Genomic DNA, 115343 nt, shown 5'->3' on the forward strand with positions numbered 1-115343 from the left:
GTGGACCACACCCGAGCCCTATGACCTGGACGGCTAGAGTGGCCCGCAATGACGCCTGATTCCACTCCCGAACGGCGCTACGCGCGCGCCATGGCCAGCCTCCGAGGGCTGGCGCTGGGTGACGCCCTCGGCTCCCAGTACTTCGTCCCCGTGAACTACCCGCTGCTCAAGCGGCGCGAGCTGCCCACCGGCGCCGAGGCGTGGCAGTGGACCGACGACACCGAAATGGCCTGCTCGGTGGTGGCCGTGCTGGCCGAGCACGGGCGCATCGACCAAGACGCGCTCGCGAGTTCCTTCGCCCACCACCACGATTTCGACCGTGGCTACGGGCCCGCGGTCAACCGGATGCTGCGTCTGGTGCGGGAGGGGCAGGACTGGCGCACGCTGGCCGCCGAACTGTTCAACGGGCAGGGCTCGTGGGGCAACGGCGCCGCGATGCGCATCGCGCCGCTCGGCGCCTGGTACGCCGACGACCCGGAGCAGGCCACCCACCAGGCGGAGATCTCCGCCTACACCACCCACCAGCACCGCGAGGCCGTGTGCGGGGCGATGGCCGTCGCAGCGGCAGCGGCCCTGGCCGCGAGCGCCGACGGTCCGCCGAAAGCCTCCGACCTGCTGGACGGGGTGATCGCACTCGTGCCGCGCAGCGCGGTGGGCGCGGGGCTGCGGCGCGCGCGGGACATGCTTGACTACGGCGACGCCACCACGGTCGCGGCGGTCCTGGGCTGCGGGCGGCGCACGAGCGCGCACGACACCGTGCCGTTCGCCCTGTGGTCGGCGGCGCGGGCGCTGGACGACTACGAGCGGGCGTTCTGGACCACCGCGCAGGTGGGCGGGGACGTCGACACGACCTGCGCGATCGTCGGCGGGGTGCTGGGCGCGCGCGGTGACGCCGTGCTGCCGGCCGCGTGGCTGGCGCGTACCGAGGCGCTGCCGGCCTGGCTGCCGGAGGTCGCTGCGGGCTGATGCCCGTGGGAGGGATCCGACGGCGGCACCGGGGAGTTCGCACGGTGTGGCACCTCGGGTGCGTTCGGAGCGTTCGATCAGTCCAGTGCCTTGGCCGCGTCCCGCGTCGCCGGTTCGTCCGACGTGCGGTGAACATCCCCCTCCGATTGTCACGGTCCTGCCACAGCACTCTTTTGATCCTGTTCAAAACTGCATCGTGCCGGCCTACTCTGTCCGCAGCGCCGCCCCAATGTGAACTCCGGGGCGGCCGATAGGGGAGGGAACCCGATGTCAGAGAACACCGGCGGGGCGAACGAAGCCCGGACCGACGACGCGGTCAACGCAGAAGCCACGGACGGGGATTCGCCCGCCAAGCCCCATCCGGCCGGTGGTAGACACACCGGCGTGGCCGGCCCACCGTCGGGGGCGCAGGCCGGCGCACCGCCGTGGGCGCAGGCCGGCGCAGTGCCCGGGAACCCCTGGCAGGTGCAGCAACGCTCGGCCAAGCCCTCTTGGGCCACTCTGGTGCGCCCCGCCGAGGCCGCCCCCATCCGGACCGCTACCCTCGTCGCCGTCCTCGCCTCCGGTCTCGCCACCGCGCTGCTGCTCGGCGACGGCATGGGCCCCGGCCTGCTGCTCGCGGTGGTGCCCGCCGTCGTCGCGGCATACGTCGCCGCCCGCGCGGCCCGCCGCAGCGCCCGTCCCTGGACCGTCGCCTGGGTGATCGGCTGCCTCGCCCTGCTCGCCGTACCGGCCCTGCGCGACTCCGCCTGGCCGGCCACGCTGGCGATCCTGTCCGCGGTCCTGCTGGGCGCGCTCGCCCTCCACGGCAGCCGCACCTGGCCGGGCGTCCTGCTCAGCCCGCTCGGGTTCCTTGACGCCGCCGTGTCCGGGATCGGCTGGCTGCTGACCGGGCTGCGCTCGCGTGGCGGGGTCAGCAAGGACCGCTGGCTGCCCGTGGCCAAGGCGACCGTTGTGGCCGGCGTCCTCCTGCTGCTCTTCGGCGCGCTGTTCGCCTCCGCGGATGCGGCCTTCGCCGATCTGCTGGGCGACTTGCTGCCCGACGTGTCGGTCGAGGACGGGCCGGTCCGGTTCGTGCTCTTCCTCCTCGGCGCCGTCCTCGCGCTCGCCGCGGCCCGCACTGCCGCGGCCCCGCTGCGCTGGGACCGGATCAAGGTGGCCCCGGGCAAGCCGCGCTCCCGCGTCGAATGGGCCCTTCCGCTCATCGTGCTCAACCTGCTCTTCGCCGGCTTCAACGCCGTCCAGTTGGCGGTCCTGTTCGGCGGCTACGACAAGGTCCTGCGGAGCACCGGGCTCACCTACGCCGAGTACGCCCGCCAGGGCTTCTGGCAGCTGCTCTGGGCCACCCTGCTCACCCTCGCCGTGATCGCGCTCGCCCTGCGCTGGGCCCCGCGTTCCGGAGCGGGCGACCGTCGCTTCGTCCGTGCCGTCCTCGGGGCGCTGTGCGCGCTGACGCTAGTCGTCGTCGCAGCCGCGCTGCGCCGGATGGACCTGTACGTGGAGGCGTACGGGCTGACCCGGCTGCGTGTTTCGGTGGCCGCGATGGAGCTGTGGCTCGGGCTCGTCATCGTACTGATCATGGCGGCCGGGCTGTTCGGTGGGCGCTGGCTGGCGCGCGCGTTCGCGGGCAGTGTGGCCGCGGCCGTCCTGGCCTTCGGCCTGCTCTCCCCGGACGGGATGGTCGCCGAGCGGAACGTGGCACGCTTCGAGGCGGACGCGAAGATCGACCTCTCCTACTTCCAGTCCCTGTCGGCGGACGCCGTCCCCGCCCTGGACCGGCTGCCCGAGCCGCAGCGGTCCTGCGCCCTGCGCGGGATCAACGACGAGATGGCCAAAGCCGGGGACGTCCCCTGGTACGCGATGAGCCTGGGCGAGTACCAGGCCCGGCAGATCCTGCGCGAGCGTCCCGTGACCGCCTCGTACGAGGTCTGCTCGCGCCTGGGTTCGTTCGGTAGCCGCGTCGAGTACTAGTCGACCCCACGGGGGTTCCGGGGGACGCGTACGGGGCCGGCTGCGGGGATCGTTCCCCGCACCCGCACCCGCACCCGCACCCGCACCCGCACCCGCACCCGGCCCCGTGCGGAAGGCCTCGTTCAGGCGGCCGGGCCGGCCTTCGCGGCGGCGCCGGCCAGGGCCTCCGGGTCGCTCTTGCGCACCCGGATCACCAGCAGGGCGGTGGCCAGGGCGAGGCCCGCCATGGCGACGGCGGCGTAGAAGGCGGTGGAGATGCCGTGGGCCAGGACCAGGTCGCCCCAGGGGTCGGGCAGGAAGCCGGTCTCCTTGAAGGCGGCGATCTGTTCGGGATCCGCCTGCGCCATGAAGGAGGGGACCTGCTGCGTGGCCTCGTCACGACTGGCCGTGCCGAAGACGGTGACCAGGATGGACAGGCCGAGCGAGCCGCCGACCTGCTGGCTTGCGTTGAGCAGCCCCGAGGCCGCACCCGCCTCCTTCGGCGCCACGCCGGAGACGGCGGTGAGGGTGAGGGTCACGAAGTTGAGGCCCATGCCGAAGCCGAACAGCAGCATCGGCCCGAGCACTCCGGAGACGTAGGAGCTGTCGGTCCGGATGAAGGTCAGCCAGGCCAGCCCGGTCCCGGTGAGCGCGGACCCGATGACCATGAAGGGCTTGGGGCCGAAACGCGGCAGGAAGCGCTGCGAGAGGCCGGCGGCGGTGATGATGGCGACCGTCACGGGCAGGAAGCCGAGCCCGGACTGGATCGGGGAGAACCCCAGCACGTTCTGCACGAACTGGACGATGAAGAAGAACATGCCGAACATCGCAGCGGCGAGACCGAGCATGATCACGTAGGTGCCCGTGCGGTTGCGGTCGGCGAACATGCGCAGCGGGATGATCGGCTCGCGGGCCCGCGACTCGATGACGACGAAGAGCGCGAGCAGGACGAGGGCCGCGGCGAACGAGCCGAGGGTGATCGCGTCGCGCCAACCCTTCTCCGCGGCGCTGATGAACCCGTACACGAGGGAGGCCATGCCGCCGGTGGAGGTGAGGGCTCCGGCGATGTCGAAGCGGCCGGGGTGACGCTCGGACTCGGTGATGTAGAGCGGGGTGAGGACCGCGATCAGCACGCCGATCGGCACGTTGACGAAGAGGACCCAGCGCCAGTCGAGCCACTCGGTCAGCATGCCGCCGGCCAGCAGGCCGATCGCGCCGCCTCCCGCGGAGACGGCGGCGAACACCCCGAACGCCCGGTTCCGCTCGGGGCCTTCGGCGAAGGTCGTGGTGATCAGGGCGAGCGAGGTCGGCGAGGCGATCGCGCCGCCCACCCCCTGCAGGGCGCGGGCCGCGAGCAGCTGCCAGGGCTCCTGGGCGAAGCCGCCGAGGAGGGAGGCCAGGGTGAAGATCAGGATTCCGGCCAGGAACACGCGGCGCCGGCCCAGGATGTCGCCCGCCCGGCCACCGAGCAGCAGTAGGCCGCCGAAGGTGAGGGTGTAGGCGCTGAGCACCCACGAGAGGTCGGTGGTGGTGAAGTCGAGGGCGCTCTGGATGTGCGGGAGCGCGATGTTCACGATCGTAGCGTCGAGGACGACCATGAGCTGGCACGCGGCGATGACGGCGAGCGCCACTCCGGGGCGCCCCGCCCGGCGCGCCGCGCCCGGTATCCGGGGTGTGGCGAGTTGAGAGCTTGTCACTGAGGATCCCCCCAAAGTGAAATAGTGAACGCATTCGTTCACTGCGGGACCACGGTAGGAGCCGCGCCTTAGTGAACGCAAGCGTTCACTAAGGCTGAAAATGCGTGCGTCGAACGCGCAAGCCGGTCGGAGGTGGGGAAGATGGTGGGTTCGCGCTGGTCAGCGGCGTCGCCTGGGCGCAGGCGGGGGCCGGAGCTCGAACGGGCGATTCTCGACGCCGCGTTGGAGCAGCTGAGCACGGTCGGCTGGAACGCGCTCACCATGGAAGGTGTCGCGTCCGGCGCGCACACCGGCAAGGCCGCGCTCTACCGTCGCTGGCCGTCGAAGGTGGACCTGGTGGCTGATGCGCTGCGGAGCGGTCTGCCGCGTATCGGTGACATTCCCGACTCTGGTTCGATCCGCGAGGACCTCTATCTGCTGTGTGTGAGCACGCGGGACGTCATGCACTCGCGCGCCGGGCAGGCCCTGCGGTCGGTGCTTCACGAATGCGATCACATGCATGTCGATCGGTTTCGCGGAGTCATCTGGTCCGGTCTGCACGAGCCGGCCCAGCGTCTGATCAGGGAGCTTGTGGAGCGTGGAATCGGGCGGGGTGACGTACGGCCGGACGCTACTGGTCCGTTTGTTGTGGATGTCATTCCGGCCATGCTGATGTATCGCGCCAAGGTGTGCGGAAGCGAATGGGGAGATGCGGACATCGCGGCGCTGATCGACGAGGTCATGGTGCCGCTGCTCAGGGTGTGAGACGTGGCGGGGGCGGTCCGGGGCGCGCGGAGCGGGGTTCGCGTCCGATCTCGGGCGGGTCGGACCGGGGCGGGGGTGTGCAGTGGGCCCGGGGCGGCGTAACCTTGCTGGCGCCATGCCGTACGAAGCACCCACCCACACCGTCGAACGCTCCCTCCGTGCAACCACCGGCGCCAAGGTCATCGCCGGGGTCGACGAAGTCGGACGAGGGGCCTGGGCCGGACCCGTCACCGTGTGTGCGGCGATCACCGGCCTGCGCCGGCCGCCCGCCGGGCTCACCGACTCCAAATTGCTCACCCCCAAGCGGCGCGACGCCCTGCTCGATGTCCTGGAGGACTGGGTCACCGCGTACGCACTCGGGCACTCCTCGCCCGAGGAGATCGATGAACTGGGGATGACGGCCGCCCTCCGACTGGCGGCGGAGCGCGCGTTGGAGGCGCTGCCGGTGCGGCCCGACGCGGTGATACTCGACGGCAAGCACGACTATCTCGGTTCGCCCTGGCGGGTCCGTACGGTGATCAAGGGCGACCAGTCCTGCATCGCCGTCGCCGCGGCCTCGGTCATCGCCAAGGTCCGCCGCGACCGCATGATGGCCGAGCTCGGGGAACGGGGCGGTGGAATCGAGGACTTCGCCTTCGCCGCCAACGCCGGGTACCCCTCGCCCGTGCACCGGGCGGCGCTGGAAGAGCTGGGACCCACCCCCTACCACCGGCTCTCGTGGTCGTACCTCGACGCGCTGCCGCGGTGGCGCCATCTCAAGAAGGTGCGCCGGAGCGAGGAGTCGATGGAGCTGGAAAACGGAGGCCAACTCGGCTTCGATTTCTGATCGCACGCGTGTGCCACCAACCGGTACGTTTCGTACCGGTGTTTGATAGATGTCAACTCATGCCTCTCACCCCCGCCATCGAGGAGCCTCAGATTCACGAGAGTGCCCAGGGTCCCCGCGTCACGCCGGCCGCGAGCCGCACCGCGCAGACCCCCCGCCCCGTACCTGGTCCGCGTCCCGCCGCCGTACCGCGGCCCGGTCGCCCCGGTCCCGCCCGGCCCGCACCGCCCGCACAGCGTGCGCCGCAGGCCACCCCCGGACCCGTTCCCGCGGCTCCTGCCGCTGCCCCCACCGCGCCGTCCGTCTCCGCGGCGGTGCCGCAGATCCAGCTGATCCCGGCCTCCGCCGAGGGCGCGCTGGACGCGGCCGAAGAGGCCGTCGACCTGCTGCTCGACACCGGGCGCGCGCCCGGTGACATCCTGGTGCTCACCAGTGGCGACCCGCACCCGTGGGCCGCGCACGAGCTGTCCTTCGGCGAGGCCGCGTACTGGGCCCTGCACGACGCCGGGGACGACGTCTTCTACGCGGATGCGGCGCAGGCCCAGCGTGCCGCCGGCCGTCCCGTCGTGGTCTTCGCGGCCAATGGCGGAGCGGTCGACACCGTCGCGGGCGCCCTGCCGGTCGCGCTCACCCGGGCGGGTGCGCTGCTGATCGTGTGCGGTGACCCGCAGCAGATCAACTCCGTTCTGGGTGCGGGCGTCTGACGCCCTGCACCCAGAACGGGCGAGGGGCGGGGCGGGCCACGGGCCGGCCCCGCTGAAGCCTGCGCCGGGGTCCGAGTCGGAGCCCGAGGCCTGATCCGCCGTACGCCCGTTCCTGGGTGTACGGCCGTGAGGCATGCCCGCATGCAAGGCGGCGACCGTGCGGTGGTACGCGGGTGGCAGCCGCCCGGGCGCGGCCGGACACACGGGCGCGTGCCTTGGCCGTGGGGGTCCTCCAGGGTCAGCGCGCGGCGGTCCGCCGCAGGGCTTCGACCGCGCCGCCCCCGGTGTGTATGGCCAGCGGAGAGAATTCGGCCACGGTGTCGCCCAGGCGCTGCGGCCGCGAGTCGGAGCTCGGGCGCCGCCCGCCACGGCCCTCGCCCACCACCTGCCAGCCCCCGCGGGTCAGCGTGATGTACGCGCCGCAGCGCAGGCCGTGCAGGGTGCAGGCGTCCCGCAGCCCCCACATCCACGCCCCGTCCTCCTCGGTCCACTGCTCATCGCCCTCGCGGCAGTAGAGCAGCACCGCCGTCCGCACCGGGGTCCGTCTGCGCAGGTCGTGCGGCAGGACCCGGCGCAGCCGGGACAGCAGGGCGTTGCGGTACTCCCAGCCGTCGGCCGAGGTCGACCTCTGCACGAAGGAGGCGCTCGCCACGAGCTGCTCCTCCGGGCCGAGGACGGCGATGACCGCAGTCGAGGGCACGGGGCTGTGCCGGGAGTGCAGCCCGCTCACGATCTCGCGCGGATTGCTGAGCAGCGGAATGCCCGCCGCTGTCCATTCCGCGGGTTCCAGCAGTCTGCCGTGCCGGCTTGTGCCACCGGTGGCTGTTGCCAGGGACGTGGTCGGGGGCGGCGCGAATCCGAAGGTCACGGTCCTCCCTTCGGGTACACGCCCGCGAACGGGCACGGTGGAGTCAGGGCGCGCCGCAGCGCGGCCCAGGAGGGTGCCGAGGAGCCGAGCGGGAGCACCCCAATTCTCGCGTGGCTTCTGAGCATGCGGCAACGAGCAATTGACGCCGCCGACCGGAATTCGCCGGTATGCCGTTCATATCCTTGCCCCGCCACGCCGAAGATGACGCATTCGACTAGCCCTGAAGCGCCAGCACCAGCGGGAACACCTCCTTCGCGCCTGCCCGCCGCAACAGCCGGGCAGCCACCGCGATGGTCCACCCGCTCTCCGTGCGGTCGTCGACGAGCAGCACCGGGCCCGCGGACTGCGCCAGCGCATCGGCCAGCGCCGGAGGCACGGTGAGGGCTTGGTGGAGCCCCCGCACCCGCTGCGCGCTGTTCGAGGACACCGACCCGAACTCCGGAGCCTGTTCCGTGTGGGCGAGCGCGCCGAGCAGCGGCATCCGCCCGATCTCCGCGATCCGCGCGGCCAGCGAACCGATCAGCTGGGGGTGGCTGCGCGAAGGCAGCGCGACCACGCCCACCGGCCGGGCCGGTGCGTCCGGCGCTCCCGAGGCCCAGCCGCCGGGGCCCCGGGCCCAGTCGGCGAGCACTGCGACCACGGCCTGCGCCACATCGTCCGGAACCGGCTGGTCGGGAGCCTGCGGGGCCAGCATCGGGCGCAGGCGGTTGCCCCATCCGATGTCGGACAGCCGGCCCAGCGCCCGGCCCGTCGAGGCCTGCTCCCCGACGGGGATGCGCCCCTTGAGGTCGACGCCGACCGCCGCGAGCCCGGTCGGCCACATCTTGCGCGGCTCCAGTTCCACGCCCGGGCGGCCGAGTTCACCGCGCGCGGTGTCCAGCGCGGTGGTGGACACCTCCGCGGTGAACCGGGCTCCGGCGCAGTTGTCACAGCGGCCGCAGGGCGCTGCCTCCTCGTCGTCGAGCTGGCGGCGCAGGAACTCCATCCGACATCCGGTGGCCGCGGCGTAGTCGCGCATGGCCTGCTGTTCCGTGGCTCGCTGGCGGGCGACCCACGCGTAGCGCTCGGCGTCGTAGGCCCAGGGCTCGCCCGTCGAGGTCCAGCCGCCCTTGACGCGGTGCACGGCGCCGTCGACGTCGAGCACCTTGAGCATGGTCTCCAGTCGGGTGCGGCGCAGATCGACCAGCGGCTCCATGGCGGGCAGCGACAGCGGCCGGCCGGCCTGGGCCAGGACGTCGAGCGTGCGGCGCACCTGCTCCTCGGGCGGGAAGGCCACCGAGGCGAAGTACTGCCAGATCGCCTCGTCCTCCCGGCCGGGGAGCAGCAGGACCTCCGCGTGCTCCACGCCACGGCCGGCGCGGCCCACCTGCTGGTAGTAGGCGATGGGGGAGGAGGGCGAGCCGAGGTGCACCACGAAGCCCAGGTCGGGCTTGTCGAAGCCCATCCCGAGGGCGGAGGTGGCCACGAGTGCCTTGACCCGGTTCGCCTGGAGGTCGTCCTCGGCCTGCTGACGATCGGCGTTCTCCGTTTTGCCGGTGTACGAGGCCACGGTGTGCCCCCGGTGGCGCAGGTAGGCGGTGACCTCCTCGGCGGCCGCCACGGTCAGCGTGTAGATGATCCCGGAGCCGGGCAGGTCCCCGAGGTGGTCGGCGAGCCAGGCCAGCCGGTGCGCCGCGTCGGGCAGGGTCAGTACGGCCAGGCTCAGGCTCTCGCGGTCCAGAGGGCCGCGCAGCACCAGAGCGTCCGTACCGGCCCCGGTGCCGAGCTGTTCTGCGACGTCGGCGGTCACGCGGGCATTGGCCGTGGCGGTCGTGGCGAGCACCGGGACACCCGGCGGCAGGTCGGCCAGCATGGTGCGCAGCCGGCGGTAATCGGGGCGGAAGTCGTGGCCCCAGTCGGAGATGCAGTGCGCCTCGTCGACCACGAGCAGCCCGGTGGCGGCGGAGAGCTTGGGGAGGACCTGGTCGCGGAAATCGGGGTTGTTGAGCCGCTCGGGACTCACCAGCAGGACGTCGACCTCACCCGCCGCCACTTCGGCTTGGATGCCCTCCCACTCCTCGGGGTTGGCGGAGTTGATGGTGCGGGCGCGGATCCCGGCCCGGGCCGCGGCCTCGACCTGATTGCGCATCAACGCGAGGAGCGGGGAGACGATCACGGTGGGGCCGGCGCCGTTCGCCCGCAGCAGTGAGGTGGCGACGAAGTAGACCGCGGACTTCCCCCAGCCGGTGCGCTGTACCACCAGCGCCCGCCGCTTGTGCGCCACGAGGGCCTCGATCGCCCGCCACTGGTCCTCGCGCAGCCTGGCGGCGCCCGTGGGGTCGCCCACGAGACGGGCTAGTACGGAGTCGGCCGAGGACCTCAGGTCTGCGTTCATACCCCCATGCAACCCGATGCCTCCGACATCGCGCCAATGCTGCTCCGGGCCTGTGGACGGCGGCGGTGGGAGTTATCCACAGGGCTTTCGGGATCGGATCGGGCGCGGGACCTTCGTGGCATGACGAACAACCACGAATCGCGCACCCCGTCCGACCGGCCCTCCACCAGCCCGGCCGGAGCCACCACCGGACCCCAGATCACCCTGCGCGGCCCGGCCGAACTGGCCGACGCGCTGCCCTACATGCTCGGCTTCCACCCGACCGACTCCCTCGTCATGGTCGCCGTGCACGGCGAGGGCGGGCGCTTCGGCGGCCGGCTCCGCGTCGGTATTCCCAGCTCGTCCGCAGAATGGGAGGACACCGCCCGGCAGGTCGCCGAATGCCTGATCACGGGAAGCGAACGGCGCGGCGGCAAGCCCGACGGCATCGTCGTGTACCTGTGCCAGGAGCCGGGCGAGGAGGAAGACGGTCGGCGGGTGATGACCAGGCTGCGGCCGCTCGCCCAGCGGATCCGGTTGGCCTGCGGCGCACTGGACGTGCCCGTGCTGGAGGCCCTGTGCCTGTCCGCAGGACGGTTCTGGTCCTACGTATGCCCCGACGAGCGGTGCTGTCCGGCCGGGGGCAGCCGGCTGGCCGCGGTCGGTACCTCGGTGCTGGCGGCGACGGCCACCTTCGCCGGACTCCAGGTCCGGGGCTCCCTCAAGGAGATCGAGAGCAGGATGGCACCGCTGCGCGGGGCCGTGGCCGAGGAGGCGGAACGGGCCCTCGACCGGGCCGCGGCGGCCCTGATGCCCAGGATCCTCGACGGGGCCACCCGCGAGGAGGTCGGCGCCGAGACCATCGCCCTGGCACGGACCCTGATGCGGCGCCTGACGCTGGCACCGCCCGTAGAGGGCGGGGCCCATGCGGACGACTGGGACGATGCGCTGCTTGGCCACGACGAGGCCGCCTCACTGATCCTCGGCCTCCAGGACCGCGAGATCCGGGACATCGCGGCCGAATGGATGGAGGACGAGGACGCGGCCCCGGCCCTGCGGCTGTGGCGGGCCCTGGCCCGGCGCTGCATCGGGGCCTACGGGGAGCACGCCGCGGCCCCGCTCACCCTCGCCGGCTGGGTCTCGTGGTCGACGGGGGACGAGCCGACCGCCCGGATCGCCTTCGGCCTGGCCCTGCGGGCGGATGCGGAGTACCGCTTCGCCCAGCTGCTCCACCATGCGTGCAACGAAGGGATCGACCCCGAGGGGCTGCGGCAGTGCCTGCGGGAGGAGCGGCGCCGCCGGGAGCCCCGGCGGCGCTCCTCGGCCGGTACCCGTCCTCCCGGCCGACGGGGCCGCACGACCCCCCGCCGGGGGTCCCGCCGCACTGCGGGGAGCGGACAGTGAGCGCGCACCGGTTCACGTCGTCCGGCGGTCCGGTGCAATCGCTTCGGTACGCGCTGGGCCCGCCCCGGCGGCGGGGGCTTCGCTTCGGGTACGCCCGGACGGGGCCCGGGCCCGTGACCCGGGCGGGGGTGGGGGCGTTCAGTTGGGGGGTGGTGCGGCCCCGGCCGCGCCGCCGCCCAGCTGAACCGACCGGAGCGCAGACAAGGCGACACATGTCCCTCCCCGCACCTCCCCGTCCACCCGGCGCGCCCGCCGCCCGTAGGTCCGAACTGCCGCCCGTGCACGGCGCCGTCATCTGCGTCGCCGCGCCCTGTCTGGTCATCTCTCCGGAGCACGGACAGCTGACCGGGCACGGGATCGACGGGATCTACCGGTCCGGGCGCCGCCTGCTCTCCCGCTGCGTACTGCGTCTCGGCGGCCGGGATCCGGTCGCCGTGCAGGGGCGAAGCCTCGCCGCCGACCGGGCCGTCTTCACCGCTACCGTGCGCACCGGCGCAGAGCCCGGCCCCGACCCCGACATCGGTGTCGAAAGGGTCCGGCACGCGGACGGCACCGAGCGGATCACCCTGCGCAGCTTCGCGGCCAGGCCGGTACGCCTGCCCGTGGAGGTGCTGCTCGGCACCGACCTCGCCGAGCTGGCCGCCGTGGCCGCCGGGCGGGCCGGGCCCGAGCTGCCCGCCGGGGTGCACGCCGCCGGGCTGCGCTGGAGCACCGGCGAGGCGCAGGCCGTGACCGCAGCCGACCCGCCGCCGGACGATGCGCTGGCTTCGGCGGGGCTGTTGCGCTGGCAGTTCGAACTGGCTCCCGGCGAATCCCGCACCATCGAACTGCGGACCACCCCGCACCGGGTGGGGCGGGCCCCCGCCGGGCAGGTGGCCAACCCGCTGGCTGCCGCCCGGGCCGAAGGGGACGATCCGAGGGCCGAGGCATGGTTTCGGACCAGCGTCCAGGACCTGGGCGCGCTGCTCCTGCGCGACTCAGAGGAGCCGGGCGACGCCTTCGCCGCGGCGGGAGCGCCCTGGCGGCTGGGTCTGGCCCCGGCGGAATCGCTCTGGGCCGCCCGGATGGCGCTGCCGCTCGGAACCGGTCTCGCCGCGGCCACCCTGCGCATTCTTGCCCGGACCCAGACCGAAGGGGGCGGACCCGACCTCGGGAAGATCCCGGGCCCGCTACGCGGAGCGGGAGCGCAGCTTCCACCGGGGTGCACCGGCACCGAGGCGACCCTGGCCTTCCCCGCGGTGCTGGCCGAGGCCCGGCTGTGGGGCATGCCCGAAGAGGAAGTGGCCCGGCTGCTTCCGGCCGCCGAGCGGTGCCTGCACTGGCTGCGCAGCGCGCTGGGGGAGGACGGTTTCCTGGCCGATCCCGACCCGGGTCCGCGTCGCTGCGAGACCCAGGCCCACGCCCATCGGGCCGCCGTGCTCGGCGCCGATCTGCTCGCCGCCTATGGACGGCCCGGAGCCGAGGAGTGGCAGGAGCGGGCGGTCGCGCTGCAGGAGCGGTTCCGGGCCGGGTTCTGGATCGACGGTCCGGACGGCGGCCGGCCCGCTTCGGCCCTCCACCCCGACGGGAGGCCGCTCCCACGGCTGACGGGAGCCGCCGCCCACCTGCTCGACACCGGACTGCTCAGCGGCGGCCGGCTTGCCCCGGGACTCCTGGACCGCACCCGCGCCGAGCAGCTGGCCCGGCTACTCGGAGCCCCCGCCATGGATTCCGGATGGGGGCTGCGGAGCATGGCCGTCAAGGAGCCGGGACACAACCCGTTCGGCCACCGCTCGGGCGCCGTGCGGGCGTACGAGAGCGCGGTGGCCGTGGCGGGCCTGGCCCAGGCCGGCTTCGAGAAGGAGGCCACCGGCCTGCTCGGCGGCCTGCTGGACGCGGCCGAGGCCTTCGGGTACCGGCTGCCGGAGATGTTCGCGGCCGAGCAGCGGACCGCGGGCAGCGCCCCGGTGCCGCACCCGGCGGCCTGCCGCCCAGCCGCAGTGGCCGCGGCGGCCGGGATCCACGCGCTGACCGCCCTCGCCGGGATCCGCCCCGACGCCCCCGCCGGCACGGTCGCCCTCGCGCCGCTCCCCGGAGCCCCCCTGGGCGGGCTCAGACTCTCGGGCCTACGGGTGGCGGGGGAGCCCTTCGCCGTCCGGATCAGCCGGCTCGGCCTCGGCATGGTGGAGGAGGCGGCCGATGTGCTCCAGTTGGGCGGTTGAGCACGCTCACCCCGTTCAGGCCGGATCCTCCGATCGATCGGAAGCCCCCCGCCGTCGGGGTACTGCCTTCAAGGTCACCAAAGCGCTGTTTATCGTCAGGCAGACGACTATGATCGCGGCATGTCGCCCTACGACCCGTCGGCCTATCCGCCCTTCGCCGTCACCGTCGACCTGGTCGTGCTCACCGTGCGGCGCCACGCGCTCTGCGCGCTGGTCGTCCGGAGAGGTGAGCAGCCGTTCCAGGGGAGCTGGGCGCTGCCCGGAGGCTTCGTCCGCGGGGACGAGGACCTGGCGGGGGCCGCCGCCAGGGAGCTCTCCGAAGAGACCGGCCTGTGCGCGCACGACCCCGCCCTGCCCGGCGCGGGCAACGGGGCGCACCTCGAACAGCTGGCCACCTACGGCGATCCGAAACGGGATCCGCGGATGCGTGTCGTCAGTGTGGCGCACCTGGTGCTGGCTCCGGACCTGCCTGCGCCCCGAGCCGGGGGCGACGCCAACAGCGCGCGCTGGGCCCCGGTCGACGAGGTGCTGGCCGACACCGACGAGGCCTCCACGGGGCTCGCCTTCGACCACGCCCGGATCCTCGCCGACGGTGTCGAGCGGGCCCGCTCGAAGATTGAGTACTCCTCGTTGGCCACTGCCTTCTGCCCGCCGGAGTTCACCGTCGGCGAGCTGCGCCGGGTCTACGAGGCGGTCTGGGGCGTGTCCCTCGACCCGCGCAACTTCCACCGCAAGGTCACCGGCACTCCCGGATTCCTGGTCCCGGCCGGAGGTACGACGACCCGTCAGGGCGGGCGTCCGGCGCAGTTGTTCCGGGCGGGCGGGGCCACCCTCCTCAACCCGCCGATGCTGCGTCCGGAAGTCTGACACCGCGGCGCACGAGGTATCGCCGGCAGAGGTGGGAACGTCGTGCGCGATCCCGGTACCGGATCTGATCCCAAGATCCGGGCCGGTACCGGGTCCGGACCCGCCGTCCGTGCGGGGCCCGGCGGCAGTATCGGCATTCCATCGGACCGGTTGCGCTGAATATCGGACATATCGCGTTATCTTGCTTGCGGTACCCACCCTGCCGCTGAGCGGTCTCACCCCCCGCGAGAGAAGCGATGCTCCAGGCCATCGGACTCACCAGCAAGCCCCGCCCCGACGCCCCGCCCCTCGTGGACGACCTCACCTTCGAGGCCCGCCCGGGGCACGTGACCGCCCTGCTCGGCGAGCCGGGATCGGGCAAGACCACCGCACTGCGGCTCATGCTCGAACTCGAACCGGGCCGCGGCGTCACCTACTTCCGCGGCCGTGCGCTGCACCGGATCCCGCACCCCGGCCGCGAGGTCGGAGTGCTCCTCGGAGACGTTCCCGGCAACCCGGCCCGGACCGTCCGCAATCAGCTGCGGATGCTCTGTGCCGCGGCCGGGGTGCCGGCTTCCCGGGCCGACACCATGTTGGAGGTCGTCGGCATCGCGGGACTGCGGGACCAACGGCTCGGCTCGCTGTCGCTCGGCATGGAGCGCCGGGTCGCACTGGCCTCGGCGCTGCTCGCCGATCCGTGCACCCTGCTGCTCGACGAGCCGGGTGCCGGACTCTCCCCCCGCGAACGCGGCTGGCTGCACGGTCTGCTGCGTGGCCACGCCTCCCTCGGTGGCGCGGTGCTCTTCACCACCGACGACGCCAAGGAGGCTGCCCGTAGCGCCGACCGCGTCGTCAGCATCGAGGCGGGCCGGCTCGTCGCCGACCAGGACGCGGCCGATTTCGCCCGGACCAGGTTGCGACCGAGGGTCGCCGTGCGCACCCCGCACGCGGCCCGGCTGGCCGACGTACTGGGCCGGGAGGCCAGGGCCGCCCGACGCACGGTGGAGATCGTCGCCGAGAGCGGCAGCCGCCTGTCGGTGTACGGCAGCAACTGCGCCGAGGTCGGCGAGGCGGCGTTCCGGCACGGCGTGCTGGTCCACCAGCTCGCCGACGAGACGGGTGACGCCGGTGCGCCGACGGCGCCCGTTCCGGCCGCGCGCACCGAGGCCGGAACGTCACCGGAGCCCGACGCGGACCGCACCCGGGCCGTCGCCGAGGCATCCGCCGAACACCCCCGGCAGATCCGTTCCGGGCGTCCGGCCTCGGCCGTGCGCCGGGTGGGCGGCCCGCTGCGGCCCCTGCGCTACGAGTTGCTCCGGGTCTTCGGGACCGCCACCCCCGTCCTCACCGCCGCCCTCGTCGTCGCCGTCTCCGTCCTCACCGCCCTCGTATTGGCCCGCACCGGGCAGACCCCGCAGAACCGGCTGCTCGCCGCCTGGCCCGAGCTACTGCCGCTACCGCCCGCCGCCCTGGGCGCGGGGCTGCTCGGCGCCCTGGCCTTCGGCGAGGAGTACCGCTACCCCGCACTCGCCGCCGACCGGGGCACCGTGCCCCGCCGGATGGGACTGCTCACCGCCAAGCTGGGCACCAGCGCTGCCCTCGCGCTGCTGCTGGGCGCCCTGGCGGTGGCCGCCGACGCCGCCGCCCTCGCCCTGGTCTTCGACAGCGGTCCGCTGCGCACCCCGGTGGAGTGGCTCTCCCCGGCCGTGAGTTGGGCCGGACTGCTCGTCGGCTGCTCCTGGGCCGGGGTACTGGCCTCAGGTGTCTTCCGGTCCGCGACCGCGGGAGTGGCCGCGGTGCTCGCCGTGCCGGTCATGGTGGTTCCGCTGGTGCGCAAGGCGCTGGAGGGCTCGTCCGCGTACCCGTCGACCGGGCTCGGGTCCCGCCTGCGCGGCCTGACCTGGGGGCAGTGGCCGCCGGAGGTCGACCGCCTGCTGGCGGGGGCCCTCCGAGTGATGGCCCAACCCGTCGGGACCGCACTGGTGTTGTCGCTGATGGTCCTGTTGTGCGCCTATGGGTTCACCGGACTGCGCAGCCGGGTCCGTTGGTGATCGTTCCGGTTCGGGAGGAGTCGAGGACGGGACCGTTGCGGTCCGTGTCACGTCAAGCGGACCGCAACTCCCCGCAAAACGTCCGGTTCTTTACGATAAGTCGTCAATTGCGTAGGTGGCACCGATCACCCTTTCGTGTGCTTTTCACCAAAGACCTCAAGGGTCATGGAGGCACGGCCGACAAAGGATTCGTGAGTACCCTTGCGCACACCATGATGACCGCCGCCCGCCACGCCGACTCCGGCCTCGCCGGCCCGGGCGAACTCGACCGCTACCCCTACGCGGAGACCCCCGGGTCCGACCGCGCCGGAGTGCCCCACTGGGACGGTGCCGACGTCGAGTTGAGCCGCGTGGGCCGCCGAGCGGCAGGCAGCCGTGGACGCGGACTGCACGGCCAACTCGTCCAGCAGCTCGGCCAGATGATCGTTTCCGGCGACCTCGGTGCGGACCGCCCGCTGGTCCCCGAAGAGATTGGCCAGCGCTTCGAGGTCTCCCGCACGGTCGTCCGCGAATCGTTGCGGGTCCTGGAGGCCAAGGGCCTCGTCAGCGCCCGCCCCAACGTCGGCACCCGGGTCCGCCCCGTCGCCGACTGGAACCTGCTCGACCCCGACATCATCGAATGGCGCGCCTTCGGTCCCCAGCGTGACGACCAGCGCCGCGAGCTCGGTGAGCTCCGCTGGACCATCGAGCCGCTCGCCGCCCGCCTCGCCGCGGGCCACGGCCGTCCGGACATCCAGCAGCGCCTCTCGGACATGGTCGAGATCATGGGGCACGCCCTCGGCCAGGGCGACGCGATCACCTTCGCGCGCGCCGACAACGAATTCCACGCGCTCCTCATCCAGGTCGCCGGGAACCGCATGCTGGAGCACCTCTCCGGCATCGTCACCGCCGCCCTCCAGGTCTCCGGCAGCCCGATCACCGCCTGCGACCGTCCGAGCGAGACCTGCGTCGCGCACCACGCGCGGATGGTCGAGGCCCTCGCCGCGGGTGACGCGACGGGCGCCGAGAACGCCATGCGCCAGCTCCTGACGGTTCATCCGGAGGTCGAGCGCGTGGTCCCCGCCCCGCGCGAGCACTGACGGGCGGACGCGCGGGGGCGAGGGGGTGCAGAACGTGTCGCCGGGCCCGGTCGGGTCCGGCGACACCGGTGTGAGGCCCCATTCGTGGCGGTTCGGTAAGCGTCGAGCACCGGGTACGACCACAGGAGCGGCACTCGTGCGTACGGGGTGTGACTCGGGCCACGAATAATTGGGCGTAACGCTCTGCGAGGTCACGCGATGACGTAAGAGGTGATGGCCGACGGAGGGAAGACAGCAGCCCTTGGGGGTGCTGTGCAGCTCCCCGGCCCCTGCCCGCGCCGCCGGCCCATCCCCGGTCGGTGGTCGTCGGCTCCGGTCCAGCACCACCAGGCCCGGGGTCGGAAGCCGTTCCCATCGTTCCGAGAGGTTGTTCGTGTCGGCCAGCACATCCCGTACGCTCCCGCCGGAGATCGCCGATTCCGAGTCTGTGATGGCGCTCATCGAGCGGGGCAAGGCCGAGGGGCAGATCGCCGGCGATGACGTGCGTCGGGCCTTCGAGGCTGACCAGATTCCTGCGACCCAGTGGAAGAATGTTCTGCGCAGCCTCAACCAGATCCTCGAGGAAGAGGGTGTGACGCTGATGGTCAGTGCCGCGGAGTCGCCCAAGCGCACCACCCGCAAGAGCGTCGCGGCCAAGAGCCCCGCCAAGCGGACGGCCACCGAGACCGTCAAGAAGACGGTGGCCAGGACGACGGCAGCGCAGCCCGCGGCCACTGCGGTTCCGGCAGCCGGGGCGGCGGACCCGGAGATCGTGGACGCGCTCGCGGGAGAGCCCGGGACGGAGCCCGCCGCCAAGAAGACGGCGGCGAAGAAGACGGCGGCCAAGAAGGCCGCGCCCGCCAAGAAGACCGCTGCCAAGAAGACGGCGGCGAAGAAGACCGCCTCCAAGAAGGACGCGGACGAGGCGGGCGAGGACGAGACCGCGGACGAGGGTCCCGACGCCGTCAAGGCCGAGGCCGAGGAAGAGGAGGAGGGCGGGGAGAACAAGGGCTTCGTCATCTCCGACGACGAGGACGACGCCCCCGCCCAGCAGGTGGTGGTCGCCGGTGCCACCGCCGACCCGGTCAAGGACTACCTCAAGCAGATCGGCAAGGTCCCCCTCCTCAACGCCGAGCAGGAGGTGGAGCTCGCCAAGCGCATCGAGGCGGGTCTGTTCGCCGAGGACAAGCTGGCGAACTCCGACAAGCTGGCGCCCAAGCTCAAGCGCGAGCTGGAGATCATTGCCGAGGACGGCCGTCGTGCGAAGAACCACCTGCTGGAGGCCAATCTCCGCCTCGTGGTCTCCCTCGCCAAGCGCTACACGGGCCGCGGCATGCTCTTCCTGGACCTGATCCAGGAGGGCAACCTGGGTCTGATCCGCGCGGTCGAGAAGTTCGACTACACCAAGGGCTACAAGTTCTCGACCTATGCCACGTGGTGGATCCGGCAGGCGATCACGCGCGCCATGGCCGACCAGGCGCGCACCATCCGCATCCCGGTGCACATGGTCGAGGTCATCAACAAGCTGGCGCGCGTGCAGCGCCAGATGCTCCAGGACCTGGGCCGCGAGCCCACCCCGGAGGAGCTGGCCAAGGAACTCGACATGACTCCCGAGAAGGTCATCGAGGTCCAGAAGTACGGCCGCGAGCCGATCTCCCTGCACACGCCGCTCGGCGAGGACGGCGACAGCGAGTTCGGTGACCTCATCGAGGACTCCGAGGCGGTCGTCCCGGCCGATGCGGTGAGCTTCACGCTGCTGCAGGAGCAGCTGCACTCGGTGCTCGACACCCTGAGCGAGCGCGAGGCCGGCGTCGTCTCGATGCGCTTCGGCCTCACGGACGGCCAGCCCAAGACCCTCGACGAGATCGGCAAGGTCTACGGGGTCACGCGTGAGCGGATCCGCCAGATCGAGTCGAAGACGATGTCGAAGCTCCGGCACCCGTCCCGCTCCCAGGTGCTGCGCGACTACCTGGACTGAGCGGGCGGCTTTCGACGGCGCCGGGCGCCGTCGAAAGCCGCGGGGGACGACAGCGCGACGTGGCCGCGCGGGTGCGCTCGGCCACCGGGCGACCCACTCTGGGTGGAGTCATGCACACTCGGAGTCAGGAGGCCTCATGCGTCGTCCCTTTGCCCGTGCTCTGGCGGGAGCGCTGACCCTGGCGGCGGGAGCGGCCGCGGCGCCGTTCGCCCAGGTGCCACAGGCGGCCGCGGACAGCGTGGTGATCGGCGGGAAGCCGGTGAAGGTCGCCGACAGCCCCTGGGTCGTCGCCCTCGCCAGCCGTGACCGGTTCGGGGGTACGCGGGGCGGGCAGTTCTGCGGAGGCGTGGTCGTGTCCCCGACCCGGGTGCTGACGGCTGCGCACTGCCTGGGCAGCCAGGTGCTCGGAGGCCCGGTCGAATCCGTGGCCGACTTTCGGGTGATCGCGGGGCGTACGGAGCTCCGGGCGGCCGACGGCCGGGAGATCGCGGTGCGCGGGGCGAGGGTGAACCCGGCCTATGACCCGGCGAGCAATGCCGGGGACCTCGCCGTTCTGGAGCTGGCCGAGTCGGTACCGGCCCACTACGTGCTGCCCATGGCGGGTACGGGGCACTCCGCCTACGCGGCGGGGACCGGGGCGGCGGTGTACGGCTGGGGCGACACGAGCGGCTTTGGTGACTATGCGTACGGGCTGCGTGCCGCGGGGGTGACGGTGTTGGCGGACGCGGTCTGCGAGCGCGCCTACCCCGGGGACGCGGACGGGCAGTACCGCGCGGAGTCCATGGTGTGCGCGGGGGACGACGGCGGCGGCAGGGACGCCTGCCAGGGGGACAGCGGCGGGCCGCTGGTGGCTCAGGGCCGGCTCATCGGGCTGGTCTCGTGGGGCCGGGGCTGCGGGCGTGCCGACAGCCCCGGTGTCTACACGCGCGTCGCCCCGTTGGTCGACTTCGTACTGGCCCCGGAGACGGGCGCGCAGCCCGGGAAGGTCCAAGGCATCGGGTGGGGCGCCCGCGGGGCCTACGGACCCCGCACAGGGGCCGTACAGGGGCACCGTACGCCCTAGCCGCGGGGTCGCGGACGTGAGGACGGGCGGCACTCCTGGGTCTCAGGAGTGCCGCCCGTCGACCGGCCTAGCCGGTCCTGGCTCGTCGGATGCGAGGTGCAGGCCTGTGTCAGCGGTCCTCGGGTTCGGCATGGGCAGCCGGAGCGGACGTGAGCCGCTCGGTCTCATCCTGTATTTCCGCGGCGATCTTCTTGAGTTCCGGCTCGAACTTGCGCCCGTGGTGGGCGCAGAAGAGCAGTTCACCGCCGCTCAGCAGGACGACGCGCAGATATGCCTGGGCGCCGCAACGGTCGCATCGGTCAGCGGCCGTCAGCGGGGTCGCGGGTGTCAGAACAGTAGTCACGTCGCCTCTTCTCTAGCTCGACGAGCTGTCGTACCAGGGTCAACATCCAACCAGGCCGAAAACGTTCCCGCTCGCGGCTTTTCCTCGAAACTTCCTTCCGAAGCTGGCCGGCTGTTGCCGGTTGGCGGCGAAGGAGCCGTATTGCGTTGCTTTACGGTTTCGCGTTGTCAGTCGTGCGCTTGTTGCAGTTCCATCCTCCCCCGGCGTGAGTGCCAGGTTGTTCATGAGGACGTGCCCGAACCCTAAATGGTTCATGCGCGGAAGGGAACGTGATGTTTCCTTCACCCGCGCGGGGGATCGAACATCCGTACGGATCTGGACTAGGCTGCGGAATGGGCGAGGGTGGCGTTGCATCGGCTCTACCTGGCCTCGGTACCCTTCGAGCGGCACCCGAGCCACCCCTGCGCCCGACCGGGCCAGAAAAGAAATTCAGCGAGGAGCGAACTGCGTGACCGCCGACACGTCCGTGCCTTCCAGCGCGCTGCTGTCCGGAGCAGACCGGGACGGTTCCAACTACACCGCGCGGCACCTGCTCGTCCTCGAAGGGCTGGAGGCCGTCCGCAAGCGCCCCGGCATGTATATCGGCTCCACCGACAGCCGGGGCCTCATGCACTGCCTGTGGGAGATCATCGACAATTCCGTCGACGAGGCCCTGGGCGGCTACTGCGACCACATCGAGGTGATCCTCCACGAGGACACCTCCGTCGAGGTCCGGGACAACGGCCGCGGCATCCCCGTGGACGTCGAGCCCAAGACCGGCCTGTCCGGCATCGAGGTCGTCATGACCAAGCTGCACGCCGGCGGCAAGTTCGGCGGTGGCTCGTACGCGGCCTCCGGCGGTCTGCACGGCGTCGGTGCCTCCGTGGTCAACGCCCTCTCCGCCCGCCTCGACGTCGAGGTCGACCGCAACAGCTCGACCCACGCCATCAGCTTCCGGCGCGGCGTCCCGGGAATGTTCACCGAGCAGGGCCCCGACAGCCCCTTCGACCCCGCCAACGGCCTCCGCAAGGTCAAGCGGGTCGCCAAGGGCAAGACCGGCACCCGGGTCCGTTACTGGGCCGACCGCCAGATCTTCCTCAAGGACGCCCGGCTCAATCTGGAGACGCTCTACCAGCGCGCCCGCCAGACCGCCTTCCTCGTCCCCGGCCTGACCCTGGTCGTCCGCGACGAGCGCGGCATCGACGGGGCCGGCAAGACCGAGGAGACCTTCCGCTTCGACGGCGGCATCAGCGAGTTCTGCGAGTACCTCGCCCAGGACAAGGCCGTCTGCGACGTACTGCGGCTGACCGGATCGGGCACCTTCAAGGAGACCGTCCCGGTCCTCGACGACCGCGGCCACATGACCCCGACCGAGGTCACCCGCGAGCTCGGCGTGGACATCGCCCTGCGCTGGGGCACGGGGTACGAGACCGGCGTCAAGTCCTTCGTGAACATCATCGCCACCCCCAAGGGCGGCACCCACGTCAGCGGCTTCGAACGCTCCGTGACCAAGACCGTCAACGAGGTGCTGCGCTCGGCCAAGCTGCTGCGCGTCGCCGAGGACGACGTGGTCAAGGACGACGCGATGGAGGGCATGACGGCCGTCGTCACCGTCCGGCTCGCCGAGCCGCAGTTCGAGGGCCAGACCAAGGAGGTGCTCGGCACCTCGGCGGCCACCCGGATCGTCGCCGCCGTGGTCGCCAAGGAGCTCAAGGCCTTCCTGACGTCCACCAAGCGCGACGACAAGCAGCAGGCCCGCGCCGTGATGGAGAAGATCGTCGCGGCGGCCCGGACCAGGATCGCGGCTCGTCAGCACAAGGAGGCGCAGCGTCGCAAGACGGCACTGGAGACCTCCTCGCTCCCCGCCAAGCTGGCCGACTGCCGCAGCGACGACGTGGACCGCAGCGAGCTCTTCATCGTCGAGGGCGACTCCGCCCTCGGTACCGCGAAGCTCGCCCGGAACTCGGAGTTCCAGGCGCTCCTGCCCATCCGCGGCAAGATCCTCAACGTTCAGAAGTCCTCGGTCTCGGACATGCTCAAGAACGCCGAGTGCGGGGCGATCATCCAGGTCATAGGAGCCGGCTCGGGCCGGACCTTCGATATCGACGCCGCCCGGTACGGCAAGATCGTGCTGCTCGTGGACGCCGATGTCGACGGCGCGCACATCCGTTGCCTGCTGCTCACGCTCTTCCAGCGGTACATGCGGCCGATGGTCGAGGCCGGCCGGGTCTTCGCGGCCGTGCCGCCGCTGCACCGGATCGAGCTGGTCCAGCCGAAGAAGGGCCAGGACAAGTACGTCTACACGTACTCGGACAACGAGCTGCGCCAGACGCTGCTGGAGTACCAGCGCAAGAACATCCGGTACAAGGACTCGATCCAGCGGTACAAGGGCCTCGGCGAGATGGACGCGGACCAGCTGGCGGAGACCACCATGGACCCCCGCCACCGCACCCTGCGCCGGATCAACATCGGCGACCTGGACTCGGCCGAGCAGGTCTTCGACCTGCTCATGGGCAACGAGGTGGCCCCGCGCAAGGAGTTCATCACGAGCTCCGCGGCCACCCTGGACCGCTCGCGCATCGACGCCTGACCCGGGTGCCGCCGGCCCCCGGCAGAGACTGACACCGAACGCACCACGGCACACCGGCGCTCTTCGTTCCATCACCTGTTGGAGTGAAGAGCGCCGGTACACCCGTCCGGAAAGACCCATTCCGTACATCCTTGTGGGCACGCGGCCAATGCGGCAGCGGACAAGGAGAGTTCGGTGGACAAGCACGAAGGTCGTGATACCGGAACGATCCGGCTGGACGACCCCTGGTACGACGACGCGCTGGCCGTCGGGTGGGGCGAGGGTGAGGAAACGTCCCAGCCGGCCCCGGTTCCCGTGGGTGGACGCCCCGCGCCCGGAGCATCCGACATCTACCTCGAAGTGCAGCGCAGCGCCGCCTTCCAGGAGGTGCGCACCCGCTACCGCAGGTTCGTCGTCCCCGCCACCGCCGGATTCTTCCTCTGGTACGTCGCCTACGTGGTCGCCGCCACTGCCGCGCCCGGCCTGATGGCCCGGCCCGTGGTGGGCGCGGTCAACGTGGCCATGCTGGCGGGGCTCGGCCAGTTCCTCAGCACCTTCCTGCTGACCTGGGCCTATGCCCGGCACGCGCGACTGCGCAGGGACCGGGCCGCGCTCGATCTGCGCTGGACCGTCTTCGAGCAGGAGCACGGCGCCGAGCGGACCCGGGCGAGGAGGGCCGGCCGGTGACCACCGAGCACCAGACCCTCGCGCTGATCCTGTTCAGCCTCTTCATCGCGGTGACGCTCGGCATCACCACCTGGGTCAGCCGGAACCGGCACGGTTCGGCCGAGGAGTTCTACGCGGGCGGGCGATTGTTCTCCCCGATGGAGAACGGATTCGCCATCGCGGGCGACTACATGTCCGCGGCCTCGTTCCTCGGCATTTCCGGCCTGATCGCCCTCTTCGGCTACGACGGGCTGCTGTATTCGGTGGGCTTCCTCGTGGCCTGGCTCGTGGTGCTGTTCCTCGTCGCCGAACTCGTTCGCAACTGCGGGCGCTTCACCCTTGCCGACGTGGTCGCCGCCCGGATGAGCGAACGTCCGGTCCGGATCGCGGCCGGCATCTCCTCGGTCGTCGTCTCCGTCCTCTACCTCATCGCGCAGATGGTCGGCGCGGGCAGTCTGGTCGGCCTGCTGCTGGGGAACTCGAGCGCCGTAGCCCGCACCCTCACCGTGGTGGGCGTGGGCGCCCTGATGGTGGTCTACGTGTCCTTCGGCGGGATGCGGGCCACCACCTGGATCCAGATCGTCAAGGCCGTGCTGCTGATGGGCGGCGCGATCACCCTGACCGTGCTCGTGCTGCTGCGCTTCCACGGGAACTTCGACCAGTTGCTCACCAGCGCAGCCGACCGCAGCGGGCACGGACGGGCCTTCCTGGGCCCCGGCCTCAAGTACGGCGGGGACTGGACCGCCCGCATCGACTTCATGAGCCTCGGCCTCGCGCTGGTCCTCGGGACCGCCGGGCTGCCGCACATCCTGTCGCGGTTCTACACCGTGCCCACCGCGCGGTCGGCCCGCCGCTCGGTGGTGTGGGCGATCGCGCTGATCGGCGGGTTCTACCTGATGACCATCGTGCTCGGCTTCGGGGCGGCCGCGCTGGTGGGACCGGACGAGGTACGGGCCTCCAACGCCTCGGGGAACACGGCCGTTCCGCTGCTGGCGGCCTTCCTCGGCGGGGGCGCCGACTCCACCGGGGGCGCGGTGCTGTTCGCCTTCGTCGCCGCCATCGCCTTCGCCACTATCCTGGCCGTGGTCGCCGGCATCACCCTGGCCTCCTCGGCCTCCGTGGCACACGACCTGTACGCCTCCCTCAAGCGCCGGCACGCCCGGCAGCGCAGCGAGGTCGCGGTGGCCCGGGGCGCGGCCGTCGGCATCGGGGCGGTCGCGATCGCCCTCGGGCTGCTCGCCCAAGACCTCAACGTGGCGTTCCTGGTGGGGCTGGCCTTCGCGGTGGCGGCTTCGGCGAATCTGCCGGTGCTGCTGTACTCGCTCTTCTGGCGCGGCTTCACCACGCGCGGAGCCGTTTGGTCGGTGTACGGCGGTCTGATTCCGGCGGTGCTCCTGGTACTGGTCTCGCCGGTGGTGTCGGGCAGCGCCGACTCCCTCTTCCCCGGAGTGGACTTCCAGTACTTCCCGCTCCAGAACCCGGGGATCGTCTCGATCCCGCTGGGCTTCCTGGCGGGCTGGCTGGGCACCGTCACCTCGGGAGAGGAAGCGGACGAGGCGAAGCACGCGGAGACGGAGGTCCGCTCCCTGACCGGAGCCGGAGCGGTCTGAGGGGCCGAGGGGGCCGAGGGGCGGAGCGGCCGGTCGGCCGGTCGGCTGGGCGGTCGGTCGGAAGGCCGGTCGCCGTCAGGCCGGCCCCTCCGACGGGAGCCAGGCGTAGCGGTGTTCCGGACGGCCGGTCTCGCCGTAGCGCAGGGCGAGGCTGACCCGCGCGGTGCGTTCGAGGAGCTTGAGGTAGCGCTGGGCGGTCTGCCGGCTGATGCCCGCGCGGTCGGCGATCTGCTGGGTGGACAGGGGACCTTCGGCGGACCGCAGCACCTGGCGGACGAGCTCCGCGGTGGTGGCGGAATGGCCCTTGGGGAGCTCGTTCGGGGATCCCGCGGCGGCGAGGGCACCGAAGATCCGGTCCACCTCGGCCTGTTCGGCCTCACCGCCCGTCTCCAGGGTGCGGCGCAGCGCCCCGTACGCCTCCAGCCGGCTTCGCAGTCCGGCGAAGGTGAAGGGCTTGACCAGGTATTGCAGGGCGCCGAGGCGCATGGCGGCCTGCACGGTGGCGAGGTCGCGGGCAGCGGTGACCATGATCACATCGGTGCGGTGGCCGAGCTGGCGCAGCCGCCGAACGAGGTCCAGGCCGTTCTCGTCGGGGAGGTAGTGGTCCAGCAGGACCAGGTCCACCGGATGCGAGGCGAGGAACTCCAGGGCCTCGGCGGCTGAATGAGCCTGAGCCGTCACCAGGAATCCGGGAACCTTTGCCACGTACGCCGCGTTGATCCGGGCAACACGCATGTCGTCGTCGACGACCAATACGTGGATCGGGGTCTCGTTCACCGCAGGGCCTCCGGGAGTACGACGGAGAATTCCGCCCCTCCGTCCGCTGCTTCACCGACCCGCGCGCTGCCGCCCTGCCGCTCCGCGAGGCGGCGTACGAGGGCGAGGCCCAGCCCACGCTCGCGGTGGGCCTTGGGCTGCTTGGTCGACCAGCCCTCCGTGAAGATCTCCTCACGGCGCGCGGCGGGCACCCCGGGGCCGCTGTCGCACACCCGCAGCACGGCGGTACGCCCCTCCGCGCGCAACTCCACCTCGACCAGGGGCGCCGCTGAACCCGTTGCGGCATCCAGGGCGTTGTCCACGAGGTTGCCGAGGATCGTGACGAGGCCGCCCGGGTCCACCAGGCGGTCGGGGAGGAGGGTGGAGCCGGCCAGGCGCAGGGGGACGCCGCGCTCGGCGGCGACGGCCGCCTTGCCCACCAGGAGGGCGGCCAGCAGCGGGTCGTGGACCTTCTCGGCGACCTGTTCGGCCGTCGTGCGGTGCACGCCGGCGACCTCGGTCACGAACTCCACCGCCTCCTCGTGCAGGCCCAGCTCCAGGAGGCCGAGGAGGGTGTGGAGGCGGTTGGCGTGCTCGTGGTCCTGGGCGCGCAGGGCATCGATCAGGCCCCGGGTGGAGTCGAGCTCGCGGCCGAGGCGCTCCAGTTCGGTGCGGTCGCGCAGGGTGGCGACGGCGCCGCCGTCCTCGGTCGGCATGCGGTTGGCCACCAGCACCCGGGGGCCCTGGACGGTGAGCAGGTCCCGGCCGGTGACACGGCCCGACAGGACGTCCGCGGTGCGGCCCGCACCCAGTACGTCCTCCAGCGGGCGCCCCGCGCAGCCGACGGCGGCGTCCGGGGCGAGGCCCAGCAGGCGGGCGGCCTCGTCGTTGACCAGCCGGACCCTGCCGTCGGGGGCCAGGGCGATCACACCCTCGCGGATGGAGTGCAGCATGGCCTCGCGCTCGGCGAGCAGGCCGGCGATGTCGGAGAAGGCCAGATCGCGGGTCTGCCGCTGGATCCTGCGGGAGAGCAGGTAGGCGGCGAGGGCGCCCGCTGCCAGGGCCCCGCCGGCGTAGGCGAGCAGTCCGGGGATCGCGCCGAGCAACCGGTCGCGGACGCTGTCGTAGGCGATGCCGACCGAGACGGCGCCGATGATCTCGCCGTCGGCCGCGAGGAGCGGGACCTTGCCCCGGGCGGAGCGGCCCAGGGTGCCGTCGTCGATCTCCATGACCTCGCGCCCCGCCAGGGCATCGCTCGGGTCAGTGGAGACGGGGAGCCCGATCCGGTCGGCGCTCGGGTGCGAGCGGCGGATGCCGTCCAGGTCGAGCACGACCACGTACTCGGCTCCGGTGGCCCGGCGGATCCGCTCGGCCGAGGACTGTACGGGGCTGTCGGCCGAGGCCCCGGAGTCCAGGACCCCGGCGGCCAGGGCCGGGTCGGCCGCGGCGCTCTGCGCGATGGCCAGGGCGCGCCGCATGGCCTGGTCGTCGAGCTGGGCGCTCAGCGGCGCCAGGAACAGTCCGGTCGCCAGAACGGCGACCCCGGCGGCGATGGCCAGCTGGGTCAGCAAGATCTGGGAGACCGCCCGTCTGGGCAGCCCGACGCGCCGAGCGCTCATGAGGGGGAACCGCATGGGCAGCAACGGTAGGTCGGCACGGGCACGAGCGGAATGCTTGCGCCCGGCTTGTCGGGTACCCCACTCCCGTCATGCCCGGACCGTGTCCCACGCCTCACTGCGGGTGAAGTAGGTGTCGTAGAGCTCTTGGACGTCCAGCAGGGACTCCGGAGGCACTTTCCCGTAGGCGATCCGTTCCAGGTGGCGGAAGTACTCGAACCGCTCGATGCCCGGCGTGATCACGATGAGGATGTCGGCGTTCTCACCGGGCGCGGCGGCGAACGCGTGATCGAGGCCGGGCGGCACGATGACGAGGTCACCGCGTTCCGCGGTCACCACCTGGTCGCCCGACAGGAGCTGCGCGGTGCCGTCGAGCAGGTAGAAGAGCTCGGCGGACCGGGAGTGGTGGTGGGGCGCAGCCCCGTTGGCGCCGTCCAGCAGGCTCACCCGCTGGGTCGACAGGGCGCCGCCCGTGGAACTGCTGTCGGCGAGGAGCTGGATGGTCGTCGGGGCAGCGCCGATCGTCTCGGCCTTGGCCGAGCGCACGATCACCGTTTCGTCGAAGGAAGGCACGATCAGGGACATGTCGTCTTCTCCTGGGAGAGGGGAGCTGGTGAGGGAGGGGGAGGAGGGAGGGCGGGTGGTCAGGTCCGGGCCGGCTTGGCGGCGGCCGGGACGGCAGGGGCCGGACGCTCGCGCAGTAGGAGGCCCGCGGTCAGGGCGACGGCGAGGGCGGTGGCGCCGTGGACCCCGTAGGCCTGAGCCGCGGGTCCACCGCCCGCGAGGACGATCACCATGTCGCCGGCGGGGACGAAGACGATCGCGGCCATGGCCCAGCCGAGCGCCCGGCGCTGCCCCGTGAGGAGGAGCGCGAGGATGACCAGGCCGGTCGCGACGTCGCGCACGCCCTTGACGGAGAGGAAGGCGGCGCCGTCGTGCTGCGGCCAGGTCGGTAGCCCGAAGTCGGCGGCGGTCGCCTGCGGTGCGAGCAGGTAGCTGAGCCCGACGTACAGGATGAACGCGCCGCCGATGGCGGCCAGGGCGGTGGTGAAGTGCTTGAGGGACATGGTTCGTCTCCGTCTCTTGGAAGTGGCGGGAGGGGCGGCGCAGGGGAGGGGGGTCAGCGCGGAGCGGCGGTGCGGCGGACGGCGCGCATCCGACGGACGTAGGCGGGACGCCCGACGGTGTGCCACAGCAGGCGCCCGGCGAGGGGCAGCGCGGCGAGCATCGCTGCACGCTCGGCCCGGTCGGCGTCCTCCAGGACCATCCCGAGGAAGAACAGCAGCTCGGGCTTGGGAGTGCTGGTCAGGAAGTGCTCGCCCAGCCGGTCCCACTCGTAGCCGGACAGGTGGCGGGCGGCGAGCGGCAGGAGCGATTCCTCCTCGTCCGCCAGGTGCTCCAGCAGCACGGTCCGGTGCTCGGAGAGGACCGACACGAGCGCGTCGCGTTCCGCCTCCCCCGCCCGGCCCTCCCAGGCCGGCAGGGCCTCCTCGGCGGTCGCGAGGCTCGCGGCCACCCGCTCGTGCTGGGCCTCCATGCGCAGGACGAGATCCGCTTCGAGGTCGACCCGGGCCATCAGCAGCGGCCACAGGTAGGCGTCCTCGCCGTGGTGGTGGCCCGTCAGACCGAGCCGGTAGTCGCGGAAGTGGTCCCCGAGGACCCGCGCCCGCGCAGTGTCGCCGGGAGCCACCGCGGCGATCAGCTCGACCAGCAGGCTCGCCTCGCGACGCAGGCCGCGGTGGATGACCACCATCTCGTGGGTGTTCGGCCGTGCCGTGCTCCGGTGCGTTCGCGGTGCTCGTGTCGTCCGTGGCTGCGTCGTCTTCATGGGAAGAGACTCGGCGGCGGTACATGGAGGGTTCTTGGAAGGCACTTGGAGGGTTGCGTGACGTCATGAGGCCCGGGGCGGGCCGGAGCTGAGCGATACGGCGTACGTTGGTCGAGTCATGGTCCACATACGCGTACTCGGCTCCTTCACGGCCGAGCGGGACGGCGAGGCGATCCCGCTCGGCGGCCACCGCCAGCGCTCCGTCCTGGCCCTGCTCGTAGCGGCCCGCGGCCGGGTCGTGTCCGTCGACCGGATGATCGAGGAGCTCTGGCAGGGGGCGCCGCCCGCCCGGGCCGTTGCCTCGCTCCAGGCCTACGTCTCCAACCTGCGCCGCCTCCTCGAACCGGGCCGGGCCCCGCGCACCCCCGCCCGGCTGCTGGTGAGCGCGCCGCCCGGGTACGCGCTGCGGCTTCCCGAGGACGCCGTCGACGCCCGGCGCTTCGAACGGCTGCTCGGCCGTGCACGCGCGGCCCTGCACGCCGAGCCGGAGACCGCCGGAGCCCTGCTCCGCGAGGCGCTGGCGCTGTGGCAGGGGCCGGCGTACGCCGAGACGGCCGACGAACCGTGGACCCACGCCGAGATCCTGCGGCTCGGCGAGTTGCGGCTGGCCGCGCGCGAACTCTCCATCGCCGCCGGGTTGCGGGGCGGCGGCGATCTCGCAGGGGCGGTCGCCGAGGCCGTGTTGCTGACCCGGGACGAGCCGCTGCGGGAGGAGGCTTGGCGGCTGCACGCGCTCGCACTGTGGGCGGCGGGCCGGCAGGCCGACGCGCTCTCGGCGCTGCGCCGGGCCAGGACGGTACTCGCCGATGAGGTGGGAGTGGATCCCGGTGCCGCCCTGATCGAGCTGGAGAGGGCGGTCCTGGCCCAGGACGGCCGGGTGCTGCGCGAGGCCACGCGGCCACCGGAGCCCGTGGTGCCCGCGGTGCCTGTGGTGCCCGTGCCGTCTGAGCCAACGGCGTTGTCTGAGCCATCTGTGGCGTCGGGCCCGGCCGCCACCGGGGGCGAGCCGTTCGCCGGGCGCGAAGAGGAACTGGAGCGGCTGACGGCGGCGGCGCACCGGGCCCGCGCGGCCGGCCCCGGCGCCGCGCTGGTCACCGGCGAGGCCGGGATGGGCAAGTCTGCGCTGCTGCACGCCTTCGGCGACAGGCTCCGCACCGAGGGCTGGCTCGTCGCCTTCGGGCGCACCACCGACGCCGAGGGCGCACCACCCGCCTGGGCCTGGGGCGAAGCACTGCGCACCGTCGCGGCGGCCGTCCCGCCCGAGCCCGCGGTGGCCGCCGCGCTCTCGCCCCTCCTGGCCGAGGGCGCTCCCGGCACTGGCCGCGCGCCCGTCGGCGAGGACGTCGCCGCCGGGCGGTTCCGGCTGCACCGCGCCGTCGGCCAGTGGCTGGTGGAGGCCGCGCGCGGGCGGCCCGTCGCCGTCGTCCTGGACGACCTGCACTGGGCCGACACCGAGACGCTGGCGCTGCTGTCCGGTGCCGCCGACCTCCCCCCGGGTACCGCGCTGCTCGTCGTGGGCGCGTACCGGCCGGAGGACACGGAGGGCCGGCTCGACGACACCCTGGCCGTACTGGCACGGCGTTCACCGGCCCGGATCGCGCTGCGCGGCCTCACCGAGGAGGCCGTGGCCGAGGTGGTCCGGGGCGTGGGCGGCCCGCAGGTCGACGCGGAGGTCATGACCGCGCTGGCCGAACGCACGGGAGGGAACCCCTTCTACGTCCAGGAGAGCGCCAGGCTGCTGGCCGGCGAGGGCTCGCTCGTGGCGCTGTCCGAGGTGCCCGAGGGCGTACGGGACGTGCTGCGCCGGCGGCTCGGACGCCTCCCCGAGGCGGTGGTGGCCGTACTGCGCCTGGCCGCGGTGGCCGGACGGGAGTCCGACGTCGAGGTCCTGGTCGGGGCGGCGGACACCGGCGAGGACGGCGTGCTGGCCGCGTTGGAGGCCGGTCTGCTCGCCGGACTGCTGGCCGAACCCGAGCCGGGGCGGGTCCGGTTCGCCCACGCGCTGGTACGCGACACCCTCCTGGCGGACCTCAGTCGGCTGCGCTCCTCGCGGATGCACGGCAGGATCGCGACCTGCCTGGAGCGGCTCGCCCCGGACGACGTCTCCGCGCTGGCCCACCACTTCGTGCGCGCGGCCTCCTCGGCGACGGCGGCGAAGGCGGTCGAGTACGGCCTGCGGGCCGCCTGGCTCGCAGAGAGCCGGTTCGCCCATGACGTGGCCGCCGTGCTGCTCGCCGAGGCGGTGGAGTGCTTCGAGCGGGTCCCCGTGGGGTCCGGAGGCGACCGGGACGCCGAGCGCGCCGAGCTGCTCGGCCAGCTGGTACGGGCCCAGGTACGGGCCGGGGCGATCATGGCGGCCCGCACGACCCGGCGTACCGCGATCGACCGTGCGGTCGGCGCCGGCCGGGACGACCTGCTGGTCGCGGCGTTCACGGCGTGGACCGAACCGACCCCGTGGCAGACCCGGCCCTACGGCGTGGTCGACGGACCGGTGGTGGAGCTGCTGGAGCGCCTACTGGCGCGGCCCGGTCACGGCCCCGCCGTACGCTGCCGGCTACTGGGCGCGTACGCCGCCGAGCTGTCCGACGCCAAGGTGGCGGGCGTACGGGCGGCGGCGCGCGAGGCGCTCGCCCTCGCGGAGGGCACCGGGGACCCCGTGCTGCGTGCGGGGGCGCTCGCGGCGCTGGTCAAGGAACTCGACGCCGACCTGGAATGGCCCGAACGCGCCGCGCTGGGAGGCGAACTCGAACGGCTCGGCGCCGCGCACGAGCTGCCGGGCCACCAGTGGTACGGGATGTTCGTCCGCTCCGCGGCGCTGGCCGCCGAGGGCGATGTGGCCGGTGCACGTCGGCTCGTGGAGCGCTGGATACGTCTCGCACGGACCTACCGGATGCCCGGACCGGTCGCCGTCGGCGAGGCGGTCGAGGCGACCTGGGCCCATGTCGAGGGGCGGTTCGAGGAGGCGGAGCACCTCTACCGGCAGGCGGCCGCGCGGATGGCCCGGCAGGGATCCCCGCACGCGGAGGGGATCCTGGCGGTCGCGATGGCGACGCTGTGGGTGAGCCAGGGGCGGCCCGCGCAGTCGCTGCCGCGGCTGCGGCAGGTGTACGCGGCCTTCGGTCCGCAGGCCGGGGACCTGCTCGCGGTCGCGCTGGCCGCCGCGGGCGAGGAGCGGGAGGCCCGCGAGGTACTCGACCGGGCGGGACCGCTCCGGACGGACTACTTCTTCAAGGTCTTCGCGACCTTCCGGGCGATGACCATGGTCATGCTCGGGGAGCGGGCGGGCGCCGAGGAGTTGTACGCGGCCCTGCTGCCGTACCGTGACGCTCCGCCGCCCTCCTCCGGGTTCACCGTGGCGGTCCGCCCGGTCGCCCGCACCCTGGGCGAACTGGCCGTGCTGTTGGGCCGCGAGGACGAGGCCGCGGGCCACTTCGCGCGCGCGGCGGCCATCGCCGAGCGGTGGCACAGCCCGTGGGGAGCCGCCTGACGTCCGGGGCCGCCTGACGTCCGGGGCGGCCTGACGTCCGGGGCCGTCTGCCGTCCAGGGCCGCCTGACGTCCGGCGCCCGAGCCCGCGTGGAGGGGAGCACGGGCGGGCCGGATCCGTTACGGCATCGGCTGGGGCGGGCGGGGCCCGTGATACTGCCCGCTCGGCCGCATCCGCAGCGGCCGCTCCTGGTACTCCTCCAGGGCGTGCGCGATCCACCCCGCCGTGCGGGCGACCGCGAAGACCGTCTCCCCGGCCTCCGCCGGCATCCCGCACGACACCGTCAGCACGGCCAGTGCCAGGTCCACGTTGGCGTGCAGCCCGCCCTGCCGAGCCATCACCGTGGCCACCTCGCGTGCCGCACCCAGCGCCGGACCGGCCTGCTCCAGTCCTTCCAGCGAGGCGAAGAGCACCCGCGCGCGAGGATCTTCGCCCTGGTACAGCCGGTGGCCGAGCCCGGGGACCCGGCGCCCCGCCCGCAGGTACTCCGCCACCACCGGCGCGGCCCCGCCCTGCTCCAGCACCTCCACCAGCATCCGGTGCGCGAGCCGTCCGGCCGCGCCGTGCAGCGGGCCCTCCAGGACGCCGAGCCCGGCGGACACCGCCGCGTACGGATGGGCCCGCGCGGAGGCGGCCACCCGTACGGCCAGGGTCGAGGCGGCCAGGTCGTGGTCGACCAGCAGGGCCAGCGCGAGGTCAAGCACGGCCAGTGCGTCCGGGTCCGGCTCCCGCGCAGTCAGCCGCGACCACAACTGCCGGGCGATCCGGCCGTCCCCGGCCCACCGGGCCGGGCGGCCCACTGCCGGCAGCGCGCCGACCAGCGTGGGGATCAGGGCGCGCGCGGAGCCGAGTACCGCCTCCTCGGACAGGTCGAAGCGCAGCGGATCCGCGACCGCGGCGGCGGCTACGGCCACCCGCAACCGGTCGATGGGGCCGCCGTGTTCCGGCAGCGCGGCCACCGCCCGTCGGGCCGCTTCCAAGGCCTGCGGGGGCGCGGTGAACCTGGCCCCGGGCGTGAGGGCGCCCGTCCAGAGCCACTCGGCGACCTCCTCGTAGCGGTACCGGGAGGCCAGCTCCACGGCGTCCACGCCGCGGAAGTAGTACCGGTCGGGCTCGATGAGGGTGAGCGCCGTACGGACGGAGGGTTCCCCGGTGGGGGCCGCCGCCTCGCGCCGGCTCCGCCGGGCCAGCGCCGCCACCTCGGCGGCGTCGAAGCTGCTGCCCCGCCCGGTGGGATCGCGGCGGCTGGTGAGTTGGCCCCGACTGACGTACGCGTACACCGTCGCCGGTTTCACCCCGAGTGCGCGGGCGGCCTCCTGCGTGCTGAGTCTGCGCGCGCTGTCCGTCTGGTCGCTCATGACGAACACCCTACAGACGGATAGTAATGTTGATTCAATCAATATTGACAGCGATTGAATCCATCATGGATGGTCAATCCATGGACATCACTTTGGAAGTACCCCGCGGCCTCGCGGGAGTCGTGGTCACCGAAACCGCGCTGGGCGACGTCCGGGGCCGGGAGGGCTTCTACCACTACCGCCAGTACTCGGCCGTCGAACTCGCCGCCACGCGCAGCTTCGAAGACGTGTGGCAGCTGATGTTCCGCGGCACGCTCCCGGTGGACGCCGTCGAGCGCGCCGCCTTCGCGGCCGAGATCGCGCCCCTGCGCCGACTGCCCGAGGAGGTGCGGGACGCCCTGCCGGCCCTGGCCCGGGCCACCCGGCTCTCCGGCCCCCTGGCCGGGCTGCGCACCGCGCTCTCGCTGCTCGGCGCCTGCGCCGGCTACCGACCGGTCTACGACCTCGACCCCGGTCGCCGGGCCGCCGACGCACTGGCCGCCTGCGCCGCCGTGCCGACCCTGTTGACCGCCCTGCACCGCCTGGGGCAGGGCCTGGAGCCGGTGGAGCCGCGCGAGGACCTCCCGTACGCCGCCAACTACCTCTACATGCTGACCGGCCGGGAACCCGACCCGGTCCGGGCCCGCGCGGTCGAGCAGTACCTGATATCCACCGTCGACCACGGCTTCAACGCATCGACGTTCACGGCCCGGGTGATCGCCTCCACCGGCGCCGATGTCGCCGCCTGCCTGACCGGAGCCATCGGCGCGCTCTCCGGCCCCCTGCACGGCGGCGCCCCCAGCCGGGCCCTGGACACCCTCGACGCCATCGGGACCGTGGAGCGGATCGGGCCGTGGATCCGCGAACGGGTCCTGGCGGGTGACCGGATCATGGGCTTCGGTCACCCCGTCTACCGCACCGAGGACCCCCGTTCCCGCATGCTGCGCGAGATCGCCCTCCAGTTCGGCGGTCCCCTCGTGGACTTCGCCGTGGAGGTCGAGCGCCAGGTCGAGGAGATCCTCGCCGAACTGAAGCCCGGCCGGGAGCTGCACACCAACGTGGAGTTCTACGCGGGCGTGGTCATGGAGCTCTGTGGGCTCCCGCGCGAGATGTTCACGCCGACCTTCTGCGCGGCCCGCGTGGTCGGCTGGAGCGCGAACGTCCTCGAACAGGCCGCCGATTCGAAGATCATCCGACCGGCCGCCCGGTACACCGGTCCCACCCCGCCCCACCCGGTGCCGCCCCTGCACTGACGGGGCCTGGCTACGATCGACCGGGTGAACAGCAGGCAGCCCATCCCCGTCGTCGTCCTCGCCGGTTTCCTCGGATCCGGCAAGACCACCGTGCTGAACCACCTCCTCGCCGGTCGCGGGGGTACCCGCATCGGGGTCGTCGTCAACGACTTCGGATCGATCGAGGTCGACGCGATGTCGGTGGCCGGACAGGTCGGGGACTCCATGGTCTCCCTCGGCGGCGGCTGCCTGTGCTGCGCCGTCGACGGCAGCGAACTCGACGCGTACCTGGAGAAGCTCTCCGCCCCCGTCCACCGGATCGACGTGATCGTCATCGAGGCGAGCGGACTGGCCGAGCCCCAGGAGATGATCCGGATGCTCATGGCCAGCGAGAATCCCGCCATCCGCTACGGCGGGATGGTGGAGGTCGTGGACGCCGCCGAATTCGACGCCATCCGTACCAGGCACCCGGAGACCGACCGCCACCTCGCCGTCGCGGACCTGGTGGTGCTCAACAAGATCGACCGGGTGGACGCGGTCGAGCGGGCCCGGATCGAGCAGCAGCTCGCCGTGGTTTGCGCCGCGGGCACCCCGGTCATGGCCACCGATCACGGGCGGATCGATCCGGAACTGCTCTTCGACCGCAGGCCCTGGACCGAGACCCGGGGACAGCTCTCCTTCGAGGACCTGCTCGCGGAGGCCGACGACCACGAGCACGACCACGAGCACGGCCCCGAGCACGGCCACGGCCGCTGTGACCATGCGCACGCCGCGTACGAGAGCACGGAGTTCACCTCCGAGCAGGCGCTGTCCCCCCGCCGGTTCATCGACTTCCTTGACCGGCGTCCGGCCGGGCTCTACCGGATCAAGGGCTTCGTCTACTTCGGCGTACCCGGGCACGAGGAGCGCTACGAGGTCCACGCGGTCGGCCGCTTCCTCCGCTTCGCGCCGAGGCCCTGGGGGCGGGGCGAAGCGCGCGTGAGCCAGCTCGTCCTGATCGGCTCCGGCACCGACGGGCCGGGTCTGTTGCGCGAACTGGAAGCCTGCCGCGAAGCGGCCCCGCACGAGGCGCGTCCCGAGAGCATGTGGGGCGTACTGCGGTACGTCGCCCGGCCCGCGGAGCCCGGGAGCGGGGTTCCCGGGACCGGCTCGGACGAGACCTGAGGGCGTCACCACCCTGGTGCTCCGATTGGGAACGTGCACCGGGTTGGCGGCGGCGGGGCTCCGCCCGGCCGCCGACGCGTTCGTCCGACAAATTCGTTACCCGGCAGCCGGAGCGCCGTGATACACAACCGAGGTGCACAACACTTTAGAGTTTCCCGAGGTCCTGCGGCTGATCGAAGACCGCTCGGCCGCGTTCCGCGCCTCGATCGCGTCCGCCCCCGACCTTGACGTCCAGGTCCCGACCTGCCCGGACTGGACGCTGCGCGAACTGGCGCAGCACCTCGGCGACGGCCGCCGCCGTCAGGCCGCCATCGTCGCGGCGGGCCCGGGCGCCGAGCCCCCGGCGAGGACGGACCCGAAGGGCGCCCCGACCGCGCCCCGCGACCGCGAAGCCCTGGACGCCTGGCTCGCCGAGTCGACCGAGCTCATGCTCGACGCGATGCGCGAGGCCGGCCCGGACCGCGGCTGCTGGACCTGGTGGGGCCGCTCGCAGGCCCCGGAGAACAGCGGGGCGTTGGCGAGGCACCAGATCCAGGAGTTCGCCGTCCACACCTACGACGTCCAGCTCACCCAGGGGGCAGCACAGCCGCTGCCGACGGATGTCGCGGTCGAGGGCGTCGACGAGTTCCTGACGACCGTCGCGGCGACGACCGTCCCCTGGCCGTTCAAGCCGGCGACCATCGACCTGCACACGACCGAGGGCCCCTCCTGGCGCCTGACCCTCAACGCCGACGGCGTCCGCTGCGACGACCTCGCCGCCGACGCGGAGCCGGGTGACATGGCGATGCGAGGCGCAGCGAGCGAACTGGTCCTCTACTTCTACGCGCGCATCCCGCTCGACGGCCTGGAGACCACCGGCGACACCGAGCCGATGGAGCAGCTCGCGGACTGGGACCCGAACGCGTAGAACGTGCACCGGTGACGCACCCGTCGGTTGTGGGTGCGCTCCCGCGGGCCTGCTGTCCCAAGGGCGAACGGCGCACCTGCGGGCGGCTCGCGCTCGATCGGGGACATCGCGCGGCGGGTGCAGATCGCTGAGACCGACCTCGCAGATCGAGCAGCGGGTCGTTGGCGGGCCCGGTGGTTGCGCCGATGTTCCCGGTCGAGCCGCCAACCCGGCAAGCGTTCCCGGTCAGAGCACTGGGCCGGCTAGGCGACCTCGACCCCGAACTCGCCCAACAGGGCCTCCAGGCCTCCCCGGTAGCCCTTGCCGCCGATCACGAAGTCCCAGTCGCCGTTGGAGCGGTGCCGGAACGAACCGAGGACCAGGGCCGTTTCGCCGGCGCGCCCGTCGGAGACGTCGAGCCGGCCCAGTTCTTCGCCGCCCGCGGACAGCAGCCGGATGTGGGCGTCGGTGAAGCCGGCGAGGTCGGCGCGGGGATCGACCTCCGGATCGATCGCGGCCACGAGGACCAGCCGGTCTGCTTGCGGGGGCAGGGCGTCGAAGGAGACCTCCAGCGCTGCCTTGTCGGGCGCAGCGTGCGCGCGGGCCCGTACCGAACCGTCCGGGGTCCGCGGGTTGTTGAAGAAGACGAAGTGTTCCTCGCTCAGCACCCGGTTGCCCGTGCAGACGAGCGCGCACACGTCGAGGGCCACCGAACCCGACCAGGACATGCCGAGCACGTTGTGCTCGGCCGGGGGAGCCGGTTCTGCCGCCCGCCGGGCCGGTGGCGTGGCGCCGCTGCCGAGCCGGCCGCGCAGGCCGTACTGGTGGAGCAGCTCGACCAGGTCCGCCCCGGGAACCAACTCCAGCGGCTTGCCGTTAGCAAAGGTGTACGACCCGGGGCCGAAGGACGCGGTGGTGACCAGCACCCCCTTGTTCGCCCCCTTGTCCTGGACCGTGCCGTACAGATCACGCACGGCCGTCGGCGGCACCGTGTTGCGGTAGCGCTTGACCTGCACGACGATCCGACCGCCCCGGATCGGCGCCGGGTCCACCGCCTCCACGTCGACCCCGCCGTCTCCCGACCGTTGCGTGGTCACCGCCTCCATGCCCATCGCCCGGAACAGCTCGGCGACCAGGTTCTCGAAGGCGATCGGGTCCATCGCGAAGAGATCCGGCTCGTCATCGTCCCCGTCGCCCGCGTGCCCGCCGTGGCTGACGACACCCCCGCCGACCTCGTCGGGCCGGCGCCCGGGGCGCACCGCCGTCAGCTGGTCGGGCCGCGTCGACAGCAGCCCGCCCAGCCCCGCGACCAGACAGTCCACCGCACTGACCTGTTCCAGCCGCAGTCCGGAGAAGGCGCTGCGCGCCGCCGGCACGGTGGCGAGCACGAACCGCGCCTCCTGGCCCGTCACCGGATCGTGGCAGTCCACGAAGCCGTTGACCACGACCGAGTCCAGTGCGCCGAATTCGTCCGCCGCGTACAGCTCGCGCACCACCAACAGCACGCACTGGGCCAGCAGGTCCCGGTACAGCGCCCGTCGTTCCGTGACCGGGCGGGGCTTCACCTTGTCCTGGTCCGTGCTCGGCAGGTACTGCACCGCCCGGGCCTCCGGTACCACCGCGTACCCGGGCAGCTCCCAGTCCAACACCAGCTGGCGCGCGGCCGGATCGTACGCGGCCGCCACCTGCCTCGGCAGCCCCTCGGGCCAGGCGGTCGAGGCGTACAGGGCCGCCGAGAAGTACTCCACCGCCGCCTCGGCATCACCCGCGCGCAGCGCCTCCGCCAGCTCCGTGAGCCCGCCGTTGTGCGCCCGTACGCCGGCGATCTGCTCCGCCGCCCACCGGTCGTACTGCTGCCGGTACGCGGCCAGTTGCTGCTGGCGCTGCGCCTCCGCGGCGTTCGCGGTCTGCCAGGCCTGGGTGTAGCGGGCGTGCGCCTCCCGCTCCGCCTGCGCCCGGTGGTTCGAGCCGAGCGTCCAGCCGCTGCTCCGCTGCTGGAAGTCCTCGATGCGGGGCATCGGCACCGGGTGCGCCAGGGCCCCGGGGTCGAAGGGCTGCAGCCGGTCGGGCCGGGCCAGGGCGGAAATCCGGAACGCCGGTGTCCGGCAGCCCGCGACCAACAGGCCCTTGAGGGCTTCGACCTCGGCGTCGAGCTGTGCGGTACGCCGTAGGGCCTCGGCCTCGCGGTACTGCCTGTGGCTCCGGTTCGCGTCCCGTTCGTGGGCCCGCTGCCGGCGCTCCGCCTCCCGTTGCTGGACCAGCTGCGTCTGTTGCTGCCGGCGCTGGGCCTCCGCCCAGTTCCCGATCAGTCCGCTGCCCGCTCGACGGCTCATCAGCTGCGTTCTCCCCCCACCACGTCCTGGGGGAAAACACTAGTCGGCATTCGGGTGGTACGTCCCCCCGGTCGCACCACCCGAACGCCCTCCCGCGACCTACAGCGCGGCTCCCGCCAACGCCGCGACCGTCGACGGCAGCGCCGCCCCGGAGCCGTCCCGGCGCGGGTCCACGATCGGCAGCTCGGCCGGAGTGCCGTTCGCCGCCGCGGCGCGGACGGGGGAACCGCCCGCCCAGGCCAGGACCAGTACGTCCTCGCCCTTCAGGAACCGCTGGCAGCGCACGCCGCCCGTGGCCCGGCCCTTGCGCGGGTACTGGTCGAAGGGGGTCAGCTTCCCGGACAGCACCGAGCCGTCCAGGGTCCCCTGCGAGCCCGCCACCGTGAAGACCACCGCGTCCCGCGCCGGATCCACGGCGGAGAAGTGGATCACCTTGGCGCCGTCGGCGAGCTTGATGCCCGCCATACCGCCCGCCGGACGGCCCTGCGGGCGGACCTGGCCCGCCGGGTAGCGCAGCAGCTGGGCGTCGTCGGTGATGAAGACCAGATCCTCCTCACCCGTGCGCAGCTCGACCGCGCCGACGATCCGGTCGCCGTCCTTGAGGGTGATGACCTCCAGCTCGTCCTTGTTCGCCGGGTAGTCCGGCACGACGCGCTTGACCACGCCCTGTTCGGTGCCCAGCGCGAGGCCCTGCGAGGACTCGTCCAGCGAGGTCAGGCAGATCACCTTCTCGTCCGCCTCCAGCCCGGAGAGGAACTCCGAGACCGGGGCGCCGCCCGCCAGGTTCGGCGCGGCGTGCGTGTCCGGCAGCTGCGGCAGGTCGATCACCGACAGCCGCAGCAGACGCCCGTACGAGGTGACCGCGCCGACATCGGCCCGGGCGGTCGCGGCGACCTGCGAGACGATCAGGTCGTGCTTGGCGCGGGCGCCGCCCTCCTCCTCCGGCAGCGCCTCGCCGTTCGCCGTGCGGGCCAGCAGGCCCGTGGAGGACAGCAGCACCCGGCACGGGTCGTCCGCGACCTCGAGCGGAACGGCCGCCACCGCGGTGCCCGCGGACTCCAGCAGCACCGTACGGCGCTCGGTGCCGAACTTCTTCGCGACCGCGGCCAGTTCCGCGGAGACCAGCTTGCGCAGCTCGCTGTCCGACTCCAGGATCCCGGTCAGCTCGTCGATCTCGCCCGTCAGCCGGTCGCGCTCGGACTCCAGCTCGATCCGGTCGAACCGGGTGAGTCGGCGCAGCGGCGTGTCCAGGATGTACTGGGTCTGGATCTCGCTCAGCGAGAACCGCTCCATCAGCCGGGACTTGGCCTGCGCGGAGTTGTCGCTGTCCCGGATGAGCCGGATGACCTCGTCGATGTCGAGGAGCGCCACCAGCAGGCCCTCGACCAGGTGCAGCCGGTCCCGGCGCTTGGTGCGGCGGAACTCGCTGCGCCGCCGGACGACCTCGAAGCGGTGGTCGAGGTAGACCTCCAGCAGCTCCTTGAGGCCCAGCGTCAGGGGCTGCCCGTCCACCAGCGCCACGTTGTTGATGCCGAAGGACTCCTCCATCGGCGTCAGCTTGTAAAGCTGCTCCAGCACGGCCTCCGGGTGGAAGCCGTTCTTGATCTCGATGACCAGGCGCAGGCCGTGCGAGCGGTCGGTGAGGTCCTTGACGTCGGCGATGCCCTGGAGCTTCTTCGAGCCGACCAGGTCCTTGATCTTCGCGATGACCTTCTCGGGGCCGACCGTGAAGGGCAGTTCGGTGACGACCAGGCCCTTGCGGCGCGCCGTCACGTCCTCCACAGCCACCGTCGCACGGATCTTGAAGGTGCCGCGGCCCTTCTCGTAGGCGTCCTTGATGCCCGAGAGCCCGACGATCCGGCCGCCGGTGGGCAGATCGGGACCCGGTACGAAGCGCATCAGCGCCTCGAGGTCCGCCTGCGGGTACCGGATCAGGTGGCGGGCGGCCGCGATGACCTCGCCGAGGTTGTGCGGGGGCATGTTGGTGGCCATGCCGACCGCGATCCCGGACGCGCCGTTGACCAGCAGGTTCGGGTACGCGGCGGGCAGGGCGACCGGCTCCCGCTCCTGGCCGTCGTAGTTGGCGGTGAAGTCGACGGTGTCCTCGTCGATCGACTCCGTCATCAGCGAGGTGGCGTCGGCCATCTTGCACTCGGTGTAACGCATCGCGGCCGGCGGGTCGTCGTTGCCGAGCGAGCCGAAGTTGCCGTGGCCGTCGACCAGCGGCAGCCGCATGGAGAAGGGCTGGGCCATGCGCACGAGGGCGTCGTAGATCGACGCGTCACCGTGCGGGTGGAGCTTGCCCATGACCTCGCCGACGACACGGGCGCACTTCACGTAGCCGCGGTCGGGGCGCAGGCCCATCTCGTTCATCTGGTAGACGATGCGCCGGTGCACCGGCTTCATGCCGTCCCGGGCGTCGGGCAGGGCACGGGAGTAGATCACCGAGTACGCGTACTCGAGGAAGGAGCCCTGCATTTCGTCGACGACGTCGATGTCGAGGATCTTCTCCTCGAAATCCTCCGGCGGCGGGGTCTTCGTGCTGCGGCGGGCCATCGCTGCGCGGCTCCTTAACCAAAATGGGGTGTGCTGGGTGTCGGGCGGGGGGTCTGGCTGGGTCTGGCGGTCTTGTGGTGTCCGGCGAGGGTACGACGCGGACCATTGTGGCCCGACGCACCGACAACGCCGACTCCGACCCCGGGGGTCCCCCGGACGGAGTGCGGGGGAGTGACCCGGGAACTTATCCGGCGGTCGGCGCGCTTGCATACAGTGGCAGGTCGATAAGAAATCTCTGCATCGCGATCGAAGGGACCACATGCCCATGGGTCACACGGCCACAGCCCAGGCCGGCTCCGGCGGCCTGACAGCGACCGAGCACCGGCTGGCCAACGGCCTGCGCGTGGTGCTGTCCGAGGACCACCTGACCCCGGTCGCCGCGGTCTGCCTCTGGTACGACGTCGGCTCGCGCCACGAAGTCAAGGGACGCACCGGCCTGGCTCACCTCTTCGAGCACCTGATGTTCCAGGGATCGGCGAGCGTACCCGGCAACGGGCACTTCGAACTGGTCCAGGGCGCCGGCGGTTCCCTCAACGGCACCACCAGCTTCGAGCGCACCAACTACTTCGAGACGATGCCGACCCACCAGCTGGAGCTCGCGCTCTGGCTGGAGGCGGACCGGATGGGGTCGCTGCTGGCCGCCCTGGACGACGAGTCCATGGAGAACCAGCGCGACGTCGTCAAGAACGAGCGCCGTCAGCGGTACGACAACGTTCCCTACGGCACGGCCTTCGAGAAGCTCACCGCCCTGGCGTACCCCGAGGGCCACCCGTACCACCACACCCCGATCGGCTCCATGGCCGACCTGGACGCCGCCTCCCTGGAGGACGCGCGCACCTTCTTCCGCACGTACTACGCGCCGAACAACGCGGTGCTCTCGGTCGTCGGGGACATCGACCCCGAGCAGACGCTCGCCTGGGTCGAGAAGTACTTCGGCACCATCCCCGCGCACGACGGCAAGCAGCCGCCCCGCGACGGATCGCTGCCCGACGTCATCGGGGAGCAGCTGCGCGAGGAGATCGTCGAGGAGGTCCCGGCGCGTGCGCTGATGGCCGCCTACCGGCTGCCGCACGACGGCACCCGCGAGTGCGACGCCGCGGACGTGGCGCTGACCATCCTGGGCGGCGGCGAGTCCTCGCTGCTGCACAACCGGCTGGTGCGCCGCGACCAGAGCGCCGTCGCGGCCGGCTTCGGCATGCTGCGCCTGGCCGGGGCCCCCTCGCTGGGCTGGCTGGACGTCAAGACCTCCAGCGGGGTCGAGATCCCCGCCATCGAGGCGGCCGTGGACGAGGAGCTCGCGCGGTTCGCCGCCGAGGGCCCGACGGCCGAGGAGATGGAGCGCGCCCAGGCACAGCTGGAGCGCGAGTGGCTGGACCGGCTGAGCACGGTGGCCGGCCGCGCCGACGAACTGTGCCGCTTCGCGGTGCTGTTCGGCGACCCGCAGCTGGCGCTGACCGCCGTCCAGCGCGTCCTCGACGTCACCGCCGAGGAGGTACAGGCCGTGGCCGCGGCCCGACTGCGCCCGGACAACCGCGCGGTGCTCGTCTACGAGCCGCTCGCGGCCGACGAGTCCGACCAGCACGACGAGTCCGACGACTCCGACGAGAACGAAGGGGCGGAGCAGTGAGCGACACGGCAGCCGTCACGATGACCTTCCACCCGCGCCCGCGGGCCGGCGAACCGCAGCCGTGGGCCTTTCCGGCCCCCGACCGCGGACAGCTGTCCAACGGGCTGACCCTGCTGCGCTGCCACCGGCCGGGCCAGCAGGTCGTCGCGGTCGAGGTCAACCTCGCCGCCCCGCTCGACGCCGAGCCCGAGGGCCTGGACGGCGTGGCGACCATCATGGCGCGGGCCTTCTCCGAGGGCACCGACAAGCACTCCGCCGAGGAGTTCGCGGCCGAGCTGGAGCGCTGCGGCGCCACCCTGGACGCGCACGCCGACCACCCCGGCCTGCGGGTCTCGCTGGAGGTCCCGGCCTCCCGGCTGCCCAAGGCACTGGGCCTGCTCGCCGAGGCGCTGCGCGCCCCCGCCTTCGCCGACGCCGAGGTCGACCGGCTGGTGCGCAACCGGCTCGACGAGATCCCGCACGAGCTGGCCAACCCGCAGCGCCGCGCCGCCCAGCAGCTCTCCAAGGAGCTCTTCCCGGCCACCCTGCGGATGTCCCGGCCGCGCCAGGGCACCGAGGAGACGGTCGCCCGGATCGACTCCGCCGCCGTGCGCGCCTTCTACGAGGCCCACGTGCGCCCCGCCACCGCCACCGCGGTGGTCGTCGGCGACCTGACCGGCATCGACCTGGACGCCGTGCTGGCGGACACCCTGGGCACCTGGACGGGCAACACGGCCGCCGCCCTCCCGGTGCCGCCGGTGACCGCCGACGACACCGGCCGCGTGGTCATCGTCGACCGGCCCGGCGCGGTCCAGACGCAGCTGCTGATCGGGCGGATCGGGGCGGACCGCCACGACCGGGTGTGGGCGGCCCAGGCGCTGGGCACGTACTGCCTGGGCGGCACCCTCACCTCGCGCCTGGACAAGGTGCTGCGCGAGGAGAAGGGGTACACCTACGGCGTGCGCGCCTTCGGCCAGGTGCTGCGCTCCACCGCGGACGGCAAGGGCGCCTCGATGCTCGCCATCAGCGGCTCGGTGGACACCCCGAACACGGGACCGGCGCTGGAGGACCTCTGGAAGGTGCTGCGCACCCTCGCGGAGGGCGGTCTGACCGACGCCGAACGCGATGTCGCCGTGCAGAACCTGGTGGGCGTGGCCCCGCTGAAGTTCGAGACGGCGGCCTCGGTCGCAGGCACCCTCGCCGATCAGGTCGAGCAAGAACTGCCGGACGACTACCAGGCGCAGTTGTACGCCCAGCTCGCCGCGACGGGCACGGTGGAGGCGACCACGGCGGTCGTCCAGGCCTTCCCCGCGGACCGGTTGGTCACCGTCCTGGTGGGCGACGCGGCGCTGATCGAGGAGCCCGTGCGGGCCCTGGGGATCGGAGAGGTCACGGTCGTCTCCAACTGACCGGCGGATGACGGCTCATTGAGGGTCGGCTGAAGGTTTCAGCAAGGGGTTCTGGCGACTTGTCTCCGGAACCCCTTTTGTCCGTTTAATGGCGAGGTTGCTTGTATGCGGTGTGGCGTACGCAACAAAAAGCCGTGTCTGTTTGGCGATTGACTGATGATCCGCCTAGCGTCGGCCGTGCTGCCCGTCAGTTGTACTCGCCGCACCCGCGGCACCGGACAGCGATCGCCGAGTCCCCGTCAGGCGCGAGCCTGGGGAGCCGGGGACCCACATGAGTCCCTGGGGTGAATCGGACCCCCTCGCAAGAGGAGGTCCGTAGGAGACCTTCCTGCTCCGAACCCGTCAGCTAACCCGGTAGGCGAGAAGGAAGGAAAGGATCAACCCCTTCATGGCGCTTGGCAGTCGTCCCGCTGGTACCGGTAAGCACCGTGGCTCCAGCCGCCTGAGCAAGAAGACCGCCGGTTACGCCGGTATCGCCGCGATCGCCACCACGGGCGTCGTCGGCTCCCTCGCCGGCCCGGCCTTCGCCGCGGACAACCACAGCAGCACCATCGGCCAGGACAACGGCCTGGGTGCCGTGGTCGTCGCCGAGGACCTCGCGGGCGACATAGCCGACCAGGCCGAGTCCCAGCACCGCGTCGCCGAGCAGGACGCCGTCAAGGCGCAGGCCGAGGCCGACGCGAAGCAGCGGGCCGCGGAGGCCAAGCGCCTCGCCGAGGCCAAGGCGAAGGTCGAGCGCGAGGCCGCCGAGCGCGCCGCCCGCGAGGAGGAGCGCAAGCGCCTCAACACCTTCGTCGCCCCGGTGGACGGCTCGTACGTCAGCACGCAGTACCACGCGGGCGGCGGCATGTGGTCCTCCGGCTCCCACACCGGCATCGACTTCCACGCCGCCTCCGGCACCTCGGTCCACGCGGTGGGCCTCGGTACCGTCGTCGAGGCCGGCTGGGGCGGCGCGTACGGCAACAACGTCGTCATCAAGCACAACGACGGCACCTACACCCAGTACGGGCACATGACCTCGCTGAATGTCTCCGTCGGCCAGCAGGTCACCCCGGGCCAGCAGATCGGCCTGTCGGGCTCCACCGGCAACTCCAGCGGCCCGCACCTGCACTTCGAGGCCCGCACGGGTTCGCAGTACGGCTCGGACATCGACCCGATTTCGTACCTGCGCTCGCACGGCGTCAGCCTCTGACACCGCCTCGCACCGCTTCACCGAAGACCCCGGCTCCCCGAGCCGGGGTCTTTGTGTGTTGCGTCTTTGTGCAAATGTTTCGTATTTCCGGCCGCTCTCGGAAATTATCGTGTGTTGCAATAGAGTCGCAGCACGCGCATGTGCGTGCAATGAGGGTGGCAGTCGGAAATAGGCGGAGGTTCGGTCTTGCGTATTCCTGCGCACGCGGTATGCACGGCAATCCGCGACGACATCGTCTCCGGGGTGTTCGAGCCGGGCGGCCGGCTGACCGAGGAGGTGCTGGCCCGCCGGTACGGGGTCTCGCGCGTCCCGGTGCGCGAGGCCCTGCGGACCCTGGAGTCCGAGGGGTTCGTGACCACGCGGCGGCACGCGGGGGCCTGTGTGGCGGAGCCGACCGAGCAGGAGGCCGCGGACCTGTTGGAGCTGCGGATGCTCCTGGAGCCGCTCGCCGCCGCGAGGGCCGCCCGCCGGCGCACCGACGCGCACCTCAAGGTGCTGCGCGGGCTGGTCAGGCTGGGGCAGGAGCGGGCCAGGCGGGGCCAGGGCGAGGACCTGCGGTCCCTGGGCGGCTGGTTCCACGAGACGCTCGCACAGTCCTCCGGCAGCCCCGGGCTGATCGCGCTGCTCACGCAGATGCGGCACAAGATCGCGTGGATGTACGTGGTGGAGGCGCCGGCCCGGCCCGTGGAGTCCTGGGCGGAGCACGGGGCGATCGTGGACGCGGTGGCGCGCGGCGACGCCGAACGGGCGCGGGCGCTGACCGCGGTCCACGCCGACCGTGCGGCGGGGGCGCACCGGCTGCGGCGCCGCCCGGCGGTGAGCACTTCGCAACCTGCCGTAAACATGTCGAGCGGCCGACATTAACAGGAGCCGTATACAAAGGGTGGGATCGCTCGAATTCGCCGTACGGTGGCCGGTCTGTGTTGGGTTGTTGGGTTGAAACAATTCCCCGTGCGGAATTCTGGCCGAGCTTAATTCGGCGTGCGCCGGGCTGGATTTCGGCGGGCCTTTTTCGCCGAGCGGGATTTCTTCGTGGTGCGCGGTCCCGCGGTCCCGCGGGGTGAGCGCATGGGGCGGGCCCGGAGCCCGGCTCCCGGGTCGCCCCGAGCGCGCGACCGTCCCCGGGGCGGGGTCCGGCTCGGCTCCTCGGTCCGGGCTCTGGCGAACGACGAAGCCGCGGCCCCCCGGATCGGGGGCCGCGGCTTCGCGCGTGAAGTGGAACCCGAAGGGTCAGACGGTCTCGGGGAGCTCCTCGAGACCCTCGGCGACCAGCTTCGCGAGGCGGTCGAGCGCGGCGTCCGCACCCTCGGCCTCGGAGGCGAGGACGATCTCCTCGCCACCCTGGGCGCCGAGGCCCAGGACCGCCAGCATGGAGGCGGCGTTGACGGGGTCGCCGCCGGACTTCGCGATGGTCACCGGGACGCCGGAAGCGGTCGTCGCACGGACGAAGATCGAGGCGGGACGAGCGTGCAGGCCCTCGGCCCAACCAACGTTGACGCGGCGCTCTGCCATGGTGATGCCCTTCAGGTTCTTACGGTTGTCTAGACCAGTCTCTCATGGCACCCGGAATGCTCGGGCCTACCTCCGGCCTGAATTTTCCGCCGTTCGGCCTTCCCCAGCTTGCCCTGGTTCGTCCCGTCATGCCTCGGCGCCGCGCGAGGGTTCGACGGCCCGATCCGGCCGTAAGGTAGGCCCATGACCATCGAGTCGGACCCCTCGTACCCGGCCCACTGGGAAGCCGATGTCGTCCTGCGCGACGGCGGCACCGCCCGGATCCGGCCCATCACCACCGAGGACGCGGGCCGGCTCGTCAGCTTCTACGAGCAGGTCTCGGACGAGTCGAAGTACTACCGGTTCTTCGCTCCCTACCCCCGGCTCTCCGACCGTGACGTGCACCGCTTCACGCACCACGACTACGTGGACCGGGTCGGGCTCGCCGCCACCATCGGCGGGGAGTTCATCGGCACCGTCCGCTACGACCGCATCGGCGCCGACGGCCGGCCCGCCTCCGGACCCGCCGACGAGGCCGAGGTCGCCTTCCTCGTCCAGGACGCCCACCAGGGCCGCGGGGTCGCCTCCACCCTCCTCGAACACATCGGCGCGGTGGCCCGCGAGCGCGGCATCCGGCGGTTCGCCGCCGAGGTGCTGCCCGCCAACACCAAGATGATCAAAGTCTTCACGGACGCCGGTTACCAGCAGAAGCGCAGCTTCGAGGACGGCTCCGTCCACCTCACCCTCGACCTCGAACCCACCGCCGAGTCCCTCGCCGTGCAGCGCGCCCGCGAACAGCGCGCCGAGGCACACTCGGTCCAGCGGCTGCTCGCCCCCGGCTCGGTGGCCGTCGTCGGAGTCAGCCGCTCCGGTGCAGGAGTGGGCGCGGCCGCACTGCGCAACCTGCGCGACAGCGGCTTCCACGGCCACCTGTACGCCGTCAACGAGGCCGTCACCCGCGACCTGCTCGACGGCGTGCGGGCCTACCGGACCATCGAAGCCATCGCCGCCCCGGTCGACCTCGCGGTGATCGCGGTCCCGGCCGACCGGGTACCCGAAGCGGTGGCCGCCTGCGGCGAGCACGGGGTGCAGGGGCTCGTCGTCCTGTCCGCCGGGTACGGGGAGAGCGGCCCGGCCGGACTCGCCCGCCAGCGCGAACTGGTGCGGCAGGTGCGCTCGTACGGGATGCGGCTGATCGGACCGAACGCCTACGGCGTGATCAACACCGCGCCGGAGGTGGAACTCAACGCCTCCCTGACCCCCGCGCCGATGCCGACGCGCGGCCGGATCGGCCTGTTCACGCAGTCCGGGGCGATCGGGATCGCCCTGCTCTCGGCCCTGCTCCGGCGCGGCGAGGGCCTCTCCTCCTTCGTCTCCGCGGGCAACCGCGCCGACGTGTCCGGGAACGACATCCTCCAGTACTGGTACGACGACGGGGCAACCGACGTCGCCCTGCTCTACCTCGAAACCCTCGGCAACCCGCGCAAGTTCACCCGGCTCGCCCGCCGGACCGCGGCCGTCAAGCCGGTGGTCGTCGCCAAGGGCGGCCGGCACAGCCCGGCCGGGCACGTCGTCCCCGACACCCGACTCCCGGAGGCCACCGTCTCCGCGCTGCTGCGCCAGGCCGGCGTCATCCGCGTCGACACGGTCACCGAGCTGGTGGACGTAGGCCTCCTGCTCGCGGCGCAGCCGCTGCCAGCCGGTCCCCGGATCGCGATCCTCGGCAACTCCGAATCCCTCGGGATCCTCACCTACGACGCCTGCCTCACCCAGGGCCTGCGGCCGCTGCCGCCGCTGGACCTGACGACGGCGGCCGCGCCGGCGGACTTCCGCGCCGCCCTGACCGACGCGCTGCGCTCCGAGGACTGCGACGCGGTGGTGGTCACGGCCATCCCGTGGGTGAGCGAGGACGCTCCGGCGGACGACCTGGCCGGTGCCCTGCGCGAAGCCGTGGCCGAGTACCCGGGCAAGCCGGTCGCGGTGGTCCACGTCGAGCTCGCCGAGCTCGTCGAAGCCCTGTCCGCCGTGCGCGGCGCCCCGCATTCCGCCCCGCCCCGGAACTGGGGCCCCGTGGCGGACCCCGCGCCCCCCGCACCGGCCGGTCCGCTGTCCGCCGCCGGCGACAGCATCCCCAGCTACCCCGCCGCCGAGCGGGCGGTCAAGGCCGTCGCCGAGGCCGTCCGGTACGGGCAGTGGCGCCGGGCCGCCGCCGACGACGACGGGCGGGTCCCCGAGTACGAGGACATCGACGAGGCCGGGACCGCGGACCGGCTGGCCGGGCTGCTGACGGACGTCGACCCCGGCGCCGTGCTGACCCTGACCGACCGGGACGCCCGCCAGCTGCTCGCCGGCTACGGGATCCGCGTCCTGCCCACCCTGCCCGCGCCGAGCGCCGACGCGGCGGTCCGCGCCGCCGCGGTGCTGGGCTACCCGGTGGCGCTCAAGACCACCGCGCCGCACCTGCGGCACCGCGCGGACCTGGGCGGCGTACGCCTCGACCTCACGAACGAGGCCGAGCTGAGGCGCTCGTACGAGGAGCTCACCGACGCGCTGGGCAAGCCGGCCGAGCTCCAGCCCGTGGTGCAGGCCATGGTGGCGCGCGGGGTGGACACCGTCGTCCGCTCCGTCATCGACCCCGCCGCGGGCGCCGTCCTCTCCTTCGGGCTCGCCGGCGTCGCTTCCGAGCTGCTCGGCGACACCGCGCACCGGCTCGTCCCGACCACCGACCGGGATGCCGCCGGACTGATCCGATCCATCCGGACCGCACCCCTCCTGTTCGGCTGGCGCGGCAGCGATCCCGTGGACACCCCCGCCCTGGAGGAACTGCTCCTGCGGCTGTCCCGCCTCGTGGACGACCACCCCGAGGTGATCGGCGTCTCACTGGAGCCCGTCGTGGTCGCCGCCGAAGGCGTCTCCGTGCTCAGCGCCACCGTCCGCGTCGCCCACCCGCCGGCCCGCGGCGATCTCGGCCCCCGGACCCTCCCCAGTTACTGACCGGGTACGGCGCGGCCTGAGGGGCCCGTACGGGCCTTAGGATGGACCTCATGGCGAAATCCGGTACGACGACCCAGGGGCTGCGCACGGCGATCGAGCGCAGCGGCTACTACCCGGCCCTCGTGGCCGAGGCCGTGGAGGCCGCGGTGGGCGGCGAGCCGATCTCGTCGTACCTGGTCCACCAGGAGACGACCTTCGACTCCAACGAGGTGCGCCGTCACGTCACCGTGCTGGTCCTGACCGGCAACCGCTTCATCGTCAGCCACACCGACGAGCAGGCCGCCGACGCCGGATCCCCCTCCCCGTACGCGACCACCTCCACCGAGTCGGTCAAGCTGTCCAGCATCTCCTCCGTGGTGCTGAGCCGCGTCGTCGCCAACCCGGAGTCCTACACCCCCGGCACCCTGCCCCGCGAGGTCGTCCTGACCATCGGCTGGGGCGCCGTCTCCCGGATCGACCTGGAGCCGGCCGCCTGCGGCGACCCGAACTGCGACTCCGACCACGGTTACACCGGCAACTCCACCGCCGACGACCTCAGCCTGCGGGTCAGCGAAGCCGGCGACGGGCCGGAGGCGGTGCGCCAGACCCTGGTCTTCGCTCAGGCCCTCAGCGAGGCCACCGCGGCGACGTCTTCCCCCTCCGCCCGCTGATGGCGTACTCCGCGGCACAGGAGTGGCCCGAGCCGGAGCTGCTGGACCTGGCGGGCGCCCCCGTCCCGGAGTACGGCGTCGGGTCGCTCGCCGACCTGCTGCCCACGCTCGTGGCGGGCCAGGGCGTCCCCGGGTTCACCGCCGCCATCACCGAGCTGACCCCGGCCGACCGGAACTGCGTGTTCCTGGTCGACGGCATGGGTTGGGAGCAGATCAAGGCGCACCCGGACGAGGCCCCGTACCTCACCTCCCTGCTCGGCAGCTCGCGCGGCGGCACCGGCCGCCCGATCACCGCGGGCTTCCCGGCGACCACCGCCACCTCGCTCGCCTCCGTGGGCACCGGCCTGCCGCCGGCCCGCCACGGCCTGCCCGGCTACGCCGTCCGCAACCCCGCCACGGGCGAACTCATGAACCAGCTCCGCTGGCACCCGTGGACCTCGCCGAAGCCCTGGCAGCCGTACCCGACCGTCTTCCAGCAGGCCGACAAGGCCGGGGTGGCGACCGCACAGGTGTCCTCGCCCGCCTTCCAGACCACCCCGCTCACCAAGATCGCGCTGAGTGGCGGCACCTTCCTCGGCCGGATGACTGGCGAGGAGCGGATGGACCTGGCGGCCGAGCGCCTCGCGGCCGGTGACCGCTCGCTCGTCTACACCTACTTCAGCGAGCTCGACGGGGCCGGCCACCGGCACGGCGTGGACTCCGACGCGTGGCGCGGCCAGCTGATGTACGTGGACCGGCTCGTCCAGCGGCTCGCCGAGCAACTGCCGCCGCGCACCGCCCTGTACGTGACCGCGGACCACGGCATGGTCGACGTCCCCTTCGACGAGGACTCCCGGATCGACTTCGACGAGGACTGGGAGCTGAGCGCCGGCGTCGCGCTGCTGGGCGGCGAGGGCCGGGCCCGGCACGTGTACGCGGTGCCGGGCGCCGAGGCCGACGTACTGACCGTGTGGCGCGAGGTGCTCGGCGACCGGTTCTGGGTCGCGAGCCGCGAAGAGGCCCTGGAACTCGGCTGGTTCGGCGCGCCGGGGGAGTGCGACGAGCGCGTGCTCGGACGCATCGGCGACGTGGTGGCGGCCGCCCAGGCCGATGTCGCGATCACTGCCTCGCGCAACGAGCCGAACGAATCCGCCCTCGCCGGAATGCACGGCTCGATGACCGCGGCGGAGCAGCTCGTCCCGCTGCTCGAAATCCGCACCTGACCTTCTCCGCCCGGCCGCCCGGCCCACCGCCCGTCACCTGCGTCCCTCCCACGTCCCGAAAGGTCCCGTACTTCCCATGCCCGAGCTGGTGTTCTTCTCCGGAACGATGGACTGCGGAAAGAGCACCCTGGCGCTCCAGATCGCCCACAACCGTGACGCGCGGGGACTCCAGGGCGTGATCTTCACCCGTGACGACAGGGCGGGCGAGGGCAAGCTCTCGTCCCGGCTCGGCCTGGTGACGGAGGCGGTCGAGGCGCCGGAGGGCATGGACCTGTACGCGTACTTGGTGGCGCAGATCTCCCAGGGCGGCAGGGCGGACTACGTGATCGTGGACGAGGCCCAGTTCCTGGCCCCCGTCCAGATCGACCAACTGGCGCGCATCGTGGACGACTTGGACATGGACGTCTTCGCCTTCGGCATCACGACGGACTTCCGGACGAAGCTGTTCCCGGGTTCGCAGCGGCTGATCGAGCTGGCGGACCGACTGGAGCAGCTCCAGGTGGAGGCCCTGTGCTGGTGCGGTGCCCGCGCCACGCACAACGCCCGTACGGTGGGCGGCGAGATGGTGGTCGAGGGCGCCCAGGTGGTGGTCGGCGACGTCAACCGCCCGGCGGGCGAGATCGGGTACGAGGTCCTCTGCCGCCGCCACCACCGCAAGCGGATGACCTCGGCCGCGGCCCGCGCGGGCGCCCTCTCCCCGGACGTCCTCCCGGTCAACCACGCCTGACCACCGGGCGGCACGCGGGCCGCCTACTGGAAGCTGAGCCGGTGCGGGTGCGCCGGGGTGGTGGGGCAGGTGTGGACGCGCATGAGGCCACGGCCGAGGTAGACACCGGTGGGGTCGCTGATGCGGCTGTCCGGTAGGGAGTCCTTGTCCTCCAACGGGATCCAGCTCTCCGAGGCCCCGTCCCATTCGCTGACGGCCACCGTGAGCAACGGAGGCATCGGTGCTCCGCAGACTCCGCAATCGATGTGCGCCGGGTCGGTGAGGTGCCACGAGGCGAAGCCGCCGACCTTCCAGCCGGGCGCGATGGACAGATCGCCCCGGTAGGCCACCTCGTTATCCTGGTCCGCGCGCGCGGTGGCCATGGCGGCCTCGTACTCCTCGTACGTGTCGAAGACGGCCGTGGCGGAGGAGTCGAAGGCGTCATCGTCCTCTTCGTCGTCTCCCCCCTCCCACACTTCGATGGCCTCCTGGAGGTCCTCGTCCAGCAGACCCTCGTACTCGTGCTCCACCACTTGTTCGGGGTGGAGCACGCACGTGTTCGGGACGCATTCGGCCCTGCCCACCACTACGGGTTCAGGGATCACGCCGAGGACCTCGCCCACGTCCTGGGAGCGCCGCCACTTCAGCACGACCTCGATGGTCCGGTCGGGGCCGTGCACTTCGAAAGGACACCAGAGGACCTGGAGCAGGTCACAACCGTCCGGTCCGGTCAGGTCGGGGACGTCGCGGGCGAAGAGCTGCGCGGCGGCGAGCAGCGGAATCGGGTCCGCGTCCGCGATGTGCGGGGCGTGCGGTCCTGGCTGGAGGCTCTCCAGGACCGCGCGTTCCGCATCGGTGGGACCCGTAGCGGGGGTGCGGTGCCATGCCTCGTCGAGGATCCGCCGCTGGAGGCGCACGTCGGACAGCCGGTGCCCGCCGCCCTTGGGGTGGACGGCGGTGCACACGGGCCACGGTTCAGCGGCGGGCCACAGGAGCGGCCCGGCCACCGAGCTCTCGTCGGCCTTCGGTGTGCCGGGGCGCGGGTGGAGGCGCGTGCTGGTACGGCGATGGTCACCGAGGGCGGGGAACAGGGCCTCGGCGTCGACCGGGCGGGGCGGGGTGGTGCGGGTCATGCGGTCCTCACCTGTTCCTCGGGTCCGATCGACGCCGCTCTCACCAACTACCGTGACGGCCCACGGGCCACGTTCATACAGCCCGCACCGCCCGACCTGACCGAACCACCGTAGGCCACACGGAACAAGGAAGGGACGCACTGACGTGCCCCAGCCGCTCAGCGTTCGCATCGCCGTCCGCGAGTACGAGCTCGACACCCGCGGCCACCTCAACCAGGCGGTCTACCTCCAGTACGGCGAGCACGCGCTGTGGGAGGTGCTGCTGGCCGCGGGCATTCCGGGCGCGGCCCCCACGGTCATCCGACTCTGACCCGCACCGGGCCGCGTGCCCTCCAGCAGCCTCACCGCCTCAGCGGACCGCGTGGACCGCGTGGACCACCTGGATCTCGCCGACGATGCGCGCGCTGAAGCCGTCGGTCGACGCGGTGCTTCCGGGGGCCGCCGGGTGTACCCCGTACCGTGAGGACATGAGGATGTACCAGAGCACTGCCGTGAGCGTTGACGCGATGCTCGAGGACCTGCGCACGCTCGTGGAGGTCGAGTCCCCGTCGCGCGACCTCGATGCGCTGAACGCCTCGGCCCGTGCCGTGGCGGCGGTCATCGAGAGCCGACTGGGCGGGCGGGCCGCCCTGGTGGAGAGCCAGGCCGGCCCGCACGTGCACTGGTCGGGCGGAGGCGATCCCCGGGTGCTGATCCTCGGTCACCACGACACGGTCTTCCCGCTGGGCACGTTGGCGCGCCGCCCCTTCCGGGTGGAGGGCGGGCACGCGACGGGCCCCGGCGTCTTCGACATGCTCGGGGGTCTCGTCCAGGCCGTTCACGGCCTGGCGGCCCTGGATGACCTGTCGGGAGTGGAGGTCCTGGTGACCGCCGACGAGGAGGTCGGTTCCGGTTCCTCCCGGGCTCTGATCGAGGAGCGGGCCCGCGCTTGCGGCGCGGTGCTCGTGTTCGAGGGCGCAGCCGATGGCGGGGGCCTGAAGACTGGTCGCAAGGGGTGCGGCACGTTCGAGGTGGTCGTCAAGGGGCGGGCGGCGCATGCCGGGTTGGAGCCGGAGGCGGGCGTGAACGCGCTGGTCGAGGCGGCGCAGCAGGTACTGGACCTCGTGGCGCTCGGCCGGCCGGAGATCGGGACGACGGTGACGCCGACCGTGGCCTCGGCGGGAACCTCGGACAACGTCGTTCCGGCGGAGGCGACGGTGTTGGTCGACGTCCGGGTCGAGTCGGCCGGGGAGAAGGAGCGCGTCGAGGCGGCGATGGCGGCATTGGCGCCGCACTTGGACGGGGCGGAGATCGTGGTTCGGGGAGCCGTGGGCCGACCCCCGATGCCGGAGTCGGCGTCGGCGGGGTTGTTCGAGATGGCGCGGCGACTGCTCCCCGGCATCGAGGGCAAGGCGGTCGGTGGCGGCAGCGACGGCAACTTCACGGGCGCGTTGGGGGTTCCTACGCTCGACGGCCTGGGAGCGGTCGGCGGTGGTGCCCATGCCGACCACGAGTACCTGGTGGTCGATGCCATGGCGGAGCGGGCGAATCTCGTCACGGGACTCGTGAACGCGATCCGCGACGGCGGGTAGGCGGGTAGGACATCGTCGGACCCGCACCACCGGACGGCGTCGACGGGACCGCCGCCCACGCGGCCACCGGCCGGTGATCCGTCCCGGGACGCCGCCCCGAGGGCCACCTGCCCCGAGTTCCACACGGCCGAGGAATCGGGTACGGGGCGGAGCGGCGCGATCGGATCGATCATTCGTGACTGATGGCTGAACGGGTCGGTGGACGGGGCCGATCGGTCGGCCGTGCGTCCGGGGCCCGGTTCCAGCGCATCCGGGACCAGGGGAGCGCGAGTTCGGCCCGATCCGTGACCTGGTGCGGCGTCAGGGAGTCGACGGCGGCCGCTTCCCGGTGGCGGGCGTACACGCCGTCCACGTACCGGTGGCCGGTGTCGGCGGCGATGAAGAGGACCGTGCGTTGCGGCGCCCGGGCCCGTTCCCAGCGGGCGGCGAGGTAACCGGCCCCGGTGGACAGGCCGGCGAAGACCGCGTGCCGCCGCAACAGGTCGACGCTGCCGGACAGCGCGGCGTCGAAGGAGATCCAGTGGAGCGTGTCGTAGGACGCGTGGCTGACGTTCCCGAAGGGGATGGAGCTGCCGATCCCGGCGATGATGATCTCGGGGTCGGCCACGTGCTCGGAGCCGAAGGTGACACTGCCGAAGGGCTGCACACCGACGAGTTCGACATCGGGGGAGTCCTCCCTCAGATAGCGGGCGAGGGCCCCGGTGGAGGCGCCCGAGCCGACCCCGCCGACCAGGGTCAGGGCGTCCCCGCCGGTCGACCGCCGGATCCGCTCGGCCACCGCCCGGTAGCCCAGGTAGTGGATGTCGTCGTGGTACTGCCGCATCCAGTGGTACTCGGGGTGCTCCGCGAGGATCTCGTGGATGCGCTCGACCCGCCGCTTCTGGTCCAACTTCAGGTCCTCGCAGGGCTCCATCCGCTCCAGCGTCGCCCCGAGCACGGCCAGTTGGGCGCAGAGCGTGCGGTCGACGGTCGTCGATCCGACGATGTGGCAGCGCATCCCGTGGCGGTGGCAGGCCAGCGCGAGGGCGTACGCGTAGATCCCGCTGGAGCTGTCCAGCAGCGTGTCCCCGCGCCGCACCACCCCCGTGTCGAGCAGGTGGCGGACCGCGGCGAGGGCGGAGACGACCTTCATGGTTTCAAAGCGCAGGCAGACGAGCCGGTCGTCGAGGCGTATCAGGTCGGGACGGCCGACGGCCTCCGCAATGTGCTGGTCCACTGGAGAACTCCTGGGTCGTCGGGAGGGGCGGGAGGGGTGGGAAGGTCGTGAAGACGCGGGTCGCGGCGATGCCGTTGCTGTCCAGGGCCCGCACGCAGCCGCGGATCCGGTGGTGCAGGCCCGGGGCCGCCGGGTCGAGGAGCAGACCGGCCACCGCACCGCTGTGCGCGATCTGGACCCCCAGGGCCCCGAGCCGCCGGCCGATGCCGGCCAGCGTGTCGAACTCCGGGTGACGCAGGAGTTGTTGGCCCCGTCGCGCGCTGGCGGTCGCGACCTGGCCCAGCAGGGCCGCGTCGCCCTTGGCCACGGCCCGCCGCAGCAGGGCGCGCAGCCGTTCGAAGGCGCGCACCTCGCTCTCGTCGTACGTACGCGCCGGCAGGGCGAGGGTGTCCACGGGCGAGCCCCCGCCCAGGGCGCAGCCCACGACGACCAGCGGCGGCAGGCGGGGGCCGAGGACCTCCAGCACCCGCCCCTCGCGCTGGGCGAAGAGCGCCGGGCGGGCGTCGAGCATCAGCGGGTCGCAGGCCAGTTCGGCGCGCACTGCCAGCCGGGCGACGGTACCGGGTGCCAGCCGCACCCCGTAGGAGTCCGCGACCGCGCGCACGACGGCGATGACATCACTGGTGGAGCTCCCCATGCCGAGTCCCACCGGGATGTCCCCGGTGATCCGCAACTCCCCTCCGCAGGGCGGCTCCCGATGCCGCCGCGCGCATTCCGCGACGGTGAGGGCCGCCGCCCGGGCGGCCTTCGTACGGTCGCCCGGTACGACGGTGAGCTGCTGCGGCGGGGTGCCCGGACGCCGGGTGAACTCGGCCCGGCTGCCCATCCCGGTCATCGGCAGGGTGACCAGGCCGGCGCACCGGCGCCCGGTGGCGTCGAGGAAGACGCCCTGGAGGATCTCGCCGTGGTGGCAGGCGGCGTGCCCGGTGCCGCGGCGGGCGGGGGGAGCGGTCACGGCTGCCCCGCCGTCCGGTAGCGGTACAGGGTCGTCGGGTCAGCGCTGAACTGGGAGAAGGGGAAGGGCTCCGCGGACAGGGCGGTCACCCCGGAGCCGAGGAAGGCCCGGGCCACCGCGCTGCCGCTCTGTGCGTACACGACCAGGGGCACGCCCCGGGTGCGGCAGCGGTCGAGGACGGTGTCGAAGGAACCGTTGCTGAGGGTCATGCCGGTGGCGACGACGGCGTCGGCACGCTCCAGCACCTCGTGCATGTCGGTGGTGACGGGATCGCCCCACTGGGTGGACCTCAGGTTGAAGTCGCACGGCAGCGGTACGCCGCCCCGCTCGCGGATCGCCGCGACCAGCGGGTTCACCACGCCGATGAGGCCGACCCGGGCGCCCGCGCGGATGTCCAGCAGCCCGGCGATGGCCGCGTCACGGGCCCGGGCGCGCACTTCGGGGGTGCCCGCGGGGAGGGTGAGCGGCTCCGCCCCGGCGTCGCGGTGCGGGAGCTGCCCGGCCAGGTACGCGTCGAGGGCGGCGATCCGCAGCGGGCGCGGAGCCTCGCGGAGCAGCACGTCGAGCGGGGCGCCCGAGGAGTCGCGGCAGATCGTCGGGTCGATCTCGCCGGCCTCGAAGGCGCAGCCGCCGAAGGAGCCGCCGAGGCGCACCAGGACGTACTGGTTGAGGTAGGTGGTGTCGCTGCCGGCGAGCCGGGTGCCGTGGTGGATCCAGAACACGCTGGTCGCCACGAGTTCGCAGGGCAGCGGGCCGTGTTCGCCGGCCAGTACGGCCGCGACGAGGGAGTCGACGGTCGGTGCGGGCGCGGTGGTCGGGTGGCTCGTCATGACGTTCCTTGTCGGAGTACGGGAAGAGGTACGGGTGTGGGTGTGGGGGCGGTGGCGGGCGTGACGGCGCGCAAGGGGCCGCGGTAGGACACCGAGGGCCGTCCCAGGGAGTCGGTGGCCAGTTCGGCGTCGACCTCGAAGATCTGGGCCAGGTGCTCGGCGGTGAGGACGGCGGCGGGGGTGCCGGAGGCGATCAGGCGGCCCCGGTGCATGAGCAGCAGCCGGTCGCAGTGGCGGGCGGCCAGGGTGAGGTCGTGCAGGGCGACCAGGACCGTCTGCGGGGTGCCGGCGAGCAGTTCCATCAGCTCCAACTGGTGCTTGACGTCCAGGTGGTTGGTGGGCTCGTCGAGGAGCAGACCGTACGGTTGTTGGGCGAGCGCGCGGGCGATGTGGGCGCGCTGCCGCTCGCCGCCCGACAGGCCCTTCCAGGAGCGCCCGGCGAGCGCGGTGAGGCCGACGCGGTCCAGCGCGGCCGCGACGACCGCCCGGTCGGTGGCGTCCGGTCCGCGCAGGCCGTCGCGGAAGGGGGTCCGTCCCAGCCCCACGACGTCGGCGACGCGCAGGTCGGAGCCGAATCCGGAGTCCTGTTCCACGAAGGCGATCCGACGGGCGATCCGGCGCGCGCTCCAGTTCCGTATCGACCGGTCGTCGTAGCGCACCGTGCCCGCGTCGGGCACGCGCAGCCCGGCCAGGCAGCGCAGCAACGAGGACTTGCCGGAGCCGTTGGGGCCGATCAGTCCGACCGTCTCGCCCGGCGCGACGTCCAGGTCGACCCCGCGGACGACGGGCGTGTCCGAGACCGACCAGTTCAGGTCTTCGGCGGTGATCCTCACAGCTCACCCCTCCTGCGCAGGACGAGGAGGAACAGCGGTACGCCGAGCAGCGCGGTGATCACGCCGACCGGTATCTCGCGCGGCGCGAAGGCGACCCGCGCCAGGGCGTCGGTCCACACCAGGAACACCGCGCCGGCGAGCGCCGCGTGGGGGAGCAGCACCCGGTGCAGCGGACCGGCCAGCAGGCGCACCCCGTGCGGGACGATCAGCCCGACGAACCCGATGGCGCCGACGGTGGCCACCGCCACCGAGGTCAGCACGGCCGTCACCACGAGCAGCAGCATCCGGGTGCGTCGTACGGCGATCCCCAGCGAGGCGGCGGTGTCCGCGCCGAACGCGAGCCCGTCGAGGGCGTTCGCGCACAGCCAGGCGGCCGCGAGCCCCAGCGGGGTGACGACCGCGCAGACCGCGACGGCGTCCCAGCGGGCCGGGGCCATCGAGCCCAGCAGCCAGTGGGTGAGGGCGCGCGTGGTGTCGGCGTCGGCCGAGGCCATCAGGACGAGCGAGGTCAGGGCGGTGAAGAGCTGTCCGACGACCACGCCGGTGAGGACGATGCGGACCGAGTCCAGGCCCGTCCGGTGCAACAGCGCCAGCAGCAGGCCGAAGGAGAGCAGGGCGCCGAGGAGGGCGCCGCCGGTGATCCCGAGCGTTCCGGCGCCCAGCCCGGACAGGGGCAGGGGCAGGACGGCCACGGTGACGGCTCCGACCGAGGCCCCCGAGGACACCCCGAGCAGGTACGGGTCGGCCAGCGCGTTGCGGGTGACGGCCTGCAGTACGGTGCCGCAGACCGCCAGCGCGGCGCCGACCAGGGCCGCCATCAAGACCCGCGGTAGCCGCAGGTCCCAGACGAGCGAGTCCAGCAGCGGCGGCAGCGGTTCGGTGGCCAGGCCCAGCCGGGCGCCGAGCACCCGGCCGAGGTCGGTCCACCCCACGTCGGCGCTGCCGATACGGGTGCCCGCCGCCACCGAGGCGACCAGTACGAGCACCCCGGTGAGGAACAGCCCCACCCGGGCCGGTGTGCCGGACCGCGCGGCCCGCGGCGGCGCGGACGGCGCACCCACCCGGACCTCGCGGGCGGCCGGGACCAGCAGGTCCATCACCCCCGGCCCCGGGTTAGCGGACATGTCCGAGGTCCTTCATCCCCGCGGCCAGCAGCCCCAGGGCGTGCACGGAGCGTACGGAGGGGTCCAGTTCGATGCCCGGCACCTCGATGATCCTGTTCTCGCGGACCGCCGCCAGCTTGGAGACCAGCGGGTCCGCGGCCATCGTGGCGCGCTTCTCGGCGGCGCTGTCGCCGGGCCGGCCGCGCTCGCTCAGATCGCCGATCACGATGAAGTCCGGGTCGCGCCGGGCGACTTCCTCCCAGGAGACCTCGGGCCAGTCCTCGGCCACGTCGTCGAAGGCGTTCTTCGCGCCGACGATCCGGCTCATCTCACTGGGCAGACCGGTCCGGCCGGCGACGTAGGGCATGCCGTTGAAGACCGAGTAGAGGTAGACGACGGTGGGCTGCTTACCGCCCCGGGCGGTGGCCCCGGCGGCGTTCTCGGCGGCCTTCGCGACGGCGGCGCGCTGCTCCTGGGCGAGCCGGCCGGCCCGTTCCTCGCCGCCGAAGACCTTGCCGAGCTGTTCGTAGTCGGAGAAGAGCAGTTCGAAGGGGGTCTTCCCGGCCTCGTTCTGCTGCGGGCAGTCCACCGCGCTGACGAAGCTGGGGACTCCGAGGGCGGCCAGTTCCTCGCGGGTGCCGGCGCGGTCCTTCGTGTAGAGGTCGGTGGAGCCGGCCACCACGAAGTCGGCTGCGGTCGCGCGCAGTTGCTCGCCGGTGGCGATCTTGGGGGCGATGACCGGGACCTTGGCATAGGCGTCCTGGTACTGCGCGGGGATCTTCGTCTTGAGGTTGGCCGTCCCGGCCATCCGGTCCTGAAGCCCGAGTTCCAGCAGGGTTTCGGTCGAGGTCTGGTCCAGGGCGACGGCGCGCTGCGGGGGACGGTCGAAGGAGAACTGCCGCCCGCAACTGTCGAGTGCCGCCGTCCGGGCGGCGGGTTCGCCCTTCGGCGCGTGGTCGTCGGTGGGGGTCGAGCAGCCCGTGGTGGCGAGGGCCAGGGCCAGGGTGAGTGCGAGGGGAATGCCGATCCGGGCGCGGTGGCGCATGGGTTCTCCGGTCTGGGAAGAGCGTGGGTGTGGTCGTGCACCGGGCAGGAGTGCCGCGTTCGAAGGGTACTGTAATGGTTATCGTTTCCATTAACACCCCCGGTCGAGGTTCACCGAACCGCGACCCGCGACCTGCCGACGAATCAGGAGCACCCCACCGTGGCGACCACACCCGTGCCCGCGACGCCCAAGACCGGCCCGCCGCCCGCGCGTTCCGTCCTGCGCGACACCGCCTTCCTGCGCCTTTGGACGGGCACCACCGCCTCCGGACTCGCGACCTGGGCGCTGCCCTTCGTCCTGGGTCTCGCCGTCCTGCACCGGGAACTCGGTGCAGCCGACCTGGGCCTGGTCCTCGCGGCACGCACCGCCGGCTTCCTCGTCGCCGTCGCCGTCGGCGGGGTGCTGGCCGACCGTCATGCACGCCGAGCCGTCGTGCTCTGGTCCGCCCTCGCAGCCGCGTCCGCCGCCCCGCTCCTCGCCCTCGGCCTCGGTCGGTCGCTGCTGGTGATGACCCTGGCCGCCGCCCTCGCGGGCGCGGGTCAGGGGGCCTGCCGCCCCGCCTTCCAGGCGCTCACCGCCGAGGTCGTCGCCGCCGACCGAAGGCACCAGGCCAATGCCGCCATGACCATGGCGGTACGGACCTCCACGCTCGCGGGCCCCACCCTGACGGCGCTGCTGGCGGCGTTCGTCGACGTGGGGACGCTGCTGCTGGGGATCGGCCTGCTCTGGCTGGTCGCCGCCTTCCTGCCGGGCCGCGGCGCTCCGACCGCCGAAGCGGCGGTCCCCGCCCCGCGCGCGTCCCTGCGTGCCGAGTTCGTCGACGGCATGCGCGAGGCCCGCCGCCACCCCTGGTTCCTCGCCGGACTCGGCGCCCTGACCACCGTGATAGCGCTCGGCTACTCCGCCACCAGCGTTGCCCTGCCCCTCATCAGCCGCGACCGCTACGGCGCCGGGTGGGTCATGGCCGCGGCCATGACCGCCTACACCGTGGGCGCGCTCGGCGGGGCCCTGGTCACCGCCCGCCGGCGGCCCCGCTCCCAGGGCTGGAGCGCCTTCGCCGGCCTGGCCGTCTACGGCTTCGCGCCGCTGAGCCTGATGCTGCCGGTGCACCCGGCCGTGGTCATCGCGGCCTACGCCGTGGCCGGAATCGGGATCGAGCTGTTCAACGTGCCCTGGTTCACGGCCACCCAGCGCGAGGTCGCCCCGGACAAGCTCGCCCGCGTCTCCTCGCTGGACTTCCTGCTGTCCTACGGCTTCGCCCCGGTGGGCCTCGCCCTCATCGCCCCGGCCATCGACACCATCGGCGTCACCCCGGTCCTCGCCGTGTGCGCCGCGGCCTGCTTCCTCGCACCCGCCGCGGCCGCCCTCGTACCCACCGCCCGGCACTTCGGGCGGACTGCGGGACCGAGGGCGCGCTGAGCCGGGCCGAGTCGGACGCGGGCCGTTTGGCGCCGCCGGCTAGCGCTGCGGGCGCACGAGGGCGAAGACCGCGCCCTCCGGGTCCGCGACCGTGGCCTGCCGTCCGCGCGGGCCCTCACGGGGCGGGTCGACGACGCGCCCGCCGAGCTCGACGACCCGCGCGGCCGCCACGTCGGTGTTCTCCACCTCGAAGTACGCCATCCAGTGCGGCCCCCGGTCGTGCGGCAGGGAGCGGCCGACGCCGTGCACGGCCGCCACCGGGTGCCCCTCCAGGTGCAGGGTCAGGTAGTCGAAGTCGTCGGAGGCCGTGGCGTGGGTCTGGGCCTCGTGGCCGAAGACGTGCTCGTAGAACTTCCCGACCGTCGAGGTGTCCTGGGTGACCAGTTCGTTCCACACGGGGGTGCCCGGCCCGCGGTACGGCCGGGTGCCCATGCGGCTCTGCGCCTGCCACAGGCCGAAGATGGCGCCCAACGGATCGGAGCAGATCGCCACCCGCCCCGCGATACCTGCGTCCAGCGGCCCCACGGCCACCGTGCCGCCGCAGGCCCGGACCGACTCGGCGGTCGCGTCCGCGTCGTCCGTGGCGAGGTACGTCGTCCAGGCCACCGGCAGATGCCGGTCCGGCGGCATCTCGCCGATCCCGGCCACCTCGTGCCCGTCCAGCACCGCGCGGACGTACGGGCCGAGCTGCTCGGGTCCCGGTTCGTACTCCCAGCCGAACAGGTCGGCGTAGAAGTCCTCGGTGGTCCCGAGCCCGTGCACCATGAGGCTCACCCAGCACGGGGTGCCGGGCGTGCGCCGGGTTGCTTCCGCTGCCTCGGTCATGTCAGCCGTCTCCTCCGTCGTGGCGCTTACCGGTGCTGATGCTTCCACTCCCGGCGACTCGGCGCGCCCCGACCGGGCCGCATAAATGCGGCCCGGCGCGGAGTTGACCGGATCGGTTCGGCCCGCCGATGACGGCCTTGTTACGCGCGTGGCGGGCGGGGAGGAAGATGGCCGACATGACTGCGAAATCTGCGATCCTCGCCGCCGCCGAACTGAGGAACGAGCTGGCCGGCCCCCGCCCGCCGGTGCTGCTGGACGTCCGCTGGCAGCTCGGCGGACCCGACCAGCGGCCCGCCTACGAGGCAGGACACCTGCCCGGGGCGGTGTACGTCGACCTCGACCGCGAACTGGCCGGTCCGCCGGGGGCGGGCGGCCGCCACCCGCTGCCGGACCCCGAGGCCTTCGGAGAGGCCATGCGGCGGGCGGGCGTCCCGGCGGACGGGCCCGTCGTTGTGTACGACGGCGGGCTGGGCTGGGCGGCGGCCCGGGCGTGGTGGTTGCTGCGCTGGACGGGTCACCCGAACGTGCGGGTCCTGGACGGCGGCTTGGCCGCCTGGACGGCCTCCGGGGGTACGGTGACGGCCGACCGGGTGACTCCCGCGGAAGGCGATTTCAAGCCAACGCCGGGTGCCGTCGGGCTGCTGGACGCGGACGCTGCGGCCCTGCGCGCGCGGGCCGGGGTCCTCCTGGACGCCCGCGCGGGGGAGCGCTACCGGGGCGAGGTCGAACCGATCGACCCGGTCGGCGGTCACATCCCGGGCGCACTGTCGGCCCCGACCACGGAGAACGTGGGTCCGGACGGCCGTTTCCTGCCGGCGGACGCCCTGCGCGCCCGGTTCGAGGGGCTCGGCGCGTCCGAGGGGACGGCGGTGGGCGTGTACTGCGGCTCCGGGGTCTCCGGAGCGCACGAGGTACTGGCCCTGGAAGTGGCCGGCATCGAGTCGGACCTCTACGCGGGCAGCTGGTCCGAGTGGTCCGGCGACCCGACCCGACCGGTGGCCACGGGCCCGGACCCCCAGTAGGCGGGCTGCGGCAAACAGGAGCACCGCCGCCGGGCAGGACCCGGAGGCGGTGCCCCCGTTGCTCTCGCTACTCCTGCTTCTTGCGGCGGGTGCCGAAGACGATCTCGTCCCAGCTCGGTACCGCCGCACGGCGCCCGGGGCGGACCCCGTCGGCCTCGGCCTGGCGGTCGGTGGTGCCCGTCAGGCGGTCCCGGTGGCCCGCCACGGTGCGCGGCATCAGCACATCGGCGTACGCGGCGCCCGCGCCCGCCGAGGCGGCGGGGGCCGGCGGCTCCTCCGCTTCCGGTTCGGTGTCGTCCGGGGTTTCGGTGCGGTCCGGGACCACCATGTCGCCGCGGAAGCTCGGGACCGCCTCCAGCAGGCTGGTGAGGGTGTCCCGTTCCTCCTCCGGTTCCGGCGTGGGAGCGGGCCTGGCTTCGGCCCGTTCCAACTGCCGGTCCAGGGCGCGGTCCAGCGGCCGGTCGCGCGGCAGCCGCGCGATCCTCGGAACGAAGGGGAAGCTCGGTTCCGGCGCGGCCGGCAGGTCCTCCGACTCGCCGATCAGGGAACGGGCCTCGTCGTCCACGGCCACGACCAGACGGCGCGGCGGGTCGTAGGTCCAGCTCGCCGAGTGCAGTTCGCCGGCGACCAGGTAGACGAGCAGGACCTCCCAGGTGCCGTCGTCGCGGCGCCAGGAGTCCCACTGGACGGATTCCTTCTCGGCCCCGCGCAGGGTCAGCCGCTCCTGCACGGCCTCGCCGAGCTGCGGACCGGTGTTCTCGCCGGGACGGCGCACGGGGGTCTTGCGGGCGCGCTCGGCCATGAACGCGCGCTCGGCGAGCACCGGGCCCTCGAAGCGGCGCACGCGGTCGACGGGGATGCCGGCGAGTTGGGCGACCTCCTCCGCGGAGGCACCGGCCCGTATGCGGGCCTGGATGTCGCGGGGGCGGAGGTGGCTCTCCACCTCGATCTCGATCTGGTTCAGGCGCGCGCGATCGTTGCGGACCGCGGCGCGGAGCCGCTCGTCGATCGGAAGCGTGTACTCCGTGCTGTCCGCAGCCTTGAGCACCAGTCGTGTGCCGTCATTTGAGACGGCCACGACACGCAGTTCGGGCATGGGGACCTCCCGGGTGGTGCCTGCCGACGTCACGTGCGTCGCTGCTTCCGCTAGTCGAGTGTGGCCTGCCCGGGTGCAGCCTGCCACAACCTTGCCGAGTTAAACCGGCGTGTCGGGCATGCGCCCTTGATCGCCGTTATGGCACGGTTACCTGTTGGGCACGCACAGTGACCGGATGGTTACTGTGCGCATCAGGAGCCCGTGCGATACCGCGGCATCACCGGTCATCGAGTGCCGTGTTCCATCCGTCGGCCCCCTCTCCCGAGTCCGGACATCCGAAAGGAAGGACGGCCCCAGGGCTCGCCACAGTACTCCATTCGGGCCACCTGGGTGGACCGCCGCGCCGCCGAACTTTACCCGGACGGCGGGAGTTGGCGTGCCCTCGATCGGGTCCGACCCTGCACCTGTGGTCCGTTTTGGGGTGTCTTGCTTCACATCATCACCAGAAACGGAACTATCTGCTTCGCTCAGCGGTCGGTAACTCCTGGAAGAGGAGAAGCGCGAGAGGCACGACACACCGGGGATGGCGATGGGTCAGAAGGTGACGCGGTACGTCGAGGGCGAACCGGAGAAGGAGAAGCTCGACCTGAGCGCGGCCCAGGTCGCCGGTTCCTCGCTCGCCACCGTCGCAGCGGCCCTGCTCGCCTCGAAGATGGGCGTCTACGGGACCATCCTCGGAGCCGGCGTGGTCAGCGTGGTCGCCACCGCGGGCGGGCCCGTCATCCAGCACCTCTTCCGACGTACCGGCGACCAGCTGCGGGGCGGCGCCCGGCCCGGGGCCCGTCAGGCGTCGTGGCCCCGCGCGGAGTCGACGGGCGCGGACGCCGCGGGGCCGGGAGCTGTGGGGCCGGGAGCGGTGGGGCCGGGAGTTGCGGGGCCCGCCACCGGGGAGTTCGGCGAGGCCACCGTGCACGGCACCCGGGTTCGGGGCTGGAAGCGGACCGCGGTCGCCTCCGGCTTGACCTTCGCCATCGCCCTCGGCGGCCTCGGCACCTACGAGGCGATGGCCGGCACCTCCGTCAGCAGCGACGGCGGAACCCTCTTCTCCGGCGGCACCCGCAAGGTGGGACAGGACCGCCCCGCCCCGCCCCGGGACGAGCCGGGCGGCGAGGAGGAGAGCGGGAACGGCCCCGGGACCGGGACCTCCCCGAGCCCCGCGCCGTCGTCCGGCGGCCGCGCCCCGAGCCCCGGACCCAGCTCCTCCGGCTCCGGGACCCCCGAGGCCTCCGTCGACCCGGCGCCCAGTGCCTCCCCGTCGAAGGAGGCCCCGAGCTCGGCCCCGGCCCCCGCCCCGCAGGCCCCGACACCCAGTCCGGTCGCGCCGCCGCCGACGGTGCGGCCGAGCGCGTCCTGACCCCGGCTCAGTCCCCCAGGACGCGCCGCAGGTAGTCGTTGCCGAAGACCCGGTCCGGGTCGAGCCGGTCGCGCAGCGCGGTGAACTCGCCGAAGCGCGGGTAGACCTCCGCGAAGTACCCCGCGTCCCGCGTGTGCACCTTGCCCCAGTGCGGACGCCCGCCGTGCGCGGTGAAGATGCGCTCGGCCGCCGTGAAGTAGGCCTGGTACGGGGTGCCCTTGTACATGTGCACCGCGATGTACGCCGTGTCGCGCCCGGAGGCCGTCGACAGCGTGATGTCGTCCGCCGGGGCCGTCCGCACCTCCACGGGGAAGCTGATCCGCAACGTGGAGCGGTCGACCATCGCCCGAAGCTCCCGCAGCGCCTCGACCACCTGCTCGCGCGGGAGGGCGTACTCCATCTCCACGAAGCGCACCCGGCGCGGACTGGTGAACACCTTGTACGGGATGTCCGTGTACGTGCGGGCCGACAGGGCGCGGCTGGCCAGGCGGGCGATGGAGGGGATGGTGGCCGGGACCGCGCGGCCCAGCGAGTTGACGGCTTGGAAGAGGCCGTTGGAGAGCAACTCGTCCTCGACCCAGGCGCTCACCCGTCCGGGTGGGGCGGCGGGGCCCTGGCTGCGGTTGTTCCGCTTGGTGTTGCAGTTGCCGGTGTGCGGGAACCAGTAGAACTCGAAGTGCTCGTTCTCCGCGAAGTGCTCCTCGAACTCCGCCGTCACCCGCTCAAAGCCCATCGGCTCCTCCCGGGCGGTCAGGAAGAAGAGGGGCTCCACCGCGAAGGTGATCGCGGTGACGATGCCGAGCGCGCCGATGCCGACCCGGGCCGCCGCGAAGACCTCGGGATTTTCCTTCTCGGAGCAGGTCAGCAGCCGGCCGTCGGCCGTGACCAGTTCCAGGCCGCGGATCTGGGCGGCGATGGAGGCCGAGTCGCGGCCGGTGCCGTGGGTGCCGGTGCTGGTGGCACCGGAGACCGTCTGCTCCATGATGTCGCCCATGTTGGTGAGCGACAGGCCTTCCCGGGCCAGGGCCCGGTTCAGGTCCTTCAAGGCCGTGCCCGCCGCCACCGTGACGGTGCCCGCGGCCCGGTCGATCGACCGGATCCCGGCCAGGGCCTGCGGGCGTACGAGCACCCCGTCGGTCGCGGCGGCCGCGGTGAAGGAGTGGCCGGTGCCGACCGCCTTCACCCGCAGTCCGTCCTCGGCGGCCCGGCGGACCGCCTCCTGGAGTTCCCCGACCGAGGCCGGGGTCACCGTGCGGGCCGGTGTGGCGGTGACGTTGCCCGCCCAGTTATGCCACGCGGTCCGTTCCGTGCTGCTCTGCCCTGCTGTCGCCGTCCCCATCGATTGCTGGTCCCTCCCCTTGCGCCGGCCTCGTCAGCCGGCGGAATCCCGCGAACGCAACCGCCGCCGCGGCCACCCCCGCCGATACGGAGACGACGTACCCGGTCTGCGCACCGGCTGCGTCGACGACCCAGCCGGTCACGGAGGACCCGAGCGCGATTCCGACCGCGAGGCCGGTGCTGATCCAGGTCATGCCCTCGGTCAGCTTCGCGTGTGGCACGTGCGCCTCGATCAGGGCCATCGTGGTGATCATCGTGGGAGCGATGGCGAGGCCCGAGACGAAGAGCGCCACGGCCAGAAACGGCAAGTTCCCGGCCAGTAGGAGGGGGATCATACTCACGGCCATCGCACTGATGCCCAGTACCCAGCGGGGTTCGGCCTTGCCCTTGAAGTGCAGCAGGCCGAAGACGATGCCGGCCAGGCAGGATCCGAACGCCCAGACCGCCAGGAACACCCCGCCGAGGGACTTGTTGCCGTGCTCCGCGGCGAAGGCCAGGGTGGCCACGTCCACGGAGCCGAAGATCGCGCCGGTCGCGACGAAGGTCGCCACCAGGACCTGCAGGCCGGGGGAGCGCAGCGCCGAGGACCGGTCCGTGTGCTCCTCGTGCGGATGCGGCTCCGGCTCGGTGGTGGTCAGTGCCGTCAGCCACCACACGCCCGTCAGGAGGAAGACGAGGGCGACCACCGGGCCGGCCTCGGGGAACCAGCCGGCCGAGAGGGTGGCGGCCAGCGGCGGGCCCACGATGAAGCAGAGCTCGTCGACGATGGACTCGAACGAGTAGGCCGTGTGCAGCTGGGGGGTGTCGCGGAAGAGGGCCGTCCAGCGGGCCCGGACCATCGACCCGACGCTGGGCACGCATCCGGCGACGACGGCGAAGACGAAGAGCGTCCAGCTCGGCCAGCCGTTCGCCGCCGAGACCAGCAGGCCGGTCACCGCGGCGGCCGCGGTCAGGGTGGCGGGGCGCAGCACCCGCCGCTGCCCGTACTGGTCGACCAGGCGGGACACCTGCGGGCCCACGGCCGCGGCGGACAGCGCGATGGTGGCGGTGATGCCGCCCGCGAGGGCGTAGCTGCCGCCCAACTCGGTGATCATCGTGAGGACACCGATGCCCACCATGGACAGCGGCATCCGGCCCAGCAGGCCGGCGGCTGTGAACCCCTTGGTGCCGGGGGTCGCGAATATCGCGCGGTAGGGACTGGGCAAGGTGGTGCCCTCCGTAAGGGACGTGGTTGGCTCACACAGGTTACGTCTGCCGACAAGGCGCCCGCATGGGGAAAATACCGACAGGAAGTAAGGGTGACCTTACCTGGCGTCCGAGGTGTGGGACGGGCCGGGTCCGTTGCCGGGGCGAGGACGTCGGGGTGGCAGGATTCGAGGCATGTCAGACCAGCTCCGTGCCCCCGACGGCGGCTCCGCCGCCCCTTACGACGCCCTCTTGCTGCTGTCCTTCGGCGGCCCCGAGGGACCCGACGACGTGGTGCCCTTCCTGGAGAACGTCACGCGCGGGCGGGGCATCCCGCGCGAGCGGCTCAAGGAGGTCGGGCAGCACTACTTCGGATTCGGCGGGGTCAGCCCGATCAACGGGCAGAACCGCGAGCTGTTGGACGCGCTGCGGGGGGACTTCGCCGGGCACGGCCTGGACCTGCCGGTCTACTGGGGCAACCGCAACTGGGCCCCGTACCTGACCGACGTGCTGCGGGAGATGGCCGCCGACGGGCGCCGCCGCATCGCGGTGCTCGCGACCAGCGCGTACGCCTCGTACTCGGGCTGCCGCCAGTACCGCGAGAACCTCGCCGACGCGCTGGCCGCCCTCGCCGAGGAGGGCGTGGAGCTGCCGCGGGTCGACAAGCTGCGCCACTACTTCAACCACCCCGGCTTCGTGGAGCCCATGATCGACGGGGTGGTGGCCTCGCTCGCCGCCCTGCCCGCGGAGGTGCGCTCCGGCGCGCGCCTCGCCTTCACCACCCACTCCATCCCGACCGCCGCCGCGGACACCTCCGGTCCGGTCGAGGACCACACCGAGGACGGCCAGGGCGGGGCGTACGTCAAGCAGCACCTCGACGTCGCCCGGGTGATCGCGGACGAGGTGGCCGCCCGGACCGGGGTCGCGCACCCCTGGGAGCTCGTCTACCAGTCCCGCAGCGGCGCCCCGCACATCCCGTGGCTGGAGCCGGACATCTGCGACCACCTGGAGGCCCTGCACGCGGCCGGGGCGCCCGCCGTCGTCATGGTGCCCATCGGCTTCGTCTCCGACCACATGGAAGTCCTCTACGACCTGGACACCGAGGCCACCGCGAAGGCGGCCGAGCTGGGCCTGCCCGTGCGGCGGTCCGCGACCGTCGGCGCCGATCCGCGCTTCGCCGGTGCCGTCCGGGAGCTGGTGCTGGAGCGGGCCGCCAAGGAGCGCGGGGAGCCGGCCGCGGAGTGCTGGGTCGGCACGCTGGGCCAGAGTCATGACCTGTGCGCGGTGGGCTGCTGCCCGGCGCGGGGCCCCCGGCCGGCGGCCGCGGGCGTGGACAGTCCGTACGCGTAGGGAGTGGGACCGTGATCTCTGACGAGCTGAAGGCCGAACTGCTGGAAGTGGGCCTGGAGGCCGCCCGGCGGGCCGGGGCCCTGCTGCGGGACGGCCGACCGGCCGATCTGGCGGTGGCGGCGACGAAGACCAGCCCGATCGACGTGGTGACCGAGATGGACATCGCGGCGGAGAAGCTGATCACCGGCATCCTCGCCGAGCGGCGTCCCGAGGACGGGCTGCTGGGCGAAGAGGGCGCGGACGCCCCGGGAACGAGCGGGGTGCGCTGGATCGTCGATCCACTGGACGGCACCGTGAACTACCTCTACGGGCTCCCGAGCTGGGGCGTGTCCATCGCGGCCGAGTACGGCGGCGAGAGCGTGGTGGGCGTGGTGGCGGCCCCGATGCGCGGGGAGACCTACCACGCGGTGCTCGGCGGCGGGGCGTGGTTGGGGACGACGCGCCTCGCCTGCCGGTCGGCGGCGCCGCTGGACCAGGCGCTGCTCGGGACCGGCTTCGCGTACGTCCAGACCAGGCGGGCCCACCAGGCCGAGGTCGCGGCGCGGATCATCCCGCTGGTGCGGGACGTCCGGCGGGGCGGGTCGGCGGCGCTGGACCTGTGCGACGTGGCCGCCGGGCGGCTGGACGGGTACTACGAGCGGGGACTGAACCCGTGGGACCTGGCCGCCGGTGACCTGATCGCCCGCGAGGCCGGGGCCCTGACCGGGGGCCGTCCGGGCGAGCCGGCCTCGGGCGAGCTGACCCTGGCCGCCACGCCGGCCGTGTTCGCCTCGCTGCAGCCGCTGCTGGAGGAGTCCGGAGCCTGGCACGACTGAAAGCACGCACGACTGAAAGCACGTGGACCCCGGATGCCCGCTCGGGCGTCCGGGGTCCACGTCGTGCAGAGGTCTTGCAGGAGTCGCGCAAGGGTCGTGCAGGGATCTTGCAGAGGCCGTGCGGAAGCAGGATGCGTGCAGGGGTCGTGCGGAGTCGTGCGGGAAGGGCGGGCCGGCCGATCGGGGGATCAGCAGGCGGGCACGGCGGCCGAGACCGGGACACCGTGTTCGGCGGCCAGGCGCTGGAGGTCCTCCAGCTCCGCCAGTTCCACTTCCGCGAGGAAGTCGTCGCCCGTCTCGCGGGCGTGCCTGAGGTCCGACTGCGTGGTCCTGATGCGCTGCAGGAGACCCGCGGTGAATGCGTCCATGATGGGTTCGCCCCCTCTTCGTGGGTCGGCGGCGGAACGTGGCTCTCCGCCGTCAGGGAGTGGATGGGGTGTGATCTCGTCCTCCCCTGCGCCCCGGGCCCAGAAACCTCACGGGGCCAGGGAATCCTCACTTGCGCCCCGTCAGCCCCTCCACGAGCCGCCTTACAGCCGGTTTATGGCCGAAACGGGCAGGATGGGCGACGCAATACACGTGTGCCCTTCTGGGCTCGGAGGAAGGAAACGACGTGCGCGTACTCGTCGTCGAGGACGAGCAACTGCTCGCCGATGCGGTGGCCACCGGACTACGCCGGGAGGCCATGGCCGTGGACGTCGTGTACGACGGCGCCGCCGCCCTGGAGCGGGTCGGCGTGAACGACTACGACGTGGTCGTGCTCGACCGGGACCTCCCGCTCGTGCACGGTGACGACGTGTGCCGGAAGATCGTCGAGCTCGGCATGCCCACCCGCGTGCTGATGCTCACCGCCTCCGGCGACGTCAGCGACCGGGTGCAGGGGCTGGAGCTCGGTGCGGACGACTACCTGCCCAAGCCCTTCGCCTTCACCGAGCTGACCGCCCGCGTACGGGCGCTCGGGCGGCGCACCACGGTCGCGCTGCCGCCCGTACTGGAGCGGGCCGGCATCAAGCTGGACCCGAACCGGAGGGAAGTGTTCCGCGAGGGCAAGGAGGTCCAGCTGGCACCGAAGGAGTTCGCGGTGCTGGAGGTGCTCATGCGCAGCGAGGGGACCGTCGTCTCCGCCGAGCAGCTGCTGGAGAAGGCCTGGGACGAGAACACCGACCCCTTCACCAACGTCGTCCGGGTGACCGTGATGACCCTGCGCCGCAAGCTGGGTGAGCCGCCCGTCATCGTGACCGTGCCCGGCTCCGGATACCGGATCTGATGCGCATGGCGACCACCCCGGCGCCACCGGCGGCGCCACCGAAACCGACATGGGACCCCGGCCAGCCCGAGGGTCCCTTCCCGTGGCTGCGGCCGACCATCCGGATACGGCTCACGCTGCTGTACGGCGGGATGTTCCTGATCGCCGGCATCCTGTTGCTGTCGATCATCTACCTACTGGCGGCGCAGGCGCTGCGGCAGGGCAATGCGCTGCCGTTCCAGATCGTCGGCGGCCAGGTCAAGGTCTCCAGTACCAACTGCCCGGGTGTCATGGGAGGCCCGCTGGAGCCCGAGCAGTTCAACGCGGCGGTCAACCAGTGCGTCCTCGAGCAGCGCCGGCACGCCCTGGACGACCTGCTGAGCCGGTCGCTCATGGCCCTGCTGGGCCTGAGCATCATCGCCTTCGCCTTCGGCTACGCGATGGCCGGCCGGGTGCTCTCCCCGCTCGGCAAGATCACCCGGACCGCGCGCCGGGTGGTCGGCTCCGACCTGACCCGACGGATCGAGCTGGACGGGCCGGACGACGAGCTCAAGGAGCTCGCCGACACCTTCGACGAGATGCTCGACCGGCTGGAGCGGGCCTTCACGGCCCAGCAGCGGTTCGTCGCGAACGCCTCGCACGAGCTGCGGACCCCGCTCGCGATCAACCGGACGCTGCTGGAGGTCCACCTCTCCGATCCCGGGGCCCCGGTCGAGCTCCAGCAGCTCGGGAAGACCCTGCTGGCCACCAACGAGCGCAGCGAGCAGCTGGTCGAGGGCCTGCTGCTGCTGGCCCGCAGCGAGAACCAGATCGTCGAGCGCAAGCCGGTGGACCTGGCGGAGGTCGCCTCGCGCGCCGTCGACCAGGTGCGCGGCGAGGCCGAGACGAAGGGCGTGGAGATCCGCGGCGAGCGCGCACCGGCCGTGGTGCAGGGCAACGGGGTGCTGCTGGAGCGGATCGCGCTCAACCTGGTGCAGAACGCCGTCCGGTACAACGTGCCGGAGGACGGCTGGGTGGAGGTGGTCACCGAGGCCCAGCACGATCAGGCGGTCCTCCTGGTATCGAACACGGGTCCCGTTGTTCCCGCGTACGAGGTGGACAACCTCTTCGAGCCCTTCAGGCGGCTGCGTACGGAGCGCACGGGCAGTGACAAGGGTGTCGGGCTGGGCCTGTCGATCGCGCGCTCCGTGGCGCGCGCACACGGCGGCAGGATCCAGGCGATGCCGCGGGAGGGCGGTGGCCTCGTGATGCGTGTCACTCTTCCTTTGTGAGACCCCGACCCCGTGTTCGCTTTTGGCTGAATACCTGCCCTGTGAAAACAATCGGTCCTGTGTGATCGATCACAGTGGCCGGTGTCTGTCCATGTGCGTTCAGTGACCCCGCCGCGGCCGTAAAGCCCGGGAAGTCCGGGTTTCCGGCCCCTCGGATGGCGGGAAATACACGGGGTGGCGTTTGTGCAAGACGGCCCCCGGACCGTGTACGGTCCCGCTCGTCATCCCAGCCAATCGTCCTTCGGGCGGGCGGCTGGGTGTCGATTGAGTAACAGACCTTGATGTGAGGCAAAATCTCCGCCTCAGGTCGGGCACAAGTCCGGCCTCTCGTGCGTTACGTGCGCTGAGACACCGCTAACACCCAGAGGGGGAGAGCGAACAATGGCAACGGACTACGACACCCCGCGCAAGACCGACGATGACGTCGACAACGACAGCATCGAAGAGCTGAAGGCCCGGCGCAACGAGAAGTCGACTTCGTCCGCGGACATGGACGAATTCGACTCTGTCGAGAGCATGGAGCTTCCCGGTGCGGACCTCTCCAACGAGGAGCTGGCCGTCCGGGTCCTGCCCAAGCAGGCCGATGAGTTCACCTGCATGAGCTGCTTCCTGGTGCACCACCGCAGCCAGTTGGCACGTGAGAAGAACGGCCAGCCGATCTGTCGCGACTGCGACTGATAGGCGTCGGTCGTGGCTGGCTCCACACCCTTCCGGGAGCGCCGCTTCCGGAAATCTGGTGATCCGGCGGAGACGCAGGTGGCACCCATGGATCCGGAAACGGCTCCTGGGGCTTCCGGCGGCTCCGCCAGTGCGGCGATCGCCGGGCCGTACGACACCGCCCCGGCGGTGCCGTCGCAAACCGATCCCGACGAGGGGTCCCGGCACGGCTCCGGGGCTCGTCGGACGCAAGCCGTCCAGGCCGTCAAGAACGGCGTGCGCAAGGGCGGCGAAGGCGTCAAGGGCGCCACCCAGTACGTCACCGACCGGATCATCGAGAACGCCCCGCGCGTTCCGGTTCGGGACCTCGCGACGCTGCGCGCGCAGTTCCCGGGCCTCGGCCCCGAGCAGCTCGCCGAAAAGCTGGTGTCCGGCGCCTGCGCCGCCACCTCGACCGTGGGTGCGGGAATCGGCGCCGCGGCCATGTTGCCCGTGCCGCCCGCGATGCCGGCGGAACTGGCGGCCGAGATCACCGCGGTCGCGGCCATCGAGCTCAAGCTCATCGCCGAACTCCACGAGGTCTACGGCCGGCGACCGCACGGCGGCCTCACGGAGCGCAGCCTCGCCTACCTGACCGCCTGGACGGAGGAGCGCGGGGTCGACCTGACCAAGCCGACCACGCTGAACGCGGCGCTCGGCGGGCAGATGAAGCGCGAACTGCGCCAGCAGATCATGAAGCGGATGTTCCGCAGCCTGCCGAACCTCATGCCGTTCATGGTGGGCGCCGCCGTCGGCGCGGTCATGAACCGCCGGGACACCCGCAAACTCGCCGAGAAGGTCCGTGGTGACCTGCGGCGGCGGGCCGTGGGCTGGGACACCCTGAGCTCCCTGCCGCCCCTGGAACGGCCCGCAGGGCCCCTTCCCGAGGCCACCAGGATCGCGCTGGAGGCCGCGGATCCCTCCGTGCACGGCTGAGGCCCTCCGCCGGGGCGGTCCGCCCCGGCCGCACCACCGGCCCCACCGGCCGGTCAGGCCGCCTGGGTACGGGCGGCGAGCAGGGCCGCCACCAGGGCCTGCGGCTCACGGGTGGAGACGTACACGTACGGGGTCGGGTCGGTCGGGTCGGTGACCTCGATGCGGACCGCGGTCGGCACGTAGCTGCGCATCAGCATGAAGGCGCGGGTGTCCGCCTTGTACGTGCGCCAGGCGCGCGACTCCTCGGCGTCCAGGATCTCGGGCTCGCCCAGGGCCGTCACCGGGATCCGGGCGTCGCCGGCCGCCAGGGCACCGCCCACCACGCGCACGCGCGCCGATCCGTACGAGCTCACCACCCGCCCGGCCAGCGCGGTACCCCCGACCAGCCCGGCCAGCAGCGGCATCGTGCCCAGCGGCAGCAACATCAACGCGCACGCGAGGCCGAGCAGTACGGCGATGCCCCACCAGGAGCGGGGGGCGGTCAGACGTTCGTCGTGGTGCGCGGAGGAGAGCTGCATGCGGTCAAGCCTGCCACGAGGCGACCGGTGGGTAGCCGCGCGGGTAAGGTCTGCGGCTGTGAGTGGACGAAACACAGCGCTGACGCCCCCGGCCGATGCCGCCGCGCCGGTCAGGCACCCTGACGCGCCCGCACCCGGCGAGCTCCTCGGTGCGCACTACGAGCACTGTTTCGGCTGTGGCGAGGGCCAGCCCCACGGACTCCACTTGGAGGCCCGTGCGGGCGAGGGCGTGCGCGTCACCGCCGAGTTCACCGTCAAGCCCGCACACCAGGGCGCACCCGGTCTCGCCCACGGCGGGGTGCTCGCCACCGCGCTCGACGAGACGCTCGGTTCCCTGAACTGGCTGCTGCGCGTCATCGCGGTGACGGGGCGGCTGGAGACCGACTTCGTACGGCCCGTGCCCGTGGACACCGTGCTGTACCTGGAAGCCGAGGTCACCGCCGTCGCCGGGCGGAAGATCTACTGCACGGCCGTCGGCCGGATAGGCGGACCGCAGGGCCCGGTCGCCGTCCGTGCCGACGCCCTCTTCATCGAGGTGAAGGTCGACCACTTCATCGACAACGGACGGCCCGAGGAGATCCAGGCGGCGATGGCCGACCCGGACCAGGTCAGGCGCGCCCGCGCCTTTGAGGTGAACCCCTGATGTCCCAGAGCAACCACGATTCCCACCGGCCGGTCGACGTACTGATCCGTCGAGTCGACCCGGAGGTGCCGATTCCGGCATACGGGCACCCCGGCGACGCCGGCTGCGACCTCGTCACCACCGAGGCCGCCGAGCTGGAACCCGGCGAGCGCGCCGTACTGCCCACCGGCGTCTCGATCGCCCTGCCCGACGGGTACGCGGCGTTCGTGCACCCGCGGTCCGGCCTGGCCGCACGCTGCGGGCTCGCGCTCGTGAATGCCCCGGGGACGGTGGATGCCGGGTACCGTGGGGAGATCAAGGTGATCGTGGTCAATCTCGACCCTCGCGAGAGCGTCCGGTTCGAGCGTTTCGACCGCATCGCCCAGCTGGTTGTCCAGCGGGTCGAGAAGGTGCGCTTCCACGAGGTGGCGGAACTTCCCGGCTCGGCCCGGGCCGAGGGGGGCTTCGGCTCCACCGGCGGGCATGCGGCCGTGGCCGGATCCGGGGCTGGTCAGCAGGGTGGGAATGGCTACGCTTCGGTCGTAACCGACCGGGAAGGACAGTGACGTGTTCGGACGTCGCAAGAAGAACGACTCCGCCCATGACGGCGGCGCGGCCGAGCAGGTCGTAGACGGCGTCGCCGAGCAGGACGACACGGGCGAGCAGGAGAGCGCCGCCCCGCGTCGGGTGAACCTGCCGCCGGCCCCGCGGCCCGACGGCCCCTGGGACGTCTCCGAGGTGCTCGGGAACCCGGCCGACGGCCGGGTCGACCTGGGCGGCATCCTCGTACCCGGCGTCGAGGGCATGGAGCTGCGCGTCGAGGTCGCCGGGGACGCGATCGTGGCCGCGACCGTGGTCCTGGGCGACAGTGCCGTGCAGCTGCAGGCCTTCGCCGCGCCCAAGAAGGAGGGCATCTGGGGCGAGGTCCGCGAGGAGATCGCCGCGGGCATCACCCAGCAGGGCGGCATCATCGACGAGGCCCAGGGCTCGCTGGGCTGGGAGCTGCGCGCCCAGGTGCCCGTACCGCTCCCGGACGGGCAGACCGGCGCCCAGCTGGTCCGCTTCGTCGGCGTCGACGGCCCGCGCTGGTTCCTGCGCGGCGTCATCTCCGGCCAGGGCGCGGTGCGCCCCGAGTCGGCGGGCGTGCTGGAGCAGATCTTCCGGGACACCGTCGTCGTCCGCGGTGACGGCCCGATGGCTCCGCGCGACCCGATCGTCCTGAAGCTGCCGAACGACGCCCAGATGGTGCCGGACGGTGTGCAGACGGACGACCAGGAAGGCTCCCGCTTCGGCGGCGGCATGGGGCAGCTCGAACGCGGCCCGGAGATCACCGAGGTCCGCTGACCTCGGACGACCTCGGACGGCCCCCGCGCACAGGGGGGCTCGTCGTGCATTTCGGCCGGTGGGCCCCGCTCCTTCGGGAGCGGGGCCCACCGGCTTGTCCGCGCGCCCCCCGGAAGTCGGGGGCCCCGCACCCCGCGTCAGGGATCCGTCAGGGATCGGCGCCGGGGCGCCGATCGGTGCGTGTGCGGCGTGGAGGTCCCGGAGAATGGGGCGCATGGGACGCGGCAAGCTCAGGATCTACCTCGGCGCGGCACCCGGTGTGGGCAAGACCTACGCGATGCTCTCCGAGGGCCATCGCCGGGTGGAGCGGGGCGCGGACTGCGTCGTCGGCTTCGTCGAGCACCACGGCCGGCCGCGGACGGAGGTCATGCTCCACGGCCTCGAACAGGTCGAGCGCAAGCCCCTCGGCTACCGGGGCGCCGCCTTCACCGAGATGGACGTGGACGCGCTCCTCGCCCGCCGGCCCGCCATAGCGCTGGTGGACGAGCTCGCGCACACCAACGTGCCCGGCTCGCGCAACGCCAAGCGCTGGCAGGACGTGGAGGAGCTGCTGCGGGCTGGCATCGACGTCGTGTCCACCGTGAACATCCAGCACCTGGAGTCGCTCGGGGACGTGGTCGAGTCGATCACCGGGGTGCGGCAACGGGAGACCGTGCCGGACGAGGTGGTCCGCCGGGCCGACCAGGTCGAACTGGTCGACATGTCCCCGCAGGCCCTGCGCCGGCGGATGGCCCACGGGAACATATACAAGCCTGAGAAGGTCGACGCGGCCCTGTCGAACTACTTCCGGCCGGGCAACCTCACCGCACTGCGCGAACTGGCGCTGCTGTGGGTGGCCGACCGCGCGGACGAGTACCTCCAGCAGTACCGGGGCGAGCACGACATCCACTCGACGTGGCAGGCGCGGGAGCGGATCGTCGTCGGGCTCACCGGCGGGCCGGAGGGGCGCACGCTGATCCGGCGCGCCTCGCGGATGGCCGCCAAGGGCTCGGGCAGCGAGATCCTGGCCGTCTACATCGCCCGCAGCGACGGGCTGACCGCCGCCTCGCCGAAGGAGCTCGCGGTCCAGCGGACCCTGGTCGAAGACCTGGGAGGAACGTTTCACCATGTGATCGGCGACAACATCCCCGACGCCCTGCTCGCCTTCGCCCGCGGGGTCAACGCCACCCAGATCGTGCTCGGCTCCAGCCGCCGCCGTTCGTGGCAGTACGTCTTCGGCCCCGGGGTCGGTGCGAGCGTCGCCCGCGACTCGGGGCCCGACCTCGACGTGCACATCGTCACGCACGAGCACGTCGCCAAGGGGCGCGGCCTGCCCGTGGTGCCCTCGGCGGCCCGGTTGGGGCGGCCCCGGATCATCGCCGGCTGGGTGGTGGGGACGGTCCTGCCAGTACTGCTGTGCCTGCTGCTCACGCACGTCGACGCGGACCTCGGCCTCGCCAACGACATGCTGCTCTTCCTGTCGCTGACGGTGGCGGCCGCACTGCTCGGCGGGCTTTGGCCGGCCCTGGCCTCCGCCGCCCTCGGCTCGCTGCTGCTGAACTACTTCTTCGCGCCGCCGCTGCACCGCTTCACGGTCTCCGACCCCAAGAACATCGTCGCCATCGCCGTCTTCTTCGGGGTCGCCGTCTCCGTGGCCTCGGTCGTGGACCTCGCCGCCCGCCGCACCCACCAGGCGGCCCGGCTGCGCGCCGAGTCCGAGATCCTCTCCTTCCTCGCCGGCAGCGTGCTGCGCGGCGAGGACGCCCTGGACGCGCTGCTGGAGCGGGTGCGCGAGACCTTCGCCATGGAGTCCGTGGCCCTGCTGGAGCGGGCGAACGACGTGGAGCCCTGGAAACCGGCCGGCAGCGTCGGCCCCGGCCCCGTCGCCCGGCCCGAGGACGCCGACGTGGACATGCCCATCGGGGACCACATGGCACTGGCCCTGTCCGGCCGGGTGCTGCCCGCCGAGGACCGCAGGGTGCTCGGTGCCTTCGCAGCGCAGGCCGCCGTGGTCCTGGACCGCCAGCGGCTGGTCGGCGAGGCCGAGGAGGCGCGCCGGATGGCCGAGGGCAACCGGATCCGCACCGCGCTGCTGGCCGCCGTCAGCCATGACCTCCGTACGCCGCTGGCCTCCATCAAGGCCTCCGTGAGCTCCCTGCGCTCCGCTGACGTGGAGTGGAGCGAGGAGGACCGGGCCGAGCTCCTCGAAGGCATCGAGGACGGTGCTGACCGCCTCGACCACCTGGTCGGCAACCTGCTCGACATGTCCCGGCTGCAGACCGGCACCGTCACCCCGCTGATCCGCGAGATCGACCTCGACGAGGTGGTCCCGATGGCGCTGGGCGGCGTACCGGAGGACAGCGTGCTGCTGGACGTGCCCGAGGTACTGCCGATGGTGGCGGTGGACCCGGGGCTGCTGGAGCGGACCGTGGCCAACGTGGTGGAGAACGCCGTCAAGTACAGCCCGGCGGGGGAGCCCGTCCTGGTGGCGGCCAGCTGCCTCGGCGACCGGGTCGAGGTCCGCGTCGTCGACCGCGGGCGGGGCGTGCCCGACGAGGCCAAGGACCGGATCTTCGCCCCCTTCCAGAGGTACGGGGACGCCCCGCGCGGGGCCGGCGTGGGCCTCGGGCTCGCCGTCGCCCGCGGCTTCGCCGAAGCCATGGACGGGACCCTGTCGGCCGAGGACACTCCCGGGGGCGGGCTGACCATGGTGCTCACATTGCGCGCGGTGGGCGGCGGCCGGGCACCGGAGCGTGCCACGGTGGGCGCGGGCGCGGGCGAGGATGCCTACGCCGACGCCGACGCCTACGCCGACGCCGGGGCGGGTGCGACGGCGGACCCCATGGAACAGAACGAACAGAACGAACTTGATCACGACCGTGATCGGTTGACGCGACAGAAGGCAGGACCTCAATGACCCGGGTGCTCGTGGTGGAAGACGAGCCGCAGATCGTCCGAGCGCTTGTGATCAACCTGAAGGCGCGCAGGTACGAGGTCGACGCCGCGGCCGACGGCGCGAGCGCACTGGAGCTCGCGGCCGCACGCCACCCCGACGTGGTCGTGCTCGACCTCGGATTGCCCGACATGGACGGGGTCGAGGTGATCAAGGGCCTGCGCGGCTGGACCCGGGTACCGATCCTGGTCCTCTCCGCCCGGCACAGCTCCGACGAGAAGGTCGAGGCCCTGGACGCGGGCGCCGACGACTACGTCACCAAGCCCTTCGGCATGGACGAGCTGTTGGCGCGGCTGCGCGCCGCCGTCCGCCGGGCCGAGCCGTCCGCGGGCTCCGTCGAGGACGAGGTGATCGTGGAGACGGACGGCTTCACGGTGGACCTGGCCGCCAAGAAGGCCGTGCGCGGGGGCCGCGACGTACGGCTGACGCCCACCGAGTGGCACCTGCTGGAGGTCCTGGTCCGCAACCGCGGCAAGCTGGTCAGCCAGAAGCAGCTGCTCCAGGAGGTCTGGGGGCCCTCGTACGGCACCGAGACGAATTACCTGCGGGTCTACATGGCCCAACTCCGGCGCAAACTGGAGGCGGACCCCTCGCATCCGCGGCACTTCATCACCGAGCCGGGCATGGGATACCGCTTCGAGCGGTAGTGGGCGCGCCGGTACGCTTCCTGTATGAGTGCTGAACCGCGTCCCGAGAAGTCCGCGAAGCCGGTCAGGCCTGCGGGCCGGTTCCGCCGGATGATTGAGCGGCTGTCCACCTCCCAGGAGGAGCTGCATTCGGCGGAGCTGCAGGAGGACGCAGAAGCCGCGGGGTGCACGCGGATCTGCGACTGCCACGACCGTCAGATAGTCAAGGTGACCGGAACCCTGCGCACCGTCACCCTGCGGCCGCGCGCGGGCGTTCCCGCCCTGGAGGCCGAGCTCTTCGACGGCTCGGCCGCGCTGGACGTGGTCTGGCTCGGGCGTCGCTCGATCGTGGGAATCGAGCCCGGCAGACGCATGATCGCCTCGGGGCGCATCTCCATGACCCACGGCCGTCGGGTGCTCTTCAACCCGAAGTACGAACTCCGCCCGCTCGGACAGGAGCACTGACCGGTGACGTCACTCGACAAACCGACCACCCCGGACTCGACCGGGCCGCGCCACGCCGCCGCCCGCCATGCCGCCACCCCTTCCGCAGACCAGAAGGCCGTGACCCAGGCGGCGCTCTTCGACGCCTTCGGCGGTATCCGGGGCACCGTGGAGACGATGCTGCCCGGGCTGCTCTTCGTCATGATCTACACGATCAACAAGGACGTGAAGTCGTCGGCCATCGCGGCCGGCGCGGTCGCGGTCCTGCTGGTGCTCGTGCGGCTGCTGCGCAAGGACACGGTCAAGCACGCCTTCAGCGGGGTCTTCGGCGTGGGTGTGGGCGTGGCCTTCGCCCTGTTCACGGGCGACCCGAAGGGCTTCTACCTGCCGGGCATGATCTACGGCGTCAGCCTCGGCGTGGCCTTCACGCTCTCAGCGCTGGTGGGCTTCCCGCTGCTCGGCGTGATCCTGGGCCCGGTGTTCAAGGAGAACCTCTCCTGGCGCACCCGCAACCCCGGGCGCAAGAAGGCGTACGTCAAGGCCAGCCTGGCCTGGGGCCTGATCTTCCTCGCCAAGTACGCGATCCTCTTCCCGCTGTACTGGTGGGGTGACGCGACGCAGCTGGGCTGGGTGCTGATCGCGCTGAAGCTCCCGCCGATGGTGCTCGCCGTGTACTTCACCTGGGTCTTCCTGGCGAAGGCGCCGCCGCCGATCGACGTGATCGCCGAGTGGGAGGCCAAGGAGGCGGCGGAGGCCGCCGCCAAGCGGCCGAAGGCCTGACGGCGCGTAGCCGACGAAGGGGGCGGGACCGGCCCAGGAGGCCGGTCCCGCCCCCTTCGCGTTGCCGGTCCCTGCGGTGGGAGCGGGTCTGCGGGTGCCGGGGTGCCGGGGTGCCGGGGTGCCGGGGTGCAAGGGTGAGCGGGGAGTCCGGGGCCGGGAGCTGGGAGCCGGTAGCCGGGCGGTCCGTGTCGGGCCACGGTCGGGCAGCGTCCCGGCTCCCGGCTTCCCGGCTCCTGGCCCCGGACGGGCGCGGGAGCGCCGCCAGCCCGCCTGCCGGGCCGGCGGGCGGGCCGGGCCGCGGACGGCCGTAGGAAGCCCTGCACGGCCGCCGGGTGGGCGGGGCGGCCCCCGGTACAGGTCGAGTCCCAGCGGGCCGAGGCCGTGGCGGGCTGCTTCCGGCCTCCAGCCTCCGGTCTCCCGGGCCAGGGCCGCCGTGGGAGCGAGGGGCCGCGGTCGCAGCGTCGAGGCCGTGGAGGGGAACCCGGGCCCGGCGGGCCGAGGTATCCGCGTTGGGGGCCGGGAAGCCCGAAGGGGGCGCGCCCGGCAGGGCGCGCCCCCTTCGTCGTCCAGCGTGCCCGCAGGGCTAGCGGCGGGCCTGGAGGAGGTCCTCCAGCTGTTCCTCGCGGGCCTGGGCGGCCACGAAGAGCAGTTCGTCGCCCGGCTCCAGGGTCTCCTCCCCGTGCGGGGTGAGGACCCGGTTTCCCCGGATGATCGTGACCAGCGAGGTGTCCTCGGGCCAGGTGATGTCGCCGATCTGGGTGCCCGCGACCGAGGAGTCGGCCGGCAGGGTGAGCTCGACGAGGTTGGCGTCACCGTGGCTGAAGCGCAGCAGCCGGACCAGGTCGCCGACGCTCACGGCCTCCTCGACCAGGGCCGACATCAGGCGCGGCGTGGAGACGGCGACGTCGACGCCCCAGGACTCGTTGAAGAGCCACTCGTTCTTCGGGTTGTTGACGCGGGCCACCACGCGCGGGACCCCGTACTCGGTCTTGGCGAGCAGCGAGACGACGAGGTTGACCTTGTCGTCACCGGTGGCCGCGATGACCACGTTGCAGCGCTGCAGCGCCGCCTCGTCCAGCGAGGTGATCTCGCAGGCATCGGCCAGCAGCCACTCGGCCTGCGGCACCCGCTCGACCGAGATGGCGGTCGGGGCCTTGTCGACCAGGAGCACCTCGTGGCCGTTCTCCAGCAGTTCGCCCGCGATGGATCGGCCCACCGCGCCCGCACCGGCAATCGCGACCCTCATGCGTGTGCCTCCTCGGGCCCCTCGGCGAACGCCGCCTCGACCTTGTCGATCTCGTCCGTGCGCATCATCACGTGGACGAGGTCGCCCTCCTGCAGGACCGTCGCCGACGTGGGCAGCATCGCTTCACCCAGGCGGGTGAGGAACGCCACGCGGACGCCCGTCTCGTCCTGGAGCTTGCTGACCTTGTGGCCGATCCAGGCGGCGGAGGTGTGCACCTCGGCGAGCTGCACCCCGCCGCTCGGGTCGCGCCACAGCGGCTCGGCGCCCGAAGGCAGCAGACGGCGCAGCATCTGGTCGGCGGTCCATCGCACGGTGGCGACGGTGGGGATGCCGAGGCGCTGGTAGACCTCGGCGCGCTTGGGGTCGTAGATGCGGGCGGCGACGTTCTCCACGCCGAACATCTCGCGGGCCACGCGGGCAGCGATGATGTTGGAATTGTCACCACTGCTGACGGCGGCGAAGGCGCCCGCGTCCTCGATTCCTGCCTCCCTCAGGGTGTCCTGGTCGAAGCCGACCCCGGTGACGCGGCGGCCGCCGAATCCGGCGCCGAGCCGGCGGAATGCGGTGGGGTCCTGGTCGACGACGGCGACCGTATGCCCCTGCTGTTCCAGGGTTTGCGCGAGGGCGGAGCCCACTCTTCCGCAACCCATGATGACGATGTGCACGGCCGTCCTTCCGGCTGTCAGCGACTCGCTGGTTCCCAGCCTCATTGCATGCTCTGGTTTAACAGGGTCTCAGACCATGGCCCAAGCTACACACGGGCGGTCACCGATGGGGTCTCTTGCGTCGCAGTCGTGCTGCGGGTGGGGAGGAATTGCGGCGGGATTGCGGTATGAGGGGGTGCGGGGTTCGTCAGTCTGATTTCGAACGCTTACGATCCTCTGCGTGTCCAAACTGACCGACGTGCCCAAACGGATCCTGATCGGCCGGGCGCTACGCAGCGACCGCCTCGGAGAAACACTCCTTCCCAAGCGGATCGCCCTTCCCGTCTTCGCCTCCGACCCGCTGTCCTCCGTGGCATATGCCCCCGGCGAGGTCCTGCTGGTCCTGTCGATCGCGGGCGTGTCGGCGTACCAGTACAGCCCCTGGATCGCGCTCGCGGTCGTCGTGCTGATGTTCACGGTCGTGGCGTCCTACCGCCAGAACGTCCACGCGTACCCCAGCGGTGGCGGCGACTACGAGGTCGCCAACACGAACCTCGGACCCAAGGCCGGCCTCACCGTGGCGAGCGCCCTGCTCGTCGATTACGTCCTGACCGTCGCCGTGTCGATCTCCTCCGGAGTCGAGAATCTCGGCTCCGCGGTGGATTTCGTGATCGAGCACAAGGTGCTCTCGGCGATGGTCATGATCCTTCTGCTCACACTGATGAACCTGCGCGGTGTGAAGGAATCCGGGAAGCTCTTCGCGATCCCGACCTATGTCTTCGTCGCCGCCGTATTCGTCATGATCGGCTGGGGTGCCTGGAAGGGCCTCGTCCTCGACGACACCATGACCGCCCCCACCGCGAATCTCGAGATCAAGCCCGAGCAGCAGGGCCTGGCCGGCTTCGCGATGGTGTTCCTGCTGCTGAGGGCCTTCTCCTCCGGCTGCGCGGCCCTGACCGGCGTCGAGGCCATCAGCAACGGCGTCCCCGCCTTCCGCAAGCCCAAGAGCAAGAACGCGGCCAGCACCCTCGCCCTCATGGGCGCCCTGGCCGTCACCATGTTCTGCGGGATCATCGGCCTGGCCATGGCCACCGACGTGCGGATGGCGGAGAACCCCGCGACCGACCTGCTCGACAACGGCGTCCCCGTGGGCCCCGAATTCGTCCAGCACCCGGTCATCTCCCAGGTCGCCGAGGCCGTCTTCGGCAACGGCAGCTTCCTGTTCGTCCTGCTGGCCGCGGCCACCGCGCTGGTGCTGTTCCTGGCCGCGAACACCGCGTACAACGGCTTCCCGCTGCTCGGCTCGATCCTCGCCCAGGACCGCTACCTGCCGCGCCAGCTGCACACCCGCGGCGACCGGCTCGCCTTCTCCAACGGCATCGTGCTCCTCGCGGGCGCGGCCATGCTGCTCGTGTGGATCTACGACGCCGACTCGACCAAGCTGATCCAGCTCTACATCGTCGGCGTCTTCGTCTCCTTCACCCTGAGCCAGATCGGCATGGTCCGGCACTGGAACCGGCACCTGAAGACCGAGCACGACGTCGCCGCCCGCCGCCGGATGCACCGTAGCCGGGCCATCAACACCTTCGGCGCTTTCTTCACCGGCATGGTGCTGGTCGTCGTCCTCGCCACCAAGTTCACCCACGGCGCCTGGGTGGCCCTGCTCGGCATGGTGATCTTCTACGGCACCATGACCGCGATCCGCAAGCACTACGACCGCGTCTCCGCGGAGATCGCCGCCGCCGAAGGCCCCAGCGAGGACAGCGTGCGGCCCTCCCGGGTCCACTCGATCGTCCTGGTCTCCAAGGTCCACAAGCCCACGCTGCGCGCCCTGGCGTTCGCCAAGCTGACCCGCTCGGACACCCTGGAAGCCCTCAGCATCAGCGTCGACACGGCCGAGACCAAGGCCCTGCGCGAAGAATGGGACCGGCGCGGGATCAACGTCCCGCTCAAGATCCTCGACTCGCCGTACCGCGAGATCACCCGCCCGGTGGTCGAGTACGTCAAGGGCCTGCGCAGCGAGAACCCGCGCGACGCGGTCAGCGTCTACATCCCCGAGTACGTCGTCGGCCGCTGGTACGAACACCTGCTGCACAACCAGAGCGCGCTGCGCCTCAAGGGCCGGCTGCTCTTCACCCCCGGTGTGATGGTCACCTCGGTGCCCTACCAGCTGGAGTCCTCGGAGCTGGCCAAGCGGCGGGCGAAGAAGCGCCAGGACTGGAACGCCCCGGGTGCGGTGCGTCGCGGCCCGGTGGACACCCCGCGACCGCCGAAGGAGCCCTCCTCCAAGGGCTAGGAGGTTGGTGAACGGCCGGACGAGATCCACGTAAACTGGTGGGTCGGTCGTCCGGCCGTTTTCCTTTTCAGTTTTTTGGAGTCTCCCCACCATGACGAGCGCCGAGCAGAACGAGAAGCAGTCACTGGTCGGGGAGGAGTACGAGGTCGAGGTCGGCCCCGTTGCGCACGGGGGCCACTGCATCGCCCGCACGGCCGACGGCCGGGTCCTGTTCGTCCGCCACACCCTCCCGGGGGAGAAGGTGATCGCCAAGGTCACCGAGGGCGACGTGGACTCCCGCTACCTGCGCGCCGACGCGATCACCGTGCTCGACGCCTCCAAGGACCGCGTGGCGGCCCCCTGCCCGTACGCCGGTCCCGGCAAGTGCGGCGGCTGCGACTGGCAGCACGCCAAGCCCGGCGCCCAGCGCCGGCTGAAGGGCGAGGTCGTCGCCGAGCAGCTGAAGCGGCTCGCGGGGCTCACCCCGGAGGAAGCCGGCTGGGACGGCACCGTGATGCCGGCCGAGGGCGACAAGCTGCCGGCGGGCCAGGTCCCGCAGTGGCGCACCCGCGTGCAGTTCGCCATCGACGAGGACGGCAACGCGGGCCTGCGCAAGCACCGCTCGCACGCCATCGAACTGGTCGACCACTGCATGATCGCGGCGCCCGGCGTCAGCGAACTGGGCATCGAGAAGCAGGACTGGCCGCAGATGGCCACGGTCGAGGCGATCGCGGCGACCGGCTCCCAGGACCGCCAGGTCGTCCTGACCCCCCGCCCCGGCGGCCGCCTCCCCCTCGTGGAGCTGGACAAGCCGGTCTCCGTCCTTCGCGTGGAGGAGAAGGACGGCGGGGTCCACCGCGTCCACGGCCGCCCCTTCGTACGGGAGCGCGCGGACGGCCGTACGTACCGCGTGGGCATGGGCGGCTTCTGGCAGGTCCACCCGCAGGCCGCGGACACCCTGATCAAGGCCGTCATGCAGGGCCTGATGCCGCGCAAGGGCGAGATGGCCCTCGACCTCTACTGCGGCGTCGGCATCTTCGCGGGAGCCCTCGCGGAACGACTCGGCGAGACCGGGGCCGTCCTCGGCATCGAGTCGACGAAGCGCGCGGTGGAGGACGCCCGCCACAACCTGGCGGACTTCCCGCGGGTCCGCATCGAGCAGGGCAAGGTCGAGGCGATCCTCCCGAAGACCGGCATCACCGAATGCGACCTGGTCGTCCTGGACCCCCCGCGCGCGGGCGCGGGCAAGCAGACGGTCCGCCACATCACGGGCCTCTCGGCGCGCCGCATCGCCTACGTGGCGTGCGACCCGGCGGCCCTCGCCCGCGACCTGGGCTACTTCAAGGAGGCCGGCTACCGCGTCCGCACCCTCCGCGTCTTCGACCTCTTCCCGATGACCCACCACGTGGAGTGCGTGGCGATCCTGGAACCCATCGCGAAGGCCGCCTGAACTGCGGCTTCGTGGCCGTCGCGGTCCGCTTCACCTGTTTCCGCCTGTCCAACAGGTGAAGCGCGAGGCTTGTCGGCCATACGCGCCTGACCTGCGGATTCATCCAGGGCCAACGGCGGCTGCGCAAGCCGTGGCTGCACGCTCCTCAGGTTCATGACGCTCGTGTGACGCTCGCTCTGAAAGCCCGTCACATCGGGCGGGTTTCGACGTCGCCGTGTGGCCCGGCTGGCACGGGCCAGCCGGTTGCCGGGTGTCCGGAGCCGGTCAGCGGGATCGGTCTCACTGCGGTCGGCGCGACTGCCGGCCCAGTTGTCAACAGTGCGGATCACGAAGTGCCGTGCGCCAACGGCACAACGCTTGGGCGACGTGACCCCTTCCCGGACAGGCACAGTGCGTGACGTTTTCATCGGGCTGTACGTCTTCTTCGGCCTGGTGGCTGACGGCGAGTAGCCATTCGGGCGCGATGAATTGGCCGGCCCTGAGCGAAAAGCGCGCTTCTCGAATGACGTTCGAACGGAGCCGTGTTCCGATCTGACCCATTGTCAAAGGCCAGGCGCCTGTCAGGGTGAATGAAGCGGTGTCCGGGGTGCTCAGCAGGGGACGCCCGCACTGATGTGCGCACGATGCGACGTGTAGGGGATCGGGCCGGCGCCACCTTCCGGAATGCCCGTCACCTCAACGGTCACGCCTCGAGCCAGCAAGGCCTTTACGGTCTGGACTACCGTGATCTGGGAGAAGCCGAACAGTGACTCCGGAGTCAGGCTCTCGCGGTGCTTGAGCTGGATGGCAAGAAGGATGCGCGAGGGCGTGAAGTCCTTTGGAAGCACGTACTGGTCCTGACTGAGGCGGGCGACCTTCGCAGTGAAATCCGAACGGGCTCGGGCGGACTCCTGGAGCAGTTCCACCGCGACTCTGGCCTGCTGGAACAGGTGACTCAGCGGACCCGAAGCGCCCGCGCGCTTGACAAGGACCAGGGTGCCGTCGGGCGTGAGGAGGTCGCAGATCTCGACCTGGTCCTTCCTTCGGAGAGGATTGGTGATGTTCTTGGTGTCGAGGCAGAGCCACCCCGGCCGTTCGTCGGCCACCCTGTTGTTGTACGCGTTCTCGCGTTCACCATCGTTCCAGGGGGGCAGCGTGATCGAGGGCGAACGGCACAGCATGGCGGTGACCGCGGCCCGGCACTCCTCCACGTAGGTCGCTCCCACCTCGTACCACTCGCCATCCAGCAGGAAGAACCGAAGGGGACCCAGGGAGACCTCCGCCTCCAACCAAGACAGCGCGTCGGTGACGGCGAGCATCTCGCCGGCGTTTCCCCGGCGGTCCCGCGCCAGCGTGACCGTCCCCTCCCGCAGTACTGAGAGGCGCCTACCGGATGGTGCCAGTCGGGCTCGTTCGAGGACGTAACCGAGGTCGAAGCCGTCGGAACGCCTGGCCTCCGTGCTGTTGATCCGTGTGAGGTAGGTCGTGGCCTCCGTGTACGCCTCGTGGTGGTCGAAGGGAACGGAGATGGCGATCCGTTCGCCGCCGGTCAGGCCGAGGCGGTCGTCCAGAGTCCGTTCGAGCGCTTCGAGGGTGGAAGGGTCGCCGACCGGCGCGATGCGGTCGACGAACTCCAGTTCCGGATGGGGGACGTCCTCGTGGCAGATGGCGGTGATGGTGCGCAGGTCGGAGAGCAGCTCGCCGGGCTCGATCCCCAGGGCGATCTTCAATCCGCAGCCGCCCTGAGCGCTGACGGCCTTCCCCCGCGCATAGCGCGAGCGGGTGAGCGGCATGCCATCGAGGTAGCCACCCAGGCTGCGCACGATGCGCGAGTGGTCGCGGATGCCGAGCAGGGGCGCTGGTGCACCCCCGGGAACCAGAGAGATGTCCGTACGTGCAAGCCCGAGTGATTTCGAGACCACGCCGCGGATCATGGTCGGATCCATCTGTCGGATGACGAAGGAGAGTCCGAAACGCTTGTCCTTGAGGTGGTCGGGAATCAGTCGGTACCCCTGGTCGCAGCCGATGCCGTACACCGTGCCGTCGACGGCGAGGAGCAGGACGGCCGCGGTTCGGCGGACACTCTCGGTGACCGTGATGCCGGTGGTGCGCGCCATGGGCGCGCACCATGCAGCTTCGTCGATCTCCATTCCGCAGGTGATGTACACAGCGGGGACGCCGATCAGGTCGGGGAAGTGGACGTCCGCTCCGCGCCGGTCCAGCGCCTCCGCATCGAAGACGTCGAGCATGGCTTCTGGTGTGGGAGCGACGGAACTCAACCGGTAGATGGTGCGCACTTCGGTGTTCGTGGTCATCGCGGGCCTCCGTGGAACAGGGGCGAGGAATGCGCAGCCCATGCGGACACGTCCGCGCGGCGGATCCCTGCGGGACACGCTGTACACGAGAGAGATTGACGTATGTTTGTGTACGACGTCAACAGATTCCACTCTGGAGTGTCCTCTCCTGCCCGTGTACGCTGGGGCTATGACGGAGAAAGCCGCTGCATCAGTCGGCGCCTTGGTTACCGGAGCCGAGATCGCTCGCCTCGCCGGTGTCACCCGGGCGGCTGTCTCCAACTGGCGTCGGCGCCACGACGATTTCCCCGTGCCGGCGGCAGGGGCGGCGAACAGTCCGCTCTTCGCGCTGGTCGAGGTCCAGGCCTGGCTCGACAAGCAACGCAAGGGCCAAGAGCTCTCGCCCGAGGTCGAGTTGTGGCAAGCCCTTCGGGCGCTTTGTGGAGAGCAGATGGTCGCGGGACTGGCGGAAGTGGCTGCGACGCTCGCCGGGGCGCCCGCGCCCGGTCTGCCGGACGAGTTGGTGGCACGTGTGCGTCGACTCGCCCAGAGCGAACCGCCTGTCAATCTTGTGAACGGCTTGACCGAGCGGTTCATGGACTCGGCGCGGCGGGCAGGATCGGATCAGGTGACCCCCGAACGCATCGTGCGTGCCGTACGCCATTTCGCCCCCGATCTTCCCCGGGGTGCCACCATCTTCGACCCCGCGTGTGGGATCGGAGTCCTGCTCCTGGCCGTGGGCGCGGGAGTGGACACGCGCTGCTGTGGTCAGGAGTCGGACGCGGACAGCGCTCGTTTCGCGCAGCTCCGCGCCGATCTCCTGCAACGCACACGCGTCACTGTCGCGGCCGGGGATTCCCTGCGTGCGGACGCCTGGCCGGATCTGAGGGCCGATCTCGTGGTCTGCGATCCGCCGGCCGGTATCACCGAGTGGGGGCGGGAGGAGTTGCTGCTCGACTCCCGCTGGGAGCTGGGCACACCTTCCAAGGCCGAAAGCGAGCTCGCCTGGCTACAGCATGCTTACGCACACACCGGGCCGGGCGGCCACGTTCTCATGGTCATGCCTGCCTCGGTCGCCTACCGCAAGGCAGGGCGCCGGATCCGCTCGGAGCTGGTGCGCCGCGGCATCCTGAGACAAGTGGTGGCCCTCCCGCCGGGCGTGGCCACCTCGCACTCCCTACCTGTGCACGTTTGGTGTCTCCAGCGCCCTGAGGGTTCCGGAAACGCCGACACGAATCACACGGTGCGCATGGTCGATCTGAGCGGCAACAGCCCTGACGGCAGCTTGGATCCCCGCCCCGATCAGGTCGCCGACGTGCCGTTGATCGAACTCCTCGACGACACCGTCGATCTCACCCCCGGTGCGCACCTCCGCTCCCGGCACCGTGACTACTGCGCGGAGTACTCCGCCCTGCGTGCGGAAGTAGAGAAGAGGGTCCGTCGCTTGGTCACTCTGCTGCCCGAGTTGGCCGAGGGCGGTGGACCGGGCTCGCTTGACGGCGCGACCACCAGCGTCGCGGATCTCGCTCGGGCCGGGCTGGTCAGCTACGAGGACTCGGAGCCGGTCTCGGCCAGCGATCAGCTCGACACGGACTACCTGCAGGGATTCTTGCGCAGCTCCGTGAACAATCGTCGGTCCACGAGTGCCAGTGGGAGCTACCGTCTGGATTCTCGCGGCGCGCGGATCCCCCGGATGGGCATCGACGAGCAACGTCGCTACGGCTCCGCCTTCCGCGTGCTGTCCGCGTTCGAGCGGGACGTGCACGAGATCGTCGAGTTGAGCGGGCATCTCGCCGATCTCGCGCGGGACGGTCTGGCCACGGGGGGACTGGCGCCCGAGGAGTGAGGTGTGCTGCGCAGGCGCACCCGTACCCCTGGCAACCGGTACCGGTGCCGGTCAGGTGGAGCGGGCGGAAGGGGGCAGGAAGGGGCTCGGATCGGAGCTCCAGGTGACGACCAAAGCTTCGCGAGCGCGCGTGCAGGCGACGAAGAGCAGGCAGCGTTCACGGAGCAGGTCGGCCTCGTGCTGCAGCGCGTCCGATTCCCGAGCCGTGATCTCGCGGGCGAACGGTATGGTGCCGTCACTGACACCGAGGACGGAGACCGCCCGGAACTCGAGCCCCTTCATCGCGTGCATGGTCGCCAGCCGTACGCCCTCGGTTCCAGGCGGTAGCTGCCCCTTGACACGTACGGCCGGGATACCGGCAGACCGCAGCTTCTCCTCGGCGGCGTTCAGCAGGAGGTTGAAGCGTGCACAGACGCCGATCTCGTGCGGCGCGATCCCTCCGGCCACCCACGACCGGACTTGTTCCACCAGGGCCTCGGTCTCTTCTGCCTGCGTCGTGTACTCCCGGGACCGAGGCTGTTTCCCGTGCAGCAGCGAACGGTACCCGGACAGCGAGTCCGTTCCTTCGCCCTCCAGTGAGTCGACGGCGATCGGTGCGAGGAGCTCCGCCGACCAGGTGAGGATCTCTTCGGTGGAGCGGTAGTTGACACGTAGCCGGAAGCTGCGACCGGTGGTGGCGATGCCCAGGGTGCCGAGAGCCACCCGGGAATCGTAGATTCGTTGATGCGGGTCACCGGTGACGAACAGGTCGTCGGGACCCGCAGGAACGGCGGCGCGCAGCACTCGCCACTGCGCGGGGTGAAGGTCCTGGGCCTCGTCAACCACGACGTGCGCGTACGGCGTCGAACTGGCCCCGAGGAGCTCCGCCGCACGCGCGCAGATCCGCAGGTGTGTGGTCTCGCCTCGGCCGCCGAGGAGCTGTTCGAAGCGCTCTACGCCGCTCCAGACTTGGCGACGGCGAGCGGGTCCGAGGCCGGTGCCGCGGCCGCGGCGGCTCGCGCCGAGGTATGCATCGAGACCACGCAGGTTCTGGCCGAGGACGACGTGGCGGTACTCCTGCGCCAGGAACTGAGTGCTGAACGGCAGGCCGAGCTGCTTGATCGCCTTGTCCCACAGCTGTAGTTGTTCCCGGTCCCCGATCGGCTTGAGCGCGGTTGCCGAAGCCGATCGTACGATTCCGTTCGCGAAGGCGTCGACCGTCGTCACATCCACCCGCGCGAGTGCCTTCTCGTCCTCGTCGAGGAGCAGAACGAGCATGTCGCGCAGTCCGGAGGCGAGTGCGTTGGTGTAGGTGGTGAGCAGGATGCGGCCGTCCTCGGACCGGCTGAGGAGATGCCGTACCCGATGCAGGGCAGCCACCGTCTTGCCGGTGCCGGGTCCACCGGTGACCTGGACGGGACCGCCGTACGAAGCGCGGTAGGCGACGCGGCGCTGGGAAGGGTGGAGGAAGACCCGCCAAGCCTCGAACGGCTTTTCCAGGATCTCCTCCAGTTCCTGCGGTCCCGTGATCAGGCGGATGCGGGCGGTGGTGTTGGCGATGACCGTCGCCAGGTCTTCGACAGCCTCGGCCGGGGCGCCCGGCGGCCGTCGGACGGCCACGACGTCCCGGTACACCTCCTCAGGGCTGAAGCCTTCGGCGAGGTATTGGAGAACCTCCAGCTGATCCTCCGGCAGGAGCGTGGCGAAGGCGTCGAGCTGCCCCTTGTCCACCAGCGAGCGCGCGGCGCGCAGTACTTGATCGTCGACGCCCAGCTGACGGAGGGTTCCGTCGGACACTTTCGCGAACAGCCGCTGCGGCACCCGGAGCGAGGCTGTCTCGTACAGCGGAGTCAGCTCGTCCAGAGCGACGGCGTTGCGGACCTCCAGCGCCCGTGTCGCGGAGTTCGCGCTGTACAGCCGCTTTGCCGCCCAGGTGTAGGCGTCGTCGTGCGGAAGCACATTGACGAGGAGGAACACATCGCTGCCGTCGTCGGGGGCGAGCACGACACCCCGCCAGAAGTCGGTGATGCGGATGGTACGCATCCGGGCGTCGCGCGCCTTCTCGACGGACTCCAGGTGCAACCCCTTGTCCGCATTGAGCTCGGCCGCGCTCAGGGCCTGGAACTTCGCCATGGCCTTGCGCACCCCGGCGCGAACGGGCTTCTCCAAGCTCTCGTAACCGTCCCAGAAGCTCTGGGCGAATGCGAGCCGGGGCATGAGGTCCTCCCGTGTCTGCCTGACGATGGTTCGTGATCAAAGACGTGCCGCGGTCCCGGCGAGCTGCCCGGCGATGCGCTCCAGCTCCGACAGCAGCCCTTCGGCCGGGCACGAGAGGTCGAGGCTGTGCTGGTACAGACGGATCCCCGCTCCGTGTACCTCGCGGACGCGTAGGGGAACGCGGCCCGCGGCGTACACCAGGTGGGCCTCATCCAGCCCGAGGACGGTCGCGTAGGCGAGCGCCTGGTACAGGTCGTCGTTGAGGTGGCCGTCGGGCTTCACCACTTTGTACTTCGCATCGACGACGGCGACCGGAGTGCGGCCGTCGCCGGTGCGCACGACCAGGTCCGGCCGCATGCGGACGCTCTCGGCGGTGTCCAGGTGGTGGGGGTCCTGCAGGCGCGCGGTCAGGCCGTGCTCCCGCAGGGCCTCGCGCAGTCCGACCGTGACGAAGTCCTCGAACAGCCGGTTCATGTCGATCAGGAAGCCGTCCATGGCGAGTGGAGCAGCTCCGGCCGGCCGGTGTTCGGGGGACGCGCCGCGCAGGACGGCCTCGGCCAGTCGCAAGGCCGGCTGGTAACGGGAGTTGAGACGCGTCGCCTGCCATCGGGGCAGTTCCCGGCCCCGCACCAGGGGAAGGGCATCCGCGAGGCGGACGCGATGGCGGGCCAGTCGGCGTCGGACGGGCCCGCTCACCCCCGGCAGGTGGAGCAGCCGCTCGACGGCGGCGCGCAGGATGCGGTTCTCGGAGGTGTCGGCCGTGTAGTCGTCATGGCTGATCTCGACGGGCGGTGTCCGGCCGAAGTGCCGTCGGACCTGGTCGGCCTCCCGTATCCGTCCACGGACGAAGAGAGCGGACTCCTCCACCGTCCGGTAACCCTGAAGAACGCCTTGGCGCAGGGCCGCGTCGATCTGCCGTTCCACGGCGTGCGCGAGCGAGGGAACGACGTCGTCGTGCCCTCCCATGTCGATCGTGCCCTCCCGGCTGTCTCGCCAGGCCCGTGCCGGGTCGAGACTGAAGCCGAGCAGGAAGAACAGCCGGCTCACGGACGTCTTGGGCGCGATCCGTACGACAGGACCGCCGGGGATCCGCACCGCGCCGACGCTGCTCCCCGCCCGCAGGAGCCAGTGCCCCTCCCGGCCGGGATCGGGGGTGGCGCTCCGCAGGATGCCCGCCGCGGCGAGGGCCCGTCCTGCGTCGGTGCCGAGGGGGACGGAGACGGCAGGACCGTGCTCGCGCAGTGACACGTCCTGCGAGCTCACACGAGCTTCTTCCGCAGGGCGTCGAGGCCGTAGCGGGCGGCGACGTCGAGACCCTCGCCGTAGTGGTGCTCTTCCAAGAGGGGCAGGATCTTGGTACGCCACGTCCGGTCGAGGCCGCCGTCGCGGTACGCCCCTGGCTTCATCAGGTACGACGGACCGACGGCGAAGTCGGGGTCGTCGATGAGGGCGTTGAGGGCATCGAGGAGCCGGGCGGGTTCCTCGTCCTTCTTCTCGCGCTCCAGCCAGCGTGCGAGAAGACCGGCGGTCGGCTCGGTACGGGGTGACAGCTCCACGAAGGCGAACCGGCGGCGCATGGCCGAGTCCACCAGCGCGATGGACCGGTCGGCGGTGTTCATGGTGCCGATCACGAAGAGGTTGGGCGGCAGCCCGAAGTCGTCCCCCGAGTAGGTGAGCCGGACGGACCGCTTGCGGTATTCCAGCAGGAAGTACAGCTCGCCGAAGACCTTGGCCAGGTTGGCGCGGTTCATCTCGTCGATGATCAGGAAATGGGGGACGTGCCGGTTGCCCTCGCGGGAGGCGAGGTCCGCCAGCTCGCGTAGCGGTCCGGCGGTCAGCCGGAAGGCCACCTCCCGGGTCTCGGGGTCCTCCACGGGCCGGAAACCCTCGAAGAAGTCCTCGTAGGCGTAGGACGGGTGGAACTGGACGATCTTGACCTGCTCGGGGCCCCCGCCGAAGTGCTCCGCCAGCTTCATGGCCAGATAGGTCTTGCCCGTGCCCGGCGGGCCGTAGAGCACCAGTTGACGGTCGTCGACGAGGAGCTCGCGCACCTCGTCCAGCCAATCCCGCTCATGGACGAGGAGTTCGGCCAGCAGGTCGTCCGTGACCTCCGGCAGGACCAGCTCCCGTTGAGCCGCGCCCTCGGCGGAAGGCGGCAGGGCGGCGGTGCCGCCCTCGTCCGTGTCGACGGACCCGGACAGAGTGTCCAGTGCTTCGAGGACAACGGTGAGGTCGACGACGTCGTGCTGCGCCGACAGCTTCTGCTGCACCTCCTCGGGGAGCTCCTCGTACGGGTGGCTGCCGGGCAGCCAGGAGACTGCCCGCCGCAGATTCGACAGCCCGCCCGGGGAGGCGGTCTGCACGGCGTCGCCAGTGATCCGGCCGACGTGCAGGCGCCCGTCACTTATGGTCGTCACCGTGTCGCCCACCCGCATCTGGGTGAGGAATGCGTGGAGTTCGTCGACGAGGCCGCGCTTCTGGTTGTAGGAGGCCGCCCCTTCGTAGCCGTCCTCGACGTAACGGCGCAACGTGCTCTTGGTCGGATCGTCCTCCTCGACGGGCGGCAGATGGGCCCCGGAAAGCGAGACGAGCCGCCCTTCCAGCCACAGTTGCCGCACCAGGTTGTGCCCCGACACGTTGGAACCGCGCACCAGCCATGCCTTGCGCGGCGCCCGCCAGCTGGTGGAGAGGTAGTCGCCGAGCGGATGGCCCTCGGCGGTCCGCCAGGACTCGGGACCGGAGGCGTCGTACCCGTAGACCAGTCCCGCCGCCGCGGACGAGGAGTTGCACGTGATGTCCCGGGTCGCCACCCACCGTGCGGGTGCCTCCGGCAGGTCGGGGCTGACCGGGGCGTCGGCGAACGCGCCGTTCGCCCGGAGTGCCGCACGCGAGCGGCGCCGGTGTTCGCCCAGGCCGGGCCAGGCGTCGGCAGCCGCCACCGACCCCGCCAGCAGGAGGAACTTGTGGGTGCCGTTGCCGCCGAACTCGGTGAGGAGCCGGCCCCGTGCCACGCCGCTGCCCTTGGGGAGCGTGATGCGGAACTCCGGAGCGCCGGGGAGGAATTCGGGCTGGGGCATGGATGACCTTCCGGGGCGGACCTGCGGGAACTACCGCAGAGCCTACTTGTTGACACTGTCAAAGGATCATGATGTCCGGGAAATCGCTCACCGTCGGGAGGGCAGGACGCTCGACGGGAGCGAGACCGTGCTGCTGTCGGCGAACAGGTGGCGGCCGTTTTCGTAGAGCTGCCCGAGGCGGACGAGCTGAAGGTCCCGGGTGTCCTGATCGTCCTCCTTCGCGCCGAGCAGGGCGTCGCGGGCGGCCAGGACCTCACCGCGCAGGGTCGCGGGGTAGGCGTTCTGCTCGGCGAACTGGATGGCGTAGAGCGCGGCACGCACCACCGGGTCGATTCCGGCCATGAGGCTGTCCACCCGGTCCGCGGCTGTCCGCATCCCCCCGGTGTTCATGGCCTCGCGCGCGTCCTTGACGTCCTCGGCCGCTTTCGTCATGTCCCGCACGGATTGCGACGGCAGGAGGCCGTTCCCGCGCCGGGCGGCCATGCGCGCTCCGGCCTGGGCGCTCCGGGCCCGCAGGCACAGCTCCAGGGTGTCGTGGGCGGAATCCAGCAGCCCGTCCAGGGATCGGCTCATGGGTTCTCCCCGCCCGAGGGCCTCCAGATCTGCCGCGATCTCGGTGAGCGCGTCCTTCTCGGCGTGGGTGAGTTCCTGCCTCCATTCGTCCAGGAACTCGGAGTAGCGCTGCAGCAGGCCGACGCCCTTCCGGCGCACGGCTTCGGAGATCAAGTTGCGTCGGAGCCGGGCAAGGGACCAGTCCTCGGAGCCGATGCGATAGCGCAGGTCGATGGTCCGGTCGGCGTCGAGCCGTACCTCAAGGGTGAGCGGCACATCGCCCCGCAGCCCCTCGGGACTCGGGTCGACGAAGCCTCCGCAGAACTCGTTGCGCTGGGCCGAGCGCAGGTGCGGCCCCTCCCAGACGTTGAACCGTACGGACGTGCCGTCGACTCCGCGGATTCCCAGAGTGTCCACCTGGTGCCATTGCGTCGGGTACAGGGTGCCGGCAGGGATGAGGACCTCCACGGTGTGGTCCTCCAGTTCGATGCCGATGTGCTGGGCCGTGATCTGCTGGGGGAGGGCGGTGCCGAAGTCGCCGTCGCAGAACGAGCAGGCGCTGAGTCCGGGGGCGTTGACCAGATTGCACGAAGGGCACTTCAGGCCGCCCGTGTCCATCGGCGCGTCACAGTCGAGGCAGACGGAGGCACCGGCGGGGTTGTCGTCGCGGCCGCAGTCCGGGCATTCGGCGAGGGCGACGACCGGGGTGGCCGCGCGCAGGCCGGACAGGTCCGTGGCGCACACGGGGCAGGCGGCGGTGAGTTCGGGGGCGGGGACGTGACAGCCCGGGCAGTCGACCGTGGGGGCGCCGAGGAGCGGGGTGGCGCAGTCCGGGCAGGCCTCGGAGTCGACGGGGATGCTGTCGTTGGCGCAGGTTCCGGACGGACAGCCGAGGGTGTCGAGGAGACCGGCCTCCACGGCAGCGCCGTGCGCTACAGCTGTCATGGGATCCACGGCGTCCGACACCGTGTCCTCGCCGAAGAGGTCCTGGAGGCCGCGCCGGACGGCCGGAACGAGGGTGGAACCGCCGACCAGTAGAACCCGCTGGACGTCCTCCGGCGTCGCGCTGTACCCCGTCAGTACCGTCTCGACCGTCTCGCGCATCCGGTGCAGGTGCCCGGCCAGAAGTTCCTCGAAGTCGGCGCGCCGCACCGCTCCGGACCAGGCTCCGCCCTGACGTCCGAGCGGAGCGAGAACGACGTCGACGGCTTCCTTCCCGGAGAGTTCGATCTTCGCCCGCTCGGCGGCGGCCCGGATGCGGGAGTCGTCGCCGTCCCCGTCGAGGGCGCGGCCGACGAGCTGCTCGCGTACGTGGCCGTCGAGCAGCGCGTCGAAGTCGGCTCCGCCGAGGAGGTTGTCCCCGCCGAGTCCGGCCACCGAGAAGTGCCCGGGCCCGATCGTGAGGAGCGATACGTCGAAGGTGCCGCCGCCCAGGTCGAAGACGAGCACGGTCGCGTAGTCCTTGAGCCCGTCCTCGCCGGGCCGGACCCCGAAGGCGTGCGCGGCCGCGGTCGGCTCCTGCACGATCCGCGCCACGTGGAAGCCGGCGAGCCGCCCGGCTTCGCGCACCGCGTCGAACTGAGGCTCGGCGAAGTACGCGGGCACGGTGATCACCGCACGCCGGAACGGCACGCCCGCCGCGTCCTCGGCGTCCTTCCTGAGCCTGCGCAGCAGAATGGCGGAGACCTGCACGGGCGAGAGGTAGTGCGCGCCGAGCCGGATCTCCACCGAGCCGTCGGCGCTCTCCCGTACGGGCGGGGCGTCGTCGGGCCGCGCCTCGAGGGCCTGCTGCACGAGCTCGTCGGCCCAGCGCCGCCCGATCAGCCGCTTGACCTCCGTGATCACGGAGAGGGGGTCGCCGAGCCGCCAGTTGAGGGCTTCCTGGCCGACGAGCAGGGCGCCGCGGGAGTCGAGCCCGACGGCCGAAGGGGTGGCCTGGGCGCCGTCCCGGTTGGGCAGGACGACGGGGACGCCGTCGCGCATCCATGCCGTGACGGAGTTGGTGGTACCGAGGTCGATGCCGAGGGTCCGGTGCATGCGGGGCGCTTCCTGATCGTCGTGGTACGGCAGGACGGGGGGTGTAGGGGCGGTGCGTGGTCAGGCGCGGCGAGAACGGCGTCCCCGCCCGGCCGATGCCTTGCGGGGAAGCCGCCGTTGGGAGCGGGTCGTACGCCGGGGCTGGCTCCTTGTGCTGCTCGCCGGAGGCAGCTCGGACTCGGGTACGGGCTCCGGTGCGGGATCGGCCACGGGCTCCGGTGCCGGACCCGGCACCGCGACGACCACCTCCGCGGGCCGCAGCGTGACGGAGCCCCGCCGGAAGCCGGTGACCTTCTCCCGCAGCACGGTGCCGTCCGGGCGGGTCGGATGCGGCTCGGTTCCCACGACGCGCATCTCCGCCGGGTCCGCTGCCCTGCCCAGGACCTCGATCGGGCTGACGTCGTACCGGGCGAACTCGCTGCGCAGCATCACATGGGCCGAGTCGATCTGCTCGCCCAGCACGGCGGCGGCCGACGCCGCCTCCCGGGCGGAGCGAGCCTCGTGCAGGGCTTCGACGCGGCGGCGAGTATCGGCGAGCAGGTCGTCGAGCCGCAGCAGCGATTCCAGCAGGGTGTCCAGACGGGCTTCGGCCTTGTCCCGCTTGCCGGACAGGGCGGCGACCCTGCGTCGCAGTTTGTCGAGCTCGGACGGCGAGGCGTCGGCGTCGGCGTCGACGGGGACCGGACCGGTCATGGGCGTTCCTCGGTGTGCTGGCGGGGCAGTGGCGGAGTGAGCATCTCGGCGACGAGCGCGGCTGCCGGGGTGTGGGAGTTCTGGTTGGCCCGCTCGACGAGCGCGTGCCTGGCCGGGTCCTTCCGGACGGTGGCACTCAGCTCCCGCGCCGCTTGCTTCCGGAGAAACAGGGGCCGGGCGCCGAGCGGGGTGCCGGGAATGAGCTCGTGGAGCGTGGGACCGAACCAGGGGAGCGCGGGCGGTTCGGTGTCGGCGGGCTTCGGGGAGGGTGCTCCGGTGGTCAAAAGAGAGTGTCCTGTCCGGTGTCGGCGTCGCGGCGTGGTGGTCTGACGGAGGCTGGACCGAAGAGATGCCCCTGGGCCGGCAGCCCGGCGCCGACCCGCTCCGCGCACGTGCGGTCCCGAAGCGCCCCACCGGGGTCTCCGGCCGTCTCCCGGGCCCGGGCACGGTTGCGGTAGGCGGCTTCCACGATCTGGTCGAACCGAGCGCTGGCCCCCGTCCGCATCAGGTCCCGGAGGAACAGCTCGATGACGTCCGAGGGGGAGGCGGCATCCTCCAGGTGCTCGGCGAGGTGCAGGAGCGCCTCGTTCAGGTCCTCCCTGACGTGGCTCAGGGTGCGGCTCGGGACGGATGCGGCCGTGTGCAGAAGCCGTACGCGGCGCTCCAGGCCGGCGCGGGCGTCTTCGATGCGGGTGTTCCGGGCCGCGGTGACCAGGATGCCCACGAGCCGGTCGTCGACGAGCCCCTCGCTGGGAGACCCCTCCGGGCCGTCGTACCGGAACATCTCCCGGACGGCGCCGCGTGCCTCATCCGTACGCCCGTGTGCTGCCGCGGTGACGGCCCGCTCGGCGTGGTGGTTCTCCAGCCACAGCCGGGCCGGCATGCATTCCGGGTCGCGGGCGAGGAGGCCCCGCACCTCGTCGACCAGGAGCGCGTCCCCCGCGTGCGCACCCTTGATCGCCTTCTCCAAGTCAGCGGTCAGGTGACTGTCGAGGCCTGCCCGGGCCTCCGGGTGCGTGGGCGTCACGGCCAGGGCGCGCGCGAAACGGCTCCGACTTTCCCGGGGGTCGGAACGCTCGACTCTCTTGCCCTCCGCTACCAGTTCGGCGGTGAGTTCGTCGGCCAGGGAGGTGTCCTGGGGCAGGAGGGAGTGGGCCCGTTCCAGTCCGGCGATCCGTACGCGGGGCGAGTAGTCGCGCCCGGTGCGGCTCCGGCCCACGTTCTTTCCCGCTTGGAGGACGGCCGCCCGTTCGTCGTTCCTGAGGGTGTGCCCGAGCCATACCGCCGCATCGAGGTCGGCGAGGGCCTCGCTCCACTTGTCGGCCCGCGCCAGGTCCCGGCCCCGGCCCGCGAGAGCGCGGGCCAGGGGTACGGCGCATGCGTCATGACCGGGCAGGTCAGCCGGCATGGAGTCGGGGTGCCGGGCCTCGTAGGCGGTGAGGAGCTCGGCGCCGCGGCCGTTGCGGACGAGGTACCCAGCGGCCTCTCCGAGAGTGGTCAGGGCATCCGGTCCGGCGTCTGTGGGAAGGCCGGCGAAGAAGACCGCGCCGCCCTCGCACTCGGCCTCCCAAGCCGTGCTCCAGGCGGAAAGGACGTCCCGCCCGGCCCGCACGTCCAAGGCGCGCAGCAGTTCGCCGACACGCCCACGCAGCTGAGCGAGGGCCTGCTCCCAGACCGCATCGGGCACGGGTTCACCCCGCCGCTCGGTGAGCAGAGCGCGGAAGTCGTCCGGGTCCTCCTCGTCCAGGAGGTACGCCCACAGCACGATCACGACCGCCGCGGTGCGAGCATCGGTGTGCCGCCCCTCCTGAGCCAGCTCGCGGAGAGCCATTACGGCGAGGGCGTGGACGATTCCTGTGTCCGCCTCGACAAGGTCGAAGTCGGGGCACCGGCGCAGTACGTCCGGCCAGTTCCCGACCCGCGCGGCCAGTGCAGCGAGGAGCGTGTCGTGGCGAACGGCGGCGGGCCCGATGTCAGGTACGCCGAACTCGTGTCGCAGTCGCTGCAGAATCGGTTGCACGATGTTGAACTCGGCTTGCAGGAAAGCCTGTACGGCGGCGTCCAACAGGGACTCGGCAGTGACGACCCGGCCAGGTTCACCGGTCTCGTCCGCCTGCATGCGCTGCCGCCCCCTGGATCCCCCACGTAACAAGAACCACCGTAGGGAGGCGTGTTGGCGACGTCAACGCACTTCCCTGCACATCGGGCGATCTTGGCGTGATTCCACCTGTGAGGGTGACTGGCATCGTCAGGCGGGACGGCGACGCGGGCTCGATGCCGGCGGCGAAGTCCTCAGTACGGCCCGGACGGTCTTGCCGCTGGGCGGGTACGGGACCGTGTCCCAGTAGTCGGCGAGCGCGGCGACCGGCGCGAGACCATACCTGCCGGTGTGCAGCGCGAGGGGTGGGGCGTCCTCGTGAGGGTGGGGGAGTCGGGGAAGCCGCTCCCCGCGTGCGTCGGTCACGTCCACGCGGAGCACTTCGGCCGTCGGGTGGAACTGGAGCGCGAGCCGGAAGTCGCGGCCGGGCACGTGGCCGTGGACGACGGCGTTGGCGGCCAGCTCCGCGACGACCAGTTCGGCACGCTCCGTGAGGTCCTGCGGTGCATCCCAGGACCGCAGCGACGAGACGGTGAGCAGTCGGGCGAGCCGGGCGCCTCGACGAGTGGACGACAGGAGCTGGGTGAAGCCGTGCGCAGATAGGCCGAGTTGGGGGTGGAGTTATCCATGGCGCCAGAGTGGCGGCCCGTAGCTGCCGGGGGTGAGCCGTCACGCTGAGTCGTGAAGTCGGGCAGCGCGGAGAAAGGGGCGGCGGATGGACAACGCAGAAGAGGAGATGGTGGCGGGCGCCGGCGGAACCCGGACGGTACCGGCGGGGGACTGGGAGCGGGAACCCCACCCGTCGGACAGCTTGCGCACGTTCGGCGCGGTTCGTCCAGGCCCTCCGCGAGCATGCGGGCCTGAGTCGGGCGGAGCTCGCCGCCCTCGTCCGGTACTCCAAACACACCGTCGAGTCCATCGAACTGGGCCGCCGCATGCCGGACGAGGCGTTCATCGAGCGTGCGGAGGAGGCACTCGGCAACACCGGCGCGCTGCGGCGGGCCGCCCGCCACCTCAGCCGCGGTGAGGTCGGCCTCGCCGCCTGGTTCCGGCGGTGGGCCCGGCTGGAACGGGAGGCGGTGAGCTTGTGCACGTACGAGTGCCGGCTGGTGCCGTGGTTGTTGCAGTTGGAGGCGTAATGCGCGGGCGGTGTTCGACAACAGCATCCCGCTGCTGGCCGAGGAGCAGACGGAGGACCAGCTCACCGCACGGATGGAGCGGCAGCGGATGGTGCGGGAACGGGTGACCGTGCCGTTCAGTTTCATCGTGGAGGAGCACGTGCTCCGGCGCCGGTTGGGCGGCTCCGCGGTGCACGCGAGCATGCTGGACCACGTGCTGGAGCTCACGGCTCCTCGTAACGTGACGCTTCAGGTGGTGCCTATGGAGCTGGAGTTCCACGGGTGCTTGGACGGGTCGGTCCAGTTGCTGGAGACGCTGGAAGGACGCTGCGCTCGCAGGCACTGAACCCCAAGGACTCCCGGGACCTGCTGGAGCGACTGCGAGGAGAGCTATGAGCAGCGGTACGACGGAACTCGCCTGGTTCAAGTCCAGCTACAGCGGCACCCTGGGTGACAGCTGCGTGGAGATCGCGGTCGCCGAAGACGCTGTTCACGTACGGGACTCCAAGGACCTGGCCCACCCTGCCTTCGCCGTGACGCGCGAGCAGTGGGCGCCCTTCGTGAGGTTCGTGGCGGATAGCTGAACGAACGGCGTGCCGTCTGCGACGGCGGCACACCGTCTCGCGTTCAGGGGGAGTGTGGTCTCTACGCGAAGTCGGTCTCGAGGTCGTCGTCCGGATCGGCCGCCAGTGCGGCCGGCAGCGGCAGTCCGTACTTTTCGCACAGGAAGCGGGTCTGGCAGTACCGCTGGGCCTCGGAGGCCACGCGGCCGAGGACTGCGGAGTTCAGGCCGGCGCTGATGAGGATGCCGACGAACGGCACGACCTTGGCCACGGTTTTGACCGACACCTTGGAGCCCGCCGGGCTCAGGTGCTGCATCAACTTTTCAAGAGCGGCCACCAGTTTGTGGTCGTGACGGAGCTTGTCCGAAAACCTCACGCGCCCCTTGAGTGCCTGCGCCGCCTGCGCGGTCTTGTGTAGCGGCTCGGCCTTGGCCACCTGCGCTTTGAAGGACTGGTGCACCAGGCGCTGGATGAAGAGCTGCTCATCGGGGTCCTTGGCGTCGTAGCCGTAGGAGTATGCGATGCGCGCGGCTATCGACGCGCTCAGGACCTGGATGACGAGGATGTCCGCCGTCATCGCGGCGGGGATACCGGCGACGGGGACCATGGCCAGTGCACCCATGGCGCCCCCCTCGAACGCGCCGGCGGTCCGCCACTTCATGGTGTTGGCGCCCAGCAGCCGGTCGCAGACCTTGAGGTCCTGCTCCCGCAGATCGGCGTAGCTGTCGATTTTGAGCCCTTGCTTTCGGGCGATCTTCTCGACGCTTTTCGGGTCGTTGAGCTCCAACGCCCAGTCGTTGACCAGGTCGAGCAGTGCTGTCGCGCCCGCGACCGCCGGTCGCAGGGCCGCATCGGCGATCGCGTCACCCGCGCGACGTATGGGCTCCTTGACCGCTTCCGGCACGGCCTCCTTGACCCGACGCCCTGCGTTTCCCGCGACCTCCCCGGTGCGGTCGAGGGCGTTGGTCGCCCATTTCGGCAGACCACGGCGGTTGTTGCGGCGCTCCCAGTGTTCGTTGAGGGCCTTCCAGACCTGCTCCTCGTACGTGCTCATCGAGGGTGGGGCCGTGTGAATGCTCAATGAGGTTCTCCATTTCGAGGGTGACGGCGGGGTGCGCGGGGGCCGATATTCGAGGTCGAGCGGGCGGCGCTCCCTGGGGTGAGCGCAGACGCGGTCACCCCAGGTGCGGATCAGGCGTGGCGGGGGCCCTGGCCGGGGGGCGGGGTGAGGGTGGACCGGTACTCGGTCAGGCCGGCTGTGGCCATCCGGTCGTACTCGGCGAGGATCAGATTCTTGGTGCGGTACTCGCCGTGCGCCTTCATGTCGTTGTCGCGGGTGACGTTGAAGGTGTCCAGGATGTAGGCGGTGTCGTCGCGAGTGATGCCGTAGAGGTGGAAGAACAGGGCGTCCAGCTCGGCGCGGATCACGGCGCGGCGGTCCGGATCCCAGCGGAAGGGTGCGCTGGTGTCGCCGAGATCGCGGGCGAACCCCGTCATGTCGTCGCTGGTGTAGGCCAGTTCAAGTACGCGTGGGTTGATGAATTCCGTGTGCGGTGCGAGCTGGTCGGGAGTGGGGACCGGCATCTGCTGGACGTAGCCGTAGGTGAGGTGCGTGCCACCGACCTTCTGACGGACAGCGTAGTCACAGGCCAGGGACGACCAGACGGTTGCGAGGAGCGGAGCCTGTCGCGGCCGGGCAGGGAGCGCCAAGAAGAAGGAGTTTCCGAAGCCATGGGCAGGGGCTAGGGATGCGATCATAGTGCGCTCGTTGCCCTTGTTCGTGATGTCGCGCCAGCCCAGGACCCAGTCGCGAGTCCAGCCCTTCTCGGCCAATCGGCCGCGTACGCCCAGGGCCGTGATCTCCGTGTCGTTCTTTGCGAACTTTCCCGTGGGAATTTCGCCTTCCGCTACCCAGTAGCGGGCCGTGGGGACGGCGGCGGCATTCTGGTGCTGTTCCTGGGTAAAACGGGGGAGGGTGCCGACGGCGAGTTGGTTCTCGGTTGCGCCCTCGTAGGTGGAGAAGCGATGGTCATAGTGGTGCAGCATCTTTGCTTCGTACAGGGGGAGCATGCGCTCCTCACCTCGCACCAGAACGTTGCCGTCAAGGCGCCAGCCGTCCTTGAGGAGGTCGTCGAAGGTCTCGCCGTTCTGGACATCGGGGCAGAAGAGGTGGGAGTCGTGCGACAGGTCGAACATGCGCATGAACGAGACGCCCCATGGGTTGCCGTCGGTCGTCTTCGTCTCGTCGACGAGGATAGGGACACGGCGGTAGATTCTGAGGGTGATTTCCGCGTCGCGCCGGTTGCGGAAGACGGGGCAGGTACCGGTGTTCGGGTTGAGGAGCTGGATGTCGCGTCCCGTCAGGAGGTATGAACGCTCCTGGATCTGCGTGGTCTGACGAACTCCGAAGGCGATGGATACTGGTGCCTCGGGGGATCCGGAGCCCGCCATGCAGAACAGGGCAAAGTTCACGCGGTGGTCAACCCCAGGGAAGATTTTCTCCTCGTTCTCGAAGCCGTAGAGGGCTGCCAGGTGGCCCTTGGTGATGAGGTCCTTGAAGAAGTACTGAGTTCGACTGTCTGTTGCGACACCAGTTGGAACGATCACGCCCGTGCGGCCACGAGCTGATGTCAGCACGCGGTCGTTCTCGGCGAACAGGGCATAGACATTGAGATTTCCCTGGCCGGTCAAGAGATAGCGGCCGGAGATGCGAAGGAAGTGACTCTCGCCGTACACCTGTCGCTTGGCGGCTTGATAGTCGTTGTAGAGCTGAACTGTGTCCGGGTCTTCGCTGAGAGCTTGGATCTTCCTTTTCCTGGCCGCCGTGTTGTTGGTCGCCGCGATGTCCGGTGCGCGTACGGCGAAGAATTCGGTCTCGGGGAAGTTCACGCTGTCCCACGGCGGGTTCCCCACCACCGCGCTGAACCCGCCGGCCCAGCCCGTACCCGGTTGGACACCGGCGCCCGACTCCGGGACGGAGAAGACTTCCGGGAACTCCAGATGCCAGTGGAAGAAGCTGTACTGATCCCGCAGCCGCAGGACCTCGGCGTGGGTGCCGTCCGACACCGCGGTCTGGTCTCGCCCCCGCAGTGCCCGAAACACCTGGTCCGTCGGAGCCTCCGGCGCCCCCTCGTGCTTGGGCCACACGAACGCCGCGCACCACGCATCGGCAGCGTGCAGATCGTGCACGTACGCAGCCGACTCCGTGTACGCACGGTAGGCGGACTCCTGGGCGTGTACCTCCTCCAGCGACTCGGCAGGGGCGGCGGTGATGCGGGCCAGCTCAACGCCATACCGCTCGTTGCCCGGCAAGGGTTCTGTGTCGAAGAGGAGCTCGTCCTGGCCGCCCCGCTGGGCCTTGTTCCGCTTGACGAGGGCAGACGCGTACTTGCGGTCGTCGCCCTCAAGCGGCTTGAAGGCGTCGTCGGGGATGCCTTCTCCGAGCAGCTTCGGGGTCGCACCGATCAGGCCGTTGCCGTGCTTGACGTGGGCGTCGAGGAAACCGAGCGCCTTGCCCGGCTCCATCCCCTCCAGCCACAGTGAAACCTTCGCCAGCTCCACGGCCATCGGGTTGAGGTCGACGCCGTAGATGCAGCGGGCGACGACCTCGCGGAGCGCATGCCGTACGGCGTCGTCCGTCGGCTCCGGGTTGCGTTCGCGCACCGAAGCCACCCGCTTGGCGATGCGTCGGGCCGACGCCACCAGGAAGTGGCCGGAGCCGCATGCCGGGTCGCAGACCGTCAGGGACAGCAGCTCGGCCACGATGTCGTCGGCCGGGTCGGGGTGGCCGGCGGTGGTGGCGCGCTGTTCGCCCCGCTTGACCGCGTCGTCTATCACCGGGTCGAGGGTGGTGTCGAGCAGGCACTCGATGAGGGAGGACGGGGTGTAGTAACTGCCCGTCGTCTTGCGGGTGTTGCCAGCCACCTCCACCAGCTCGAAGCTTCGGTCCGTCGCCGAATGCTTCGGCTCCAGCTCCAGCAGGGACTCGTAGACCGAGCCCAGTTCCTCGGCGTCCAGGTGCCGGTAGTCCACGGGCCGCCAGCGCCGCGCGCCCTGGTCGCGGACCTGGGCGAGGTGGCGGATCGCGGAGAGCAGCGACTCGTTGGACAGCTTCAGGCCGCCCAGCGGAGCATCCGTCTCGGTGTCGGAGAACAGGCCGCCGAGGCCCGGCAGCGCCAGCTCGGGGCGGCCGCCCTCCGTGCCGAGGGCTTCGAGGACGATGCGCAGGGCCTCGTACTGGTCGCCGTGGGCCGTGCCCTGGCGGCGGCGGGCGCGCTCGCGCAGGCGGGCGGAGGAGAAGTACCGCTCGTAGGCGTCCCGCGCCCCCTCACCGGCCTCCGGGTCGAGCAGCGCGCCGCGGTCCTCGGCGACGAAGACGAACAGCAGCCGGTAGACGAGCCGCAGCAGGGCGTCCCGCAGCGCCCTCGGGTCGGTGTTCTCCCGCAGTGCGGCGTTGTCCGGGTGGCGCAGGAAGCCGGTGCCGAGGACGGTCAGGGCGTTCTGTACGCCCAGGCGCAGCTGGTCCAGGGCGCGGGTGCCGGAGGTGACGGCCTCGGCGCGCCACTTCTCCAGCCAGCACCCGGCCGCCGACGTCCCCTCGGGCACGGTGAACCGGGAGGCGTGCAGCAGGCTGTACAGGAGGACGAACTCGCTGAACAGCTCGCCGTCGAAGAGGGCTTCGAGGTCGACGTCGACGTAGGCCGCCGTGGAGAAGGACGAGGAGTCGCGCAGCAGGCGGAGCCGGCGGCCGTTGGTGACGACCGCCCACAGGTGGGCTTCGGTGCGGTTGAGGCAGTCCTGGACCATCGACTGGGCGGGGACCTGGCCGGGGGCCGGGCGTTTGTCGAGGTCCTGGTTCCACGGGACCTGGTGGATGAGGGCCGGGCCGTGCCGGTGGGAGACCGGGAAGCGCTTGTCCGGGTCGGAGTCGGCCGCGATGCCCTCCGCGCCGACCTCCGTCAGCGCGCCGAAGTCCAGCTTGCGGAAGAGCTGGGCGAGCCAGTCGGTGCCGGCGCGGCCCGTCGGGTCGGCGGCGGGCGCGCCGGTCTCCGGGTGCGGGGGCAGGGCGGCGCGCAGGTCGCGCCAGAGCGGCTTGAGGTACTCCCAGGCTCGCTCGGCCTCGAGCCGTACGGGTACCGAGGCGGGCAGGCCGTAGTCGGCGGACTTGGTGCCCGGGAGGTTCCGTGCCTCGGCGATGCGCAGCAGCATGTCGGAGGGGAGCAGGCCGCCGACCGGGGCGACGGCGGTGAAGGCCAGGGCGGTGCGTGTGGCGGCGGACATCAGGCTTCGGCTCCGGACACGGTAGGGGCTGACGCGACGGGGGGCAGGTAGACGTACACACCGAGGACGTCGGCGGGCTCCTGCGGGACGACCTTGAGGCCGCGGACGATCTCCTCGTTGGCCTTGCGCACCCGGCGGTGCGAGGCGTCGAGCTCGCCGGCCAGGCTTGTTCCGTAGGCGGTGAGATGCGCGGTCAGGTCCGGCAGGCCGTCCAGGGCCTTGGTGATGGCGTTGCGGGCGGCCAGCTCGTGGGTGTTGCCGCTCGCACGGGCCGCGAGGAGAGCGGTTGCGGCGTCGTCGTCCAGCCAGCGGGCGCGCGCCGGCATCCCCTCGTACGCGAGGAGCCGCGCGTCCTCGGCGACCAGCTGCTGATCGCCCTTGCGGGACGGCAGCGTCAGGTGGAACCGGTAGCGGACCAGGAGGAGCGTGGTGCGGGCGGTCACGGCGTCCGTGGTGACCACGCCGCAGCGGCGCGCGGGGCGGGGGCCGGGGGTCTTCGCGTCCAGCGCCGAGTCCAGGACGTACGAGGCGATGGCGCCGATCGCCGGGTCGGTGCGGACCAGTGCCGCCTCGCCGCGGGCGATCGCCGGCGTGGTGCGGAACGGGATCTCGCGGTCCTCCTCGACGATCCGCCCGCCGAGCGTGGCGGCGAGCGCGTCCCGCAGACCGGCCGGGGTGCCGCCGGGCTGGGCGGTGAAGTCACCGGAGCCGTCGCGCCCAGAGGACGTCGCAGTGCGGACCAGGGCATTCAGGTCCCGCAACGCCTCCAGGGCGAAGCCGCGGACCTCGTCGGCGCCGCCGAGCGCGGCCCGTACGGCGGCGACCTCGCGCGCCACCTCTTCCGGGTGGATCGTGCGCTGGGCGTACTTGGACTGGGACGTCTTCTCCCGCTCTGCGGCGGAGTTCCACTCGCGCTCGATCCGGTCGAACGACTCCTGGTGGCCGTCCAGTTCGAACAGGCTCTCCTGGCTGCCCTGCCGTCCGTGCAGCAGCAGCCACTCCACGACGGCGTCGGTGACACCGGAGGCGGTCTCGTCCGGGACGGAGACGGAGATGCCGAGGTCCTTCAGGATCTGCCGGTGCTTCTCGAACAGCACCTTCAGGACCTTGCCGTCGATGCCGTTGTCCTCGCCGAACATGGTGATGACCCGGACCTGGTCGCGCTTTTGCCCGTACCGGTCGACACGGCCCTCGCGCTGGTCGTGACGGGTCGGGTTCCAGGCCAGGTCGTAGTGGACGACGGCGTCGAAGTGGTGCTGGAGGTTGACGCCCTCGGACAGGCAGTCGGTGGCGATCAGCACCCGGCGGACGGCCGGGTCGGCGGCGTCCTCGGCCGAGCCGGTGGCGAGCTGTTCGATGCGCTCCAGACGCTGCTGCGGGGAGAGCGTGCCGGTCACCGCGGCGATCCGGGCCTTCTTGCCGAGCTTTCCCTCCAGCTGGGAGGCGAGGTACTCGGCGGTGGGGATGTAGCGGCAGAAGACGATCGGGTGGTAGCCGTCGGCGATCAGGCCCTTCAGGTGCCGGATGAGGGATTTCAGCTTCGCGTCCTCGGCCGGACCGACGAGCTGCGCGGCCCGCTCGGACAGTTCGAGCAGTCGCGCTCCCGCCTCTTCCGACTCGGCGGCGCCCGGGGCGACGTCCATGCCCTCGAGGCGGTCGTTCTCGGCGGAATCGGAGGCCACCGGGGCGCCCAGTAGATCCGCCTCCTGGGCGGTGCGGGCGGCCGCCGACTCCGAGCGGGTCTTCAGGGTCTGGGCGGCGGCCGCCGGTGAGGACACCATCGAGCGCAGCAGGGCGATCACCGACCACCAGGCGATCCGGGACTCCCGCTTGCCCTGCTCCCCGGCCGCTGTGACGCGATCGCGCGCGTAGGCGATGGCGTCGTCCAGCAGCGCCCGGTAGGCGGGCGTCAGCTTGTACGGCTCGTCCTTCGTCCAGCGGTCCGACGGGAACGCGGTCCGCTCGGCCAGGGAGTCGTCGGCGAGACCGTCCTCCTTGGTGAGGTAGTTGCGGACGTCGGCGCGCTTGCGGGCCACGAAGTGCTTGGCCAGTTCGGCCCGCCCCTTGGGGGACTCCAGGTCCAGCGTGGCGAGTTCGGGCCGCACGAGGCCGATCAGGTTGCGGAACGCGGCCTCCTTGCCGGAGTGCGGGGTCGCGGTCAGCAGCAGCAGGTGCCGGTCGGGGGAGGCGGAGACGCGGCGCAGCAGCTCGTAGCGGAGCTGGTTCGCCGAGGAGGAAGTACCGCCCTGGGCGTTGTCGTCGGCGGCCACGCAGGAGTGGGCCTCGTCGACGATGACCAGGTCGGGGCAGTGCTTGACGAAGTCCTCGCGGTGCCGGGTCGACTTGATGAAGTCCGTGGAGATGATCGTGTAGGGGTGCTTGTCGAACAGGGACTGGCCCAGCTCCAGACCGCGCTCCAGGCGCGACACTGTGGAGGCCAGTATCAGTTCGGCGTCGATGCCGAACTTCTCCCGCAGCTCGGACTGCCACTGCTCGGCGAGGGCCGGGGCGCACAGCACCGCGAGGCGGCTCGCCTCGCCCTGAGCGAGCAGCTCCTTGGCGATCAGGCCGGCTTCGACCGTCTTGCCGATGCCGACGTCGTCTGAGATCAGCAGCCGCACCGTGCGCTGCCGCAGGGCCATGAGCAGCGGCACGAGCTGGTACGCCCTGGGTTCCACGGCGATCGACGCCAGCGAGCGGAATGGGCCCGCGCCCGAACGGAACCCGATGCGCAGCGCCGTACGCAGCAGGCCGGCGGCTCGCTGGTCGCCCAGATCGGCCGGGTTCGGAGCCGCGAACTCGGCCGGCTCCACCTTTTCGAACGGGAACACGGCCGCGATGTCGTCATCGCTCCCGCCCAGGGGGCGCAGCACCAGCATGGCGTCGGTGCTCTCCGGCAGCACCACCCATTCCCGGCCACGGGCGGTGACCAGGGAGCCGGCCGAGTACGTGAGGCTCATGAGTTGTCTCAGTTCCTAGAGGTCGAGAAAGGAAGGTCTGGGGAGGGTAGGTCAACGGAGGTGGAAATAGTCGGCGTTGTGCCCGGTGATGGCGTCCCAGTCCGCGTCCGTGGGGAACCGCAGGACGTCCCAGCCGGCGTCCTCCAGGCGGTAGCCGGCCTCGATGTCGCGCATCGAGTCGGCCGTACGGCCGGGTCCGTCGACGAACAC

General features: G+C 71.8%; 90 protein-coding genes, 2 pseudogenes and 1 riboswitch (2 of these 93 cut by a window edge). Of the genes and pseudogenes, 51 read left to right on the plus strand and 41 right to left on the minus strand.

All coding sequences use genetic code 11. The annotated features are described in order from the left end of the window. The 3 genes from ACIQK6_RS22335 to ACIQK6_RS22345 form a co-directional block, all read left to right on the plus strand. Nucleotides 1-37, plus strand: partial view of a histidine phosphatase family protein gene (locus ACIQK6_RS22335; protein WP_329098651.1) — the 3' end only. 623 nt of this gene lie to the left of the window's left edge; only the last 37 of its 660 coding nucleotides appear in the window; its start codon lies beyond the left edge, outside the window; its stop codon occupies nucleotides 35-37. A gap of 11 nt (nucleotides 38-48) precedes the next feature. Next, nucleotides 49-966, plus strand: coding sequence for an ADP-ribosylglycohydrolase family protein (locus ACIQK6_RS22340; RefSeq protein WP_329098649.1), 918 nt, complete (start codon nucleotides 49-51; stop codon nucleotides 964-966). Nucleotides 967-1233: 267 nt separating this feature from the next. Continuing rightward, nucleotides 1234-2937, plus strand: coding sequence for a DUF4173 domain-containing protein (locus ACIQK6_RS22345; protein WP_329098648.1), 1704 nt, complete (start codon nucleotides 1234-1236; stop codon nucleotides 2935-2937). 122 nt (nucleotides 2938-3059) lie between these two features. On the opposite strand, the gene ACIQK6_RS22350 is transcribed toward ACIQK6_RS22345, so the two are convergent. Continuing rightward, on the minus strand, nucleotides 3060-4613 hold the full coding sequence (locus tag ACIQK6_RS22350; RefSeq protein ID WP_402695304.1) for an MFS transporter: 1554 nt from the start codon (nucleotides 4611-4613) through the stop codon (nucleotides 3060-3062). 141 nt (nucleotides 4614-4754) lie between these two features. Here ACIQK6_RS22350 and ACIQK6_RS22355 point away from each other — a divergent pair, with 141 nt between their 5' ends. The 3 genes from ACIQK6_RS22355 to ACIQK6_RS22365 all read left to right on the plus strand — a co-directional run bounded on the left by ACIQK6_RS22355 (nucleotide 4755) and on the right by ACIQK6_RS22365 (nucleotide 6887). Beyond that, the gene (locus ACIQK6_RS22355; protein ID WP_402695305.1) at nucleotides 4755-5357 is read left to right on the plus strand and encodes a TetR/AcrR family transcriptional regulator; all 603 of its coding nucleotides are present in this window, start codon (nucleotides 4755-4757) and stop codon (nucleotides 5355-5357) included. A gap of 115 nt (nucleotides 5358-5472) precedes the next feature. After that, a complete protein-coding gene (locus ACIQK6_RS22360; RefSeq protein WP_402695306.1) occupies nucleotides 5473-6183 on the plus strand; it encodes a ribonuclease HII in 711 nt (236 codons plus the stop codon). A gap of 59 nt (nucleotides 6184-6242) precedes the next feature. Beyond that, nucleotides 6243-6887, plus strand: coding sequence for a hypothetical protein (locus ACIQK6_RS22365; protein ID WP_402695307.1), 645 nt, complete (start codon nucleotides 6243-6245; stop codon nucleotides 6885-6887). Between the two features lie 238 nt (nucleotides 6888-7125). On the opposite strand, the gene ACIQK6_RS22370 is transcribed toward ACIQK6_RS22365, so the two are convergent. Together ACIQK6_RS22370 and ACIQK6_RS22375 are read right to left on the minus strand one after the other, a co-directional pair. Then, nucleotides 7126-7755 carry a hypothetical protein gene (locus ACIQK6_RS22370; protein ID WP_402695308.1) on the minus strand — a complete coding sequence of 210 codons (630 nt, stop codon included), beginning with the start codon at nucleotides 7753-7755 and terminating at the stop codon, nucleotides 7126-7128. Between the two features lie 214 nt (nucleotides 7756-7969). Continuing rightward, the gene (locus ACIQK6_RS22375) at nucleotides 7970-10129 is read right to left on the minus strand and encodes a RecQ family ATP-dependent DNA helicase (RefSeq protein ID WP_402695309.1); all 2160 of its coding nucleotides are present in this window, start codon (nucleotides 10127-10129) and stop codon (nucleotides 7970-7972) included. Nucleotides 10130-10249: 120 nt separating this feature from the next. On the opposite strand from ACIQK6_RS22375, the gene ACIQK6_RS22380 reads away from it, so the two are divergent. The 7 genes from ACIQK6_RS22380 to ACIQK6_RS22410 all read left to right on the plus strand — a co-directional run bounded on the left by ACIQK6_RS22380 (nucleotide 10250) and on the right by ACIQK6_RS22410 (nucleotide 20709). After that, nucleotides 10250-11512 (plus strand): DUF4192 domain-containing protein, encoded by a 1263-nt coding sequence (locus ACIQK6_RS22380; RefSeq protein WP_402695310.1) that lies wholly within the window; start codon nucleotides 10250-10252, stop codon nucleotides 11510-11512. A 212-nt stretch (nucleotides 11513-11724) separates the two neighbouring features. Next, nucleotides 11725-13713 (plus strand): glycogen debranching N-terminal domain-containing protein, encoded by a 1989-nt coding sequence (locus ACIQK6_RS22385; RefSeq protein ID WP_402695311.1) that lies wholly within the window; start codon nucleotides 11725-11727, stop codon nucleotides 13711-13713. 120 nt (nucleotides 13714-13833) lie between these two features. Further along, nucleotides 13834-14580, plus strand: a complete 747-nt coding sequence (locus ACIQK6_RS22390; RefSeq protein WP_327382894.1) for an NUDIX domain-containing protein — start codon at nucleotides 13834-13836, stop codon at nucleotides 14578-14580. Nucleotides 14581-14816: 236 nt separating this feature from the next. Further along, nucleotides 14817-16610 carry an ABC transporter ATP-binding protein gene (locus tag ACIQK6_RS22395; RefSeq protein WP_329098639.1) on the plus strand — a complete coding sequence of 598 codons (1794 nt, stop codon included), beginning with the start codon at nucleotides 14817-14819 and terminating at the stop codon, nucleotides 16608-16610. Between the two features lie 137 nt (nucleotides 16611-16747). Continuing rightward, the gene (locus ACIQK6_RS22400; RefSeq protein WP_329098637.1) at nucleotides 16748-17689 is read left to right on the plus strand and encodes a FadR/GntR family transcriptional regulator; all 942 of its coding nucleotides are present in this window, start codon (nucleotides 16748-16750) and stop codon (nucleotides 17687-17689) included. Nucleotides 17690-18062: 373 nt separating this feature from the next. After that, entirely contained in the window at nucleotides 18063-19646 is a 1584-nt protein-coding gene (locus ACIQK6_RS22405; protein ID WP_329098636.1) for an RNA polymerase sigma factor, read from the plus strand. 136 nt (nucleotides 19647-19782) lie between these two features. Beyond that, nucleotides 19783-20709, plus strand: a complete 927-nt coding sequence (locus ACIQK6_RS22410) for a serine protease (protein WP_329098635.1) — start codon at nucleotides 19783-19785, stop codon at nucleotides 20707-20709. Between the two features lie 109 nt (nucleotides 20710-20818). On the opposite strand, the gene ACIQK6_RS22415 is transcribed toward ACIQK6_RS22410, so the two are convergent. Beyond that, nucleotides 20819-21052 carry a hypothetical protein gene (locus tag ACIQK6_RS22415; protein ID WP_030028922.1) on the minus strand — a complete coding sequence of 78 codons (234 nt, stop codon included), beginning with the start codon at nucleotides 21050-21052 and terminating at the stop codon, nucleotides 20819-20821. Nucleotides 21053-21500: 448 nt separating this feature from the next. On the opposite strand from ACIQK6_RS22415, the gene ACIQK6_RS22420 reads away from it, so the two are divergent. From ACIQK6_RS22420 to ACIQK6_RS22430, 3 genes are all read left to right on the plus strand, one after another. Continuing rightward, on the plus strand, nucleotides 21501-23621 hold the full coding sequence (locus tag ACIQK6_RS22420; RefSeq protein ID WP_329098633.1) for a DNA topoisomerase IV subunit B: 2121 nt from the start codon (nucleotides 21501-21503) through the stop codon (nucleotides 23619-23621). A 174-nt stretch (nucleotides 23622-23795) separates the two neighbouring features. Beyond that, nucleotides 23796-24287, plus strand: coding sequence for a DUF485 domain-containing protein (locus ACIQK6_RS22425; protein ID WP_402695312.1), 492 nt, complete (start codon nucleotides 23796-23798; stop codon nucleotides 24285-24287). Then, nucleotides 24284-25876: a cation acetate symporter gene (locus tag ACIQK6_RS22430; protein WP_329098629.1), complete on the plus strand. Its 1593-nt coding sequence runs from the start codon at nucleotides 24284-24286 to the stop codon at nucleotides 25874-25876. The genes ACIQK6_RS22425 and ACIQK6_RS22430 overlap by 4 nt, the downstream gene beginning before the upstream one ends. Before the next feature lie 75 nt (nucleotides 25877-25951). Here ACIQK6_RS22430 and ACIQK6_RS22435 read toward each other — a convergent pair whose 3' ends face one another. From ACIQK6_RS22435 to ACIQK6_RS22455, 5 genes are all read right to left on the minus strand, one after another. After that, nucleotides 25952-26653 carry a response regulator gene (locus tag ACIQK6_RS22435; RefSeq protein WP_402695313.1) on the minus strand — a complete coding sequence of 234 codons (702 nt, stop codon included), beginning with the start codon at nucleotides 26651-26653 and terminating at the stop codon, nucleotides 25952-25954. Further along, nucleotides 26650-28266 carry a sensor histidine kinase gene (locus ACIQK6_RS22440; RefSeq protein ID WP_329098625.1) on the minus strand — a complete coding sequence of 539 codons (1617 nt, stop codon included), beginning with the start codon at nucleotides 28264-28266 and terminating at the stop codon, nucleotides 26650-26652. The genes ACIQK6_RS22435 and ACIQK6_RS22440 overlap by 4 nt, the downstream gene beginning before the upstream one ends. 72 nt (nucleotides 28267-28338) lie before the next feature. Beyond that, nucleotides 28339-28833, minus strand: a complete 495-nt coding sequence (locus tag ACIQK6_RS22445) for a cupin domain-containing protein (protein ID WP_329098623.1) — start codon at nucleotides 28831-28833, stop codon at nucleotides 28339-28341. Between the two features lie 59 nt (nucleotides 28834-28892). Next, nucleotides 28893-29315 (minus strand): DUF4267 domain-containing protein, encoded by a 423-nt coding sequence (locus ACIQK6_RS22450; protein ID WP_402695314.1) that lies wholly within the window; start codon nucleotides 29313-29315, stop codon nucleotides 28893-28895. Between the two features lie 53 nt (nucleotides 29316-29368). Further along, nucleotides 29369-30001 (minus strand): hemerythrin domain-containing protein, encoded by a 633-nt coding sequence (locus ACIQK6_RS22455; RefSeq protein ID WP_329098620.1) that lies wholly within the window; start codon nucleotides 29999-30001, stop codon nucleotides 29369-29371. A 193-nt stretch (nucleotides 30002-30194) separates the two neighbouring features. Between ACIQK6_RS22455 and ACIQK6_RS22460 the strand changes: the two genes are divergently transcribed. After that, the gene (locus ACIQK6_RS22460) at nucleotides 30195-33563 is read left to right on the plus strand and encodes a BTAD domain-containing putative transcriptional regulator (RefSeq protein WP_402695315.1); all 3369 of its coding nucleotides are present in this window, start codon (nucleotides 30195-30197) and stop codon (nucleotides 33561-33563) included. Between the two features lie 118 nt (nucleotides 33564-33681). Here the strand turns inward: ACIQK6_RS22460 and ACIQK6_RS22465 are convergent, their stop codons facing one another. After that, on the minus strand, nucleotides 33682-34920 hold the full coding sequence (locus ACIQK6_RS22465) for a citrate synthase (RefSeq protein ID WP_329098618.1): 1239 nt from the start codon (nucleotides 34918-34920) through the stop codon (nucleotides 33682-33684). A gap of 65 nt (nucleotides 34921-34985) precedes the next feature. On the opposite strand from ACIQK6_RS22465, the gene ACIQK6_RS22470 reads away from it, so the two are divergent. From ACIQK6_RS22470 to ACIQK6_RS22480, 3 genes are all read left to right on the plus strand, one after another. Then, entirely contained in the window at nucleotides 34986-36152 is a 1167-nt protein-coding gene (locus ACIQK6_RS22470; RefSeq protein ID WP_402695316.1) for a citrate synthase, read from the plus strand. Between the two features lie 24 nt (nucleotides 36153-36176). Next, entirely contained in the window at nucleotides 36177-37295 is a 1119-nt protein-coding gene (locus ACIQK6_RS22475) for a GTP-binding protein (protein ID WP_329098614.1), read from the plus strand. Nucleotides 37296-37428: 133 nt separating this feature from the next. Beyond that, nucleotides 37429-38202: a maleylpyruvate isomerase family mycothiol-dependent enzyme gene (locus ACIQK6_RS22480; protein WP_329098613.1), complete on the plus strand. Its 774-nt coding sequence runs from the start codon at nucleotides 37429-37431 to the stop codon at nucleotides 38200-38202. 242 nt (nucleotides 38203-38444) lie between these two features. Here the strand turns inward: ACIQK6_RS22480 and ACIQK6_RS22485 are convergent, their stop codons facing one another. Both ACIQK6_RS22485 and ACIQK6_RS22490 read right to left on the minus strand, forming a co-directional pair. Further along, a complete protein-coding gene (locus tag ACIQK6_RS22485; RefSeq protein WP_402695317.1) occupies nucleotides 38445-40514 on the minus strand; it encodes a restriction endonuclease in 2070 nt (689 codons plus the stop codon). Nucleotides 40515-40613: 99 nt separating this feature from the next. Continuing rightward, nucleotides 40614-43070 (minus strand): DNA topoisomerase IV subunit A, encoded by a 2457-nt coding sequence (locus tag ACIQK6_RS22490; protein ID WP_329098610.1) that lies wholly within the window; start codon nucleotides 43068-43070, stop codon nucleotides 40614-40616. 265 nt (nucleotides 43071-43335) lie between these two features. Between ACIQK6_RS22490 and ACIQK6_RS22495 the strand changes: the two genes are divergently transcribed. From ACIQK6_RS22495 to ACIQK6_RS22510, 4 genes are all read left to right on the plus strand, one after another. Then, complete coding sequence (locus tag ACIQK6_RS22495; protein WP_329098608.1) at nucleotides 43336-44697, plus strand: pitrilysin family protein; 1362 nt, start codon at nucleotides 43336-43338, stop codon at nucleotides 44695-44697. Nucleotides 44698-44717: 20 nt separating this feature from the next. Continuing rightward, nucleotides 44718-46085 (plus strand): pitrilysin family protein, encoded by a 1368-nt coding sequence (locus ACIQK6_RS22500; protein WP_329107580.1) that lies wholly within the window; start codon nucleotides 44718-44720, stop codon nucleotides 46083-46085. A gap of 216 nt (nucleotides 46086-46301) precedes the next feature. Next, nucleotides 46302-46461, plus strand: a riboswitch (cyclic di-AMP (ydaO/yuaA leader). A gap of 12 nt (nucleotides 46462-46473) precedes the next feature. Next, entirely contained in the window at nucleotides 46474-47277 is an 804-nt protein-coding gene (locus ACIQK6_RS22505) for a peptidoglycan DD-metalloendopeptidase family protein (protein WP_329098606.1), read from the plus strand. Nucleotides 47278-47463: 186 nt separating this feature from the next. Next, the gene (locus tag ACIQK6_RS22510) at nucleotides 47464-48141 is read left to right on the plus strand and encodes a GntR family transcriptional regulator (RefSeq protein WP_329098604.1); all 678 of its coding nucleotides are present in this window, start codon (nucleotides 47464-47466) and stop codon (nucleotides 48139-48141) included. A 366-nt stretch (nucleotides 48142-48507) separates the two neighbouring features. Here ACIQK6_RS22510 and ACIQK6_RS22515 read toward each other — a convergent pair whose 3' ends face one another. After that, nucleotides 48508-48789, minus strand: a complete 282-nt coding sequence (locus ACIQK6_RS22515) for an HPr family phosphocarrier protein (protein ID WP_030012489.1) — start codon at nucleotides 48787-48789, stop codon at nucleotides 48508-48510. A 183-nt stretch (nucleotides 48790-48972) separates the two neighbouring features. On the opposite strand from ACIQK6_RS22515, the gene ACIQK6_RS22520 reads away from it, so the two are divergent. The 4 genes from ACIQK6_RS22520 to ACIQK6_RS22535 all read left to right on the plus strand — a co-directional run bounded on the left by ACIQK6_RS22520 (nucleotide 48973) and on the right by ACIQK6_RS22535 (nucleotide 54341). After that, nucleotides 48973-51762 carry a GNAT family N-acetyltransferase gene (locus ACIQK6_RS22520; protein WP_329098602.1) on the plus strand — a complete coding sequence of 930 codons (2790 nt, stop codon included), beginning with the start codon at nucleotides 48973-48975 and terminating at the stop codon, nucleotides 51760-51762. 50 nt (nucleotides 51763-51812) lie between these two features. After that, nucleotides 51813-52412 carry a DUF5998 family protein gene (locus ACIQK6_RS22525; protein ID WP_069924106.1) on the plus strand — a complete coding sequence of 200 codons (600 nt, stop codon included), beginning with the start codon at nucleotides 51813-51815 and terminating at the stop codon, nucleotides 52410-52412. Further along, nucleotides 52412-53614, plus strand: a complete 1203-nt coding sequence (locus ACIQK6_RS22530) for a nucleotide pyrophosphatase/phosphodiesterase family protein (protein ID WP_329098601.1) — start codon at nucleotides 52412-52414, stop codon at nucleotides 53612-53614. The genes ACIQK6_RS22525 and ACIQK6_RS22530 overlap by 1 nt, the downstream gene beginning before the upstream one ends. Nucleotides 53615-53690: 76 nt before the next feature. Then, the gene (locus tag ACIQK6_RS22535) at nucleotides 53691-54341 is read left to right on the plus strand and encodes a thymidine kinase (RefSeq protein ID WP_329098599.1); all 651 of its coding nucleotides are present in this window, start codon (nucleotides 53691-53693) and stop codon (nucleotides 54339-54341) included. Nucleotides 54342-54364: 23 nt separating this feature from the next. On the opposite strand, the gene ACIQK6_RS22540 is transcribed toward ACIQK6_RS22535, so the two are convergent. Then, nucleotides 54365-55453, minus strand: a complete 1089-nt coding sequence (locus ACIQK6_RS22540; RefSeq protein WP_329098598.1) for a hypothetical protein — start codon at nucleotides 55451-55453, stop codon at nucleotides 54365-54367. A 145-nt stretch (nucleotides 55454-55598) separates the two neighbouring features. Here ACIQK6_RS22540 and ACIQK6_RS22545 point away from each other — a divergent pair. Both ACIQK6_RS22545 and ACIQK6_RS22550 read left to right on the plus strand, forming a co-directional pair. Then, nucleotides 55599-55733: pseudogene (locus ACIQK6_RS22545) on the plus strand (thioesterase); the annotation flags it as partial. A 187-nt stretch (nucleotides 55734-55920) separates the two neighbouring features. After that, entirely contained in the window at nucleotides 55921-57024 is a 1104-nt protein-coding gene (locus ACIQK6_RS22550) for a M20 family metallopeptidase (RefSeq protein WP_402695318.1), read from the plus strand. Nucleotides 57025-57193: 169 nt separating this feature from the next. Here the strand turns inward: ACIQK6_RS22550 and ACIQK6_RS22555 are convergent, their stop codons facing one another. From ACIQK6_RS22555 to ACIQK6_RS22580, 6 genes are read right to left on the minus strand one after another with little or no spacing between them, the layout of a single operon-like run. After that, a complete protein-coding gene (locus ACIQK6_RS22555) occupies nucleotides 57194-58240 on the minus strand; it encodes a pyridoxal-phosphate dependent enzyme (RefSeq protein ID WP_329098595.1) in 1047 nt (348 codons plus the stop codon). Then, a complete protein-coding gene (locus ACIQK6_RS22560) occupies nucleotides 58161-59195 on the minus strand; it encodes a GHMP kinase (RefSeq protein WP_329098594.1) in 1035 nt (344 codons plus the stop codon). The genes ACIQK6_RS22555 and ACIQK6_RS22560 overlap by 80 nt, the downstream gene beginning before the upstream one ends. Further along, nucleotides 59192-60025 carry a Rossmann-like domain-containing protein gene (locus ACIQK6_RS22565; RefSeq protein ID WP_329098593.1) on the minus strand — a complete coding sequence of 278 codons (834 nt, stop codon included), beginning with the start codon at nucleotides 60023-60025 and terminating at the stop codon, nucleotides 59192-59194. Before ACIQK6_RS22565 ends, ACIQK6_RS22560 begins: the two co-directional genes overlap by 4 nt. Next, on the minus strand, nucleotides 60022-60858 hold the full coding sequence (locus ACIQK6_RS22570; protein ID WP_402695319.1) for an ABC transporter ATP-binding protein: 837 nt from the start codon (nucleotides 60856-60858) through the stop codon (nucleotides 60022-60024). Before ACIQK6_RS22570 ends, ACIQK6_RS22565 begins: the two co-directional genes overlap by 4 nt. Beyond that, complete coding sequence (locus ACIQK6_RS22575) at nucleotides 60855-61982, minus strand: FecCD family ABC transporter permease (RefSeq protein ID WP_402695320.1); 1128 nt, start codon at nucleotides 61980-61982, stop codon at nucleotides 60855-60857. The genes ACIQK6_RS22570 and ACIQK6_RS22575 overlap by 4 nt, the downstream gene beginning before the upstream one ends. After that, complete coding sequence (locus tag ACIQK6_RS22580; protein ID WP_402695321.1) at nucleotides 61972-63006, minus strand: ABC transporter substrate-binding protein; 1035 nt, start codon at nucleotides 63004-63006, stop codon at nucleotides 61972-61974. The genes ACIQK6_RS22575 and ACIQK6_RS22580 overlap by 11 nt, the downstream gene beginning before the upstream one ends. 159 nt (nucleotides 63007-63165) lie before the next feature. Here ACIQK6_RS22580 and ACIQK6_RS22585 point away from each other — a divergent pair, with 159 nt between their 5' ends. Next, the gene (locus tag ACIQK6_RS22585) at nucleotides 63166-64425 is read left to right on the plus strand and encodes an MFS transporter (protein WP_402695322.1); all 1260 of its coding nucleotides are present in this window, start codon (nucleotides 63166-63168) and stop codon (nucleotides 64423-64425) included. A gap of 39 nt (nucleotides 64426-64464) precedes the next feature. Here the strand turns inward: ACIQK6_RS22585 and ACIQK6_RS22590 are convergent, their stop codons facing one another. Continuing rightward, nucleotides 64465-65250 carry a VOC family protein gene (locus tag ACIQK6_RS22590; RefSeq protein ID WP_329098581.1) on the minus strand — a complete coding sequence of 262 codons (786 nt, stop codon included), beginning with the start codon at nucleotides 65248-65250 and terminating at the stop codon, nucleotides 64465-64467. 176 nt (nucleotides 65251-65426) lie between these two features. Here ACIQK6_RS22590 and ACIQK6_RS22595 point away from each other — a divergent pair, with 176 nt between their 5' ends. Next, entirely contained in the window at nucleotides 65427-66272 is an 846-nt protein-coding gene (locus tag ACIQK6_RS22595; RefSeq protein ID WP_329098579.1) for a sulfurtransferase, read from the plus strand. A gap of 67 nt (nucleotides 66273-66339) precedes the next feature. Here the strand turns inward: ACIQK6_RS22595 and sepH are convergent, their stop codons facing one another. Continuing rightward, the gene (gene sepH / locus ACIQK6_RS22600) at nucleotides 66340-67368 is read right to left on the minus strand and encodes a septation protein SepH (RefSeq protein WP_329098577.1); all 1029 of its coding nucleotides are present in this window, start codon (nucleotides 67366-67368) and stop codon (nucleotides 66340-66342) included. A 529-nt stretch (nucleotides 67369-67897) separates the two neighbouring features. Here sepH and ACIQK6_RS22605 point away from each other — a divergent pair. Beyond that, nucleotides 67898-68722 (plus strand): hypothetical protein, encoded by an 825-nt coding sequence (locus tag ACIQK6_RS22605; protein WP_402695323.1) that lies wholly within the window; start codon nucleotides 67898-67900, stop codon nucleotides 68720-68722. A gap of 7 nt (nucleotides 68723-68729) precedes the next feature. Here the strand turns inward: ACIQK6_RS22605 and ACIQK6_RS22610 are convergent, their stop codons facing one another. Together ACIQK6_RS22610 and ACIQK6_RS22615 are read right to left on the minus strand one after the other, a co-directional pair. Continuing rightward, nucleotides 68730-70061, minus strand: a complete 1332-nt coding sequence (locus ACIQK6_RS22610; protein WP_402695324.1) for a D-arabinono-1,4-lactone oxidase — start codon at nucleotides 70059-70061, stop codon at nucleotides 68730-68732. Beyond that, complete coding sequence (locus ACIQK6_RS22615; protein WP_329098573.1) at nucleotides 70009-71265, minus strand: MFS transporter; 1257 nt, start codon at nucleotides 71263-71265, stop codon at nucleotides 70009-70011. The genes ACIQK6_RS22610 and ACIQK6_RS22615 overlap by 53 nt, the downstream gene beginning before the upstream one ends. 175 nt (nucleotides 71266-71440) lie before the next feature. On the opposite strand from ACIQK6_RS22615, the gene ACIQK6_RS22620 reads away from it, so the two are divergent. Both ACIQK6_RS22620 and ACIQK6_RS22625 read left to right on the plus strand, forming a co-directional pair. Next, nucleotides 71441-72595 carry a ferrochelatase gene (locus ACIQK6_RS22620; RefSeq protein WP_329098571.1) on the plus strand — a complete coding sequence of 385 codons (1155 nt, stop codon included), beginning with the start codon at nucleotides 71441-71443 and terminating at the stop codon, nucleotides 72593-72595. Nucleotides 72596-72606: 11 nt separating this feature from the next. Continuing rightward, complete coding sequence (locus ACIQK6_RS22625; RefSeq protein ID WP_402695325.1) at nucleotides 72607-73410, plus strand: inositol monophosphatase family protein; 804 nt, start codon at nucleotides 72607-72609, stop codon at nucleotides 73408-73410. Nucleotides 73411-73598: 188 nt separating this feature from the next. Here ACIQK6_RS22625 and ACIQK6_RS22630 read toward each other — a convergent pair whose 3' ends face one another. After that, entirely contained in the window at nucleotides 73599-73778 is a 180-nt protein-coding gene (locus ACIQK6_RS22630) for a hypothetical protein (RefSeq protein ID WP_030008766.1), read from the minus strand. Nucleotides 73779-74023: 245 nt separating this feature from the next. Here ACIQK6_RS22630 and ACIQK6_RS22635 point away from each other — a divergent pair, with 245 nt between their 5' ends. The 4 genes from ACIQK6_RS22635 to ACIQK6_RS22650 all read left to right on the plus strand — a co-directional run bounded on the left by ACIQK6_RS22635 (nucleotide 74024) and on the right by ACIQK6_RS22650 (nucleotide 77559). Continuing rightward, nucleotides 74024-74677: a response regulator transcription factor gene (locus ACIQK6_RS22635; RefSeq protein ID WP_329098570.1), complete on the plus strand. Its 654-nt coding sequence runs from the start codon at nucleotides 74024-74026 to the stop codon at nucleotides 74675-74677. Between the two features lie 5 nt (nucleotides 74678-74682). Beyond that, nucleotides 74683-75927, plus strand: a complete 1245-nt coding sequence (locus ACIQK6_RS22640; RefSeq protein ID WP_329098568.1) for a HAMP domain-containing sensor histidine kinase — start codon at nucleotides 74683-74685, stop codon at nucleotides 75925-75927. A 381-nt stretch (nucleotides 75928-76308) separates the two neighbouring features. Beyond that, complete coding sequence (locus ACIQK6_RS22645; protein ID WP_030008769.1) at nucleotides 76309-76605, plus strand: DUF4193 domain-containing protein; 297 nt, start codon at nucleotides 76309-76311, stop codon at nucleotides 76603-76605. A gap of 12 nt (nucleotides 76606-76617) precedes the next feature. Further along, nucleotides 76618-77559 carry a hypothetical protein gene (locus ACIQK6_RS22650; RefSeq protein ID WP_402695326.1) on the plus strand — a complete coding sequence of 314 codons (942 nt, stop codon included), beginning with the start codon at nucleotides 76618-76620 and terminating at the stop codon, nucleotides 77557-77559. 53 nt (nucleotides 77560-77612) lie between these two features. On the opposite strand, the gene ACIQK6_RS22655 is transcribed toward ACIQK6_RS22650, so the two are convergent. Next, nucleotides 77613-78077, minus strand: a complete 465-nt coding sequence (locus ACIQK6_RS22655) for a DUF3093 domain-containing protein (RefSeq protein ID WP_402695327.1) — start codon at nucleotides 78075-78077, stop codon at nucleotides 77613-77615. A 58-nt stretch (nucleotides 78078-78135) separates the two neighbouring features. On the opposite strand from ACIQK6_RS22655, the gene ACIQK6_RS22660 reads away from it, so the two are divergent. The 7 genes from ACIQK6_RS22660 (at nucleotide 78136) to ACIQK6_RS22690 (ending at nucleotide 84825) form a co-directional block, all read left to right on the plus strand. Continuing rightward, nucleotides 78136-78720: a PaaI family thioesterase gene (locus tag ACIQK6_RS22660; protein ID WP_030008772.1), complete on the plus strand. Its 585-nt coding sequence runs from the start codon at nucleotides 78136-78138 to the stop codon at nucleotides 78718-78720. Then, the gene (gene dut, locus ACIQK6_RS22665) at nucleotides 78720-79265 is read left to right on the plus strand and encodes a dUTP diphosphatase (protein ID WP_030008773.1); all 546 of its coding nucleotides are present in this window, start codon (nucleotides 78720-78722) and stop codon (nucleotides 79263-79265) included. The genes ACIQK6_RS22660 and dut overlap by 1 nt, the downstream gene beginning before the upstream one ends. A 1-nt stretch (nucleotide 79266) precedes the next feature. Continuing rightward, a complete protein-coding gene (locus ACIQK6_RS22670) occupies nucleotides 79267-80043 on the plus strand; it encodes a DUF3710 domain-containing protein (protein ID WP_402695328.1) in 777 nt (258 codons plus the stop codon). A 214-nt stretch (nucleotides 80044-80257) separates the two neighbouring features. Next, nucleotides 80258-82939, plus strand: a complete 2682-nt coding sequence (locus tag ACIQK6_RS22675; protein WP_402695329.1) for a DUF4118 domain-containing protein — start codon at nucleotides 80258-80260, stop codon at nucleotides 82937-82939. Then, nucleotides 82936-83622 carry a response regulator gene (locus ACIQK6_RS22680; protein ID WP_329098557.1) on the plus strand — a complete coding sequence of 229 codons (687 nt, stop codon included), beginning with the start codon at nucleotides 82936-82938 and terminating at the stop codon, nucleotides 83620-83622. Before ACIQK6_RS22675 ends, ACIQK6_RS22680 begins: the two co-directional genes overlap by 4 nt. A 24-nt stretch (nucleotides 83623-83646) precedes the next feature. Beyond that, a complete protein-coding gene (locus tag ACIQK6_RS22685) occupies nucleotides 83647-84066 on the plus strand; it encodes an OB-fold nucleic acid binding domain-containing protein (RefSeq protein ID WP_301365780.1) in 420 nt (139 codons plus the stop codon). A 3-nt stretch (nucleotides 84067-84069) separates the two neighbouring features. Then, nucleotides 84070-84825, plus strand: coding sequence for a DUF3159 domain-containing protein (locus tag ACIQK6_RS22690; RefSeq protein WP_329098553.1), 756 nt, complete (start codon nucleotides 84070-84072; stop codon nucleotides 84823-84825). 583 nt (nucleotides 84826-85408) lie between these two features. Here the strand turns inward: ACIQK6_RS22690 and ACIQK6_RS22695 are convergent. Continuing rightward, nucleotides 85409-86071 (minus strand): TrkA family potassium uptake protein, encoded by a 663-nt coding sequence (locus ACIQK6_RS22695; RefSeq protein ID WP_189739014.1) that lies wholly within the window; start codon nucleotides 86069-86071, stop codon nucleotides 85409-85411. Continuing rightward, on the minus strand, nucleotides 86068-86736 hold the full coding sequence (locus ACIQK6_RS22700) for a TrkA family potassium uptake protein (protein WP_030016272.1): 669 nt from the start codon (nucleotides 86734-86736) through the stop codon (nucleotides 86068-86070). Before ACIQK6_RS22700 ends, ACIQK6_RS22695 begins: the two co-directional genes overlap by 4 nt. A gap of 220 nt (nucleotides 86737-86956) precedes the next feature. Between ACIQK6_RS22700 and ACIQK6_RS22705 the strand changes: the two genes are divergently transcribed. Next, nucleotides 86957-89011, plus strand: a complete 2055-nt coding sequence (locus ACIQK6_RS22705) for an APC family permease (protein ID WP_329098552.1) — start codon at nucleotides 86957-86959, stop codon at nucleotides 89009-89011. 91 nt (nucleotides 89012-89102) lie between these two features. Then, on the plus strand, nucleotides 89103-90440 hold the full coding sequence (locus tag ACIQK6_RS22710) for a TRAM domain-containing protein (protein ID WP_329098551.1): 1338 nt from the start codon (nucleotides 89103-89105) through the stop codon (nucleotides 90438-90440). Between the two features lie 590 nt (nucleotides 90441-91030). Here ACIQK6_RS22710 and ACIQK6_RS22715 read toward each other — a convergent pair. After that, nucleotides 91031-92734, minus strand: coding sequence for a TIGR04141 family sporadically distributed protein (locus tag ACIQK6_RS22715; RefSeq protein ID WP_329098549.1), 1704 nt, complete (start codon nucleotides 92732-92734; stop codon nucleotides 91031-91033). Between the two features lie 169 nt (nucleotides 92735-92903). On the opposite strand from ACIQK6_RS22715, the gene ACIQK6_RS22720 reads away from it, so the two are divergent. Beyond that, nucleotides 92904-94559: an N-6 DNA methylase gene (locus tag ACIQK6_RS22720; protein ID WP_329098547.1), complete on the plus strand. Its 1656-nt coding sequence runs from the start codon at nucleotides 92904-92906 to the stop codon at nucleotides 94557-94559. A gap of 51 nt (nucleotides 94560-94610) precedes the next feature. On the opposite strand, the gene ACIQK6_RS22725 is transcribed toward ACIQK6_RS22720, so the two are convergent. The 8 genes from ACIQK6_RS22725 to ACIQK6_RS22760 form a co-directional block, all read right to left on the minus strand. Next, nucleotides 94611-96755 (minus strand): UvrD-helicase domain-containing protein, encoded by a 2145-nt coding sequence (locus ACIQK6_RS22725; protein ID WP_402695330.1) that lies wholly within the window; start codon nucleotides 96753-96755, stop codon nucleotides 94611-94613. A 36-nt stretch (nucleotides 96756-96791) separates the two neighbouring features. Further along, complete coding sequence (locus ACIQK6_RS22730) at nucleotides 96792-98018, minus strand: McrC family protein (RefSeq protein WP_402695331.1); 1227 nt, start codon at nucleotides 98016-98018, stop codon at nucleotides 96792-96794. Further along, nucleotides 98015-99832 (minus strand): AAA family ATPase, encoded by a 1818-nt coding sequence (locus ACIQK6_RS22735; protein ID WP_402695332.1) that lies wholly within the window; start codon nucleotides 99830-99832, stop codon nucleotides 98015-98017. The genes ACIQK6_RS22730 and ACIQK6_RS22735 overlap by 4 nt, the downstream gene beginning before the upstream one ends. A gap of 87 nt (nucleotides 99833-99919) precedes the next feature. After that, nucleotides 99920-102421 (minus strand): Hsp70 family protein, encoded by a 2502-nt coding sequence (locus ACIQK6_RS22740; protein ID WP_402695333.1) that lies wholly within the window; start codon nucleotides 102419-102421, stop codon nucleotides 99920-99922. Between the two features lie 60 nt (nucleotides 102422-102481). Continuing rightward, complete coding sequence (grpE, locus tag ACIQK6_RS22745) at nucleotides 102482-103114, minus strand: nucleotide exchange factor GrpE (RefSeq protein WP_402695334.1); 633 nt, start codon at nucleotides 103112-103114, stop codon at nucleotides 102482-102484. After that, nucleotides 103111-103398 (minus strand): hypothetical protein, encoded by a 288-nt coding sequence (locus tag ACIQK6_RS22750; RefSeq protein ID WP_329098537.1) that lies wholly within the window; start codon nucleotides 103396-103398, stop codon nucleotides 103111-103113. The genes grpE and ACIQK6_RS22750 overlap by 4 nt, the downstream gene beginning before the upstream one ends. Next, nucleotides 103395-105233, minus strand: coding sequence for a hypothetical protein (locus ACIQK6_RS22755; protein WP_402695335.1), 1839 nt, complete (start codon nucleotides 105231-105233; stop codon nucleotides 103395-103397). Before ACIQK6_RS22755 ends, ACIQK6_RS22750 begins: the two co-directional genes overlap by 4 nt. 129 nt (nucleotides 105234-105362) lie before the next feature. After that, nucleotides 105363-105788 (minus strand): ATP-binding protein, encoded by a 426-nt coding sequence (locus tag ACIQK6_RS22760; protein ID WP_402695350.1) that lies wholly within the window; start codon nucleotides 105786-105788, stop codon nucleotides 105363-105365. A 139-nt stretch (nucleotides 105789-105927) separates the two neighbouring features. Between ACIQK6_RS22760 and ACIQK6_RS22765 the strand changes: the two are divergent. Together ACIQK6_RS22765 and ACIQK6_RS22770 are read left to right on the plus strand one after the other, a co-directional pair. Continuing rightward, a pseudogene (locus ACIQK6_RS22765) lies at nucleotides 105928-106726 on the plus strand (Scr1 family TA system antitoxin-like transcriptional regulator). After that, nucleotides 106723-106914: a DUF397 domain-containing protein gene (locus ACIQK6_RS22770; protein ID WP_402695336.1), complete on the plus strand. Its 192-nt coding sequence runs from the start codon at nucleotides 106723-106725 to the stop codon at nucleotides 106912-106914. Before ACIQK6_RS22765 ends, ACIQK6_RS22770 begins: the two are co-directional and overlap by 4 nt. Before the next feature lie 61 nt (nucleotides 106915-106975). Here the strand turns inward: ACIQK6_RS22770 and ACIQK6_RS22775 are convergent, their stop codons facing one another. The 4 genes from ACIQK6_RS22775 to ACIQK6_RS22790 all read right to left on the minus strand — a co-directional run. Next, nucleotides 106976-107947, minus strand: a complete 972-nt coding sequence (locus tag ACIQK6_RS22775; protein ID WP_402695337.1) for an EcsC family protein — start codon at nucleotides 107945-107947, stop codon at nucleotides 106976-106978. Nucleotides 107948-108084: 137 nt separating this feature from the next. Further along, nucleotides 108085-112173 (minus strand): Eco57I restriction-modification methylase domain-containing protein, encoded by a 4089-nt coding sequence (locus tag ACIQK6_RS22780; RefSeq protein WP_402695338.1) that lies wholly within the window; start codon nucleotides 112171-112173, stop codon nucleotides 108085-108087. Further along, on the minus strand, nucleotides 112173-115133 hold the full coding sequence (locus ACIQK6_RS22785; RefSeq protein WP_329098529.1) for a DEAD/DEAH box helicase: 2961 nt from the start codon (nucleotides 115131-115133) through the stop codon (nucleotides 112173-112175). Before ACIQK6_RS22785 ends, ACIQK6_RS22780 begins: the two co-directional genes overlap by 1 nt. Before the next feature lie 51 nt (nucleotides 115134-115184). Next, nucleotides 115185-115343, minus strand: the final stretch of a protein-coding gene (locus ACIQK6_RS22790; protein ID WP_402695339.1) for a protein kinase. 6207 nt of this gene lie beyond the right edge of the window; only the last 159 of its 6366 coding nucleotides appear in the window; its start codon lies beyond the right edge, outside the window — the gene reads right to left on this strand; the stop codon is at nucleotides 115185-115187.

Origin of the sequence: Streptomyces sp. NPDC091682 (assembly GCF_044756625.1) — a bacterium.
Taxonomy (GTDB): domain Bacteria; phylum Actinomycetota; class Actinomycetes; order Streptomycetales; family Streptomycetaceae; genus Streptomyces.

Bases quoted from the DNA above. Each gene is read 5' to 3' on its own strand.
- ACIQK6_RS22460 (WP_402695315.1), top strand. From the start codon at position 30,195: ATGGTCCACATACGCGTACTCGGCTCCTTCACGGCCGAGCGGGACGGC.
- grpE (WP_402695334.1), bottom strand. From the start codon at position 103,114: ATGACCGGTCCGGTCCCCGTCGACGCCGACGCCGACGCCTCGCCGTCC.
- ACIQK6_RS22515 (WP_030012489.1), bottom strand. From the start codon at position 48,789: ATGGCAGAGCGCCGCGTCAACGTTGGTTGGGCCGAGGGCCTGCACGCT.
- ACIQK6_RS22445 (WP_329098623.1), bottom strand. From the start codon at position 28,833: ATGTCCCTGATCGTGCCTTCCTTCGACGAAACGGTGATCGTGCGCTCG.
- ACIQK6_RS22365 (WP_402695307.1), top strand. From the start codon at position 6,243: ATGCCTCTCACCCCCGCCATCGAGGAGCCTCAGATTCACGAGAGTGCC.
- ACIQK6_RS22575 (WP_402695320.1), bottom strand. From the start codon at position 61,982: ATGTCCGCTAACCCGGGGCCGGGGGTGATGGACCTGCTGGTCCCGGCC.
- ACIQK6_RS22355 (WP_402695305.1), top strand. From the start codon at position 4,755: ATGGTGGGTTCGCGCTGGTCAGCGGCGTCGCCTGGGCGCAGGCGGGGG.
- ACIQK6_RS22520 (WP_329098602.1), top strand. From the start codon at position 48,973: ATGACCATCGAGTCGGACCCCTCGTACCCGGCCCACTGGGAAGCCGAT.
- ACIQK6_RS22780 (WP_402695338.1), bottom strand. From the start codon at position 112,173: ATGTCCGCCGCCACACGCACCGCCCTGGCCTTCACCGCCGTCGCCCCG.
- ACIQK6_RS22735 (WP_402695332.1), bottom strand. From the start codon at position 99,832: ATGCCCCAGCCCGAATTCCTCCCCGGCGCTCCGGAGTTCCGCATCACG.
- ACIQK6_RS22605 (WP_402695323.1), top strand. From the start codon at position 67,898: ATGGGTCAGAAGGTGACGCGGTACGTCGAGGGCGAACCGGAGAAGGAG.
- ACIQK6_RS22610 (WP_402695324.1), bottom strand. From the start codon at position 70,061: ATGGGGACGGCGACAGCAGGGCAGAGCAGCACGGAACGGACCGCGTGG.
- ACIQK6_RS22530 (WP_329098601.1), top strand. From the start codon at position 52,412: ATGGCGTACTCCGCGGCACAGGAGTGGCCCGAGCCGGAGCTGCTGGAC.
- ACIQK6_RS22695 (WP_189739014.1), bottom strand. From the start codon at position 86,071: ATGAGGGTCGCGATTGCCGGTGCGGGCGCGGTGGGCCGATCCATCGCG.
- ACIQK6_RS22340 (WP_329098649.1), top strand. From the start codon at position 49: ATGACGCCTGATTCCACTCCCGAACGGCGCTACGCGCGCGCCATGGCC.
- ACIQK6_RS22775 (WP_402695337.1), bottom strand. From the start codon at position 107,947: ATGAGCACGTACGAGGAGCAGGTCTGGAAGGCCCTCAACGAACACTGG.
- ACIQK6_RS22645 (WP_030008769.1), top strand. From the start codon at position 76,309: ATGGCAACGGACTACGACACCCCGCGCAAGACCGACGATGACGTCGAC.
- ACIQK6_RS22485 (WP_402695317.1), bottom strand. From the start codon at position 40,514: ATGAGCCGTCGAGCGGGCAGCGGACTGATCGGGAACTGGGCGGAGGCC.
- ACIQK6_RS22715 (WP_329098549.1), bottom strand. From the start codon at position 92,734: ATGACCACGAACACCGAAGTGCGCACCATCTACCGGTTGAGTTCCGTC.
- ACIQK6_RS22620 (WP_329098571.1), top strand. From the start codon at position 71,441: ATGTCAGACCAGCTCCGTGCCCCCGACGGCGGCTCCGCCGCCCCTTAC.
- ACIQK6_RS22725 (WP_402695330.1), bottom strand. From the start codon at position 96,755: ATGCCCCGGCTCGCATTCGCCCAGAGCTTCTGGGACGGTTACGAGAGC.
- ACIQK6_RS22490 (WP_329098610.1), bottom strand. From the start codon at position 43,070: ATGGCCCGCCGCAGCACGAAGACCCCGCCGCCGGAGGATTTCGAGGAG.
- ACIQK6_RS22565 (WP_329098593.1), bottom strand. From the start codon at position 60,025: ATGACGAGCCACCCGACCACCGCGCCCGCACCGACCGTCGACTCCCTC.
- ACIQK6_RS22440 (WP_329098625.1), bottom strand. From the start codon at position 28,266: ATGCGGTTCCCCCTCATGAGCGCTCGGCGCGTCGGGCTGCCCAGACGG.
- ACIQK6_RS22395 (WP_329098639.1), top strand. From the start codon at position 14,817: ATGCTCCAGGCCATCGGACTCACCAGCAAGCCCCGCCCCGACGCCCCG.
- ACIQK6_RS22380 (WP_402695310.1), top strand. From the start codon at position 10,250: ATGACGAACAACCACGAATCGCGCACCCCGTCCGACCGGCCCTCCACC.
- ACIQK6_RS22685 (WP_301365780.1), top strand. From the start codon at position 83,647: ATGAGTGCTGAACCGCGTCCCGAGAAGTCCGCGAAGCCGGTCAGGCCT.
- ACIQK6_RS22595 (WP_329098579.1), top strand. From the start codon at position 65,427: ATGACTGCGAAATCTGCGATCCTCGCCGCCGCCGAACTGAGGAACGAG.
- ACIQK6_RS22785 (WP_329098529.1), bottom strand. From the start codon at position 115,133: ATGAGCCTCACGTACTCGGCCGGCTCCCTGGTCACCGCCCGTGGCCGG.
- ACIQK6_RS22525 (WP_069924106.1), top strand. From the start codon at position 51,813: ATGGCGAAATCCGGTACGACGACCCAGGGGCTGCGCACGGCGATCGAG.
- ACIQK6_RS22720 (WP_329098547.1), top strand. From the start codon at position 92,904: ATGACGGAGAAAGCCGCTGCATCAGTCGGCGCCTTGGTTACCGGAGCC.
- ACIQK6_RS22655 (WP_402695327.1), bottom strand. From the start codon at position 78,077: ATGCAGCTCTCCTCCGCGCACCACGACGAACGTCTGACCGCCCCCCGC.
- ACIQK6_RS22680 (WP_329098557.1), top strand. From the start codon at position 82,936: ATGACCCGGGTGCTCGTGGTGGAAGACGAGCCGCAGATCGTCCGAGCG.
- ACIQK6_RS22410 (WP_329098635.1), top strand. From the start codon at position 19,783: ATGCGTCGTCCCTTTGCCCGTGCTCTGGCGGGAGCGCTGACCCTGGCG.
- ACIQK6_RS22540 (WP_329098598.1), bottom strand. From the start codon at position 55,453: ATGACCCGCACCACCCCGCCCCGCCCGGTCGACGCCGAGGCCCTGTTC.
- ACIQK6_RS22630 (WP_030008766.1), bottom strand. From the start codon at position 73,778: ATGGACGCATTCACCGCGGGTCTCCTGCAGCGCATCAGGACCACGCAG.
- ACIQK6_RS22590 (WP_329098581.1), bottom strand. From the start codon at position 65,250: ATGACCGAGGCAGCGGAAGCAACCCGGCGCACGCCCGGCACCCCGTGC.
- ACIQK6_RS22390 (WP_327382894.1), top strand. From the start codon at position 13,834: ATGTCGCCCTACGACCCGTCGGCCTATCCGCCCTTCGCCGTCACCGTC.
- ACIQK6_RS22375 (WP_402695309.1), bottom strand. From the start codon at position 10,129: ATGAACGCAGACCTGAGGTCCTCGGCCGACTCCGTACTAGCCCGTCTC.
- ACIQK6_RS22500 (WP_329107580.1), top strand. From the start codon at position 44,718: ATGACCTTCCACCCGCGCCCGCGGGCCGGCGAACCGCAGCCGTGGGCC.
- ACIQK6_RS22470 (WP_402695316.1), top strand. From the start codon at position 34,986: ATGGATGGTCAATCCATGGACATCACTTTGGAAGTACCCCGCGGCCTC.
- ACIQK6_RS22360 (WP_402695306.1), top strand. From the start codon at position 5,473: ATGCCGTACGAAGCACCCACCCACACCGTCGAACGCTCCCTCCGTGCA.
- sepH (WP_329098577.1), bottom strand. From the start codon at position 67,368: ATGCCCGAACTGCGTGTCGTGGCCGTCTCAAATGACGGCACACGACTG.
- ACIQK6_RS22535 (WP_329098599.1), top strand. From the start codon at position 53,691: ATGCCCGAGCTGGTGTTCTTCTCCGGAACGATGGACTGCGGAAAGAGC.
- dut (WP_030008773.1), top strand. From the start codon at position 78,720: ATGTCCCAGAGCAACCACGATTCCCACCGGCCGGTCGACGTACTGATC.
- ACIQK6_RS22495 (WP_329098608.1), top strand. From the start codon at position 43,336: ATGGGTCACACGGCCACAGCCCAGGCCGGCTCCGGCGGCCTGACAGCG.
- ACIQK6_RS22455 (WP_329098620.1), bottom strand. From the start codon at position 30,001: ATGGTGGTCATCCACCGCGGCCTGCGTCGCGAGGCGAGCCTGCTGGTC.
- ACIQK6_RS22580 (WP_402695321.1), bottom strand. From the start codon at position 63,006: ATGCGCCACCGCGCCCGGATCGGCATTCCCCTCGCACTCACCCTGGCC.
- ACIQK6_RS22450 (WP_402695314.1), bottom strand. From the start codon at position 29,315: ATGTCCCTCAAGCACTTCACCACCGCCCTGGCCGCCATCGGCGGCGCG.
- ACIQK6_RS22755 (WP_402695335.1), bottom strand. From the start codon at position 105,233: ATGCAGGCGGACGAGACCGGTGAACCTGGCCGGGTCGTCACTGCCGAG.
- ACIQK6_RS22345 (WP_329098648.1), top strand. From the start codon at position 1,234: ATGTCAGAGAACACCGGCGGGGCGAACGAAGCCCGGACCGACGACGCG.
- ACIQK6_RS22465 (WP_329098618.1), bottom strand. From the start codon at position 34,920: ATGAGCGACCAGACGGACAGCGCGCGCAGACTCAGCACGCAGGAGGCC.
- ACIQK6_RS22710 (WP_329098551.1), top strand. From the start codon at position 89,103: ATGACGAGCGCCGAGCAGAACGAGAAGCAGTCACTGGTCGGGGAGGAG.
- ACIQK6_RS22550 (WP_402695318.1), top strand. From the start codon at position 55,921: ATGAGGATGTACCAGAGCACTGCCGTGAGCGTTGACGCGATGCTCGAG.
- ACIQK6_RS22740 (WP_402695333.1), bottom strand. From the start codon at position 102,421: ATGCACCGGACCCTCGGCATCGACCTCGGTACCACCAACTCCGTCACG.
- ACIQK6_RS22505 (WP_329098606.1), top strand. From the start codon at position 46,474: ATGGCGCTTGGCAGTCGTCCCGCTGGTACCGGTAAGCACCGTGGCTCC.
- ACIQK6_RS22640 (WP_329098568.1), top strand. From the start codon at position 74,683: ATGGCGACCACCCCGGCGCCACCGGCGGCGCCACCGAAACCGACATGG.
- ACIQK6_RS22770 (WP_402695336.1), top strand. From the start codon at position 106,723: ATGAGCAGCGGTACGACGGAACTCGCCTGGTTCAAGTCCAGCTACAGC.
- ACIQK6_RS22675 (WP_402695329.1), top strand. From the start codon at position 80,258: ATGGGACGCGGCAAGCTCAGGATCTACCTCGGCGCGGCACCCGGTGTG.
- ACIQK6_RS22385 (WP_402695311.1), top strand. From the start codon at position 11,725: ATGTCCCTCCCCGCACCTCCCCGTCCACCCGGCGCGCCCGCCGCCCGT.